Source organism: Lentzea sp. JNUCC 0626 (assembly GCF_043632865.1).
In the GTDB taxonomy this organism is placed as follows: Bacteria; Actinomycetota; Actinomycetes; order Mycobacteriales; family Pseudonocardiaceae; genus Lentzea.
Genome location: NZ_CP171635.1, coordinates 7,987,386 through 8,099,944 on the forward strand (window position 1 = coordinate 7,987,386; position 112,559 = coordinate 8,099,944).

Below are 112,559 nucleotides of genomic sequence, written 5' to 3' on the forward strand. Positions count from 1 at the left end.
ATGAGCCTGCACGTCGCGGTCGACTTCGGCACGTCGAGCACCTGCGTTGCGATCTCCGCGCACGGGCGGGAGCCGCAGGTCGTCGTGTTCGACGGCCAGCCGCTCGTGCCGTCCGCTGTCTTCGCGGCCGCCGACGGGACGTTGTTCGTCGGGCAGGAGGCCGAGCGGCAGGCCGCTGTGGACCCTGCTCGGTACGAGCCCCATCCGAAGCGCCGGGTTGATGAAGGGGAGTTGCTGCTCGGCAGCACCGTGTTGCCCGTTGTGGACGTTGTTCGCGCTGTGTTGGCGCGGGCCGTGGGGGAGGCTCGGCGGGTTGCCGGTGGTGCGCCGGTGGATTTGCTGGTGCTCACGCACCCCGCTGACTGGGGGACCGTGCGCACTCGGGTGCTGATGCAGGCTGCGCGCGGGCTCGGGCGCGAGTTGGTGTTGGTGCCCGAGCCGGTGGCGGCCGCTGTGTTTCATTCGGCGAGCCATTCGGTGCCGGACGGGGCCGCGCTCGCCGTGCTGGATCTGGGTGGCGGCACTGTCGACGCGTCTGTGGTGGCTCGGGCCGGGAAGAGCTTCCGGGTGTTGTCGGCCAAGGGTGATCCCAGTTTTGGTGGTGCCGACGTCGACCAGGCGTTGCTCGAGCACGTCGGTGGGCTGGTGTCGGCCAAGGATCCGGAGGCGTGGCGGCAGCTCGTCGAGGGGCGGGAGATGGCCGACCGGCGCAAGCGGCGAGTGCTGCGCCAGGACGTGCGCGGGGCCAAGGAGACGTTGTCCCGGCACGCCTACACCGACGTGCCGATGCCGCCGCCGTTTCCCGACGCGCACGTGACTCGGTCGGACCTCGAGCAGTTGATCGCCGCGCCGCTCGGCCGGGCCGCCTCGCTCGCCGCGGCCGCCGTTCGGGACGCCGGGGTCGCGCCACAGCAGCTCGCCGGGGTGTTCCTGGTGGGTGGGTCCAGCCGGATTCCGCTCGTCGCGCGTCTCGTGCACGACCAGTTGCGGGTGGTGCCGACGAGCATCGACCAGCCGGAGACCGTGGTGGCCCGCGGTGCGTTGCGGGCCGTGAGCCTCGATCCCGAACGGACCGGTGGCGTCGCCCAGCAGCCCGGGCCCTCGGGTGAGGTCACTCACAACATCCGGGTCGGCGAGGAGACCACCCGCAAGATCACCCGCCGGATCACGCCGCCGCCGGGGCAGTTCCAGACCGGCTTTCCGCCGCCGCCGGGGCACCCGGCGCCCGCGAAGAAGAGCCGGGCCGGGTTGTTCGTCGCGATCGGGGTCGTGGTGGTGCTCGTCGCGGCCGGGGTCGGCGGCTACTTCTGGTTCAAGCAGAAGGACGACCCCAAGACCCCGGCTCCGCCCAGTCAGTCCGGCAACGAGATAGCCGTCTACGACTACCGGTTCACCCTTCCGGACGGCTGGGAGCAGACCGGTGGCGCCGCCGTTGATCGGCAGGTGCTTTTGCAACCGATTGAGCGCGAGAATTCCAATAGCAAACAGCCCGATGCGCGTATTGCTGTGCAGGAGCAAACTCTCAACTACGACAGCAACCGGGATCGGGTTCGCGCGTTGACCGAGTTGAAGAACACCTATGAGCAACGCAAGGACAAAGGCGATGGCGTTGCCGACTTCGCCGACAACGCCACATTCGCGGGCAAGTCTGTTGTTCACTATCGCGAAGCAGTCGGGGAGACGGCCGTCGAGTGGTACATCCAGTTCTCCGGCGAGCACCAGGTGAGCGTGGGCTGTCAGGCGTCCCAGACTGCTCAGGGCCAGGTCCGCACCGCCTGCGAGCAGGTCGTCCGCTCACTCGTCATCAAGTGATCCACAGGGAGTCGCAGATGTCCGCCACCGAGGTCCTCGCCCGGTTCCGCGCCGAGGTCGGAACGGCCCTCACCCGCGCCCGCCGCGCGTCGGGAGAGATCGGTGAACGCAACGCCAAGCTGCGGGAACGCACGCGTGACCTCGCGGTGCGGGCGCGTGAACGCAGGGGCGAGCCCGGTGCCCAGGCCACTCCGGCGGACGTCCGGGAGGCCGCCACGGGGTTCCGCACCGACCGCGGTCTGGTCGTCGAACAGGTGCCGGAAGCGTCCGAAACGACCGCGCCGCGTCCAGTTGAGACGGAAACGGCGGCCACGCTGGGTTCCGCCGCCGTCGCCGGTCCGAGTGGTCAGCTTCCCCGTGTGAGTGACGATGACGAGGACTTTTCGCAGTCGCGAATCCTCTACTGAGACCTGGTTTCACCCGGAGCCGTTTACTAGCGCAACTACTTCCAAAGAAGTCGCGACACGACGGAACCGGCATGGCAGGGTCTTGCGTCGGAAGAGGCGTACGAACCAAGAAGTACGACCTGAAGTTCTCTGAAGGGGGCATCTCCCAATGGCATTGGAAGTTACCGCAGCCGAGCTCGACGCCCTGGCCAAGAAGATCATCGACGTCGATGGTCAGACGCAGGGCACGCTCCGCCAGGTCCAGAACGCCGTCGACACCGTCTCGGCCTCCTGGGAAGGCGAGGCCAAGCAGGCGTTCGTGAACCTCATGGGCCGCTTCCACGAGGACGCCCGGAAGCTCTCCGAGGCCCTCAACACCATCGCCGAGTCGATCGCGAGCTCCGCGGACGTCTACGCCCGTCAGGAAGAGGACAACCGCTCCTCCATCGGTGGCCTCGCCGGTCGCCTCAACGGCTGATCCTGGCCTCTCGGCTCCGCAGTACCGCTCGACTTCTTTGAACTACCAAGACTTCTAGGGGAGATGAAATGTCGCTGAAGGTCACCTTCGCCGAAATCGCACAGGCGTCCAGCACGATCAACAGCTCGGCCACGCAGATCGACGGTCAGCTGTCCGACCTCAAGGCCGACGTCACCAAGACCCTTTCCGGCTACCAGGGTCAGGCCCGTGAGCAGTACGAGGCCGCGCAGCGCAAGTGGGACGACGCCGCTGCCGACCTGCAGAAGGTGCTCGCCGCCATCGGTACCGCCGTCGGCCAGGCCGGCGAGGCCTACGAGATGGCTGAGAAGCAGAACGCCAGCCGCTGGTAAGCCTGCACTGACGCAAGCCCGCTAGACCCTTCGCGAGCCCCGGAACCACGTGGTCCGGGGCTCGCGTACGTCCGGAGTGAGGGGCTTTGGAGGACCCGTTTTGGTCCCCACACCACCCATCCGGTATCTTCTTACGTTGTTGTGCGGTAGCTGGCGCCCATGTGTGCCGCGCCTGTCTCGGAACCACCGCTTGGCCAGTCCAAGATCGGTCTGGGGCAACCGCCGAAGTGACCCCAGACGCAAGTGACGACGAGGTAGATCCGTGCGCACGTACAGCCCGAAGCCCGGTGAGGTGACCCGCACCTGGCACGTGATCGACGCCCAGGACGTGGTGCTCGGCCGGCTCGCCACCCAGGCCGCGACGCTGCTGCGCGGCAAGCACAAGCCGACTTATGCGCCTCACGTTGACACTGGTGACTTCGTTGTCATCATCAACGCTGACAAGGTCGCTCTGACCGGCGCGAAGCGCGACCAGGCGTTCCAGTACCGCCACTCCGGTTTCCCCGGTGGTCTGCGCAAGCAGTCGTTCGGCGAGGTCCTGGACACCCGTCCGGACCGCCTGGTGGAGAAGGCGATCAAGGGCATGCTGCCCAAGAACCGCCTTGGCCGCCAGATCGCGAACAAGCTCAAGGTCTACGCAGGCCCGAGCCACCCGCACGAGGCGCAGCAGCCCCAGGCCTTCGAAATCAAGAAGATCGCCCAGTGAGCGACGAGTACACCGAGGAAGTTCCTGTGACCACCCCTGAGAACGAGACCCCTGAGGTCGAGACCCCCGAGGTCGAGGCTGAGGTTGTCGAGGCCGAGGTCGTCGAGGCTCCTGAGGCCGAGGCCGCTGAGGCCGAGGTCGCAGAGGCTGACGCCGAGGTCGAGGAGACCTCCGCGCCGGTGGCTGTCGCTCCCGCGCTGAACGGCGCTGCGCACCTCGCGCAGACCGTCGGTCGCCGCAAGGAGGCCGTCGTCCGCGTCCGCCTCGTGCCCGGCACCGGCAAGTTCACCCTCAACGGCAAGACCCTTGAGGCGTACTTCCCGAACAAGGTGCACCAGCAGCTCATCCGTGAGCCGCTCGTCACCACGGAGAAGCCCGAGACGTTCGACGTCATCGCGAACCTGCGTGGCGGCGGCATCACCGGCCAGGCCGGTGCGCTGCGTCTCGCCATCGCGCGTGCGCTGATCGCCGTCGACTCCGAGGACCGCCCGGTCCTCAAGAAGGCCGGCTTCCTCACCCGTGACCCGCGGGTCAAGGAGCGCAAGAAGTACGGTCTGAAGAAGGCCCGCAAGGCGCCTCAGTACTCCAAGCGCTGATGCTCCATCGCGGGGCGAGCTGTGTCTGCGTTCGTCAGACCACGGCTCTTCCGCGGTGACTGCGGGGACACCCCGCACCCCGAGCTTCATCAGCTGTACCTGCGGGAGCAGCAGTTCACTCCGAACTGCTGCTCCCGCAGTGTTTTCCGGGTTTTCCGGGTGTGTCCCCGCCGCCTCGCAGTGTCCACATCGGAGGTTCCATGGCCCGCCTGTTCGGCACAGACGGAGTACGCGGTCTCGCCAACGCAGCTCTCACCCCCGAGCTCGCGATGTCTCTCGCCGCCGCCGCGGCACGGGTGCTCGCCGAGCACGACCGCTCCCACCGTCCCGTCGCCGTCGTCGGCCGCGACCCCAGGGCGAGCAGCGAGATGCTCGACGCCGCCGTCACCGCGGGCCTCACCTCGGCCGGTGCGGACGTGCTGCGCGTTGGCGCTCTGCCCACGCCGGCCGTCGCGTACCTGGTCGCCGCTCTCGGCGCCGACATCGGCGTGATGATCTCCGCCTCGCACAACGCGATGCCGGACAACGGGATCAAGCTCTTCGCCGCCGGCGGCCACAAGCTGCCCGACGAGGTCGAGGACGAGATCGAGCAGCACATGGGCCAGGGCTTCGACCGCCCCACCGGTGCCGCGATCGGCCGGGTGCGTGACGTTCCCGACGCCGAGACCCAGTACGTCGAGCACCTGCTCAAGGTCACGCCGCACCGCCTCGACGGCCTCAAGGTCGTGGTGGACTGCGCGAACGGTGCCGCGTCGGTGGCCGCACCGGACGCGTACCGCCGCGCCGGGGCCGAGGTGATCGCGATCAACGCGAACCCGGACGGCCTGAACATCAACGACGGCTGTGGTTCGACTCACATCGACGTGGTGGCCGCCGCCGTCCGCGAGCACGGTGCCGACCTCGGCATCGCGCACGACGGTGACGCCGACCGCTGCCTCGCCGTGGACGCCCAGGGCAACCCGGTCGACGGCGACCAGATCCTCGCCGTCCTGGCGATCGCCATGCGCGACGCCGGTGAGCTGTTCGAGGACACGCTCGTCGCCACGGTCATGAGCAACCTGGGCCTGCACATCGCGATGCGCGAGTCCAAGATCAACCTGCGCACCACCGCCGTCGGCGACCGCTACGTGCTGCAGGACCTCAAGGCCGGCGGCTACTCGCTCGGGGGCGAGCAGTCCGGCCACGTCGTGCTCCCGGCCCACGCCACCACCGGCGACGGACTGCTCACCGCGCTGCGCCTGATGGCCCGCATGGCCGAGACCGGCAAGTCGCTCGCCGACCTGGCCTCCGTGATGCGCCGCCTGCCGCAGGTCCTGATCAACGTGAAGGTCTCCGACAAGGCGGCCGTGGCGAAGGCCACGTCGGTCAGCGAGGCCGTGGCCGCCGTCGAGGCGGAGCTCGGCGACACCGGCCGCGTGCTGCTGCGCCCGTCCGGCACCGAACACCTCGTGCGGGTGATGGTCGAGGCCACCAGTCACGAACAGGCGGAGTCGGCCGCGCAACGCCTGGCGGGTGTGGTTTCCTCGGTGCACTGAGGACTGACGGGGGCTGGAGAATGACCGTGCTGATGTTGCTCGTACTCCTGGTTCTGCTGGGAGGTGCGGTAGCGGTCGTCATCGCTGTGGTGCTCGCGACGAAGCGCAAGGCTCAGCCCCCACATCCACCACCGGGTTTCCCGCCTCTAGGCCACGCTCCGCAGGGCCATCCGCAGCAGCAGCCGCATCCGCAGGGGTACGCGCAGCAGCCGTATCCGCAGCAGCCGCCGCCTTCTCCGCCCGGTCAGCCGTCCACCCGGAACGGCGGTGGACCGCGATGAGGATCGGGCCCGTGCAGTTGATGGTCTTCCTGTTCATGCTCGTCGTGGCGGCCATCGTGGTGGTGATCGTGGTTGTTGCGAAGAAGCAGAACCGGAAGCACCTGCCGCCGACCGGGTACGGGAAACCCGAGGCTCAGCACCCGTACCCGCCCCAGGTCCCGCCGGTCCAGGGTCACCCGGCTCCTGGCGGCCATCAGCAGTACTCGCCGCAGGGCCAGTACCCGCCGCAGGGTCAGTACCCGCAGCAGCCCGCCCCCGGTCAGCAGTGGCCTCCGCAGGCCCCTGGGCAGCAGCCTCCTCCCCGGTCGCAGTGGTGATCTCCGCACGGCGTTAGCAAGTGCAAGCGACGCGTCCGTTCACCCGCGAGGATGGCCGTGGCCTGCAAACATGGGAACCGGATGCAACGCTGTTACGTCGGACTGGGGTATGCCGGTTCACATCGGCGGACGTTCTACGGGGTGTGGCGACAGGCCACGGAGGGGAGTTCGGGTGGCCGGCTTCGGTACTAGCCCGGAGGAGATGGGCGCGGTCGCGGGGAAGGTCAAGGGTGCCGGTGAGGGCACCAAGGCCACCAGCGACAAGATCGCCCAGACCGACATGGGGGGCCTGGACTTCGGCAAGGTCCACGGCACGGCCCTGACCGGCTACCAGACCGGCATCCAGAAACTCGCCAAGTGCGCCCAGAGCTTCGTGACCGCGAGCGCGGATTTCGCTGCCCGTCTCGAAGCGAGCAAGGGCGGCTACGAATGGGTCGAGTCCGCCAACGCACAGAAGATGGCGAAGTAAATGGAGCAGCCCACCTGGCAGGAAGTCAAGGCACTCCTCGACAACCCGAACATCCCGTTCGAGGAGCGCAAGGAACTCGCGCTGCGGTACTTCGACCGCGCCGAGGACGAGGACATGCCCGGCCTCAGCGAGGACGAGGCGAACAAGGTCGTCGAGGAGTACGACAAGAAGTTCTCGCTCGGTGACTGGGACCGCACCTGGGCCGACGACGAGGACGACAACTTCCAGGACTCCCTCGACGCCGCGCGCGCGTCCGACAAGGCGGACAAGGAGAAGAACGGCGACACCGCGGCCGAGAAGGCCGCCGTCGACGCCGGCAAGCAGCAGCTGCGCGACCAGTCCCGGGGCGGTCAGTACAACGCCGGTGTGGCGAAGTCGGACGACATCATCGACAAGGGCAACGCCGCGTTGAAGATGTTCGACCGCTTCGTGCCGAAGTACCTGGAGGCCTGCGGTGTCGCGGGCAAGGGCAACGGCGACTTCACGCACCAGCGCCTCATCGACATGTGGAACGAGCAGCGCGGCATCCTGTTCTCCAAGCTCGAAGCCGAGATCCAGGAGTGGGCGACGGCCCGCAGCGCGATCAGCGACGGCCTGAGCAAGATGCAGACCGACCTCAACGGCCTCTACAGCCACTGGACCGGTCCGGCCTCGGAGAAGTCGAGCGACTTCTTCGGGAAGTTCCAGGCGCAGGCCCGGGTCGTGACGGAGTCGCTGACCGGGTCCGAGCAGGCCGTGGGCATGGCGTGCTCGAAGGTCGCCGAGGCGGTCCGGGTGAAGACCGGGTGGTTGCTGGACAACTACAAGGAACGCATCTGCGAGCGCACGCCCGCCGAGATCGACGTGATCATCCGCGTCGCCAAGCAGGGCAGGGGCGCGAGCGACGAGGACATCCAGACCATCGCGTCGTTCCTGCCGACCCAGCCGGGGCAGCAGTCCGTGGCGGACATGGTCGGCGACGACAACTGCGACCTGAACGACGAGACCAAGGACTACGCCGCCCGGCAGGCCGTCGAGTGGTGCAAGATCTTCTGCGACGCGTTCCGCGGCGGCATCCTCGACCCCTTCAAGACCACGTGTGAGAACACGAAGAAGGCCGTCGACGAGCACTGGGCCAACATGAACAAGTTCCTCGCCGAGCGCGACGAGGACCCGTTCAAGGTGCTCGGCCAGACCCAGGGCACCGACGGCAAGGGCGGCGGTGGCAAGGACGGCACCGGCGGTGGTGGCGGTGGCGGCACCGGTGGTGGCGGCAGCGGCAGCGGCGGTGGTGGAACGGGTTCCGGCGGTGGCGGTGGCGGCGGCATGCCGGAGATCCCCAAGCCGGAGAACCCGCTCGACAAGAACGGTGACGGCAAGCCCGACATCCCCGGCGACACCGACGGCGACGGCAAGATCGACGACCTCGACGGTGACGGCAAGCCCGACAACCCCGCCGACGAGGGCAAGGGCGGCGGTGGTGGCGGCAAGGGCGAGGAGAACCTCGACACCGTCACGGTTCAGGCCGGCGACAACACGATCAAGGTCACCGAGCCCGATTCCAACGGGCACGTGAAGATGACGATCGACACGCCGAAGGGCGAGCCGAAGACCTACGACCTCGACTTCAGCAAGAACCCCGAGGCTGCCAAGGCCCTCATGGGCCCGAACGGCGCGCAGGCCATCACCACGATGGCCGGGCAGCTCGCCGGGACCTCGCCCACCGGCGCGCAGGCGGTCGCGGGCGCGGCCGGTGTCGCTCCCGCGGGCGGTGCCGTCGCGGGAGGTGCTCTTGCCGGTGGCGCGCCGCTCACCGAGGGGCCGCTCGGGTCGGAGACGAACCCGATCCCGGTCGAGGTGGGTGCCGACGGCAAGATCCACATCGAGCAGGACGGCGTGAACTTCACCGCCGAGGTCGACGCCAAGACCGGCGAGATCAGCCTGACCGCGGACAACGGCGATGGCACCCCCGACCGCGTCGGCGTGGACTTCGGCGACGAGGACCAGGCGGGCGATCGCGGTGCCGGTGGCGGCGGAAGTGGTGGGGTGGCAGGGGATCTGCGTCTCGACGAGCCGCTGAACCTGCGCGACCAGGACTTCCCGCAGGCCGTCGAGGGCCAGTTCCAGACGATGCCGGCCCAGGGCGAGTTCCAGGGCGTGCCCGCGCAGACGTTGCCCGCAGAGGCCGGTTTCCAGACCATGCCCGCCCAGGGCGAGCAGGTCTGGAGCCCGCCGGGGCAGGAGGCCCCGAACATCGGCGAGCGGTTCCAGGACTCCATGGCCCGCAGCTACATCGCGGACAACGGCATCATGCCGAGCCTCGGCGAGAACCAGGGTTCCCAGTTCGCGCACGCCACGGCCGCGACGGACAGCACGACCACGTCCGGTGTCTCGTTCACCGGCGGTGGCGGTTCGTCCGGTGAGTCGGTGCTGGGTGGGTCGGCGCCGGACAACGCCTGGAGCACGCCGTCGCAGGGCGACAACGGCGGGGCGTTCAGCACGAACGCCTCCGAGGCCGGCCAGGCCGGTTCGGCGAACCTGCCGTCCATGCAGGACGCGCACGGCCAACCGACGTCCGGTGCCCAGTCCGGCGGCATGATGGGCGGCGGGATGATGGGCGGTGGCGGCATGATGGGTGGTGCCGGTGCCGGTGGTCAGCAGGGCGGTGACACCGAGCGGGGTGCGAGCCAGTGGCGCACCACCGGTTCCCTGTTCGACGAAGACAACAACAACCCGCTCAACCGCTCCGCGGCGGGTGTGTACGGGGAGGAATCTCGGCCGTGAGCGTCCAGGACGAGGTCAGGGCTTTGGAAGCGCGGTTCGAAGCGACGAACCGCGAACACGCCGAGCGCGCCGAGTTGGCAGGCCGCAAGGTCGACCAGGCCATGGCCGAGGCCAAGGAGAAGAACGAGAAGAACCTCGCCAACGCGGCCAAGGTCGGCGCGCGGCTGCACGAGATGGCCGGTCGCCAGAAGGCGGCCGGTGGCTGGGGCACCCAGGCGGCCACGGACAAGAAGACCGGCGAGTACGCGTTCGGCACCGAGGAGGACTCGGAGCAGGACGACATGCCGGGCTTCCGTCCGGGTGGCTGGGCGCCGCCGTCCTCGCCCGTGCCGACCCCGGAGCCCGTCGTTCCGGTAGCGCCCGTGCGCGCGGCACCGACGCTTCCGCCGCCGCCGCCTCCTCCGCCCCCGGCCCGTCCGGCGCGGCGCCCGCAGCGGCCCGTCGTGGACGATGACGACGACATGAGCAACCAGAGCTGGTTGTCCTGAAACGGTGAACGCCCCCAGGTCTCGATGACCTGGGGGCGTTCTCGTCGGATCACTGTGGCGGCGGTCCGTAACCGGGTTGTTGGCCCTGCGGCGGTCCGTAGCCAGGAGGCGGGGTCTGCGGCGGGCCTTGGGGCGGCCCAGGCGGGAAGCCCTGCGGCTGGCCCTGGGGAGGTCCCTGCGGCCAGCCTTGAGGCGCGCCCTGTGGCGGTCCCTGCGGGTAGCCCTGCGGCTGTCCTTGCGGGTGGCCCTGGGGCGGTCCGTAGCCCTGCTGGGGCGGTCCCTGCGGGAACTGTCCTGGAGGGAACTGGCCTTGGGGCCCAGGCCCGTACGGCGGCCGCTGCCCGTTCTTCTTCGCGGCGTAGGCGGCGTAGTGCGGGGCCATCGGCGGCAGCCACGGGATCGCGGCCGCGATCAGCACACCGACCAGCACGGCGAGCAGCTCGCCGTCGAAGGACCCGTCGAACGACCTCAGCAGGAACGCGATCAGGTACAGCGCTGCCGCGGCGCCGATCACGTACCGGCCGACCGCCATCCCGATCGCGACGATCAACGCGCCGATGACCAGCGTCAGCGCGCCCACGGCGAGCGTTCCGCCCGTCGCGATGCGCATGAAGTCGCCCTTGGAGAAGCCCGTCAGCATCCGGTCGACGGCCTTGATCACCACGCCGCCGCTGCACGCGAGCGCGAGGACGCCCACGGCCACGACCAGACCGATGCGCAGGCCCTTGTTGTCGGGTGCGGGTGCGGGTCCCTGGAACTGCTGCGATTGCTGCTGCTGCCAGCCCTGATTAGGCATCACGCACTGCAACCTAGCGCAGCGTGAGCCGGCCTTCACCGCGTGTTCGACGCTCAGCAGGTCACCTCGCGGCACCGGCCCCGCGCCCCGGTACAACCAGTACAGGGACGCGGGGCCGGCACCACGATGCGACCGTCTGAACGCCGAACACGGGGCAAAGGCCGGCTCACGCCGCGCTAGCGCGTACGCAGCGCCTCCCGCTGGAAGACCAGCTCGGCGTTCTTGACGTCACTGTCCAGCAGCTCGTCGTAAGTGCGTTCGCCGGTCAGCACCCGCAGCAGGAACGCCGTCACGTACGCCCGCCCGAGCTTCTGCGCGCCGCGTTCGCCACGTCCGTCGAGCATGAGCTCGCTCCAGTGCCGTCCCTCGGTGAACCCGAGGTGCGAGGCCTTGGGCAGCAGGCGGAGCTGCACCGGGCCGCCCCACGCGGACGCGATCGCCTCGGCATGGCCGACGGGCGGTGCGATGCGGTCCTCGCCCGCTGCGAGGTGCAGGCCGGGCGCGCGCACGGACCGGGCCGCGTCGAGGGCCGAGGGGTGCGTCTCCGTTGCGGCCAAAGTCACAACGGCCCGGACGCGCTCGGACTCGGAGGCCGCGAGCACCGCCGCGCCGCCGCCCATCGAGTGGCCCGCCAGGGCGAGCTTGGCCGGGTCGACGCTGATCTCCCCGGTGCCGAGGCGCACGCCGGTGCAGACGTCCAAAGTGGTCAGCAGGTTGGCCGCGAGGACCCTGGCGGACAGCAGCGGACCGCGTTCCACGGCGGGGGCCGCGGCGACGACGCCCCAGGACGCCAGGTGCCGCAAAAGGCCGTGGTAGCGGCGCACGGGCTGCATCCAGCCGTGTCCGAGCGCGACGGCGGGCAGGCCCAGGCCGGCGCTCGGGGTGAAGATCACGCCCGGCAGGCCCACCAGGGCGAGGTCGCCGCGCAGCACGGGGTGCGGGCCGGGCCTGCTGAGCTGCTCAAGTGCCTGTTTCGCGGTCAGCGTGATCACGCGGCGAGCCATGTGGTGAACCGTAGTCGATCCTGTCGCGCACACCACACCCGAGATTGGTCTACACCACATGTGGCGCTGACCAGGACAAACAGCAGCCGCTCACTCATTAGGGTTAGCGGCGTGGTCTAGCTAGTCTGTTTTCCGTGTGCGGAATCGTGGGATACGTGGGTCACCAGTCGGCGCTCGACGTCGTGCTGGACGGGCTGAGGCGCCTCGAGTACCGGGGTTACGACTCGGCGGGCGTCGCGGTCGTGACGGGCGACGACCTCGCCGTCGAACGCAAGGCCGGACGGTTGCAGAACCTGGAGACGCTGCTGGACGAGGTGGGCCGCGAGAACTTCGTGGGCACCGTCGGCATGGGTCACACCCGGTGGGCGACGCACGGCGCGCCGATCGACAGGAACTCGCACCCGCACCGCGACACGACGAACCGCGTCGCCGTGGTGCACAACGGCATCATCGAGAACTTCCTCGCGCTGCGCTCCGAACTCGAAGGGCTCGGCGTCGAGATGGCGTCCGACACCGACACCGAGACGGTCGCGCACCTCGTGTCGTTCGCCTACACCGAGGGCGACACGAAGGGCGACTTCATCGCCAGCGTGCGCAAGGTCGTGAACCGCCTCGAAGGCGCGTTCACGCTCGTCTTCACGCACGCCGACGAGCCGGACACGGTCGTCGCCGCGCGCCGCAACTCGCCGCTGGTCGTCGGTGTCGGCGACAACGAGTACTTCGTCGCGAGCGACGTGGCCGCGTTCATCGCGCACACCAAGGAAGCCGTCGAGCTGGGCCAGGACCAGATGGTCGTGCTCACCCGCTCCGGCTACGAGGTCACCGACTTCGCCGGCGAGCCCGCCGAGGCCAAGCCGTTCACGGTCAACTGGGACCTCAGCGCCGCCGAGAAGGGCGGCCACGAGTACTTCATGCTCAAGGAGATCGAGGAGCAGCCGGAGGCGCTGGCGAACACGCTGCGCGGCCACTTCGCGAACGGCCGGATCGTCCTCGACGAGCAGCGACTGTCCGATCAGGACCTGCGCGACGTCGACAAGGTCTTCGTCATCGCGTGTGGCTCTGCCTACCACTCGGGTCTCGTCGCGAAGTACGCGATCGAGCACTGGACGCGCCTGCCCGTCGAGGTCGAGCTCGCCTCCGAGTTCCGCTACCGCGACCCGGTGCTCGACCGCGACACGCTCGTCGTCGCCGTGTCGCAGTCCGGCGAGACCGCGGACACGCTGGAGGCCGTCCGCCACGCCCGTGCCCAGAAGGCGCGCGTCCTGGCGGTCTGCAACACCAACGGCGCGCAGATCCCGCGCGAGTCCGACGCCGTCCTCTACACGCACGCCGGCCCGGAGATCGGTGTCGCGTCGACGAAGGCGTTCCTCGCCCAGATCGCCGCGAACTACCTGGTGGGCCTGGCCCTGGCGCAGGCGCGCGGCACCAAGTACCCGGACGAGGTCGCCCGCGAGTTCCACGAGCTGGAGGCCATGCCCGAGGCGGTGCAGCGGGTGCTCGCCACCAGCGAGCAGGTCCGTGCGCTCGGCCGTGAACTCGCCGACTCGAAGGCGGTGCTGTTCCTCGGCCGCCACGTCGGCTACCCGGTGGCGCTGGAAGGCGCGCTGAAGCTCAAGGAACTCGCCTACATGCACGCCGAGGGCTTCGCGGCGGGCGAGCTCAAGCACGGTCCGATCGCGCTGATCGAGCAGGACCTGCCGGTCGTCGTGGTCATGCCGTCGCCGAAGGGCCGTGCCGTCCTGCACTCGAAGCTGGTGTCGAACATCAGCGAGATCCAGGCCCGCGGCGCCCGCACGATCGTGATCGCCGAGGAGGGCGACGAGACGGTCCGCCCGTTCGCCGACCACCTGATCGAGATCCCGGCCGTCCCGACGCTGCTGCAGCCGCTCATCTCCACGGTGCCGCTGCAGATCCTCGCGGCCGAGATCGCGTCGGCCCGCGGCTACGACGTCGACAAGCCTCGCAACCTGGCGAAGTCCGTTACCGTCGAGTGAGTGAGAGGCGTCTGGCACACCGAACGCGTCAAAGCCGCTGAAGAAGAGCTCATGGCGGTCGTCCCGCCAGGCTCGTTGATGCGCAAGGCCGCGTTCGGTGTGGCCACCCACGCCCTCAGGCTTTTGGGCGGACGGCGCCGCGTCACGTTGCTCGTCGGTGCGGGCAACAACGGCGGCGACGCGTTGTGGGCCGGTTACTTCCTGCGCCGGCGCGGGGTTTCCGTGTCCGCCGTGCTGTTGGCGCCGGAGAAGGCGCACGTCGAAGCCCTGGCGGCGTTCCGCCGGGTCGGCGGCCGGATCGTCACCGAGGTGGGCTCTCCCGACCTGGTGATCGACGGCATCGTCGGCCTCTCCGCGCGCGGCCCGTTGCGCCCGGCCGCCGCTGACCTGGTCGCTTCGGTGAGTGCCCCGATCCTGGCCGTCGATCTGCCGTCCGGCATCGACCCGGACACCGGTGAGATCTCCGGGCCGCACGTCCACGCGCACACCACCGTCACGTTCGGCTGCCTCAAGCCCGTGCACGCCCTGGCGGACTGCGGCGAGGTGCATCTGGTCGACATCGGCCTGCGACCGTCCGACCCGGACTTCGTGCTGCTGGACCGTTCTGATGTTCGCTGGCCGGTGCCAGGGCCTTCTGACGACAAGTACACCCAGGGCGTCACCGGGGTGGCGGCCGGAAGTTCCGCTTATCCAGGCGCCGCAGTGCTTTCCACCGGCGCGGCCGTGCTCGCGACCTCCGGCATGGTCCGCTACGCCGGACCCGCCGCCGACGCCATCCGCGCGCGGTGGCCGGAGGCGGTCTGCACCGGGTCGATCACCGACGCCGGGCGGGTCCAGGCCTGGGCGGTCGGGCCGGGAATGGGAACCGGGTCGTCGTCGGCCGAGGTGCTGCGGTTCGTGCTGGACGCCGGGGTCCCGGTGATCGCCGACGCGGACGCGATCACGTTGCTGGCCTCTCAGCCGTCGCTGTGGGACGCCCGAGATCCCGACGCTGCTTTGGTGCTCACCCCGCACGACCGCGAGTTCGAACGGCTGGCCGGGCCGGTGGGCTCGGATCGCGTTGCGGCGGCCCGGAAAGCGGCTCAGCGGTTCAACGCCGTGGTGCTGTTGAAGGGACACCGGACCGTGGTGGCGGCGCCGGACGGACGGGCGCTGGTGAACTCGGCGACCTCGTCCTGGCCTGCGACGGCCGGGTCGGGCGACGTGCTGTCGGGGATCATCGGCGCGCTGCTGGCGTCCGGCCTGGACCCGTTCCTGGCGGCGGGGTACGCCGCGTACACGCACGTGCTGGCCGCGGAACTCGGGGCGAACGGCGCGCCGTTGCCGGCGTCGGGGCTGATGGAGGCGATCCCGGACGCGATCCGGACGATCTTGTCGGTGCCGTCTGGGAGAATTGAATCAGGGGACCCCCTGGAGGGGACCCCTGCGTGAGCGCTCGCTCACACTCCTGAGCTGCGTCCTCATGGCACGATGAACAGGTTATGGCCCGTTCAGAAGTTGTCGTCGACCTAGGCGCGCTGCGGCACAACGTCGCCCTGCTCGCCGGTCTTGCGCCGTCCGCCGAGACGATGGCCGTGGTCAAGGCCGACGGCTACGGCCACGGCGCGGTCCAGGTCGCCCGCGCCGCCCTCGAAGCCGGGGCCACCTGGCTCGGTTCGTGCAGCACGCAGGAAGCCCTCGCGCTGAGGACCGCGGGCATCCAGGCCCCGATCCTCGCGTGGCTCGACGCCCCGGACGAGGACCTGGCCGCCGGTCTCGCCGCCGACGTCGACATGGCCGTGTCCTCGCTGACCGACCTGCGTCGCATCGAGCAGGCCGCCGAGGAGGCCGACGCCCGCCCCAGACTCCACCTGAAGATCGACACCGGCCTCAGTCGCAACGGCTGCCAGCCGCAGGACTGGCCCGAGTTGATCGAGCAGGCCAAGAAGCACGAGGTCGTGGCCATCTGGTCGCACCTCGCGAGCGCCGACGAGATCGGCGACCCGTCGATCGACCTGCAGGCCAAGCGGTTCGACGACGCGTACGAGGTCGCCAAGGCGCACGGGCTGGAACCGAAGCGGCACCTCGCCAACTCGGCGGCCCTGCTGACCAGGCCCGACCTGCACTTCGACATCGTCCGGCCCGGCATCGCGATGTACGGGCTGAACCCGGTGCCGACCGAGCACGACCTCAGGCCCGTCATGAGCTACCGGTCGCACGTGGCGCTCACGAAACGTATCCCCGCCGGCGAGTCGGTCTCCTACGGGATGACATGGACCGCGCAGAAGGACACGACGCTGGCGCTGGTGCCGGCCGGGTATGCGGACGGTGTCCCGCGAGCGCTCTCCGGACGGATGGAAGTGCTGCTCGAAGGGAAGCGCCGGCCGGTGGTCGGGCGTGTCTGCATGGACCAGATCGTCGTGAACTGCGAGGACGACGAGGTGCCGGAGGGTGCGGAGGTCGTCCTGTTCGGAGACGGGAGCCGGGGCGAACCGACGGCGACGGAGTGGGCCGAGCTGACCGGGACGATCGACTACGAGATCGTCTGCGGGATGTACCGGCCGCGGGTGCGGAGGATCTACACGTGAAGCCGGTGTGGAAGGTCGTCGGGTGGGTCGGTGGCGCCGTCGGTGCCGTCGTGGCGGGTGCTGCGGTGGCGCAGACCGCGAAGGTCTCGCACGAGCGCAAGACCGCGTCGGACAGCCTCGCGGACGAGCCGCTCGGTCAGCTCAGGCCCGATCGCGAGTCGACGGTGGCCGCCGAGGACGGCGTGCCGATCTCCGTCGAGGAGGTCGATCCCGCGGACGGTGGCGAGCCGGACATCACCGTCGTGCTGGTGCACGGGTTCGCGTTGGACCGGCGGTGCTGGCACTTCCAGCGGCGCGACCTCGCCGAGCTGATCGACCCGCGCGTGCACCAGGTCCTGTACGACCAGCGCAGTCACGGGCGGTCCGGGCGGTCGACGCCTGAGAACAGCACGATCGAGCAGTTGGCGCTGGACCTCGACTCGGTGATCCGCAGCGTGGTGCCGGAGGGGCCGCTGGTGCTCGTCGGGCACTCCATGGGCGGCATGACGATCATGGCGTTGGCCGAGAAGCACCCCGAGCTGTTCGAGGAACGGGTGCGCGGCGTCGCGTTGATCGGCACGGCCGCCGGGGCCGTGGGTGGTGCCGGGCTGCCGAAGTCCGTGCTGTCGCGGTACAACCCGGTGACGTTGGGCGTCGGGCGGCTCGCGGGCGTGCAACCCGGGCTGGTCGAGTGGGTGCGCAAGAGCGCCAAAAGCCTTACGTGGAGCGGTATCCGCATGGGGGCGTTCGGTGACCGCAAGGTGGCTCCGTCCCTTGTGGACCTGATGGAGCAGATGATCAACGGGACGACGGTGAAGGTGCTCACCGAGTTCCTGGAGACCCTCGGCACGCACGACCGCTACAAGGCCCTCGCGGGCCTGCGGCACTGCGAGGTGCTGATCCTGAGCGGCGACGCGGACAAGCTGACGCCGTTCTCGCACGCCGAGCGGATGGCCGAGGAGATGCCGCACGCCACCCTCGTCCGGGCCCCCGGTGCCGGGCACATGGTGATGATGGAGCAGGCTGATCTCGTCAACGACCACCTGGTCGCGCTGGTCGAACGGTGCGCGACCGATCGCGGAGAGAGTCGGAAGAAGTGGTGGCGCCGAGCGTGAAGACCGTCGAACTGCCGTTGGTGGAGGACACCGAGGAGTTCGGCCGCAAGCTGGGTGAACTCGTGCAGGCGGGCGACCTCCTGCTGCTCGCCGGGCCGTTGGGCGCCGGCAAGACGGCGTTCGTGCGCGGGCTCGCGCGCGGCATGGGAGTGCAGGGCAGGGTGTCGTCGCCGACGTTCGTCGTCGCGCGCGTGCACGAACCGGCCGAGGGACGCGCCGTGCGGCTCGTGCACGTCGACGCGTACCGGCTCGGGGGTCACCTGGACGAGCTCGACGACCTCGACCTGGACACCGATCTGGTCGACGCCGTGGTCGCCGTCGAGTGGGGCGAGGGCGTCGCCGAACGCCTGAACGATGATCATCTGCTGATCCGCCTCGAACGCGGAATCGACGACGTTCGCACAGCTCAGCTCATCCCGCACGGCGAGTGGGCCGGTCGTCCCCTGCCTGTGTGACGATCTCTGCCGCATGGGGTGAAGTCCATTAAGGACAGAGCGTGACGGGCCGATGAGAGTCGCATGATCAAGAAGACGCTCTTCGCAACCGCAGTCATCGGTGGCGCGCTGCTCGCGGCCGCTGCTCCCGCTTCCGCCGGCGAGCACGACCGCTCCGGCGGCATCAGCGTTGCCGACAACCTCTGCGCCGCGCCGTGGCAGTGGAACGGCCCGTTCTCGCTGCTGCACGAGGGTCACGCGCCCGGCTACGCCGCGTGCAACGACAACCACGCCGCCGGTGGTCACGGCATCAGCGTGCTGAACAACGCCTGCGTCGCGCCGTGGCAGTGGAACGGCCCGCTCGAGATCTTCACGGTCGACCACTCGCCGTCCTACGTCGCCTGCAACGGCAACTCGGCTGGCTGATCGACGGACGTCAGCGGATGGCCGTTCGAGCCCGTCGGCCATCCGCTGACAGTCCTCTTAGGACAACTCCTTCTTGAGGACCTTGCCCATCTCGTTGCGCGGCAAAGCCTTCAGGAATCGCACGACTCGCGGCCTCTTGTGCGGCGAGAGCAGTTTCGCGACGTGGTCGCTCAGTGCCGATGGTTCCGGCTCTTCGCCCGCCGGAACCACCCAGGCCACGATCCGCTCGCCCAGGTCGTCGTCCGGCTCGCCCGTCACCGCCACCTCGGCCACCGACGGATGCTCGAGCAGCACGTTCTCGATCTCGCCCGCGCCGATCTTGTAGCCACCGCTCTTGATCAGGTCCGTGGCCCGCCTCCCGACGATGCGGACGTACCCGTCGGGATCGCGCACCGCCATGTCGCCGGTCTTGAACCACCCGTCCCGGAACGCCGCCTCGGTCGCGTCAGGACGGTTGAGGTACTCCAGGAACAGGTTCGGCCCGCGCACTTCGATCTCACCGATGGCGCCCTGCTCGACCTCGTGGCCCTGCTCGTCGACGACTCGGACCTCGACGCCGTCCACCGGCAACCCGACCGCGCCGGGCCTGCGGTCGCCGTCGAACCGGACGCTGACGTTCATCAGCGTCTCGCTCATCCCGTACCGCTCGACGATGCCCTGCCCGGTGGCCTTCGCGATCCGCGCGTGGTCGCTCGCGGGGAGCGCCGCGCTGCCGGACACCAGCAGGCGGGCCCTCCCGAACTGCCCGGCGAGCGCCGCGTCGTTCTCCACGGCCTCGGCGATGCGGTGGTACATCGTCGGGACGCCGAACATCATCGTGGCGCCGGTCGCGAGTTCGTGGCCGATCGCCTCGGGCGAGAACTTCACGTGCCGGACCGAGCCGCCGAGTCGCAGCGGTCCGAGGACGCCGATGCCCAGGCCGTGCACGTGGAACAGCGGCAGGCCGTGCACCAGCACGTCGTCGGCGGTCCACTGCCACACCGTCGCGAGCGCGTCGATGTTGGACGTGAGCGCCCGTCGCGGCAGCACGACGCCCTTGGGCGGACCGGTCGTGCCCGAGGTGTAGATGACCAGCGCCGGCGTCTCGGGGCCTGGTTCGTCGAACGTCCCCGGCTCGCCGAAGACGATCTCTTCGTCGCGCAGGACCAGGTCGGGCTGACTGTCGCCGAGGATGTGCTCGAGTTCGCGTTCGCCGAGCTTGGGGTTGAGCGGCACGATCGCCACCCCGGCCAGCAACCCGGCCACGACGGAAACGCACGTCTCCAGCGTCGAGGTCGCCCAGACGGCTACTCGCGTGCGGCCCTTCAGGCGTTCCGCCAGGGTGCCCGCGGCCTGGTGGAGCTCGGCGTACGTCAGAGACCGGTCTCCGAAGCGCAACGCCTCGCGGTCACTCGGTTCAGCGAACATCCCCACAGCGTCGTACGGCCGGCTAGAGGACGCATCGGAAGTGTGGGTTCGACCACTGTGTCTGATTGCCCCTGCTCCGCAGATGGCGACGAGGTCGTCGGGAAGTCGGTCATCCGGCCGCCGCTTGCCGCCGAATCGCCTCCGGCGGTTGACAGCAAGAGGCGACCGGATGACCGACGCGACCTCGTACTACTCTGGACAATCGTGCTAGTGCTCGCCGTCGACACGGCCACCCCCGCAGTCACCGCCGGTGTGGTCGAACTCGCGCCAGACTCCCCGCCGCGCCTGCTCGCGAAGCGGGTGACGCTCAACGCCAAGGCGCACGGCGAGCTGCTCACCCCGCACATCAGCGACGCCCTGGCGGAAGCCGGCAAGACCTACGCCGACCTCGACGCGATCGTCGTCGGCGCGGGCCCCGGTCCGTTCACGGGCCTGCGGGTCGGCCTCGCCACGGCCGCCGCGCTCGGCCAGGCGCTCAACCGCCCGGTCTACCCGGTGGCGACCACCGACGCGATCGCCAAGGACGCCGCCAGCGGCCACCCGCTGCTGGTCGCGACCGACGCGCGGCGCAAGGAGGTCTACTGGGCCGCCTACGACGCCGCCGGGCGCCGCACGGACGGCCCGCACGTCGAACGGCCGCAGGACCTCGCCGAGAAGCTGCCCGCGCTGGGTGTGCACCAGGCGACCGGTGAGGGTGCGGAGATCTACGCCGAGGTCCTGGGCCTCGAGACGCTCGAAGCGAAGCACCCGAGTCCCGAGGGTCTGGTCGCCGCCGCGGCCGCCGAGGTGCTCGCGAAGGCCCGTCCCGCCGCGCTCACCCCGCTCTACCTGCGCCGACCTGACGCGGTCGAGCCGACCGGGCGCAAGCGGGTGACCAGGGGATGACTACCGGCACCGTCACGCTCGCGCCCCTGCGGCACGCCGACGTGCCCAGGTGCCACGAGATCGAGCTGGCGTTGTTCCCCGGTGACGACCCGTGGAGCGAGAACGCGTTCCACAGTGAGCTCGACAACGGCAACTACTACATGGGCGCGCACGCCGACGGCGAGCTGATCGGGTACGCCGGGCTCGCCGCGTCGCAGTACGAGGCCAGCGTGCACACCATCGCGGTCGTGTCGTACTGGCAGGGCAAGGGCGTCGGCAAGAGGCTCCTGCAGGACCTGCTCGCGCGGGTCGACGAGATCGGCGTGCCGGTGTTCCTCGAGGTGAGGACCGACAACGAGCCCGCGATCGCGATGTACCTGGCGCACGGCTTCGAGCACCTCGGCCTGCGCCGCCGCTACTACCAGCCGTCGGGTGCCGACGCGTACACGATGGGAAGGCCTGCCCACAATGTCTGATCGCCTGATCCTGGGCATCGAGAGCTCGTGCGACGAGACGGGCTTCGGCATCGTCCGCCTGGGCCCCGAAGGCTCGCTCGAACTGCTCGCCGACGAGGTCGCCTCCAGCGTCGAGGAGCACGCCCGCTTCGGCGGCGTCGTGCCCGAGGTCGCCTCGCGCGCCCACCTCGAAGCGCTGGTCCCGACCATGCGCCGCGCCCTCGACACCGCCGGGGTCGAGCTCTCGCAGATCCACTCGATCGCCGTCACCGCGGGCCCCGGCCTGGCCGGTGCGCTGCTGGTCGGCGTGTCCGCCGCGAAGGCGTACGCGGCCGCGCTCGGCAAGCCGCTCTACGGCGTGAACCACCTCGCGGGCCACGTCGCCGCGGACACGTTGCAGCACGGCGCGTTGCCGGACCGCTGCCTCGCGCTGCTGGTGTCCGGCGGCCACTCGCAACTGCTGCTGATCGAGGGCGGCCTCGCCAACTCGATCACCGAGATCGGCTCCACCGTGGACGACGCGGCGGGCGAGGCCTACGACAAGGTCGCACGGCTGCTCGACCTGCCGTACCCCGGCGGCCCGCCCATCGACAAGCTCGCCAAGCAGGGCAACGGCTGCGCGATCGCGTTCCCGCGTGGCCTCACCGGCCCGCGCGACGCGAAGTACGACTTCTCGTTCTCCGGCCTGAAGACCTCGGTGGCCCGCTGGGTCGAACGCGCCGAGCGGGCCGGCGAGGAGATCCCGCTGGCCGACGTCGCCGCGTCGTTCCAGGAGGCCGTCGCGGACGTGCTGACCGCCAAGGCGATCCGCGCCGCGAAGGACCTGAACGTCGGCACGCTGGTCATCTCCGGCGGCGTCGCGGCGAACTCGCGGCTGAGCGGACTCGCCGCCGAACGCTGTGCCGAGGCGGGCATCGAACTGCGTGTGCCACGCCCACGGCTGTGCACCGACAACGGCGCGATGATCGCGGCGCTCGGAGCCCACCTGGTGGCGGCGGGCGCCAAGCCGTCCTCGATGGACCTCTCGACCAACCCGGGCCTGCCGGTGAACACGGTCCAGATCTTCTAGACGCGGATCTTCTAGATGCGGTTGAGGCCTGGTTTTCCGTCCTCCACGACGAACGACGCCTTCGTGGAGATCGGGGAGCCGGGCCTCGTCACGTAGTCCAACCCCCGGAAGTCCGTGCGCAGCTCATCGGGCGTGAAGCGGGTCAGCGTGTAACCGCGCCGGTTGTTGAAGTACTTCACGTGCGGGTTCTCGCGCAGCCACAGCGGTGTCTCGGCGTACTCCTCCGACCCGTCCCCACCGGCCGTGATCGAGGTCGTCACCAACTCCGTCGCCAGGGTCTTCGAGGACGGGTCGTCCCAGCGCTCCTTCACGTCTGCGCCCCACGCCGCGTGCACGTCCCCGGTCAGCACGATCGGGTTCCGCACGTCCGCGAAACCCGCCACCACCCGGTCGCGGTCGGCGACGTAGCCGTCCCACGCGTCCAACAGGAACTTGTCGACCTCGCCCGGAATGTAGTCGTACTGCGAGAAGAACACCTGCTGGCCGAGCACGTCCCACCGCGCCTGCGACGAACGGAAGCCGGTGAACAGCCAGTCCTCCTGCGCCGCGCCCAGCATCGTGCGGGAGGGCTCGAGGCGTTCGGGGCAGAGCTGGAGGCCGTCGCCGCAGGCCTGGTCGGTCCGGTACTGGCGGGTGTCGAGCATGTGGAACGTCGCGAGCCCGCCCCAGCGGATCCGCCGGTACAGCCTTGATGACCTGCGCAAAGGCATGTTCTCGTAGTACGCCTGGATCGCGGCGGCGCGGCGGGCGAGGAAGTTCGGCTGCGGCTTGTCCGGCAGCAGGCCCGCCCAGTTGTTGTCGATCTCGTGGTCGTCCCAGACGACGCTCCACGGGGCCACGGCGTGCGCGGCCTGGAGGTCCGGGTCGGTCTTGTACTGGGCCTGGCGGCGGCGGTAGTCCGCGAGCGTCACGGTGGTCGGTCCGTCGACGCGCCGGACGTTGCCCTGCGGCGCGACGTGGATGCCGCTCTCGTACTCGTAGGTGTAGTCGCCGAGGTGCAGGATCAGGTCCGGTTCGTCCTCGGCCATGCGCTGGTAGGCCGTGAAGTAGCCATGCTCGTACTGCGCGCACGACGCGAAGGCCATCGTCAGCGGTACTTGCAGCACGTTCGGAGGGGGTGCTGTGCGCGTGCGGCCTGTACGAGAGAGGTGGTTGAGGGCCTTGAAGCGGTAGTAGTACTCGCGGCCGGCGTCGAGTCCGACCAGGTCCACGTGGACGCTGTGCGCCTCTTCCGGTCGAGCCGTGCTGGAGCCGCGTTGCACGATTCGGGTGAATCGTTCGTCGTCGGCGACCTCCCACTCGACCTCGATCGGACGTGGCGGCATGCCGCCCAGGCCGTCGTCGGCGAGGGGGTTCAGGGCCAGCCGGGTCCACAGGACCACCCCGTCGGGTGCCGGGTCTCCCGAGGCCACACCGAGGGTGAACGGGTCGCCCGGACGCGCCGAAGCCGTGACCGAGAACGCTGTGAGTCCGGCCACGCCTGCGAGCAGCAGCGTTCGGCGAGTCAACGGGGACATGCCCTGAATACGGCTCCCGGAGGGTGATCGGTTCGGGGGGCTCGTTGAAGGCTTGGCACTCTCGTGGGTAGAGTGCCAACTGCACGGCACCAGCACCGCCCCGACCCCCGCGACGGCGGGGTGGCAGGAGCCGTTGAACACGAACCTGCCAAAGACCCGTGGAGGTCATCCCGGTGAGCGTGAACATCAAGCCGCTTGAGGACAAGATCGTTGTCCAGGCCTCGGAGGCCGAGACGACCACTGCCTCCGGCCTCGTGATCCCGGACACCGCGAAGGAGAAGCCCCAGGAGGGCAAGGTCCTCGCGGTGGGTCCCGGCCGCATCGACGACAAGGGCAACCGCGTCCCGCTGGACGTGGCTGTCGGCGACGTCGTCATCTACTCGAAGTACGGCGGCACCGAGGTCAAGTACAACGGCGAGGAGTACCTCATCCTCTCCGCGCGCGACGTGCTGGCCGTCGTCAACTAGACGCAGCGGCTGTCATGCCTGACGCCCCGGCGCCCCATCCGGGGACTCCGGGGCGTTTCGCTTTCCCGCGGCTCACCCGCGGCTCAATTGAGGATTGGTAATGGCAAAGCAGATCAGCTTCGACGAGGACGCTCGTCGGGCGCTTGAGCGCGGCGTGAACAAGCTCGCCGACACGGTCAAGGTCACCCTTGGCCCGCGTGGGCGCCACGTCGTTCTCGACAAGAAGTTCGGTGGCCCGACGGTCACCAACGACGGTGTGACGATTGCGCGCGAGATCGAGCTGGACGACCCGTTCGAGAACCTGGGCGCGCAGCTCGCCAAGTCGGTCGCCACCAAGACCAACGACGTCGCGGGTGACGGCACCACCACCGCCACCGTGCTGGCGCAGGCCCTGGTCAAGGAAGGCCTGCGCAACATCGCCGCGGGCGCCAACCCGACCGCGCTCGGCCGTGGCATCCAGGCCGCCTCCGACGCCGTCGTGGACGCGCTCAAGGGCAAGGCCACCCCGGTCAAGGGCCGCGAGAACATCGCGCAGGTCGGCACCGTCTCGTCGCGTGACGAGTCCATCGGCGCCCTGCTCGGCGAGGCCATCGAGCGCGTCGGCGAAGACGGTGTCATCACCGTCGAGGAGTCGTCCACGCTCGCGACCGAGCTCGTGATCACCGAGGGCGTGCAGTTCGACAAGGGCTACGTGTCGACGCACTTCTCGACCGACCTCGAGGCGCAGGAGGCCGTCTACGAAGACGTCCGCATCCTGCTGCACCGCGAGAAGATCTCGGCCCTGGCCGACGTCCTCCCGATCCTCGAGAAGGTCGCGGAGTCCGGCAAGCCGCTGCTGATCCTCGCCGAGGACGTCGAGGGCGAGGCCCTGTCCACCCTGGTGGTCAACGCCGTCCGCAAGACCCTGAAGGTCGTCGCCGTGAAGGCGCCGTTCTTCGGTGACCGCCGCAAGGCGTTCCTGGACGACCTCGCGGTCGTCACCGGTGGCGAGGTGATCTCCACGGAGATCGGCCTCAAGCTGTCCGAGACCACGCTCGACCAGCTGGGCTCCGCCCGCCGCGTCGTCGTGACCAAGGACGACACCACGATCGTCGACGGTGGCGGCACCAAGGCCGACATCGCCGGCCGCGCGGAGCAGCTCCGTCGCGAGATCGAGGCCACGGACTCCGACTGGGACCGCGAGAAGCTCCAGGAGCGCCTCGCGAAGCTCTCCGGCGGCATCGCCGTGATCAAGGTCGGCGCCGCCACCGAGACCGAGCTCAAGGAGCGCAAGCACCGCATCGAGGACGCGGTCGCCGCTACGAAGGCCGCGGTCGAGGAGGGCATCGTCCCCGGCGGTGGCTCCGCTCTCGTGCACGGCTCCAAGGTGCTCGACGGCGGCCTCGGCCTGACCGGTGACGAGGCCACGGGTGTCGCGCTCGTCGCGAAGGCCCTGTCCGCGCCGCTGTTCTGGATCGCCGCCAACGCGGGCCTCGAAGGCGCCGTCGTGGTGAACAAGGTCCGCGAGGGCGAGTGGGGCTTCGGCATCAACGCCGCCAAGCTCGAGTTCGGTGACCTGCTCGAGCAGGGCATCATCGACCCGGTCAAGGTGACGCGTTCCGCCGTCGCCAACGCCGCCTCGATCGCGCGCATGGTCCTCACGACCGAGAGCGCCGTCGTGGAGAAGAAGGCCGAGGAGCCGCTGTCGTCCGCCGCCGCGGGCCACGGTCACGGGCACGGCCACTGAGTCATCGGCCGCTGCTCCGCAGACGGCGGCGAGTTCGCCGGGAAGCCGGCCGTCCGCCCGACTCGCCCGCGCCGAAATGGGCTTCGCCGATTTCGACGCGAGCGGGTGACCGGACGACCGGCGCGAACTCGCGGCCCTAGGTGGACCTCTGAGGTTCGAGCTCAAATAAAGCCGGGGTTGGCGCCATTCATTTGGTGCCAACCCCGGCTTCATTGTCTAGACTATTGCCAATTGCCGCTTTCGTGCCTTGATGATGTGGTCGCGCTCCGATTCCGAGAGCCCGCCCCAGATTCCGTACGGTTCCTGCACTGCCAACGCGTGTTTGCGGCACATCTCCAGCACCGGGCAGGCGAGACAGACAGCCTTGGCGCGAGCCTCCCGCCGGGCTCTCGCCGGACCCCGTTCGCCGTCGGGGTGGAAGAAGAACGCGCTGTCCATACCCCGGCACGAACCGCGCATCTGCCAGTCCCACAGATCTGCGTTGGGACCGGGGAGCCTTCGGGTGTCCGCCATCGAGACCGCCTCCGTGACGACTGCTCCATTCGGCTTAACGATGATCCACCGTAGAACCGCGTCAAAACTTGTTCAAGAGGCTGAAGACCCTTATCAACTGATGGGTGACGGCACGCGTGTTCGATCACTCACCGCCCGGAGTTGCCGCCCGGATGAGGTGAACGGAACATGGCTCTCGTGATGACACCGCCGGAGCACAGGTATGCCGGTAGTCACACGAGTGAGCCCCTTCTCTCAGTGGCCGCGGTGGCCAGGCGACTCGGCGTGGCTCCCGCCACCCTTCGCACCTGGGACCGCCGCTACGGACTCGGGCCGACGGGCCACACCGTTGGGCGGCACCGGAAATACGGCCCACCCGATGTGGCTCGCCTCGAATTGATGCAACGCGCTCTTCTTCGTGGCGCGTCCTCTGCCGAGGCGGCCCGTTTCGCTTTGGACTCGAAATCCTCGATGACCCACGGAGAGGTCCCTGTCGCCCCATCGGGTGGACGTGGCCTCAAAATGCCCGGAGCGTCTCGATTGGCACGCGGACTGGGCCGCGCCGCCGTGGCAATGGACTCGATCTCCGTCCAGCAGATGCTCGCCGACTCCCTCGCCGCCGAGGGGGTGATCGCCACCTGGAACGAGGTCGTCCGCCCCGTCCTGACGGCCGTCGCCGCGCGCTGGCAACTCTCCGGCGCGGGCGTGGAGGTCGAACACCTTCTCAACGAGTGCGTGCTCGCCGCGTTCGTGCGCGCCACCCCGCTCGTGACCGCCGGGCGCAACCATCGCCCCGTGCTGCTGGCGTGCATGCCGGAGGAGAGGCACAACCTTCCTCTCTATCCACTGGCCGCGGAGTTGGCCCTGCGCGGAGTGGTGGTCCGGCAGCTCGGGGCGGCGCTACCGATGGACGCCCTGGCCTCGGCAGTGCGTCGAACCGCTCCGGCGGCGGTGGTGCTGTGGGCGCAGCTGCCCCGGTACGCCGACGCGGGGGTGATCGCCGCGCTGCCCCGGACGCGCCAGCAGGTGCGGGTGTTCGTGGGCGGCCCCGGCTGGCGGCGCGGGGTGGTGACCTCGCCGGCCGAACGAGTGGAGGACCTCGCCGCCGCGGTGGACGCCATCGAGGCTGCCGTCACCTGACCTGACAGCTCCGACACCTCACCCTCGTGGTGCCGTCGTCGGCGGGCACACTCCTCGCGTGATGGAAGAGGAGCTGCGCCGAGCCGCGTTCGGCGATTCCCCCGGCCTCGACGTCTGGCGGGCCCTGAGCGCCACCAGCCCCCGCGCCCGCTGGCTCGCCGCAGTAGTACTGGGCGGCCAGGGCCACTACGCCGCGGCCGCCACCGCGTTGGACGCGCTCCGTCACGACCCCGACCCGGTGATCGCGTCCCTCTCCTTCTCGACTCGCGCGTCCCACCTCCGTCAGCTAGGGCTCCACCGGCTCGCCCGCCCCCTCGACGGCGCCGCCCTCGCCAGGGCCCCGCAAACCGGACCGGAAGACCCCGACGGCATCGACGCGGAAGGCGCCAGGACCGACGCGCTGCTCGGCCTCGCCGCCGATTCGCTTGGTGCCCAACGCCTGGGCGAGGCCCGCAGGTTGCTCGCACGAGTTGAGACGCGGTCGTGGCGCGGCGAGGTCCGCAAGGGCTGGGTGACCGCCGAGATCGAGCTCGCGTCCAACCAACCAGAGCGGGCTGTGGCCCCCGCCGAGCGCGCCCACGCGACGGCGACGAGCAGAAAGGCGCTGCGGCACGAGCTCAAGTCGGCACTCGTTCTGGGCACCTCGTTGGTCGTGTGGGGGACACCCGACGGCCTGAACCGCGGGGTTGAACTAGTCGAGTGTGAGCTAAATCACAGCGCCTCCGAACGTTTGAAACCGTTGATCTGGCCGAGCGCTCTTGTCCTGGCGGGCCATGCCCCCACGGTGGGCGCAGCCGCCATCGACCGGGCGACTGAGGCTCTGAGCTGCGTGTTACGGAGAGCTGATGCCGTCAGCCGACAGGTCGCCCTTGAGTCCCCGTGGGTGCCGAGTGGGCTGCTCCGTTCCGGGGAACCCCCGAACGCAGACCCTCAGACGAACTTCTTGACGGATTAAGCACCGGATCGTGTCAAGGTTGGGCCGCCAGCGTCCGATAGGGGAGATGGAACGTCACTCGGCTGCAGGAAAGGAGTCCCCGTGACCACGGTCCTTATTTGCGACGACCGGCGCAGTGTGCGTGAGGGTCTCACCCGCGTGATGTCGGCTGTCCCCGGGGTCAGCCGCATCGACTGCGTAGCGCACGGTGACGAGTTGTTGGCTCGCTTTTCAAGGCAGCCGGTCGACGTCGTGCTGGTGGGAACCCAGCGCGCTGTCCCGACCGGGGTGGAAGCAACCCGTCGGCTCGTCTCCGCGAACCCGCAGGCAAACGTCATCGTCTTCGGCGCACCCGACGACGCCGGGAGCATCGCCGCGGCGATCGCCGGCGGTGCCCGTGGCTACCTGAGGTGGGACGCGTCGCGTCCCGAGCTTGTGGCAGCCCTCGCGCACACGCTCGCCAGCACTTCGGTGCCGGCGCCGCGCCAGCCCTCCGACCCCGGCGTGCAGCTCACGGAGCGTGAGCTCCAGGTGCTGCGAGGCATGAGCCAGGGCAAGAGCAACGGCCAGATCGGCCGCGAGCTCTACCTGTCGGAGGACACGGTGAAGACGCACGCTCGTCGTCTCTTCCGCAAGCTCGGTGTTCGTGACCGCGCTCAGGCGGTCGCGCACGGCTTCCGGCGAGGCCTCGTCCAGTAGGTCGCTCTTGCCGCACCGGCCCCGCGTCTCCATATGCCGCATGTGGGGAAGCGGGGCCGGTGGCGTGAGACGGACCACTCGTTCAACTGGTGATCCTTCGGGTCGCGAAGTTAGCCCAGCCCGGTGACAATGTCGCCGGGCTGTCAGCCGTTCGGCGTGTCTGCTGGTCACTAGGGGTGTCCATAGCCCCCTGATGAACAGAGGGCCTGAAGACCGGTACGGTGAGCTTGCTGCAACGGGTCGCTGTGAGTGACTCGTGCTGTTCCATGTCGGTACGCCAACAAGTAACACCAGGGCTGTTGTCTGCGATGACCAACTTGGGGGACGGACTGGACGCCGAAGTGGGCGCGGCCGTCGACGGCGACCGTGCCGCGATCGAACGCCTCTTGGCATCCATTCGTCCTCTTGTGGTGCGGTACTGCCGCGCCAGAGTTGGCAGGCAGGAGCGGAGCTTCGCTTCGGCGGACGATGTGGCCCAGGAGGTGTGTCTCGCGGTGCTCACGGCATTGCCCAGCTACCGCGACCAGGGTCGGCCCTTCCTCGCGTTCGTCTACGGGATCGCGGCGCACAAGGTCGCCGATGCACATCGGTCTGCCGCCAGGAACCGCTCCGAGCCGGTTCCCGAAGTCCCCGACGCACCGGAAACCGAAGCTGGTCCGGAACAGCGGGCGATGCAGGGCGAACTCTCCGAGCGGATGGCTGTACTACTGCGCGTCCTGCCGGAGAAGCAGCGGGAGATCCTGCTGTTGAGGGTGGTGGTCGGGCTCTCCGCCGAGGAAACTGCCGAGGCGGTCGGTTCGACTCCGGGTGCGGTCCGGGTGGCGCAACACCGTGCGCTGGCTCGGCTGCGCAAGTCGCTGGCAGCGGAGGAGGTGGTCTGAGTGGCCGACGAACACGGGAAGGACGACGAGGAAGTGCGCGGACAGGACGATAGAGCCCCGCACGAACCCGTCGCCGACGATCTTTCGGCGGTACAGGCCGATGACAAGCTGCTGGACGCGCTGGGGTCCGCGACACCGGGCGCGACCGGCTCGCTCGTCGACGACGAGCTCAACGCGTTGCTGCTCGCATGGCGCAACGAGGTGGAGACCGAGCCCTTCGGCGAACTGGTCGACACCGACACCGCCATCGCGACGATCCAGGCTGCCCGTCCGCAGCCGGTCAGCAGGCACCGCTTCCTGATCCCGCTGGCGAGCGCCGCGGCGGTCCTGGCCATCGCCTTCACCGGCGTGAGCCTCGTGGCCCGCGACGCGCAACCCGGCGACACGCTCTGGGGCCTGACGCGAGTGCTCTACTCCGAGCACGCGAAGTCGATCGAAGCGGCGGCCATCATCAACGGCGAGCTCGACGCGGCCCGCCTCGCCCTGCGCGAAGGCAAGGTCAACGAGGCCCGCGAGAAGCTGGACAAGGTGCAGGCGAGCCTCGGCTCCGTCTCGACCGCCGACGGCAAGGCGCAGCTCGAGGAGAAGCACAAGGAGCTGGAGAAGCAGCTCGACACGAACACTTCGACGGCGCCGCCGACCTCGACGACGACCCCGGTGACGACGCCGAGCCAGTCCTCGCAGACGTCGACGTCCACGACCACGCCGTCGACGCAGCCTTCGACCACGACGCCGTCCACGCCGCCGTCGTCGGAGACGCCTCCGCCGCCCACCTCGGTCGGTGGCGAGGAGAACCCGCCGCCGCCTCCGCCGCCGGACCCCGGCGAGAACCCAGGGGGTTCGGGTTCGACCGGCACCGGTACGAACGGTGAGGCCACCGGTCAGTCGAGCACCGGCTCCAACTGAGACGCACTGTGAACGGCCCCTGACCTGTCCCAGGTCAGGGGCCGTTCACATGCTCGGGCGTTCACACGTCAGGTGGAATGTGACCGGAGGGGCTCGTGAGATGTCTCTCAGCGAGCCCCGGAGCTCAGCGGGCGGACTCCGTCGCCGTCACGCCGTCCGCGTAGCCGCGGCAGTACTCCCAGCTGACGTACGAGCCGGGGTCCGGATCGAACGCCGGTTCGTGCGGGCGCATCCGGCCGTCGGCGAGCAGCTGCTCCAGTGAGGCTCGTAACAACGCCCAGTCGTGGTAGTGCGGTTCCTGGCACTCGCCGCAGTCGACGACGATGCCTCTGACGCCGCGATGTTGGAGCAACGCCTGGTAGACGGCGAGGTCGCTCAGGTCGCTGACCAGCTCCGTCCGTTCGTCGTCGTCCATCGGGGGATGGTCGTGGTGGGGCTCGCCCAGGGAGAGTGCGGGGTCTTCCGGGTCGCCCTCGAAGGGGTCTGGTGGCAACGCGTCGTGCGGCACGACCCCGCACGGTACCCGCCGTACCCCCTCGGTCGTCCAGATACCATGGGTCGCACCGCCTCCGCCTGCGGAAACCACGCTCGCAGGAGGGGGAGCAGACCGCACGACGGAAGGCATGCCACCCGCTATGACCAGCGAGCTCAACGCTGACGGAGTCCCGGCCAAGTTCGCGATGCTGGGGCTGACCTTCGACGACGTGCTCCTGCTGCCGGCCGAGTCGGACGTCGTCCCCAGTGGCGTCGACACGAGCACCAGGATCTCGCGCAACATCACCCTCAAGATTCCGCTGGCCAGCGCCGCGATGGACACGGTGACCGAGGGCCGGATGGCGATCTCGATGGCTCGGCAGGGCGGCATCGGCGTGCTGCACCGCAACCTGAGCATCGAGGACCAGGCCCGCCAGGCGGAGACCGTGAAGCGGTCGGAGGCCGGCATGGTCACCGACCCGGTCACCTGCTCGCCCGACGCCACGCTGGCCGAGGTGGACGCCCTGTGCGCCCGCTACCGCATCTCCGGCGTCCCGGTCACGGACGAGAACAACAAGCTCGTCGGCATCATCACGAACCGCGACATGCGCTTCGAGCTCGACCACAGCAAGCGCGTCGTCGAGGTCATGACCAAGGGCCCGCTGATCACCGCGCAGGTCGGCGTCTCCGCGGAGGCCGCGCTCGGCCTGCTGCGCCGCCACAAGGTCGAGAAGCTGCCGATCGTCGACGGCGACGGCAAGCTCAAGGGCCTGATCACGGTCAAGGACTTCGTCAAGACCGAGCAGTACCCGATGGCCACCAAGGACCCGGACGGCCGCCTGCTGTGCGCCGCCGCCGTCGGTGTGGGCGAGGACTCGTTCGTCCGCGCGATGACGCTCGCCGAGGCCGGTGTCGACGTGCTGATGGTCGACACGGCGCACGGCCACTCGCGCGGCGTGCTGGAGATGGTCGCCCGCATCAAGAAGGAACTCGGTGACTCGGCGGACGTCGTCGGCGGCAACGTCGCGACGCGCGCGGGCGCCCAGGCGTTGATCGACGCGGGTGCGGACGGCGTGAAGGTCGGCGTCGGCCCCGGCTCGATCTGCACCACGCGCGTCGTCGCGGGTGTCGGCGTGCCGCAGATCTCCGCGATCTACGAGGCGTCGCTCGCCTGCCGCCCGGCCGGTGTGCCGGTGATCGGTGACGGCGGCATCCAGTACTCCGGCGACATCGCGAAGGCCATCGCTGCCGGCGCGTCCGCCGTGATGCTCGGATCGCTGCTCGCGGGCACCCAGGAGGCGCCCGGCGACCTGATCCTGGTCAACGGCAAGCAGTTCAAGACCTACCGCGGCATGGGGTCGCTCGCGGCCATGCAGTCGCGCGGCGAGAACAAGTCGTTCTCGAAGGACCGCTACTTCCAGGACGACGTGCTCAACGAGGACAAGCTCGTGCCGGAGGGCATCGAGGGGCGCACGCCGTTCCGCGGTCCGCTGTCGCAGGTCGTGCACCAGCTCAACGGTGGTCTGCGCGCGGCGATGGGCTACACGGGTTCCCGCACGATCACCGAGCTGCAGGACGCGCAGCTCGTGCGGATCACGGCGGCGGGCCTGAAGGAGTCGCACCCGCACGACATCACCATGACCGTCGAGGCTCCGAACTACACCACCCGTTAGAGTCACTCGGCTGTTTTGCACGCTTCGTTCTAAAGCTCTGGAGAGGAACCACAGGTGCGCGATCTGGTCGAGATCGGCATGGGCCGGACCGCGAGGCGGGCCTACGAGCTGGACGACATCGAGATCATCCCGTCGCGTCGGACGAGGTCGTCGAAGGACGTCTCCACGACGTGGCAGATCGATGCCTACCGCTTCGACATCCCGCTGATCACCCACCCGACCGACGCCATCGTGTCGCCGGGCACGGCGGTCGCGGTCGGCGAGCTCGGCGGCCTCGGCGTGCTGAACGCCGAGGGCCTCTGGGCGCGGCACGGCGACGTGGACGAGGCGTTGTTCCGCCTGGTCCAGGCGACCGAGGACAACGAGGACCCGGCCGCCGCGGTGAAGGTGCTGCAGGAGCTGCACGCCGCCCCGCTGCGGATGGACCTGATCGCCGAGGCGGTCAAGCAGATCCGCGAGTCGGGCGTCACCGTCGCGGTCCGCGTGAGCCCGCAGCGCGCTGCCGAGCTCACCCCGGACCTGCTGGCCGCGGGCGTCGAGATCCTGGTCGTGCAGGGCACGATCATCTCGGCCGAGCACGTCACGCGCGGTGGCGAGCCGCTGAACCTGAAGTCGTTCATCGCGGACCTCGACATCCCGGTGATCGCGGGCGGCGTCGGTGACTACCGCACCGCCATGCACCTCATGCGCACCGGCGCGGCGGGCGTGATCGTCGGCTACGGCTACGCGCCCGGCGTCACCACCACCGACTCGGTCCTCGGCATCGGCGTGCCGATGGCCACCGCGATCGCCGACGCCGCGGCAGCCCGCCGCGACTACCTCGACGAGACCGGCGGCCGCTACGTGCACGTCATCGCCGACGGCGGCGTCACCACCTCGGGCGACGTGGCCAAGTCGATCGCGTGCGGCGCCGACGCCGTGATGCTCGGCGAACCCCTCGCCGCCGCCACCGAGGCACCGGGCCAGGGCCTGTACTGGACCGCGGCCTCCGCGCACCCGTCCGTGCCGCGCAGCTTCGTCGCGGACGCGGTGGACCAGGAACTCGACCTGCGCCGCCTGTTGTTCGGCCCGTCGGCCGACCCGCGCGGCGTGACGAACCTGTTCGGCGCCCTCAAGCGCGCCATGGCCAAGACCGGCTACTCGGACCTCAAGGAGTTCCAGAAGGTCGGCCTGACCATCCGCGGCTGAGTCCGTTACTGCTTTAGGGCGCGTTCCTGCGGGAACGCGCCCTTCTGCTTTGCTGGCGTCCGTGCCGCTCGTCGAGATCAGCTACGCGCCCCACGTCCCCCACGCAGTGCTGAGGAACCTGGCGGCGATGCTCCCGCACGCGGTCTCCCTGGCCGTCGAGTGTCCGGAGGAGCCCTACGACGGCGACCTCCAGCCGGGCGACGTCGACCTGCGCTTCCGCCCGCGCGGCCCGTTCGACTCGACGGGCATGGACATCGTTGTCGAGATCCGCTCGAAGTACTTCGAGAGCCGCGCGAAGAACCGCCAGGACCGCGCCGACGACCTGTGCGCGGCCGTCGCCGAGGCCACGGGCCTCGCTGACGTGGGCGTTTACCTCAGCCTGCCGATTGCCGCATGGGCCCAAACCTGATCCTGCAACCGAACCGCCACCCCGCGCGTCCACATGAGCGTGGAATTGGATGCCTTGTTCGGCGACGGCAAGAACAGTGATGTGGACACGATCGACCCGGACGCCGAGGTCCAAGAGTTCGACGAGTTCGACGACGACTCGGTCGAGGAGACCGACGAGACCGACGAGACCGACGAGGGCGTCGGGGGGATCGGCTGGAAGCTGCTGACCCTGTTCGTCTGCGGCGGACTGGTGATCACCGGCCTGGCCGTGGCCTTCATGGTCTGGGTCATCGAGGGCCTGGTCCTCTGAACCGGCGGGGTGCGTCCACGGACGCACCCCTCGATTCTGCTGTGTAGTTTTCTGTATAGTCCGGTACATGACCGCTGTTCACGACGCTCGCGAGCTGACCGTGACCGAGGCGACCAAGCGAGGTGTCGCCGGGCTGGTTGCCGACGCCGAGAACGGCGATCCGGTGGTTGTCACGCGACACAGCCGTCCAGTCGCGGCAGTCGTGCCGGTGAGCCGACTGGCGGAGATCGACGAAGCGGCGGCGGATCTGCGGGATCTGGCGCTCGTGCTGGCGCGGTCGGCTGCCGACACCGGTAGGCGCACCTCTTTCGACGACGTGTTGACAGCGTTCGGTCACACCCGTGAGTCGCTGGCAGCGGTGGAGGACGACGACTGGCTCGATGGCTGAAGTTCTGTTCATCGACGCCGCCATTGATGACCTGCGTCGACTGGGGCCGGATGGTGTGCCCAAGGTTCTCAAGAAGATCCAGATGCTGTTCGACAGCCCGGAGGCCGGGCATCCGCTCGGCGGTGAACTGACCGGCTTCCGCAAGCTGGTGGTCGGGCGCAACCACTGGCGAATCGTCTATCGGATCACCGATGACGGCACGGTCGAGGTGTGCGAGATCTGGTGCGGGGGCGTGCGTTCGGATGCGGAGGTCTACGCCGAGGCCTCGGCCAGGATCGCTTCGATGGCGGCCGCAGACTCCACGCTGGCCAAGCTCGCTGACGTGATCGGGCGGTTGGGCCGCCTCGCCGGCGACGTGACCGTCGAGCAGGCCCCGCCACGCGAGCCGGTTCCGGACTGGCTGGCGGAGCGACTCGTGCACACCGCGGGTGTGCCGCGGGAGCAGGTGGCTGCGCTGAGCCTGGAGCAGGCGGTCGACCTCTGGACCGCGTTCATGACCGCCCCTCCCCGTTCTGAACCGATAGGGGACTAGGCGTTACCGCAAGTAACGCCTACTCTCCGGTTCATGGGTGAACTCGCCGGTAACTTCGATGTCGTCATCGTCGGCTCCGGGTTCGGTGGCAGCGTGGCCGCGCTCCGCCTGACCGAGAAGGGCTACCGCGTCGCCGTGCTGGAGGCGGGGCGCCGGTTCGCCGACGACGAGTTCGCCAAGACCAGCTGGAACCTCCGCAAGTACCTCTGGGCGCCGCAGCTCAAGTGCTTCGGCATCCAGCGCATCCACACCCTCCGCAACGTCATGGTGCTGGCCGGCGCGGGCGTCGGCGGGGGCTCGCTCGTCTACGCGAACACGCTGTACCGGCCGCTCAAGCCGTTCTACGAGGACCGGCAGTGGGCGCACATCACCGACTGGCAGGACGAGCTGGAGCCGTTCTACGACCAGGCGAGCCGCATGCTGGGGGTCGTCACGAACCCCACGACGACCCCGAGCGACGTCGTCATGCAGAAGGTCGCGAAGGACATGGGCGTCGAGGACAGCTACCACCCGACGCCCGTCGGCGTGTTCTTCGGCGAGCCCGGCCAGAAGGCGGCGGACCCGTACTTCGGGGGTGCCGGGCCCGAGCGGACCGGCTGCACCGAGTGCGGCAGCTGCATGTCGGGGTGCCGGGTCGGCGCCAAGAACACGCTGGTCAAGAACTACCTGTACCTGGCCGAGAAGCTCGGCGCGCAGGTCTTCCCGCTGACCACGGTCACGCAACTGCGGGAAGAAGACGGCACCTGGACCATCGACACGAAGATGACCGGTGGCAGGGCGACGAAGACCTTCACCGCGGACCAGGTCGTGATCGCCGCCGGCACGTGGGGCACGCAGCAGCTGTTGCACAAGGCCAAGGCCGGCACGCTGCCGAAGATCTCCGCCAAGCTCGGCGAGCTCACCCGCACCAACTCCGAGTCGATCATCGGGGCCGCGCGGTACACGGTCGACCCGAAGACCGACTACACGCAGGGCGTCGCGATCACGAGCTCCATCCACCCCGACGAGATCACGCACATCGAGCCCGTGCGGTACGGCAAGGGCAGCAACGCCATGGGCATGCTGCAAACCCTCGCCACGGACGGCGCGCTGAGCACGCCGCGGTGGTTGCAGTTCATCAAGCAGGCGGTCCGGCACCCGATGCGGCTGCTGCGGCTCCTCAGCGTGCACCGGTGGAGCGAGCGGACCGTGATCCTGCTGGTCATGCAGAGCCTCGACAACTCCATCACCACGTACCTCAAGCGCGGCAAGCTCACCAGCAAGCAGGGGCACGGCGAGCCGAACCCGGCGTTCATCCCGGCCGGGCACGAGGCGAACCTGCTGGCCGCCAAGCACATCGACGGCATGGCGGGCGGTACCTGGGGCGAGCTGTTCAACGTTCCGCTGACCGCGCACTTCATCGGCGGCTGCGCGATCGCGGCGGACGAGGGCCAGGGCGTCATCGACCCTTACCACCGGGTGTTCAACTACCCCGGACTGTCCGTTGTGGACGGTTCGGCGATCAGTGCCAACCTCGGCGTGAACCCGAGCCTCACCATCACCGCGCAGGCCGAGCGGGCGTTCTCGCTGTGGCCGAACAAGGGCGAGCAGGACCAGCGGCCGAGTCAGGGGCAGGCCTACCAGAGGATCAACCCGACGAAGCCGAAGAACCCGGCGGTTCCTGATCAAGCTCCAGCCGCATTGCGGTTGCCGATCGTGAAGGCGTCCTGACACGGTGGAGGCATGGCCAAAAAGCCTTTCGCCTCCAGCGCGGACCTCGCTCCCAAGGACGAGGTCTTCGTCGAACTCGCCGACGGCGTCTACACCCTGACCGCCGAAGGTGATCCCAACGTCGCGGCCATCGAGGCCGAGGACTTCCTGATCTGCTTCGAGGCGCGCGCGACCCCGGCGGCCGCGCGCCGCTGGCTCGCCCAGCTGCGCAAACACACCAAGAAGCCGGTCCGGTACCTCGTGCTGAGCCACTACCACGCCGTGCGCACGCTCGGGGCCAGCGCGTTCGAGGCGCAGGAGATCGTCGCGCACGAGATGACGCGCGTGCTGATCGCCGAACGCGGGCAGCAGGACTGGGAGAGCGAGTTCGGCCGGATGCCGCGGCTCTTCGAACGGCCGGAGGAGATCCCCGGCCTGACCTGGCCGACGCTGACGTTCTCCGACCGCATGACGATTCCGCTCGGCGACGAACGCGGCGACCTCGTGCTCCAGTTCCTCGGCCGCGGCCACACGGCGGGCGACATCGTGGCGTGGCTGCCGCAGCAACGCATCCTGTTCGCGGGCGACCTGGTCGAGTCGCAGGCCGCGCTGTACACCGGGGACGCGTTCCACGACGAGTGGGCGACGTCCACTTTGGACGAGATCGAGGACCTGGGCGCCGAGGTGCTGGTCGGCGGGCGCGGCAAGGTGGCGCGCGACCGGATGGAGGTCGAGGCCGCCATCGCGCAGAGCAGGCACTTCCTCAACGAGCTGCGCCGCACGGTCGGTGGTGTGCACGCCGAGGGCGGCACGCTCAAGGAAGCCTTCCGGCAGGCGCACGAGGCCCTCGTCGGCCGCTACGGGCGGTGGCCGATCTTCGAGCACTGCCTGCCGTTCGACGTGCAGCGCTACTGGGACGAGTGCGACGGCCGGGAGTGGCCGGAGATCTGGACCGCCGACCGCGACCGCGCCGTCTGGGACGCCCTGCAATGACCGTCCTGGTCGTCGGCGCCGGACCGGTCGGCCTCACCGCCGCGTTGTTCCTCGCCCGGGCCGGTGTGCCCAGTGTCGTGCTGGAGGCGGCGGAACGGCGGGACCGGGCCGGGAGCCGGTCGATCTGCGTGCAGCGCGACGTGCTGGAGATCCTCGAACGGATCGGCGTCGGCCAGGCCGTCGCCGACGCCGGGATCACCTGGTACACCGGCCGCACCTACCACCGCGACCGCGAGGTCGTGACCCTGACCTTTCCGGAGGTGCCGGGCTTCCCGCCGTTCGTGAACACCCCGCAGACCGTGGTGGAACGGCTGCTGGAGGAGCGGGTCCGCGCCGAGCCGTTGATCGAACTCCGCTACGGCCACCCGCTCGTCGATCTCTCTCAGGACGACGAGGTTGTGTCCACAAAGGACGGAATTCGGGCCACGCACTGCATCGCCGCCGACGGCGTGCACTCGAGGGTCAGGGAGGTCCTCGGCATCGGGTTCGAGGGCTTCTCGTTCGACGACCGGTTCATCATCGCCGACGTACGCGTCGAGCTGGACTTCGCTTCCCCGGAACGCCGCTTCTACTTCGACCCGCCGTGGAATCCGGGCCGCCAGGTGCTGCTGCACCCGCAACCCGGTGGCGTCTGGCGGATCGACTGGCAGGTGGCGGAGGACGTCCAGCTCACCGACGCCCACGTCCGCGCGATCGTCGGCGACCGGCCGTACGAGGTCGTCTGGCAGTCCACCTACCGCTTCCAGCAGCGCCGCGCGTCGAGGTTCCGCGACGGCAGGGTGGTGCTGGCCGGAGACGCCGCGCACGTGATGAGCCCGTTCGGTGCGCGCGGCCTGAACTCGGGCATCTGCGACGCCGACAACGCCGCCTGGAAGATCGCGGCCGACCGCCGGGGCGAGGCCGGTCCTGGCCTGCTGGCGTCCTACGACGCCGAACGCGGGGGCGCCGCCGACGAGAACCTCCGCATCACCGGCGACACCATGCGCTTCCTCGTCCCGGGCACGCCGGAAGAGCGTGCGCGCAGGGAAAAGGCGCTGAACTCCGGCGTGGGCATCGACTCCGGCAAGCTCTTCACGCCGTTCGCCTACGCCGACTCGCCGTTGACGACCGACGGCGGTGAACTGGTGGCCGGATCACGCGCCGCCGGACCGGGTTTCACGGTCGCGGACGGACGCCTGATCCGACCTGACGGTCACGTCGCCGGACCCGCCGGCGACGACCGCGTGCTGCGGAAAGCCCTGGGCTACAGCTGAATGCCCGTCAGGACCGTCACGCGTTCCTCGGTGAAGTCCTCCATCGCCGACCGCACGCCCTCGCGTCCGGTGCCCGACCCCTTCACGCCGCCGTACGGCATCTGGTCGGCCCGGTACGACGGCACGTCGCCGATGATCACGCCACCGACCTCGAGTTCGGCCGCGGCCTCGAACGCCACCTGCACGTCGCGCGTGAACACCCCGGCCTGCAGCCCGTACTTGGAGTCGTTGACCTGCGCGAACGCGTCCTCAACCCCGTCCGCGACGGACACCACGAGCACCGGCCCGAAGATCTCCTCGGTCCACACCTTCGCGGTCCTCGGCACGTCGGTGAGCACGGTCGGTTCGACGGTCGCGCCGGTCCGCTTGCCGCCGATCAGCACCTTCGCGCCGACGTCGGTGGCCATGTGCACCCACTCCTCGACGCGGCGCGCGTTGTCCTCGTCGATCAACGGCCCGACCTCGACCTCGGGGTCGTGCGGGTCGCCGGTCCTGAGCGCTGCCACCGCTTCCACGAGCTTCGGCACGAACTCGTCGACCTTCGACCGGTCGACGATCACCCGTTGCACGGCGATGCACGACTGCCCGGCCTGGTAGTTGCCGAACGTCGCGATGCGCTGCGCCGCGTGGTCCAGGTCCGTCCAATCAGGACAGATGACGGCCGCCGCGTTGGATCCCAGCTCCATCACGACGTGCTTGCGCGGTGCGGCTTCCATCAACGACCAGCCGACCTTCGTCGACCCGGTGAACGAGATGACCGGCAGTCGTTCGTCGGTGACGAGCGCCTCCATGTCCTTGCCGCGCACCGGAAGGATCGAGAACGCGCCCTCCGGCAGTGCGGTCTCGGCCAGGATCTCGCCCAGCAGCAACGCGCTGAGAGGCGTCGCCGACGCGGGCTTCACGATCACCGGCGCACCCACCGCGAGCGCCGGCGCGACCTTGTGCGCCACCAGGTTCAGCGGGAAGTTGAACGGCGCCACCGCCAGCACCGGCCCGCGCGGCACGTGCCGGACGACGGCCATCCGCCCCTCGCCACCGGCATCGGTGTCGAGCCGCTGCAAGCCGCCGCTGAACCGCCGGGCCTCCTCGGCGGCGAACCGGAACGTGTTGACCGCCCGCCGCACCTCGATCTCGGCCCACTTGAGCGGCTTGCCGTTCTCGGCGGTGATCGTCTCGGCGATCTCCTCCTCGCGTTCGGCCAGCGTCCGCGAGACCTGGAGCAACGCCTCGGCCCGCACGTGCGCGGGCGTGCGCCGGAACTCCTTCGCCACGGACGCCGCCGCGGCGATCGCACGTTCCACCTGATCTCTGCCCGGTACGGCGACCGAGGCGACCTCGGTGCCGTCGAACGGGTGGAGAACCTCTAACGCCTGCTCGCCCTGCTCGGGGCGGCCGGCGACCCAGCAGGGCCTGGGCTGCGGCGTGAACGCGTCCATGAGGCCCACGTTAAGCCCTGTTGGCCTGGGTGTACCGGTCACACTCCTAGAAGATCGGGTCGGTTTGGTGCCTGAAATGGGCTTCGCCGATTTCAGGCACCAAACCGACGAGTCCCAGGTAATAGTCATCGTGCTTTTCAGCGCGTTGAAGTGTGAACGCCGGGTGCTCGCGAATCGTTTGGATCATGTCGTCCAGGCGGATCAACACGTGCTCGGGGTCGTACTCGATGCCGTACGTCTCGCAGAACAGCCGAGTGCGCCGTGCGCGGTCGTCCGGCAGGGCCAGCACGAACTGGATCAGCGCCCAGCTCACGTCCCACCAGCGCGGCCCCGGATGAGCTGAGTCCCAGTCGAAGACGCCCACGGGCAGCCCTTGGTCGAACACGATGTTGTACGGCGCGAAATCGCCGTGCAGCAGTACCTCGACGGGTTCGCGGGCGGGGTGCTGCCAGCCGTCCGGCACCGAGACGAACTGTCTCGTTTCGTCGTGCAGGCGCCGCAGCAGCCGTGCCGAGGCGATCAACGCCCGGTCGTCGTCCGGCGGCACGTGGCCAACCTCACCCGGCAGATAGCTCACCCACTCGTGCTCGGCGTCCAGCCCGAGCGGAACCGGCGCGATCCCCAGTGGTGCCAAGTGCCGCAACAACTCGTGCACCCGCGGCGCCCACGGCCCGGCCGGCCTGCGCACCGCCTCACCCACCCTGAACACCTGGTTCAGCCCGCCACCGGTCAGCAGTTCCTCGTCCACGCATGAGATCCTTGGCGGCGTGTCCGACACCAGCAACCGCCCTGTTCTCGTCGTCGACTTCGGCGCCCAGTACGCGCAGCTGATCGCCCGCCGCGTCCGCGAGGCCCAGGTCTACTCCGAGGTCGTCCCGCACACGGCGACCGTGAGCGAGATGCTCGACAAGAACCCCCTGGCCATCGTTCTGTCCGGTGGCCCGTCGAGCGTGTACGCGGAGAACGCCCCGCAGGTCGACCCGAAGCTGTTCGAGGCCGGCGTCCCGGTCTTCGGCATCTGCTACGGCTTCCAGGCGATGGCGAGCGCACTCGGCGGCGCGGTGGAACAGACCGGCACCCGCGAGTACGGCCGCACGGACCTGAGCGTCCCGACCGAGGGCGGCGCGCTGCACCAGGAACTCCCGGCCAGCCACCCGGTGTGGATGAGCCACGGCGATGCCGTCACCAAGGCGCCCGAGGGCTTCACCGTCACCGCGACGAGCGAGGGCGCACCCGTCGCCGCGTTCGAGAACAAGGAACGCCGCTTCGCCGGCGTCCAGTACCACCCCGAGGTGCACCATTCGCCGCACGGCCAGGAGGTCCTGCGCCGGTTCCTGCACGAGATCGCGGGCATCCGTCCGCAGTGGACCACGTCGTCCATCGTGGACGAACAGGTCACCCGCATCCGCGAGCAGATCGGCGACGGCAAGGCGATCTGCGCCCTGTCCGGCGGCGTCGACTCGGCCGTCGCGGCCGCGCTCGTGCAGCGCGCCATCGGCGACCGCCTCACGTGCGTCTTCGTCGACCACGGCCTGCTGCGCGCCGGTGAGCGCACCCAGGTCGAGCGCGACTTCGTGGCCGCGACCGGCGTCAACCTGATCACGGTCGACGCCCGCGAGCGCTTCCTGAACGCCCTGGCCGGCGTGACGGACCCCGAGGAGAAGCGCAAGATCATCGGCCGCGAGTTCATCCGCGTCTTCGAACAGGCCGAGCGCGACCTGAAGGCCGAGGGCGACTACGGCTTCCTCGTGCAGGGCACGCTCTACCCGGACGTCGTCGAGTCCGGTGGCGGCGCGGGCACCGCGAACATCAAGTCGCACCACAACGTCGGCGGCCTGCCGGACGACCTGCAGTTCGCACTGGTCGAGCCGCTGCGCGCGCTGTTCAAGGACGAGGTCCGTCGCGTGGGCACCGAGCTGGGCCTGCCCGAGACCATCGTGCAGCGCCAGCCGTTCCCCGGCCCGGGCCTCGGCATCCGCATCATCGGCGAGGTCACCCAGGACCGCCTCGACACCCTCCGCCAGGCCGACGCCATCGCGCGCGAGGAACTGACGGCGGCCGGTCTCGACCGCACCATCTGGCAGTGCCCGGTCGTGCTGCTCGCGGACGTGCGCAGCGTGGGCGTGCAGGGCGACGGCCGCACCTACGGACACCCGATCGTGCTGCGGCCGGTGTCGTCGGAGGACGCGATGACCGCGGACTGGACGCGCCTGCCGTACGAGGTGCTGGAGCGGATCTCGACCCGGATCACCAACGAGGTGGCCGAGGTCAACCGCGTGGTGCTCGACGTGACGTCGAAGCCGCCGGGCACCATCGAGTGGGAGTAGAGCCATAAGGAGAAGGGCCCCGGGGATGTCCCCGGGGCCCTTTCTCATTCGTGGGTCTTGCGTCTGAGCGAGTTCGTCAGCAGCACCAGCCCGACCACGATGGCCGTCCCTCCCAGCGCCCACCGGAAGTCGAACCAGAAAGACCCGTTGGTCAGCACGTAGGCCGCCATCAGCCCGCCGCCGATCCCGAAGACCAGCGTCAGCGGGTCGATCCGCCGCCGCATTCCCTGCTCAGTCACGGAGCACCCGCACCTCTCCGACGCTCGACCGCACGTCGAGATCGATCTTCAGTCCACCCTCGCCGTTGGCGCCGAGGTCGCGGCCGTCGACGGCCACACTGCTGCCTTCCGCCCGCTTGCCGAGGCAGTCGAGCTCCCCGATGGACGACGCCTCGCAGCGGAACGTCACGTCGGCGTCGCGCGGCACGTGCACCACGGCCTCGCCGAGCTCGACGTTGATCGCCGTCTTCACCTCGCCGGAGTCAGGCAGGTCGCGCAGGTCGAGCATCACGCTGCCCACGCTCGTCTCGTACCGGTCCTTCACGTCGGTGACGGAGCGGGGGGTCTCGTCGAAGCTGCTGATGCGGGTGGGGCCGTCGAAGTCGACGGCGGTCATGCCGAAGCCGACGACGGACAGCGGGATCATCAGCCAGATCAGGCTGCGGCCGCCGCCGGTGAACGAACCGATCAGCAGGCCCGCCGCGAGCACGGCCAGCACGAGGCCGATCGTGTGCGCCACGGTGAACCACGGCACCCACGCGCCCAGGATCGCGGACGCGGCCACGGTCAGGACGGCCACGCCCAGGGTCGTGGCGCCGATGCGCGACTTGCGCGGGCGGGGGGCCGGCGGTTGCGGCTTGGGGGCCGGCTCGGGCAGGTCCCAGGCGAACGGGGCGGCGCCCAGCGGGTCCCAGGCCGGCGCGCCGGGCACCGGGGGTGTCGGCGCGGTCGCCGGGTCGGGCAGGGTCGCGGCCGGCTGCAGGTGCCCTCGGTTCTTCTGCAGCAGGTAGATGCACGCGACCGCCGCGGCCAGCGTCACGAAGACCTGGAACCCGCCGTTCCCCCCGAACATGTACGCGAGCGCCGGGAACATCAGGATGCCCACGAACACCGTCGTCGACGACGGGGCCGAGCTGTGTCCCTTGTGCAGCAACGATTCCAGCGGCGACACCTGGTCGCCCTCCTCCGGCAGCAGCAGCCAGCCCGCGAGGTACAGCGGCAGGCCGACGCCACCCGACAGAGCGAGCGCGACGAACGCGATCCGGACGATCACCGGGTCGATCTGGAAGCGCAGGGCGATCCCGGTGGCGACGCCTCCGAGCTTGCGCCCTGCACGGGGCCGCACCGGACGGTGGGCCCAGAACTCTCTGAGCGTGTCCGCCACGCCCTGCATTGCCTTCTCAGTCCCGCTCACGACGACAACATTGCGCTGCCGAGCCGAAAACCACATCAGGGACCAGCCCTGATTCAGGGAACCGGGGTCATCCCTGATGAACAACTCGCCGGGACGTGTGACGATCGGATGGTGAGTGCACGGATTGAGCCGATGCGCCGCCGACGCACCGGCCGGGTGGTCGCGGGCGTGGCGAGCGGACTGGCGGACCACCTGGGCGCACCCGTCTTCTGGGTGCGCGCGGTGTTCGCCGTGTTCGCGGCGTTCAGCGGGGTCGGGATCATCGCCTACGCGTTGCTGTGGATGTTCGTCCCGCAGTCGGCGGTGGCGGAACCGGAGACCGACAAGGACCGCAAGGAGTGGCAGCAGGCCGTCGGTCTGGCCGCTCTCGGCGTCGGCGTCGCGGTGTTCACCGGCCTGCTCGGGGGAGCGTGGAGCGGGTGGATCACCGGGCCGATCGCCGTCGCGCTCATCGGCGCCGCGGTCGTGTGGCGCGAGGCCGACGAGGCGCAGCGCCGCCGTTGGAAGGACGGGGCGTTCGCGCAGGGCAAGGCGGGGATCGTGCGGACGGTGGCGGGCGGTGCGTTGGTCGTGGCGGGGGTCGCCGCGTTCCTCGTGGTGAACGACACGATCGCGAACCTCTCCACGGTCATCCTCTCCGTCGTCGCGACGCTGGTGGGCGTGGCCGTGCTGACCGTGCCGCTGTGGATGCGGCTGGTGCGGGACCTGGATTCGGAACGCCGTGCGCGCATTCGCACCGAGGAACGCGCCGAGATCGCCGCCCACCTGCACGACTCGGTGTTGCAGACGCTCGCCCTGATCCAGAAGCAGTCCGAGTCGCCGCGCGAGGTGAAGCGCCTGGCCCGCAGCCAGGAACGCGAACTGCGCAGCTGGCTCTACGGCCGTGAGGTGGGCGAGCAGCCGCACTCCATGAGCGTCGCGATCGCCCAGGTGTGCGCGGAGGTGGAGGACGACTTCGCCATCGCCGTCTCGCAGGTCGTGGTCGGGGACTGCGAGCTGGAGGACGGGATGTTCGCACTGGTCCAGGCGTCGAAGGAGGCGATGGTCAACGCTGCCAAGCACGCGGGGGTGGGTGAGGTCAGCGTCTACGCCGAGGTCGAGCCGGACAAGGTGACGGTCTTCGTGCGCGACCGGGGCAAGGGCTTCGACCCCGACGCCGTGCCGGAGGACCGGCATGGCCTCGCGGGCAGCATCCGGGGGAGAATGACGAGGCACGGCGGGGAGGTGCGACTGCGCACGGCTCCGGGAGAGGGGACCGAGGTGCAGCTCGAGATGCCGAGGAAGCAGGAGGCCAGGACGTGAGTGTGAGGGTGTTCCTGGTGGACGACCACGCCCTGTTCCGAGCGGGGGTGCGGGCGGAGCTCGACAGCATCACCGAGGAGGTCGAGGTCGTCGGCGAGGCCGGCAGCGTCGGCGAGGCGGTGGCGGGCATCGCGCACCACAAGCCGGACGTCGTGCTGCTCGACGTGCACATGCCCGACGGCGGCGGTGCCGAGGTGCTGCGGCAGATCCGCACCAAGATCCCCGAGGTCACGTTCCTCGCGCTGTCGGTCTCCGACGCCGCCGAGGATGTCATCAACGTCATCCGCGCCGGTGCGCGCGGCTACGTGACCAAGACGATCTCCAGCCAGGAGCTGGTCAAGGCGGTCGTGCGGGTCTCGGAGGGCGACGCGGTGTTCTCGCCGCGCCTCGCCGGATTCGTGCTGGACGCGTTCGCCGACCGGCCGGGTGCCGCGCCGATCAGCGACCCCGAGCTCGACCTGCTGACGCCGCGCGAACGTGACGTCCTGCGGCTGTTGGCCCGTGGCTACGCTTACAAGGAAATCGCGTCCGAGCTGTTCATCAGCGTGAAGACGGTGGAGACGCACGTGTCGAGCGTCCTGCGGAAGACCCAGCTCTCCAACCGGTACGAGCTCTCCCGCTGGGCCACGGATCGCAGACTGGTCTGAGGGGTTTTGATCAACAAGGTCGCCCGCGGTGCCACCGAGGTGCTGGCGCCGTGGGTCTGGGTGATTCTGCTGCCGTTCGCGGTGGCGGCTGCTACCGAGAACCTGTGGATGACGCTGCTGTGGGGGTTCGTCGTCGCTTTGACGGCGTCGGTCATCCCGATGGCCGTCATCGTGCGTGGCGCTCGCAGGGGCAAGTGGGACGGCCACCACGTGACGAATCGCGAGGGCCGGCTGGTTCCGCTGGTCACGGCCGGTGCGTCGCTCGCGGCGGGCACGGTGATCATGGTCCTGGGCGACGCCCCGAGGAGCATGCTCGCGCTCGCGGGCAGCATGTTCGCGTCGTTGATCGTCAGCATGGCGATCACGTTCGGGCTGAAGTGGAAGATCTCGCTGCACGCCGCCGTGGCCTGGGCCGCCGTCGTGACGCTGACGATCGTCTTCGGCCCGTGGTGGCTGCTCCTGGCGTTGCCCGCTGCCCTGGTCTCGTGGTCGCGCGTCGAACTCGGCGACCACACCGCCGGTCAGGTGCTGGCCGGGTCCGTGATGGGCGTGGTCGTCGGCGGCGGGGTCTTCTGGCTGCTCACCTGATCTGGGTGATGCTGGTGATCTTCATCTGGTTGTCGACGGCGGCGACCTCGGCCTCGTAGACGCCGTTCTTCTGCTCGCCCAGGTCCGTCTGGAGCGCCAGGTCGAACGTCACCACCCACTTCGGCCCGTGCGACCGGACGGGGATCGACGACAGGGTGCACTTGACCGAGGAGTAGCCCTTCCACCGCGCCACGTACTTCTCGATCGGCTCGGTGGCCCGCTCGTAGAGGTTCTGCCACGCCACCTCGGCGTTGCCGGGGAGCTGGCCGTAGTGCTCGACCACGAACCCGGCCGCCTCACCGGCGGTGAAGTAGCGGGGCTGTTCCGGCTGGTCGAACTGGCCCTGGTTGACCGGGGTCTCGTCGCCGCCGGTGCCGCCCCAGTACGCGGCCGCCGCGCCACCACCGATCCCGAGCAGCGCGATGACCGCCAGGATGATCAGGATCCGGCGGTTCGGGGGCTTGAGCCTGCGTTGCGGCGGCGGGATCAGCAACGGCTGAGAGGGCTGCGGCTCGGCGGTCAGCAGGTCGGCCGCCTCCTGTGCGGTCGGCCGGTCCTTCGAGTCCTGCGAGAGCAGCCGCATCAGCAACGGCGTGAGCTCGCCCGCGTTCTTCGGGTCCCGCAACTGCCCGCTGGCCGCCCGGTAGATGAGGCCGAAGCTGTTGTCGCTCGGCCCGAACACCGACTCGCCCTCGATGGCCGTGTAGATGGTGGCGCCGAGCGAGAACACGTCGGACGCCTCGTCCGGCTGCTCACCGCGCGCCACCTCGGGCGCCAGGTAGGCGGGAGTGCCGGAGATCATGCCGGTGTCGGTCATCGTGCCGTCGCCGGTGGCCTTGGAAATGCCGAAGTCGGTGATCTTGACCGTGCCGTCGTGGCCGATCAGGACGTTGCCGGGCTTGATGTCGCGGTGGACGAGCCCCGCCGAGTGCGCCGCCGCGAGAGCAGAGGCGATCTTGGCCCCGATGCTCGCCGCCTGCGCCGGCTTGAGCGGCCCGCGTTCGGCGATCAGCGCCGACAGACTGTGCGAGGCCAGGTACTCCATGACGATGAACGGCTCTTCGTCGTCGCTGCCCACGACGTCGAACACCGCGATCGCGTGCTGGTGGTGCAGCCGGGCGGCGTTGCGCGCCTCCCGCATCGCCCGCTGGTGGTCACCCGTCACGAGCTGCTTGACGGCGACCTCGCGGGCCAGGACCTCGTCCCGTGCACGCCACACGACGCCCATCGCTCCGCTGCCGATGCGCTCGATCAGCGTGTAGCGGCCCCCGATGGTTGTCACACCCTGAGACTAATCAATCGCGGAGACGAGCATCGGAGGTTCCCCACTGCCGCGATCAGGTGACCCGGATTGCGCCCGCCCAGTTTTAAACTACCTTGCAACTGTGTCCGCTGCAGGCGAGATCAACTTCAGTGAGCTCTCCAACAAACCGGCCGAGTCGGTGCGCAAGCTCCAGGCGTCGCCGGACCAGACGCTGCTGGTGCGTCGCCGCGGTGATGAGGAGGACCTGGTGCTGACCACGGCCACGAAGGCGGCTGAGGTGCGCGAGGTCGTCTCGTTCACCACGTCGCTGTTCGTCGCGCTGTTGCAGCACAGCAAGGGGGCGAGTGGCCTGATCGCCGACGTCATGCCGAAGGTGTTCCCGTGGATGCGCTTCCTGCCGGACGACGACCGGCGGCTGTTCGCCGTCGAGATCGTGGAGGTGCTGGAGGCCTCGAACTCCCTGGGCACTCCGGCTCCGGTCCTGCAGCTGATCACCGAGTGGCGGCACACCGCCGAGGTGTGCGCCGACCCTCGTCTGGTCGAGATCTTCACCAAGGGTCGCGCCGCCGACGATCGGTGACGAACGGCATGTGTGCTTCGACAGCACCGACGTCGTGTACGGCTGGAAAGAGCTGGAGAACCGCGCGGCGTACCTGATCGACGTCGAGAAGCACGCGGTCTGGATCGACTACGCCGGTGCGCACCCCAAGGCGACCGAGTAGCGATCTGAGCTCCGAGCCGAGTTCACCGGTGGGGACTCGCTGCGTTGACTCGCCCGGACCTGTTGAGACGTGCCTCCGCCGCTGCCCACAGCGTCCGGCACCGCACCGCGGTGGTCTGAAGGTGACGAGCTGATTCGGCCACGCTGCCCCGCGTGCCGGCACCTCGTCCCGCGCCCTCCCGAACCACCTGAACCATCAGGACCCACTAGTCGATCGTCGACACCAGCTTCTGCAGCTCGCGGTCGAAGTCGATCCACAGGTCCTCCTCGCCCGGCTGGACGACGTCGTACGAGTTGTCCAGGAACTCCGCCACGTCCTCGGCGACGGCGCTGAGGATCGCGAACCCGGTGGGCGCGTTCAGCTCGACCAGGACGCGCTCGGGGTCGTCGGACGCCGGGCGGACCAGGATGTCGCCCTCACCGGACGGCGTCAGCAGGCCGTCGGCGAGCAGGTCGCGGGCGAACATCCACTCGACGCGGCCGGAGCCGGTGAAGAAGATGACGGCGACCGCGTAGGGGTCTTCCGGGTCGTAGACGAGTTCGGCCTCGACGGGAGCCGGGGCGACTCCGGGGGCGAGGAGGTGAAAAGTCGTCCGGGTGGTGACCTTCAGGTTTTCGTTGTTCATGTCGATGTCCTTCCCAGGCTGGTCTCCATGTCCGCTCACAAAGAGGAGACGGCTAACCAGCTCGATAAGGACGCGATTCGTCTCGGAACCATCCTATTGGGGGAGACGTGCGTCTCACCCTTCAGCGTTTGACCAGGTCGCGCGTCTCGTTTGGTGAGACGGTCTGACCAGCCGAGACGGGCTTGCGACGGGTCAGTGCGACGCCCAGCAGGACCACCAGCATGCCGACGACGACCCTTGCGTTGAGTTGCTCCCCGAGGAAGATCGCTCCAAGGAGTACCGAAACAACGGGCAGAAGGTAACCGACGGTAGTTGCCGTGGTGGCTCCCTCGTCGGCGATGACGCGGTAGTTGAGGATGAACGCGACGCCGGTGCCGAAGACGCCGAGGATCGTCACGGCGACCACGCCGATCCAGTGCAGGTGCAGCGGCTGCAAGCCCCCGAACGGCAGCGCGAGGATCAGCATCCCCATCGCGGTGGTCAGCTGCATCGCGGCCAGCTGCGTCGAGGTCGCACCCGTGTTGACCAGGTACTTCCCGGCGTAGGAGTAACCGATCGCGTAGCTCGCGGCGCCGATGAGGCACAGCACGGCGCCCCAGCTCGCGATGCTGTTGCCCGACTGCCACGGCGCGAAGATCAGCAGGACGCCCGCGAAGCCGAGGCCGAGGCCGAGCATGCGGACCACGTTGCTGATCTTCTCCGACCCCAGCACGAGGCCGATGGCCAGCGCGAACAGCGGGGTCGTGGAGTTCAGCACGCCGGAGACGCCCGAGTCGACGGTCTGACCACCGAACGCGAACAGCGTGAACGGGATGGCGCTGCCGAAGAGCGCCACGAAGACCATGTGACCCCAGATCTTGCGGTCGCGCGGCAGCGTCATCTTCGCGAGCGCCAGCACGACGAACAGCACGAGCGCCCCGAAGAACGTCCGCACGAGCGAGATCTGCATCGGCGCGAGCGAGCCGAGCGCGAGCTTCATCCACAGGAAGCTGGATCCCCACAGCAGGGCGAGCACGCCCATCCTGATCAACGTTCCGCGTTGGTTCACACGTCAACCATGCGCCTCGCGACACCTGAAAACAATTTAATAGTTGTGGGAAACCTTTAAGCATCGCTGTAAGGTCGGGCCATGCTGGACGTGCGACGAATGCAGGTGCTCAGGGCCGTCGTGAGCTCGGGTTCCATCACCGCGGCTGCGACGAACCTCGGCTACACCCCGTCGGCGGTGTCGCAGCAGGTGGCGGGCCTGGAGAAGCAGGCAGGGCTGCCGTTGCTGGAACGCGTCGGCAGGGGCATCAGGCCCACCGCCGCGGGCCGCCTGCTCACCGAGCACGCCGCCCGCCTCGCCGAGCAGCTGGCCGAGGCCGAGAGCGCCCTCACGGCGTTGCGCAACGGCTGCGCGGGCACCCTGCGCGTCCGCTACTTCGCCACGGCCGGAGCGGCCCTCGTACCGCCCGCGGTGGCCACCTTCCGCGCCGAACGCGCGGGCGTCGAGCTCGACCTCAAGCTCACCGAGCCGACCGACCCGTTCGTCGAACTGGCGGCGGGCCGCGCGGACGTGGCCATCACGGTCCTCGAACCCGACGCTCCGGCGCCGGAGGGCATGGTCGCGCGGCATCTGCTCGCCGACCCGTTCTACGCCGTCCTGCCGCGCGGTCACGCCCTCGCCCGCAAGCGCGTGCTGGACCTGGCCGAACTGGCCGACGAACCGTGGATCGACGCGGACTGCGGCACTCCGGGCCCGTGCGCGAGCCTCGTCCGCAACGCGTGCGCGGGCGCCGGGTTCGCGCCGCAGGTGGCGGTGGAGAGCGACGACTACGCGACCGCGCAGGGGTTCGTGGCGGCCGGACTGGGCGTCACGATCATCCCCAGGCTCGGGCTGGGTTACGCGCACCCCGGCGTCATCCTGCGGAAGGTGCGCAACCCCGAGCCCGTCCGGCACATCCACGTGGTCTACCGCGAGGACGCCGCCTGGAACCCGGCCGTCCTCACCCTGGCCGAAGCCCTGGAGAAGGCGGCGCGGGCCTCCTGAAAGCGCGTCAGGCGTTGCCGAACGGCTTGTCGTAGCTCAGCAGGAAGTTCGGCGAACGCCACTCCAGCGAGCACTGCCGCTGCATCGACGACTTCGACCCGTCCTTCTTCTCGACCTCGAGGGTCACCACGAAGTAGTACGGCTGCCGTTCCTCGACGTTCGTGACCTTGGCCGACTTGTAGGTGGCCCAGAACGACTTGAAGCCGTCGTAGCCGCCCGGGAACTGGCCCTGGAAGTTGCCGTTGCCCATTTCCCAGGCCTGGTCGGGCTTGGTGGCCGCGAGCTTGAAGTAGTCCGTCAGCAGGTCTTTCTTGTTCCCGTCCGTCGGCGTTTCCGTCCACTGACCGGCCTTCGGAGACGACTTGTCCTCCGTCGACGGGCTGGTCGGGTTGCCGCCGTTGGTCTGCTGCGTCGACGTGTTCGCGCCCGCGTTGTTGTCCGAACCGCCCCCGGTCTTGTCGGAGATCATGCTCGCGAACATGATCCCGATGACCGCGGCCGCCACGATGGCGAGCGCGGTGATGACCGTCGACTTCTTGTTCTTCGAGACCGACGACAACGCCGACGGCCGCGGGGACTTCGGGCGCTGCGAGTACTGCGGAGCGGCGGCCGGGCGGTGGTTCGACGGCCCCTGCTGCGTCGGCATGGCGCGCGGCGGCGTGCCCAGGTCCACCCTCGTCGCGTTGGGCGGCGGGGACTGCTGGACGTGCTGCTGCTGCGGCGGCGTGAGGGCGCGTGTGGCGGCCTGCTGCTGCGGTTGCTGCACGGGCGCACCACGCCACGACGGCGGGTGCGTCGGGGCGACCACGGCCGGCGTGAAGGCAGGCGCGGCCTGACCGTTCGCGACGGCCGCGAGCGCGTCCCGAGCCTCGGCCATCGTCGGCCGGTCCTCGGGCTCCGCCCGCAGCAGGCGCATCAGCAGCGCGGTCAGCGGACCCGCGTTGCGCGGCGGGTTCACCTTGCCGGACGCGACCTTGTGCAGCAGCGCGATCGTGTTCTCGCTCAGCCCGAACGGCGGTTCGCCCTCGATCGCCGCGTACAGCGTCGACCCCAGCGAGAAGACGTCCGACGGCGAGCCCGGGTCGTAGCCCTTCGCCACCTCGGGTGCGAGGTACGCGGGGGTGCCCGCGAGCATGCCCGTCGCGGTGACGGTGACGTCACCGGTCGCGCGCGAGATGCCGAAGTCGGTGATCTTGACGGTGCCATCGTCGCCGAGCAGCACGTTGCCCGGCTTGATGTCGCGGTGCACGATGCCGGCGTTGTGCGCGGCGGCCAGCGCGGAGGCGACCTGCATGCCGATCGACGCCACATCGCGCGGCGGGAGCGTGCCGCGCTCCGAAAGCACCGCGGAGAGGCTCTTCGAGGGCAGGTACTCCATGATCAGCCACGGCTGGCTGTCGTCCTCGGCCACGTCGTAGACGGCGACCGCGTGCGGGTGCTGCAGGCGTGCCGCGATGCGGCCCTCGCGCATGGCCCGTCTCTTCGCCTCGTCCGTGTCGGATTCGGCGAGCCCGGGCTGCAGGAGGAGCTGCTTGACCGCGACAGTGCGGTGCAGACGTTCGTCGTGTGCCGTCCAGACGACGCCCATGGCGCCACTGCCGATCCGCTGGCTCAATCGGTAGCGACCAGCGACCAATCGGCCATCATCGGTCACAGTTGCTCCCCGCTGTGCGGTCACTTGCTCTCTGTTCAACGGATGATCACACCTTCGGGTTCAGCTCACCCCAATAGGTGCGGGTACCCACCTTACGAGATTTCCACGACGGTTTGATGCTTAGCCCAGTTAGCTGGTTGTCGTCACCGGAGTGCTCGGCGTCCCCGAGTTGTTCGAGGACGGAGGCGGTGATGACGGCACCGAAGGCGGTGTAGTCGTCGTGGTTGGTGGGGGTGGTGTGGTTGTCGTCGTCTTTGGTGCAGACGTCGGTTGTTGCGTCGTGGTTGCCTCTTCCGTGGTGGTGGTCACCACGGAACTCGGCGTCTCACTCGTGGGCGGTGCGGTCGAGCTGTTGCTCGCGGGCGGTGCCGACGGCGTGTTCGGTTCCTTGTTGAACACCCCGAGCGCGACCATCAGACCGCCGATGACCAGCAACAACGCCAAAACAACCGCTGCGATGACCAGCGGCCGGTTGTTCTCCTGAGGCCTCGGCGGCGCCATCGGCGGAGCGGTCCGCGGCGGCGACGTGCGCGGCGCCGGACGAACCACGCGGGTCCGCTCGGGCTCCACGATCGTCGTCGGATCGGGCCCGGCCACCACCGACAGGCCGGTGAACGACGGCGAACGGCCGTGTCCCACGGCGTTCAGCACGTCGCGCGCCTGTGCCATGGTCGGCCGGTCAGCCGGTTCGAAGTTGAGCAGGTACAGCAGCGTGTCGGCGAGCGGGTGGTCGACGGTGGGCGGGTTGATCCGCCCGGCCGCGACGGCGTGCAGAACACCGAGAGTGTTCTCGCTCACTCCATAGGGCGGTTCGCCCTCCATCGCGGCGAACAGCGTCGAACCGAGCGAGTAGACGTCCGAGGCGGGCGTCGGGTCCTGGCCGCGGGCGATCTCCGGCGCGAGGTACGCGGGCGTGCCGGCGATCAGGCCGGTCTTGGTGACCGTGATGTCGTCGGACGCGCGCGAGATGCCGAAGTCGGTGATCTTGACGACGCCGTTCTCGGCGATCAGCACGTTGCCGGGCTTCACGTCGCGGTGCACGATCCCCGCCGCGTGCGCCGCCGCCAGGGCCGCCGCGCACTGGGTGCCGATGCTCGCGACCTCGACCGGGTCCATAGGCCCGCCCTCGGCCAGCGCGTCGGCGAGGCTGTAGGACGGCAGGTACTCCATGACCAGGCACGGGACGCCGTCTTCCTCGACGACGTCGTACACGGCGATGGCGTTCGGGTGGTGCAGCTTGGCGGCGATGCGACCCTCGCGCATGGCGCGCTGGATCGCCTCGTCCTGTTCCTTCTCGTCCAGGCCGGGCGCCAGCAGCAACTGCTTGATGGCGACCTCGCGGCCGAGGCGTTCGTCGTGGGCTCGCCAGACGATGCCCATCGCGCCGGAGCCGATGCGGTCGAGGAAGCGGTAGCGGTCGGCGATCAGACGGCCGTCCGATGTTCCGGACGTCGTCACAAGCTCACCTCGCGGGTGCTCGAAGGCGTGACTGCGGCTGCGGCAGCAGATCCCACGCTCGTGCTCCTCGTGCGGTAGTCAGCGGGTCGTCCGGAATGCCCGCACAGGGTACCTGCCGGGGACCGCCGCTGAGCTACCCGTCGTGCGTCAGTTCGCCGGGGCGAAGAAGTCGAATCCGCCGACGGTGTCGCCCACGGTGTTGAGCACCGGGTCGAGGAGGCCGAGGTCCACGCTCACGTCGACCGGGTTGGACGGCGGGGGCAGCGCGCTGTCCGAGTTGGACGGCGGCGTCGTGCTGTTGCTCGGCGGCGGGGTGGTGGACGAGCTCGGCGGCGCGGGCGTCTCGCTGGACGGCGGCGTGCTCGGGGTGCTCGTCTCGGTGGACGTCGACGGCGTGGTGGAGGTCGAGGTCTCCGTGGACGGCGTCTGCGTCTGCTGGGTCTGCTGCGTCGGACGCTTCTGCTCGGTCTGCACGTACGGCGCGACGCGCGTCGTCGGGTCCGAGGTCGTCGTCTCTGCCTGCTGCGTCTCGGTGGCTTCGGACTGCTGCGTCTTGTTCGACGGCAGCTTCACGACGCCCTCGGTGCCGGCGCTCGCGCCACGGGCCTGGGCGCGCTCGTCGAACCGCACCTCGGCGAGCGGGCGCTCGTCCGGCGAGGACAGCCACGAGGAGGCGGCGAACGCCACGGAACCGCAGATGATGACGCCACCGCTGGCCGCGGCGGCCAGCTTGCCGACGGTGAACCCGCCGCGCTGAGTGTCGTCGGCACGGCCTTCACGGCGCAGCAGCTCGGTGATGTGCAGCTCCTTCATGGGCTGCTTCTTGAGCTTGCCGGGCACCTTGACCGGCTTGAACTTGACCGTCGGCTCGAACGCCTCCGGGGTGATGTCGTCGGTGATCACCGGGATCTCCGCGGTCTCTGCCTCGCGGCGGGCGATCAGCTCGGCGACCGACAGCTGTCCGGTCGACTCAGCGGATCCGGTCAACCGCCGACGATGGTCCTCAATCGACACCGCTCGTTCACCCTTCCAAGTTCGCGTTCGCGCACTGGCGGGAACATGGATACCGAATCGTGACCCGAGATGTAACCCCTTCGGGGGAATTTTCACGATCGAAACAGGCATTCAGAGACGAACGGTCACCGTTCGACTGCGAACGGCGAACTCACTTGGGTGCGACCTAACTCCGCTGCGCCGAAAGGACCTCGGTGCCGACGATCCGCGGCTGAGTCGTTGACGTGAGCCAGAAGAGCTGCTCGATGCGCAGCCAGCTGCCGTCCGCCTCCTGCATGGAGACGACCGCGAGCACCGATCCGTCCGGCCGCACCGACGTCTGGTCGACGTTGACCGTCTTGATCTTGCCCCAGGAGTTCACGAACTCGGCGGGGCTCGCGCCGACCAGCTCGGGCGAGAGCAGCTTGGCCGCGGCGCCGGGCTTGGTCGTGAGCAGCTCGTAGAACTTCTTCACCACGTCGACCTGCGGCAACGGGCCGACCGAGACCTCGGGCGTGGCCAGTTCGGAGGCCTCCGGCGCGGGCTCTTGAGCGGTGTTCTCCAGCAGCAACGCGGACGGCTGCGGCATGGGCACGGCGCCGTCGGTGGTCTGCAGCGGCGGGCGCTCGTTCGGCAGCTGGGCCGAGAGGACGTCGGGACGCAGGGCGCTCGATCCGGACAGCGCGACGGGGCGTTCGCTGACGGGCACGCCGGCGTTCTCCGGCCGCTTGCCCGCGAGGATCGCCGCGCCCGCGATGGAGGAGACGAGCAGGACCGCGCCCGCCACCAGTCCGGCGACCCGGCCGACTCTGCTCGGCTTCACCGTGCGCCTGCGGCGACCGGGGACGACGGGGATCACGGCGGTCGTCGCCGTCATGGTCTCGGTGGGGCCCAGCAGGGACGTGACCAGCGCGTCTGTGGCGGCGTCCTCGTTGGACAGGATGCGGATGGAGGTCGGCTGCTGCTTGATCAGCTCGGCCACGCTGATCGCGCCGGCGCGGGCGTGCCGCCGTCCGGTCGTCGCCGCGGGACGCTGCACTGCTCTGGTCCTCCGTACTGTCCGTGTCCGCCTGAATGCGTACCGTGGCTCCCCGTGCAGACGCCAGTGTCTGGATGAACTTCATCCGATCGTGGCGGCCGACGGTGCTCGGGAATCGCTCGGCGGTGCTACTTACTACGTTCGGTAGCTCCGGCCGTGACCTTTAGCCACTTCAGCCTCCGAGCTTCAACCGTTCACCGTTGATGAGCGGGAGGTCCCCGAGCGTGAAGGTGAGCTCGCGCTTCTCGGTGCTGACCGAGCCGTCCTTCTTCGTCACCTGGAGCAGGCTCACGGTGAGGCCCTTGCCGGGGTCGACGGCGATCTCCTTCACCTCGATCAGCGAGATGTCAGCGAGCCTGCCCTCGAGCAGCGCGTCGGCGTTCGAGCGCACGTTGTCCGTGGTCATGGCCAGCGCCGTGTCGGCGTTCGTCGCCATCTCGCGGTAGAAGTGCTCGGTCTGCGCGGCGATCTTGCCGCCGTCAACCACGGGGGCCTGCGTGACCGGCACGGTCGTGATGACCGGCGGCGCCGACCCGGTGGGCTGGGGGACGGTCGCCGAACCAGTGCCCGTGCCGGTCCCGTTCGCGGCGGACGTGCGGGTGCCCGTGCCCGGCACCGGGGCGCCCCGGCCGGTGTTCGCGGCGGACGGCTTCGTGCCCGTGGCCGACGGACTGGTGCCGCCGGTGGGCAGCGCGGAGATGATCGGCACGTCCGACGGGTAGCCGGGCAGCCCGACCGTCTCGACCGCGCCGCCCCCGCCGACCAGCTTGGCCGCGGCGACGCTCAGGCCGACCAGCACGAGCACGGACGACACGACGGCGAACCAGGCGGCGCGCTTCCAGGTGCGCGGCGGCGTGACCGACGCGGGCACCAGGCCGATGTTGAACTTGCGCAGGCCGTCGGTGTCCTGCAGCGGGTCGATCTGGCGGCGGCGGGGCAGCGGGATGCGATCGCCCCCGACGACGGGCCGCTGCGGCGGCGCGATCCCGTCGTCGAGTCGATGTTTGCCCGGCAGTTCGTCCATCCCGACACCCCTCTGCGACGCAATCAGAGTAGGGCCGTCTGGAGGTACCCAACCAACCAAAAGGGGGTGTTCAGGACGAGTGACACTCTTTTGTGTGAAGTTCCTACCTGGGCGGGAGTTGTGCTTGACCGCTGTTCAGCTGCTTGCGGGTGCTCTGCACGCCGTTGAGCGCGGCCAGACCGCTGCTGCCGGCGATCAGGGCGCCCACGACGTCGGCGCCGAGCGAGTCGCCACCGGTGATCAGCAGACCGATCACCGCACCTGCGGTCGTGATGATCGCGGTCTTCCAGCGGCTGCGGACGAATTGGGAGACAGGTGCTCCGGAGAGGCCCTTCTTGTTCGCGGCCGATCCGAGCAAGCCCAGGTAAGCGTCGTGCGCCAAGGCGGCGAGCAGGCCGGCGATGGCGATCAGTGCAGCGATGAGGCCCATGCCTCCAGTGTGCCTCCAGATTTTTTCGATGGACCATCCGTGATCGCCCTGATATCCGATTCGGGTGGACATGTTCTGGCACGACGACTGCCTCGAGCACGACGCCGGTGAGGGTCTGTGGGAGCTGCCGGGCTCCTGGCCGTGGCTCGACGTGGCCGAGCCGCACCCGGAGAACGCCGCGCGGTTGCGCACGTTCCGGCACGCGCTGACGCACGGCCCGGTGGCGCCGCACCTGACGTGGCACGAGGGCAGGCATGCGTCCGTTGACGAGCTTCTGCGCGTGCACACGGCCGGGTACTTGGACTCGTTGCGCGTGTCCGAGCGTGTGGCGCTGGAAGTGAACACGGTCGTGGGACCGGAAACGTGGCGTGCGGCCTCTGCGGCGGCGGGAACGGCGTTGGCGGCGTTGGAGTCCGGCGCCCGCATCGCGTACGCGCTCGTGCGTCCTCCAGGGCACCACGCGCAGCCGGACATGGCGGACGGCTACTGCTTCGTGAACAACGCGGCACTGGTGGCGGAAACCGCGCGGCGCCAAGGGTTGCGGGTCGCCGTCCTGGACTGGGACGTGCACCACGGCAACGGCACGCAGCAGACGTTCTACGACCGTCCGGACGTGCTGACCATCTCGGTGCACATGCGGCACGGCGCGTGGGGCACGAACCACCCGCAGACGGGCGCACCATCAGAAGTGGGCGCTCAGGGCAAGAACGTGAACATCGAACTGTCTCTCGGTGCGGGCGACACGGCGTACATGCGCGCGCTCGACGAGATCGCTTTCCCGCTGCTGCGCGACTTCGCACCGGACCTGCTCGTGTGCGCGTCCGGGTTCGACGGGTCGGCGTTCGACCCCAACGGCCGTCACAACCTCACGGCGAACGGCTACCGCGAGATCGGCCGGAGGGTGGCGTCGTTCGGGACGCGGGTCGTGCTCACCCAGGAGGGCGGCTACCTGCGCGGCTACTCGGCGTTGTGCCTGCACGCGCTGGTCGAGGGCTTGCTGGGGCTGCCGGAGCCGTTGCTCGAGGACCCGCTGGCCTACGTGCCGGACGACACCCAGCTGATCGACGCGGACTTCGAGCGCGTGCGGGCGGCCCTGAAGCCTTTTTGGCCCGGCGTGCTGTGACGCCGGGCCACCCGCTGGTGGAACTACTACCTGCCGAGCGGGCCGCGGCCCATCTTGAGCAGGATCATCGCGAGGTCCTTGCCCTCGGGGCCGAGCGGCTTGTAGCGGTTGAGGACGTCGATCTCGCGGTTGTGCACGATCTTCGTGCCGCCGGCGGCCATGCGGGCCGCGCCGATGATCTTCGATACCTCGACGCGCCGTTGCACGAGGCGAAGGATTTCCGCGTCGAGGTGGTCGATCTCCTCGCGCAGCTCGTTGATGTCGGGTTCGGTGGTGGTGTCCATCATTGGTGACCTTTCGGGGAACTTCGAGTCCTTGGCCCAGAAGCAGCGAAGCCCCGGGGTCCGATGGACTCCGGGGCTTCGTGGTGGCTTTGTCAGCGCTGGACGACCACGGGAGCCGGAGTCCGGTTCCCGTAGAAAAACTCGAAGTACGTCGCGCGCATGGACCTAGTCTGCCACAGAACCGCACTCCTAGGCTCGTGTCGTCTCACATAGCGACCACTGGGGGTCCTGTTGAAGTACGCACTGGGGATGGCGGCTGCCCTGGCGCTGTCCGCCGCGATCGCTCCGCCTGCCTCGGCGGAGCCGGATTTCGCCTCGATCGACCTCACCGCGCGGGCCGGCTGGTAAGGCCCGGTCACCTGGACCACCCGTCCGGGTGCCACGCAGGAGTTCGACGTCGACATCACCAACGTGGTGGGCCACGACGAACAGGGGCTCGACGTCTTCGTCTCGTTCCCGACCGACCGGCTCGAGGTCACCTCGTACGAGGGCTGGGACGTGAACGAGGGCATCGGCGCCGAAGGGATTCGCTGCACGCAGAACCACCTGATCGTGCACGAGGAGGCGTGGCCCACCTCGAAGATCCACACCAGGGTGATCAAGTCGGAGTACCACTCGGACGGCCTCGACGTGTACGCCGAGGCAGGAGGCCACGCCGAGGTGCACGCGGGACAGCCGTTCCTGATCGACACCAGCACCTGATCGAACCGGTTTCTCGAACACATGGTCGGGCGGTACCGGATTTGTCGGTGCCGCCCGGTACCGTGGATGGACGATGAGCGCCTTGTTCGACTTGCCCTCAAGTCCCCCCGTTTCCCGCGCGGGCCACCTGCTCGACGACCTGAACCCCGCGCAGCGCCGTGCCGTCGAGCACGCCGGTTCGCCCCTGCTCGTGGTGGCGGGCGCCGGCTCCGGCAAGACGCGTGTCCTCACCCGGCGGATCGCGTACCTGCTCGCGGCTCGTGACGTGCATCCCGGCGAGATCATGGCCATCACGTTCACGAACAAGGCCGCCGCCGAGATGAAGGAGCGCGTCGCCGACATGGTGGGCGCGCGCGCCCGTTCGATGTGGGTGTCGACGTTCCACTCGATGTGCGTCCGCGTGATGCGCCGCGACGCCAAGACGCTGGGCATGTCGTCGAACTTCTCGATCTACGACAGCGACGACACCCGCCGCCTCATCACGCTCGTGGCGCGCGACCTCGATCTCGACCCGAAGAAGTACGCGGCCCGCACCCTCGCCGTGCACATCTCGAACCTCAAGAACGAGCTCATCGACGCGGAGACCGCCACCGCCCAGGCCACGAACGACCTGGAACGCCGCGTGGCCGAGGTCTACACGGTCTACCAACGCCGCCTGAGCGAGTCGAACTCCCTCGACTTCGACGACCTGATCATGAGGACCGTCGAACTCCTCCAGACCTTCCCGGACGTGGCCGAGCACTACCGCCGCCGCTTCCGCCACGTCCTGGTCGACGAGTACCAGGACACCAACCACGCGCAGTACACCTTGGTGCGCGAACTGGTCGGCAAGGCAGGCGGCGAGATCCCGCCCGCCGAGCTCTGCGTGGTGGGCGACGCCGACCAGTCGATCTACGCCTTCCGCGGCGCGACGATCCGCAACATCGTGGAGTTCGAGCGCGACTACCCGGACGCCACCACGATCCTGCTGGAGCAGAACTACCGCTCCACCCAGAACATCCTGACGGCGGCGAACGCCGTCATCTCCCGCAACCCCAACCGCCGCGACAAATCGCTGTGGTCGGACCTCGGCGAGGGCGAGAAGATCGTCGGCTACGTCGCCGACAACGAACACGACGAAGCGGCGTTCGTGGCCAACGAAATCGACCACCTGGTGGACAGCGGCGAAGTCAACAACTCCGAAATCGCCGTCTTCTACCGCACCAACAACCAGTCGCGGGTCTTCGAGGAAATCTTCATCCGCCTGGGCCTCCCGTACCGAGTGGTCGGCGGCGTCCGCTTCTACGAGCGCCGCGAGGTCCGCGACGCCCTCGCCTACCTGCGCACTCTGGCCAACCCGGAAGACACGGTCTCCCTCCGCAGAATCCTCAACGTCCCCAAACGAGGAATCGGCGACCGAGCAGAAGCCTGCGTCGCCACCTACGCAGAACGCGAACGAATCAGCTTCGCCGCAGCCCTCCGCGAAGCCGTAGAAGACCGCGTCCCCCTCCTGAACCCGCGCTCCCGCAACGCAATCGCGGGCTTCGTGGAAATGATGGACCAGCTGGGCGAAATGGTCGCACGCGAAGACGACGTGGCCGACATCCTGGAAGCCGTGCTGGAAAAGTCCGGCTACCGCACCGAACTCGAAGCCAGCGAGGACCCGCAGGACCACACGAGGATCGAGAACCTCAACGAACTGGTCACCGTCGCCCGAGAGTTCACCGAACTAGAGCTCCCCGAAGGCGCAGACCCGGTCCCGTCCCTCCCGGCGTTCCTGGAACGCGTCTCCCTGGTAGCAGACGCGGACTCCATCCCGGACGCGGACTCCGACGGCGTGGTCACCCTGATGACCATCCACACGGCCAAGGGCCTCGAATACCCGGTCGTCTTCAGCACGGGCTGGGAAGACGGCGTCTTCCCGCACATGCGAGCCCTGGGCGACCCAGCAGAACTGGCAGAAGAACGCCGCCTCGCCTACGTGGGCATCACCAGAGCCCAACGCCGCCTCTACCTCTCGAGGGCCTTGGTCCGCTCAGCCTGGGGCCAACCGTCAGCCAACCCGGCCTCCCGCTTCCTGGGCGAAATCCCCCAGGACCTACTCGACTGGCGCCGAGTAGAACCTTCCCGCTCGGGCCCCGCAGCAGCCACCACCTGGGGCCGCTCAGCCTCAGGCGGCATAGCCTCCCGAGGCCTGAGCCGCCCAGCCCCGGGCAAAGCGGGCTGGAAGGACGCCCCGGCAATGAAGCTGGACGTGGGCGACCGAGTAACCCACGACAAGTACGGCCTGGGCCGAGTAGTAGCGGTGGACGGCGCGGGCCTACGAGCCACAGCCACCATCGACTTCGGAGGCTCGGGCACAGTCCGCCTGATGCTCATAGGCAGCGTCCCGATGACCAAGCTCTAGCCAGCCCAAGAGCACACCCAAGGCCCGCGCCCAGCCCCAACCGGGGCAGGGTCGCGGGCCTTAACTGCTCCAAGGCAAAGCACGGCAAGCTGACGCAGGGGTCCCCTCGCGTTTGGAGTCCCCGCGACCCAACTTACGGGCTGGGGCTGACAGTTCTGGGACCAGCGAGGACTGGGCAGACCAGACCTGGGCGAGAAGCGATGGCTGGCGGCCCAAAGCACACGCGAAGCCGAAGGCGAGCCCGACAGAGCGCAAGCATCGAGCACGCCGAACCGCAGCGCGATGCCGAAGGCGAGCCGTCTTTCCTCGAACGGATCGGGTGGGGTGGCTTCGTCACGAGTCGTGCCACAGCTCTTGCTGCATCAGAGGAGGGGTGTCAAACCGCCACGCTTTTCGGCGGTTTGACACCCCTCCTCTGATGTGGCCCGCTCTTGGCTCGACTCGTGACGAAGCCACCCCACCAACGCAACCAAACCAAGCAACAGCAAGCCGCCCAACGCAACAGGCGTGCCATCAGCCTGCGAACGGCGCTGGCCCCGGCTTTTGATCAGATTGGCGGGGTCCGGGGCGGAGCCCCGCGCACGAAAACAGGAACAGAACGCCCCCACCCCAACCACCTACGAACACCCAACAGGCAGCCGCCAACGCACCAGGGGGACGACCCACCCACCCCGCGCGCCCCCAACGAAGGCCCCCTGACCAGCAACTTCACCCAGAACCAAGAAAATCCGCAGAAATCCGGAAAATCCGCGCAACGACAGCCCACTGAGTGCGTCTATGTGGGTGTCGCAAGCAGCACAGCCAGGGAACGTTCGGGGCGGTCCAAGGCACAACGAGCAGCCTGCAGACGAAGGGGAGCGAAGGGACGGCGGGGGCCTAACTTCGCGGCGAAGTGCGGCCGGACCGAACGGGAGAGCGGTCCGGCCGCATTGTCTTCGCAGTCTTCGCACCAACGCAACGGACACGACTCAACGCCCGCCCAGCCCAAGCACCCACGCCCGCAACCCTGCCGGGCTCGCCACCAGCCTCCGAACGACACTGTCGCCTGTAGACGGCCACAGACGAGCGTTCTCCCGGCACAGAGCCAAAATCGCCGAGGCCCGCAGCCCTGCCGACCGAGCCCGCAGCGCACCCCGGCCGCGGCAGACGGCCCGACCCCGACGGCTCCAGCCAACGGCACAGAGCCCGCCCACACCAGCCGTCCACGAAGATCACCGCAGGTCACCAGGCCTGCGTTCAAAAATTGTCAGACCCCCGGAGCAGAATCGTCCGCATGAGGCAGAACCCCCAGCGGAAGAGCTCAAGATGGATCACGTACTCGCCGGCGCCCTGCACGAACGTGTGTTCGCAATCCTCAACCAGCTGGAATCCCCGGACACCTTCAAGCTGGTCGAAGCCTGGCGCACCCTCCTGCGCCACCACGAACCAACGGAGAGCGGGGCCTGCAAAGCCTGCGGCCCACGCTGGCGCAGACACATGTGCTCAGTCTGGCGGGTAGCAGCGACCTACTTCGTCCGTGAAGCGTTGGAGTCTCACAACGCCCCCGAGGCCCGCAACGCTCCTGAAGCCCGAAACGCCCCAGGGCCGTAACGCTTCCGGAGCCTCGGAACGACTGAAGCCTGCGACGGCCCCTACGGCCAACCGGCCTCCGACAACCACCGTGAACCAAGCCCGGCAACGCCCCCAAGCCCGCCCGATGCCCAAAAGACCCAAAGATCCGTGACCGCGAGACCCAGGCCCGGACTAGGGCGGGAATAGAGCGACGCTGGAGCGTGCTGACCCACAAGAGGCCCCTGAGTCGACCAGAACCACCCAACCCACCCCAGGAGGTGGACGAGGCCGGAACGGCCGTCAGAAAGCTACTGAGCCGTAGTTCAGGAACAACCGAACAGCGAAACGCAGGCCGGAACTCAAGATCCGAAGGCCCTCGGACAGCAAATCCCACAGGCCTAGAGGGACGAAGTCCTCAGACCGTCACGCCGCGAGCGTTCAGCCAGGTCAGCGGGTTGATCTTCTGGCCGCCCGGGTTCCACACCTCGAAGTGCAGGTGGGGGCCGGTCGAGAAGCCGCGGTTGCCCATGCGGGCGATCTGCTGGCCCGCCTTGACCTGCTGGCCTTCCTTGACGCTGTAGGTGTCGACGTGGCCGTAGACGGTGATGGTGCCGTCCTCGTGCTGCACGCGCACCCAGAGGCCGAAGCCGGAGGCCGGGCCCGCCTCGATCACGGTGCCGTCGGCGGCGGAGAGGATCGGGGTGCCGATGGGGCCCGCGATGTCGATGCCGAGGTGCATGGTGCCCCAGCGGCCGCCGTAGCCCGAGGTGAAGTCACCGGCTGCGGGGCGGACGAACTTCGGGCGCTTCTTCTCGGCCTCGACGGCCTCGCGCTCGGTGGAGAGCTGCTGGCTGCGCAGGAGTTTGGCGGCTTCGGCGGAGCCCTCGGCCGTGGTCTTGGAGACCGCGAGGATCTGGGGGGCGGAGGCGGTGTCGCCACCGACGCCGTCGAAGGTCGCGGCGCCACCGGAGTGGTTCGCGAGCTGGACGTCGGTGCCTTCGTCGGCGGCTGCCTGGCCGAGTTGGCCGGCGCCTGCCGCGGCGAACGCGCCTACTGCGACGGCTGCGACGACGATGCGTCCACGCAGCGCCGACGGCGGCGGGGGGAGCCTGTGCGAGCTGACCGGACGCACGGATGCGCGGTCGACTGCCTCTTCAAGCGCAGCACTGCGTTCATGGCCGCCGGGGGAGCGGTGGTGACTCAAAGCTTGCCCTTCCGCCTTCGGGGAGCCTGATCGGGCGGACAACCGGGCGGGGGATTCCCGGCGAGTCAGGATTCGGGGTTCTGACTCGGTGTCCTTCTGTGATCAGACCGTGACAACGGACCCGGGGACAGTAACGGCGGGCAGCCTCGGAGGGCAAACCCCAGTTCGTTATGTCCTACGAACGGGCGGCAACCAGCGAGTTTCAACTGTCAACTGTGACTGTCGGTCAAACCGGGGGGTCGACACGCCTCGCCGCCAGCGGCGATGGGGTGAGTTGACAAGTCATCCGATCGGGTGATGGCCGTCACAACTACGTGAAGGGTCCTCGTGTCAACCGGCAAAGAAAGGTGACCTGAATCACGTATCTGGTGCTCTTCGACGAGTAATGACGAGTGCTCCAGCCGGGCGTTGCGCTGAGGCACGATGATCTGATCCATCTCGGACCAGACCACGACGAACTTCGTGCGGCACGGTCGGCACGGTTCGGCCAACTCGGACAACAGCTCCGAACCCGGACGCAGCTGCCGAGTAAGAGGTGTCGGCATCAGATAGGCGGCGAGCGTGCCGCTGTGGGGCGTCCCCAAGGTCACGAGTGTGCGAACGCGTGAGTCGCCGTGCAGCCGTTGTACGTAGTACCTGGCAATGAGCCCGCCGAGCGAATGGCCGACCACGTGCACCTGATCGGATCCGGTCTGCTCGCAGATCCGCTCGATGTGCGCGCCCAGCAGCGCGGCGGAACGGCGGACGTCACCGGTCAACGCCGTCAGCACGCTGTAGTTGATGGCGTGCACCACCCCGAAGCCCCGCCTTCGCAGAGCCCCCGACAGCACCGCGAAGGCGGAACGGTTGTCCCCGATGCCGTGTACCAGCACGATCGGGGTGCCCGCCGCGTCCATCGCCGAAACCATCAGCCCGCGCTGGCGGGGCGGGAGGCCGTCGGTGCGGTAGTGCCGGTACTGCCCTTCCGGACGGAGCTGCTCGGTGATCGCACCCCACGGGTAGAGCACCGCGTGGGCCGTCAACCAGGCCGCTTCCATCGCGACGCCGCGCACACCGCCGGGCGTGGCCATCGCCCGCAGCGCCACCTTCACCTCTTCCGCGACGTCACGGGCCGTGTGCACGCCCCAGCCGGCACGGTCCAGGGCCGCGTCAGTCAGACGCGTGAGCCAAGACCGGCCGTTGTCGCTCATATGAGCGACGGTAAGTGATGAAGTCACGACCTAGGAGTACCCAGCGCAGGTTTTCCACACGCGAACGAATTTCGTCTTAATACGTCAGCAGAGGTCACACGCAGTGCTACTCAGGTCTTGCTAGGTTCGCCCGCGATGACTCGCACCGAGCTCGACAACCAGACCCCGGCGGCCGCCAGGCTGCGCACGTCCTGGGCCCTCGCCGCGGCAGGCGCTCTCCTGCTCGCCCTCGGCCCGCTGCTCGGCGTGGTCGACGGCGCCGAACCGGCCTTCGCGTCGTGGCCGTTGCTGGCCCTGCTCGCGCTCGCACCGCCCGCAGCAGCGGGCGTGCTGCTGATGCGCGGCCGTCCGTTCGTGGCCGCCGGACTGATCGCCGCCACCGGCGTCTTCGCGGTCGGCAGGCTGCTGAGCGACGCGCAGGTCTTCCTCGACGCCATGGAAGTCGCGCGTCCCGAACTCTTCCGCCCGGCCACGCTCGTCGCCGTCACCCCGGCACTGGGCGTGTGGCTGCTGATCGCCGGGCACGTCTTCACCATCGCGGCGGGCGCGCTCTCGGCCGGTCGCGCCGGCATGCCCGCCGACGAGTCGGAACGTCCGGCCCCGGTCACCATCCCGGTGCTCGTCGCGCTCGTCGCGGCGGTCGGCCTGCTGGGCAAGCCGTTCGCCTCGAACGATCCGTTCCAGCTCGATCGCAGCCCCTGGGACCTGCCTGCCGTCGGACTGATCGGCGGCCTGCTGATCGCCGTGGCCGTCCCCCTCGCCACCGCGTTCGCCGCCAGTTCCCCCGACCCCGACACCCGCGAGGGCGGCACGCTCGGCGTCTTCCTCTCCCTGCTCGCCGTCGTCGTTCCACCGCTGGCCGCCGGCATCTTCGCGACGGGCCTCGGCATCACCGCCGGTCCGGTGTTCGCCTTCGTCGCCGCGCTTCTGCTGCTCGCCGTTCCTCTCCTCGGCCGCGCGGCACGGCTCCTGCGCGGCACCCAGGACCCCGAACTCCCCACTCCCGGGCGCATGCACGTCACCGCCGGCGTCTTCGCCGTGCTCGCTGCAACCGCGATGCTCGCCGGTGCATTCCTGCCTCAGCTCACCCTGTCCACCGGTGGCCCCGCGCCCGACCTCGCGTCGGTGAGCCTCTTGTGGGCCGCCGGGCTCGCGTTCGGCGTGCTCGGTGTGCTGCTGCTCGTGCCGGGAACGGCCGCGACCGTCCGTCCGGCGCTGGTCGGAGCGTTCTTCGCGATGCAACTGGCCGCGGCGGGCATCGCCGAGGTCGTGACGGCGGCGAGTCAGGTGGGCGTCGCCCAGCCCGGCGCCGGCTTCTGGCTGATGGTGATGGAACTCCCACTCGGCCTGCTGGCGCTCGCCTGCGCGGGCCTCGCCGCGGCGATGGAACGGGAGAACGCCGGCGAGGTGCGCAAGGAGCAGCTGCCGGTGGCCGAGCTCGGCGCGATCCTGCTCGCGGGCCTCTTCGCGGTCGGCGCGTTCGCCCTGCCGACGATGCGCGGCGACAAGTACACGTCGCCCACGCTGATCCCGGACAACGACCCCACCGTGTCCTGGACCCTGTTGATCTCGCTCACGGTGCTGATCATCACGCTCGTGGCCGTGTTCCGGTCGAGGCCCGCTCGCGGCGCCGCGTCACTCGTGGGCCTCGCGCTGCTGATGGGCGTCCGCGCACTCGAACTGCCGCTCACCGGCGACCGCGTCGAGGGCGCCACCGCAGGCCCGGGCACGTGGCTCGCACTGGCCTCGGTCGCGGCTCTGGTGGTCGCGGCCGGCTTGATGGGCAGTCGCGCGAGCCGCTGAAACGTGTCCCGCAAATCACTTTTCCTTATATCGCGCGCGTGCGCGTGATCGACCTCACCGCCGTTGAGACCGACCTCACCGGTGGTGACGTGCGAGCGGTACCCGCAGGTCGATAGTGTCTGGGCCCAGCCGCGTCAAGTGGGTTCGCTTGGCCCCTTGAGGACCACCCAGGCGCGGTGTTGTGTTCCGACACCGACGTCGCAGGAGACCCGAGTGGACCTGTACGAATACCAGGCGAAGGACCTCTTCGCCGCCCACGGCGTCCCGGTACTGCCGGGCGATGTGGCTACCAACCCCGCCGACGCCAAGGCCATCGCCGCCAAGTTCGGCCAGGCTGTCGTCGTCAAGGCCCAGGTGAAGACCGGCGGCCGCGGCAAGGCCGGTGGTGTGAAGCTCGCTTCCACCCCCGAGGAGACCGAGGAGAAGGCGACCGCCATCCTCGGCCTCGACATCAAGGGGCACATCGTTCACCGCGTGCTGGTGACGCCCGCCTCCGACATCGCGGAGGAGTACTACTTCTCGTTCCTCCTCGACCGCGCCAACCGCACCTTCCTCGCCATGGCGAGCGTCGAGGGCGGCATGGACATCGAGGAGGTCGCGGCCACCAAGCCCGAGGCCCTCGCGAAGATCGCCATCGACGCCATCAAGGGCGTCGACGTCGCCAAGGCCACGGAGATCGCCGACGCGGCGAACTTCCCGGCCGAGGTCAAGGACCAGGTCGTCGACACCATCGTGAAGCTCTGGGAGACCTTCGTCTCCGAGGACGCCACGCTGGTCGAGGTCAACCCGCTGGTCCGCGACCCGCAGGGCAAGATCGTCGCCCTCGACGGCAAGGTCACGCTGGACGAGAACGCCGACTTCCGCCACCCGGCCCACGCCGAGCTGGTCGACAAGGCCGCGGAGAACCCCCTCGAGGCGAAGGCCAAGGAGAAGGGCCTCAACTACGTCAAGCTCGACGGCGAGGTGGGCATCATCGGCAACGGTGCCGGCCTGGTCATGTCGACGCTGGACGTCGTCGCGTACGCCGGTGAGCAGTACGGCGTGAAGCCCGCGAACTTCCTCGACATCGGTGGCGGCGCGTCCGCCGAGGTCATGGCCAACGGCCTGGACGTCATCCTCGGCGACGAGGCCGTCCGCTCCGTGTTCGTCAACGTCTTCGGTGGCATCACCGCGTGCGACGCCGTGGCCAACGGCATCGTGAAGGCGCTGGAGATCCTCGGCGACGCGGCCACCAAGCCGCTCGTCGTCCGCCTGGACGGCAACAACGTGGAGGAGGGCCGCGCGATCCTCGCCGAGGCCAACCACCCGCTGGTGACCGTTGTCGACACGATGGACAACGCGGCCGCCAAGGCCGCCGAGCTCGCGGCTGCGGGGGTCTGAGTCAGATGGCTATCTTCCTCAACGAGAACAGCAAGGTCATCGTTCAGGGCATGACCGGTGCCGAAGGCACCAAGCACACCAAGCGCATGCTCGCGTCCGGCACGAACATCGTCGGTGGCGTGAACCCGCGCAAGGCGGGCGAGAAGGTCGACTTCGACGGCACCGTGCTCCCGGTCTTCGGCACCGTCAAGGAGGCCATGGAGGCCACCGGCGCGAACGTGACCGTGATCTTCGTCCCGCCGGCCTTCTCCAAGGCCGCCGTGGTCGAGGCCATCGACGCCGAGATCGAGCTCGCGGTCGTCATCACCGAGGGCATCCCGGTGCACGACACCGCGTACTTCTGGGCGCACGCCGTCGCGACGGGCAACAAGACCCGCATCATCGGCCCGAACTGCCCCGGCATCATCAGCCCTGGGAAGTCCAACGCCGGCATCATCCCCGCGAACATCGCGGGCAGCGGCAAGATCGGTCTGGTGTCGAAGTCCGGCACCCTGACCTACCAGATGATGCACGAGCTCAAGGACTTCGGTTTCTCCACCGCGATCGGCATCGGTGGCGACCCGATCATCGGCACCACGCACATCGACGCCCTCGAGGCCTTCCAGGCCGACGACGAGACCGTCGCGATCGTGATGATCGGTGAGATCGGTGGCGACGCCGAGGAGCGCGCGGCCGTGTACATCAAGGACAACGTGACCAAGCCGGTCGTCGGCTACGTCGCGGGCTTCACCGCTCCCGAGGGCAAGACCATGGGCCACGCCGGCGCCATCGTCTCCGGCTCGGCGGGCACCGCGCAGGCGAAGAAGGAGGCCCTCGAGGCCGCCGGCGTCAAGGTCGGCAAGACGCCGTCCGAGACCGCCTCGCTGATGCGGGAGATCATGCAGTCGCTCTGAGGCCAAACGAACTCGGCTTCTAGGAGTGTCACAGGTTGCTGAGTTCCTGATCTCAGACACGTACGGCTACGCGAAGGCCGGATTCCGAGTAACTTCGGAATCCGGCCTTCGCTCGTATGGCGGAACCGACATGATCGGTCCATCGTCTTAGTAGCGGGTCGCACTGCTAGCGTCACTCGACGCACCCTGGTTTGAGGAGGAGACCTCGACATGTCCGTGCCTTACGGCGCACCCCAACAGCAGCCGCCGGGTCCGGCACAGCACCAGGCACCGCCGGCGGGCCACGGGGCTCCAGGCGCCAACAACATCAACCTGGCCCAGATCCTCCCGCTGGTAGCGGCGGGTCTCGGTCTGGTCGCGTACCTCGTCGCGTTCGCCGACGACGTCAGCAGCGGCAACGTGGTCTACCTGCTCGCGGCGGGCGCGCTCGCCGGGTTGTCCGTGCTGCCGAGCACCCCGAAGGGCTTCGTGCCGGTCGCGGCGGTCCTCGCGGCGGTGCAGACGCTCCTGCAGTTGCAGCTCATCATCAAGTCGCCGTCGATCCAGGGCCTCGACATCGTGCTGCTCATCGTGGCGCTGGTGGAGACGGCCGCGATCGTGCTCGCGTTCCTGATGGCCGAGGGCATCGTGAAGCTCGAGCCGAAGCCCGCGAACCCGTACGCGGGTCAGCAGCAGGGGCAGCCGGGCGGCTGGAACCCGCAGTCCGGCGCGTTCCCGCAGCAGAGCCAGCAGCAGTTCGGTCAGCAGCAGGCCGCCCCGCAGCAGCAGGCGCCCCAGCAGCAGGCCCAGCAGCCGTCGTTCGGTCAGCAGCAGTTCGGTCAGCAGCCGCAGCAGCCCGCGCAGCCGGGTCAGCCGCCGCAGCAGACGAGCTTCATGCCGCAGCCGGGCCAGTTCGGCTCACCGGGCACGCCGCCCGGTGGCTTCGGCGGACCGCAGCAGTAAGGTCCGCACACCGTTCGACCTTTCAGGGGTGGTGCCGGTTCTCCGGCGCCACCCCTGTTCGCATGACGCGGCGTGCCTGACCCGAATGGCTCAGGCGGCCTGACACAGTGGAGAAGTGCCCGTGCTGCAACGCGAGGTGACCCGCGAGGTCAACACCGTGCGCCCACCGGAGTTCTCTCGATCCGAACGCATGCGCGTCCTCGTCGCCGCCGCGGTCGGATCGGTGGTGGTCGGGTACGCCGCGGTCGCCGCCGTGCTCGCGCTGATCTCCGCGACGGCCACCTACGCCGACTTCTCCACGTCCGGGGTGCTCAGCGCCGCCGCGCCCGCCTGGCTCGCCGCGCACCACGTGCCGTTGCGCTTCGAGTCGGGCCAACTCGGCGTGCTGCCGCTGCTCGCGACCGCGTTGCTGATGTTGCTGGTCGGCCGCACCGCCGCGGGCACCGCCGACCGCCTCGGTCTCTACGAACCGCTGCAGGCGCGCGGGGTCGTGCTCAGCATCGCCGGAGCGCACGCCGTCACCGGTGGCGCGATCGCGTTGATCATGGGCGACGGGGTCGTGCGCGCGACGCCGGCCGTCGCGTTCTTCGGGTGTGCGGCGGTGTCCGGGATCGCGGCCACGATCGGTGTCGCCCGGCGCTGCGGCCTGTACGAGGTGGTATTCGACAAGCTCGACCCCGTTGCGCTGCACGGGCTGCGGGCGGGTTTCATGGCGTTGTTCGCGCTGGTCAGCGTGGGTGCGCTCGCGGTGGCCGCCGGGCTCGCGGTGTCGTGGCCGACGACCAGCGGGCTGTTCGCGGGCGCCGGGCCGTCGTTCGGTGTCGGGCTCGGCGTGTTCCTGCTGTGCCTGGCCTACCTGCCAAACGCGATCATCGCGGGCTTCTCCTACGTCGTGGGCGCGGGCTTCTCGATGGGCGCTGTCGAGGTGTCGCCGCTGAAGTTCGTCGGCGGCGACGTGCCGCCGGTGCCGTTGCTCGCGGCCATGCCGGAGACCGAGGTCGTGTGGAGCCCCGGCGTGCTCGTCGGCGGCCTGCTGATCGGCCTGGTCGTGGGCTGGACCTGCCGCAAGGTGTCGGACCGGTCGAGTTCGCGGGTGCGCGCGGTGCTGGTGGCCGCGATCACGGCGGCCGTCGGCAGCCTGGTGCTCGCCGCGACGGCCGGCGGCAAGCTGGCCGGGGGCGCGTTCGACCCCGTGACGGTGCCCGCGGGCCTGCTCGCGATGGCCGTGCTGGTGTGGGTGCTGGTGCCGGGTGCGCTGGTGGCATGGCTCGGTGGCAACCGCACGAAGGTGGCGGCCGCCGCTGGTGCCACTGAGTTCGTGGACCCGGACTTCGACGAGGACGCCGAGGCCGTCGACCCGGACGTCGTGTTCGAGGACGACGAGCTCACCGACCAGTTCGAACAGCTCGAGGTCGTGGACGAGGACGAGTTCGAGGTCGAAGAGGACCTTGAAGACGACGACTACTACGACGAAGACGAGTACGAGGAAGAGCTCGACGAAGAGGACGAACCCGAGGACGAACTCGCGGACGAACTCGCAGACGACGAAGAGTTCGAGGACGACGAAGAACCGCTCGACGAGGACGAGGAACCCGCTGCGGCGGACGAGGAAGACCTCGATGCGGAGTTCGACGAAATGCTGGGCATGGAGCCCGAGGAGGACCTGGACGCCAAGCCGGAACGGTGACGGCCTAAACTGCCCCTGAGCTGCTGCAACACCACGCCACGCCCAGGAGTAGACGCTGAGCACCGAACTTCGGCTTCCGACACCGGCGCGCGTCGTCGTACTCGTCTCCGGTTCCGGAACCCTCATGCAGGCGTTGCTGGACGCCGATCTGCCCATCGAGGTGGTCGCCGTCGGCGCCGACCGCGAGAACATCGAGGGCCTCAAGCGCGCCGAACGCGCCGGAGTGCCCCACTTCGCCGTGAAGCTGCGCGACCACGCCGACCGCGACGCGTGGGACGCCGCGCTCACCGAGGCCGTCGCGTCCCACGAGCCTGACCTCGTCGTGTCCGCCGGGTTCATGAAGATCATCGGCGAGCGCTTCCTCGCCCGCTTCGGCGGCCGGATGATCAACACCCACCCCGCGCTGCTGCCGGCGTTCCCCGGTGCGCACCCCGTCCGTGACGCGCTGGCCTACGGCGTGCACGTCACCGGATCGACGGTGCACCTGGTCGACGCGGGCGTCGACACGGGCCCGATCCTCGCGCAGGAGGCCGTGGCCGTCGAACCCGGCGACACCGAGGAAACCCTGCACGAACGCATCAAGGTCGTCGAACGCCGGCTGCTCGTCGAGACGGTCGGCCGGCTGGCCCGTGAGGGCTGCACCGTGAACGGACGAAAGGTGAGCATTCCGTGAGCACTCCTGCCGAGAGGCGACCGGTCCGCCGGGCCCTGATCGGGGTCTCCGACAAGGCCGGCCTGCTGGAACTGGCCACCGGCCTGCACGCGGCCGGAGTCGAGATCGTGTCCACCGGCGGCACCGCCAAGGTGCTGGCCGACGCGGGCGTCCCGGTGACGCCGGTCGAGCAGGTCACCGGGTTCCCCGAGTGCCTCGACGGCCGGGTGAAGACGCTGCACCCGCGCGTGCACGCCGGTCTGCTGGCCGACCTGCGCAAGGACTCGCACGTCGAGCAGCTGCGCGAGATGGACATCGCGCCGTTCGACCTGCTGGTCGTGAACCTGTACCCGTTCACGCAGACCGTCGCGTCGGGCGCGTCCCCGGACGACTGCGTCGAGCAGATCGACATCGGCGGCCCCGCGATGGTCCGCGCGTCGGCGAAGAACCACGCGAACGTCGCCGTGGTCGTCGACCCGGCCCGCTACGACTGGGTGCTGGAGAACGTCCGCGAGGGCGGCTTCACGATGGCCGCCCGGCAGCACCTGGCCGCCGATGCCTTCCGCCACACCGCTTCCTACGACGTGGCCGTCGCCTCCTGGATGGGCAACGTGCTCGCGCCGGACGACGAGGGCAGCGGCTTCCCGGGCTGGGTCGGCGCGACCTGGAACCGCTCCAACGTGCTGCGCTACGGCGAGAACCCGCACCAGAACGCCGCTCTGTACGTCCAGGGTGACGGCCGGGTGGGCCTGGCGTCGGCGCAGCAGTTGCACGGCAAGGAGATGTCGTACAACAACTTCCTCGACGGCGACGCCGCGTGGCGGGCCGCCTGGGACCACGAACTGCCGTGCGTCGCGATCATCAAGCACGCCAACCCGTGCGGCATCGCGGTGTCCGAGCTGAGCATCGCGGACGCGCACCGCAAGGCGCACGAGTGCGACCCGGTCAGCGCGTTCGGCGGCATCATCGCCTCGAACCGCGAGGTCACCGTGGAGATGGCCGAGTTCGTCTCGGAGATCTTCACCGAGGTCGTCATCGCTCCGTCCTATGAGGACGGTGCGGTCGAGGTGTTGCAGCGCAAGAAGAACGTGCGCATCCTCGTGGCCGAGCCGCCCGCGCGTGGTGGCGCCGAGATGCGCCCGGTGTCCGGCGGCCTGCTCTTGCAGCAGCGCGACGCCATCGACGCGTCCGGCGACTCGCCCGCTTCCTGGACCCTCGCCTGCGGCAAGCCCGCGGACGAGCAGACCCTGGCGGACCTGGAGTTCGCGTGGCGCGCCATCCGCGCCGTGAAGTCGAACGCGATCCTGCTGGCCAACAACGGCGCGACCGTCGGCGTCGGCATGGGCCAGGTCAACCGGGTCGACTCGTCGCACCTCGCGGTGAAGCGCGCCGGTGAGCGGGCCCAGGGCGCGGTCGGCGCGTCCGACGCGTTCTTCCCGTTCCCGGACGGCCTCGAGGTGCTGCTGGAGGCCGGTGTGCGCGCGGTCGTGCAGCCCGGCGGTTCGGTGCGCGACCCCGAGGTCATCGCCGCCGCCGAGAAGGCAGGCGTCACGCTGTACCTGACGGGCACGCGTCACTTCGCCCACTGAGCCTCGTTGCTCGGAGAAGGGGCCGCTTCCGTCGGGGGAGCGGCCCCTTTTTCACAGCTTCTGAACCATCTCCCTGGCGATCTGCGTCGCGGCTGCCTCGAACTCCGCCGGGTCCGGCTTCGTGTTGGCGAACAGCCCCGCGTCCCAGCCCGAGTGCTCGACCCTGACGATCAGCTCACCCTTGCGCACCAGGACCGTCATCTCGGTGAAGGCCGACTTCGTCTCCACCAGGACCACCACGGCCTCGTCGCCGAGGTCTTTCAGCGGCTTCTGCAAGGGCCTGCCCTGGGTGGTGCCCATGTACATCGAGATGGCGCGGCTGAAGGCGGACTCGGCCTCTTCCCGCTCGTTGGTGACGGAGACGTCGGTGGTGCGGTGGCCGCTGCCGTCGGTGCCGCGGGTCTGGTTCCACGAGCAGGTCGTGCGGATGCCCTTGGACAGCTTGGTCTCGCGGGACATCAGGCCGTTCGGATTCGTGGTGCGCGCCTTGGCCAGTGCCTGCTCGGAGACGTTGCCGCACAACGCGGGCAGTTTGTCCGCGCGCCTCTCGTCGCCGCCGTCCTTGTTGACGTTGAGGTAGACCACGAGCCCGGTGCCGGCGACGGCGAGCACCAGCAGACCGACGATGATGGCGATGACCAGCGGGGCCTTGCTCTTCCGGGGCGGTGGACCCCAGTTCGGTGGTGGGTAGCCCTGCTGCTGGTGCCAGCCGTGCGGAGGCGGTTGGTTCACAGCTTGCCCAGCACGTCGTTCATGACGGACTTCGCGACGTCCCCGAGTTGGGCCGTGTCGGGCTTGGTCAGGCTGAACAGCCCGGGATCCGAGCCGCTGTACTCGATCAGGACGCAGTGGTCGCCCTTGCGCGCCGCGAGCGCGTACTCGACGACGGACTCGCCGGGGCGTTCGGTCACGAAGCCCTTGGCCTCGTCGCCGAAACCGTTGATCCCGCTGACTTCCTTGGCCGGACCGGTGGAGGTGACCATGCGGACCATGTCCTCGAACTTGCCCGCGCCGTCCCAGATCTGGACCCGCAGCATCCGGTAGCCGGGGCTGTCCTTGCCCTCGGTCTGGTCCCAGTGGCAGTTCGTGGTGTTGGCCTGCGGCTGGCTGGAGCGCTGGCCGTCCGGGTTGGTGGTGCGGGCCTTCGCCAGGGTCTCCGGGGAGACGCTGGCGCACTTCTCCGGGATGGCGTCGCTGCGCTGCGGGAGGCCCTGATCCTTGCGGGCGTTGAAGAAGAAGAAACCGCCGGTGCCGATTCCGCCGAGGAGCAGGACCGCTGCCACGATCGCGATGGCGATGAGCGGACCCTTGCCCTTCTTGGGCGGCTGCGGTGGGTAGCCCTGGTGGCCCTGCGGATAGCCCTGCTGCGGGTGACCTTGGGGTGGGTGGCCCTGGTTCGGGTGGGGCTGCCCCTGCTGCGGGTGGCCCGGTCCTGGCTGCGGTTGTTGCTGCCAGCCCTGCTGCTGCCAGCCCTGCGGTGCGTTCACGGTGGTCCTCATCGGTTTTGCGACATCCGCGCCACCGTAGTTGACCTTCCGGCCCCGTGTGGCCCAGTCCGACCAGATGCGTGCTCGCAGCGTGGTCGCACGGGTGCGGTGAGTGATCCATTTGATTCACCCATGTGGGTGGCGTTCGGCATTGCACCCCGACGGAAACTCGCGCTACGATCATCCCGTTCGTTCGAACAACAGTTCGAATAAGCAAGTCGCCGAACTTCCCGCGGCGGCCGTGCACAGGGGTGCGCACGGTCCGAGACGGGAGGTGGGTGGAGTGTCCAGGTCGGCAACGGCGTCGTTGGCCGCGCTCGGGGTGAACCCGGCCAGCGAGCTGACCAGCACCACCACCGACCACGCCACGGGGCGGGTCCTGCCGGTTCGCGGGGAACTGGCGGGCCTGCTCCCGTGGGGCGGCTTGCGGCGTGGCAGCACGGTGTCGGTGGGCGGATCGACATCGTTGCTGCTCGCCCTGCTGGCGGGCGCGACCGCGGACGGCTGCTGGGCCGCCGTGGTCGGTCTGCCGCAGGTGGGCGTCCTGGCCGCGGCCGAACTGGGCGTGGCGGTGCAACGCCTGGCCCTGATTCCCAGCCCTGGCACGGATCCGGGCCCGGTCATCGCGGCCCTCCTCGACGGCATGGACGTGGTGGCCGTCGCCTGCCCGCTCCCTCCTTCCCTGGCCCGCCGCCTGACGGCACGAGCCCGCCAACGCAGAGCCGTGCTCATCGCCTGGGGCACCTGGCCCGCGGCGGACGTGGAGCTGACGGCGGAGTCCGTCACCTGGAACCCCCTCGACGACGGCGCCGAAACCCTGCGCCACCAACAGATCAGCGTGCGCAGCGCCGGCCGGGGAGCAGCGGGCCGGGGCAAGCACGTGCTGCTGACGTTCGGCGAAGAAGAAATCGAACTCCCGCTGGCGGCCGGTGGACCGACCCGCTCCGACGAGCCGGCTGATGCCGGTCCGGAGCGGGCCGACGAACCGGCCGCCAGGCGGGCTGATACCGCCGGGAACCACGGCGTGGCAAGGAACCGAGGCATGGCCGGGCCCGTGAGCGACGAGCTCACCGCACGCCGGGCCGCCGCCATCGAGCGACTGGTCAAACTCGCCCAGCAGCCCCCAGCCGAGAGTCCGTCCGCGTGAAGGACTTCCGCCTGCTCACCGTCTGGTGCCCCGACTGGCCCGTCATCGCCGCCTGCACCGCCACGGCCACCGCCCTCGACGTCCCGGTGGCCGTGCTCGACGGCAACGAGATCGTCTCCACCTCGGCCGTCGCGCGCAAAGAGGGCATCCGCAGAACGATGCGCAAGCGGGCGGCCGAGGCGATGTGTCCTGAGCTGGTGACGTTCGAGCACGACCCGCAGCGCGACGCCCGGTTCTTCGAGCCGGTGGCCGAAGCGGTGGAGGAGCTCGCGCCCGGCATCGAGGTCGTGCATCCGGGGCTGGTGGCGGTGCCGGCGCAGGGGCCGGTCGGGTACTTCAAGACGGCCGAGCTGGCGGCCGAACGCATCGTCGACCACATCGCCACCAGGACCGGCACCGAGGCGCAGATCGGGGTGGCGGACAGCCTGTTCGCGGCCACGAAAGCCGCCCACCGCAACGTGATCGTGCCGCCGGAGCGCACCGCCGAGTTCCTGAAACCGTTGGGGGTGCACGAACTCGACGCGCCCGAGTTGGTCGATCTGCTCAGAAGGCTCGGGCTGAAGACGCTCGGCGCGTTCGCCGAGGTGCCGGAGAGCGCGGTGGCGTCGCGGTTCGGCGGGCCGGCGGTCCGGCAGCACCGGCTGGCGCGCGGGTTGCCGGAGCGGCCGCTCGACAAGCGCAGGCCCGCGCCGGAACTCGCCGCGCAGGAGACCTTCGACGAGCCGATCGCGCGGATCGACGCGGCGGCGTTCGCGGCACGGCACCTGGCCGAGCGGTTGCACGAGAACCTCGCCGCCCGCAGTCTCGCGTGCACCAAGCTCGGCATCCTGGCGCGCACCGAGAACGACGAGGAGCTGCACCGGGTGTGGCGGGCCGCGGAACCGTTGACGCCCAGGGGAATCGCCGATCGGGTGCGGTGGCAGCTCGACGGCTGGCTCACCCGCGAACGCCTCACGTCCGGCATCCGCACGCTCACCCTCGAACCGGTCGAGGTCGTCGACGGCACGGCGTTGCAGCTCGGGTTGTGGGGCCACGACGACGAACGGGCCGTGCGCGCGCTCCTGCACGTCCAGGGGCTGCTCGGTCCCGACGCCGTGCTGACCCCGGTGATCGACGGCGGCAGGGGACCGAAGGAGCAGGTCAGGCTGGTGCCGTGGGGCGACGAGAAAACGCCCGCGCACAACCCCGATCACCCGTGGCCCGGCCGGCTCGCCAGGGCACCGGCGACGCTCGCGGACGACCCCGCGCAGCTGAAGGACGACACCGGCCAGGAGGTGGGCGTCACCGGACGGCTCGAACTCACCGCGAGACCGAGAACGCTGACGGTCAGAGGAAGAACCGAAGAGATCACCGCGTGGGCCGGGCCGTGGCCGGTCGACGAACGGTGGTGGGCGCCGGACCCGCATCGGGCCGCGCGCGTGCAGGTGCAGACGAACGACCAGGCGTTCCTGCTGATCCGCAGGGACCAGAGGTGGTTTCTGGAAGGGGTGTACGACTGATGAAGGACGAGTACTGGGATCTGCTGGAGGCCCTGATCCCGTTGCCGCGCAAGGAGAAAGATGGGCTGGAATAACCCTCCGGTCCGCTGGCGGGAACTGGAGCGCGCGCTCTCGGGCAAGCCCTACGAGCAGAAACCCGACGGTGGTGACGGTCCGGGGTGGGGAAGACACCGCGACCGCTACACCGCCCCGCAGGGGTTCGCGCTGCACGCCGACGAGATGGCGGCCTCCCGCAAGCGCGTGCCGTACGCGGAGTTGCACTGCCACAGCAACTTCAGCTGGCTCGACGGCGCGAGCCACCCGGAGGAGCTGGTCGAGGAGGCGCAACGGCTCAAGCTCGACGCCATCGCGATCACGGACCACGACGGCATGTACGGCGTGGTCCGCTTCGCCGAGGCCGCCAAGGAACTCGGCATGCACACGGTGTTCGGCGCCGAGCTGAGCATCGGCCTGTCCAGGCCCGCCAACGGCGAACCGGACCCCGAGGGCGACCACCTGCTCCTGTTGGCGCGCAAGCAGGAGGGCTATCACGCGCTGTGCCGCACGCTCACCACCGGCCACCTCGACGACAACGCCGAGAAGGGCAAACCCGTCTACGACATCGACCAGATCCTCGCCGACACCAAGGGCGACGTCGTGGTGCTCACGGGCTGCCGCAAGGGAACCGTCCGAAGAGCGCTCGCGAGAGAGGGGCCGGAGGCGGCGTTCGAGGAGATCGTGCGGCTCACCGACATGTTCGGCCGGGGCCGCGTCCACGTCGAGCTGACCGATCACGGCCTGCCGGAGGACAGCAGGCGCAACGACCTCCTCAACGCCATGGCGCAGCACCTGCAGCTCCCGGTCGTGGCCACGAACGCGGTCCACTACGCCACCCCGAGCCGGGGCAGGCTCGCCGCCGCGATGGCCGCCGTGCGCGCGCGAAGCAGCCTCGACGACATGGCGGGCTGGCTGCCGCCGTCCCCCGCCGCGTTCCTGCGCAGCGGCGAGGAGATGTTCCACCGGTTCCGGCGTTTCCCGGGCGCCGTGCACAACGCCGCTTTGCTCGGCATGCAACTGGCGTTCGACCTGCGGCTGGTCGCGCCGAAGCTGCCGCCGTTCGACGTGCCCCAGGGCCACACCGAGATCAGCTGGCTGCGCGAACTCACCTACGAAGGCGCGCACCGCAGGTACCCCGACCGCAACGAGAAGGCGTTCCGGCAGATCGAGCACGAGCTGAGGATCATCGAGCAGCTCGGCTTCCCCGGCTACTTCCTGGTCGTGCACGACATCGTGAACTTCTGCCGGGAGAACGACATCCTCTGCCAGGGCAGGGGCAGCGCGGCGAACTCGGCGGTGTGCTTCGCGCTCGGCATCACCAACGTCGACGCCGTCCGGTTCGACCTGCTCTTCGAACGGTTCCTCGCGCCCGCCCGCGACGGCCCGCCCGACATCGACGTCGACATCGAGTCGGACCGGCGCGAGGAGGTCATCCAGCACGTCTACGAGAAGTACGGCCGCAGGCACGCGGCGCAGGTCGCGAACGTCATCACGTACCGCGCGCGGTCAGCGGTGCGCGACATGGCCCGCGCGCTCGGCCACTCGCCGGGTCAGCAGGACGCGTGGAGCAAGCAGATAGACAGGTGGGGACCGCTCGGCACCACCACCGACGACTGCGACATCCCGCGGGACGTGCTGGAACTCTCCGCGCAGCTGGAGAACTTCCCGCGCCACCTCGGCATCCACTCCGGCGGCATGGTGATCTGCGACCGCGCCGTCAGCGAGGTGTGCCCGGTCGAGAAGGCGCGCATGGCCAAGCGCACGGTTCTCCAGTGGGACAAGGACGACTGCGCGTCCATCGGCCTGGTGAAGTTCGACCTGCTCGGCCTCGGCATGCTCTCGGCGCTGCACTACGCCATCGACCTCGTCCGCGACCACGAGGGCGTCGACGTCGACATGGGCGAGATCGACCTCGCCGACTCCGCTGTCTACGACATGTTGCAGAAAGCCGACTCCGTGGGCGTCTTCCAGGTGGAGAGCCGCGCGCAGATGGCGACGCTGCCGCGCCTCAAGCCGCGCGAGTTCTACGACCTGGTCGTCGAGGTCGCGCTGATCAGACCCGGCCCGATCCAGGGCGGCTCGGTGCATCCGTACATCAGGCGCCGCAACGAGGTCGAGAAGTGGGACTACGACCACCCGTTGCTGGAGAACGCCCTCAAGAAGACCTACGGCGTGCCGTTGTTCCAGGAACAGCTCATGCAGATCGCGGTCGACGTGGGCGGCTTCACCGCCGCCGAGGCCGACGAACTGCGCCGCGCGATGGGCGCGAAGCGGTCGACCGCCCGGATGGAACGCCTGCGCGAGCGCTTCTACGAGGGCTGCGCGGCCAACGACATCGGCGAGGAACTGGCCGGACGGATCTACGCGAAGTTGTTGGCGTTCGCCAACTTCGGCTTCCCGGAAAGCCATGCGCTGTCGTTCGCGCACCTGGTGTTCGTGAGCGCGTGGTTCAAGCTCTACTACCCGGCGGCGTTCTGCGCGGCCCTGCTGCGGGCGCAGCCGATGGGCTTCTACTCACCGCAGTCGCTGGTGATCGACGCCCGCCGCCACGGCGTGACGGTGCACGGCCCGTGTGTGAACCGCTCGCTGCCGTGGGCGGGCCTGGAACCGTTCGAGGGCCGCAACGCCGTGCGCATCGGCTTGGCCGTCGTGCGCGGTGTCGGCGATGCTGACGCCGAGCGAATCGTTGCGGCACAACCATTCCGCGACATGGAGGACTTCGGCACGCACGTGCAGCTCACCGCGGCCCAGGTCGAGGCGCTGGCCACCGCCGGCGCGTTCGCCTGCTTCGGTCTCGAACGCCGCGAGGCACTCTGGGCGGCCGGTGCCGTGGCCGCGATCAGGCCGGACCGCCTGCCCGGCACCGTGGTCGGCGTCGACGCGCCCGCGTTGCCCGGCATGGACGACGTCGAACTGGCCGTGGCGGACGTCTGGGCCACCGGCCTGTCCCCGGACAGCTTCCCGACCCAGTTCGTGCGGTCCACATTGGACGGAATGGGCGCGCTGCCGGTGAACGCGCTGGCCGACATCGAACCCGGCACGCGGGTGCTGATCGGCGGCGCCGTGACGCACCGCCAACGCCCGGCGACGGCGGGCGGCGTCACGTTCCTCAACATCGAGGACGAGACCGGGATGGTGAACGTCGTGTGCTCGCCGGGGTTGTGGGCGCGGTACCGGAGGGTGGCGCGGGGCAGCGGCGCGATGCTGGTGCGGGGAGTGGTGGAGTCGGCGGAGGGCGTGGTCAGCCTGCTGGCGGACCGGTTGCAGCACCTCGACCTGCGCATCCCGTCGAAGTCGCGCGACTTCCGCTGACCGGTCCCGGTCCGCCGGAAAACCAGGTCGGGCAGACCCGGTGTCGTGCAATCATTCGGCGACACCTGATCTGATCTGGGGGATTTCATGACCTGGTGGCGAAGAACGCTGCTGTCCCTGACCGCTGCCACGCTGGCAGCCGGAGTCGTGACGACGCCCGCGCTGGCCGCCGCACCGGCGTTGCCGACCGACCTGAAGATCGAACGGCAGGGCAAGTCCGCCCTTCCCTGCGATCCCGTTTCTCCCGGCACCTACCTGAACCCGGACGGGCTGAACGACGCCCGCGCGGTCGTGTTCAGCGCGAAGGTGGCCGGCGCCGGCGAGGGGGCCGAGGTCGAGTACTCGACGTGGCCGGTGGACGACCCGGCCGCCCGTCAGTCCGTGCGCTGGCCGGTGTGGCCGGACGGCACCACGCACGCGCAGGTGCCGGACTGGTACAAGACCGAGGGCACGTACGCGTGGACGTTGAAGGCGCACGACGGCACCTCGTCCTCCGACGAGACGGCCCCCTGCTACCTGACCGTCGACCGCACGCGTCCGGTCGTCGCGACCGTGACGTCCGCCGTCTATCCGAAGGGCTGGACCGCTGGTGGCGGTGTCGGCGTGCCCGGTGACTTCACGATCGCGTCGCCGTCGCCGGACGTCGCGCAGTACCGCTACCGCTTCAGCGGCACGTCCGACTACACGTACGTCAGCCCCGCCGAGCTGGGCGGCCCGGTGACGATCAGCTTCACGCCGCAGAACAACGGCTACCACTACCTCCAGGTCGACACGATCGACCGGGCCGGGAACTACGCCCAGTACCCGCCCTCGTACGACTTCAACGTCCTCGAGAACAGGCCTGTGGTCTTCTCCGCCCGCTACCCCGCGGACGGCACGAGCTGGGACGGCGGCATCGGCGTCGCCGGCGACTTCGACCTCACCTCGTACCTGCCGGACGTCGCGAGCTTCGTCTACCGCTTCAACGACGGTCCCGAGCAGACCGTCGCCGCGAACGCCGAACGCAAGGCGCGCATCAGCTTCACCCCCGCCAAGGGTGACTTCAACGTCCTCAAGGTGCAGAGCGTCAGCTCCACGGGCGAGAGGTCGGTGCTCCGCGAGCACAGGTTCAAGGTCGACAGCGCGCCGCGGGTGACCTTCGACCGCTTCCGGATCGGCTCGGTCACGACGCTGACGTTCAAGCCGCGACTGCCCGGCGCCGTCGAGCACCGCTACTGGTTGACCCGCTGGGACGACACGAAGACCGAGCCGGTGGTGGTGCGGGCGGGTGCCGACGGCACCGCGACCGCCACCCTGACCACGACCGAGTACCAGCTCAAGTCGTTGCACGCGGTCAGCTTGGACGCCGCGGGGACCACGTCGACGGAGTCCTACACGTCGATGTCGGTCGACGGAGCGGCGCCGAACATGACCGTGACGGGCGGCGCGCACCCGGAGGAGCTGGGCACCGTCACGTTCAGCACGTCCATGGAGAACCCGGTCGAGTACGAGTACTGGCTGAGCTACGACCGCGCCACCAGGTACCAGGTCGCGGCAGGCCCGGACGGCAGGGCGACCGCGACGTTCACCGCCGCGGACGCGCTCGGTGGCCAGTGGGTGATCGGCCGCGTGCGCAACGCGGCGGGCATCTGGTCCATCGAGGGCAGTGCGATGTTCGGCATCACGAACCACCCGGACGTCAGCTCGGCGGACTTCCCGACGTGGCCTGCCGTCCCGTGGCGCAGTGGCACGTTCAAGCTGAAGGCGAACCAGCCGCGCGCCACCGAGTTCGTGTACACGCTCGACGGACGTGAGCACGTGACGCCGGTCGGGGCCGACGGCACCGCGACGATCGAGTGGACGCCGACCAAGGCGGGGCAGATCTACCTGATCGCCGTCACCCGCACCGCGGCCGGGGTGAGGTCGGGCAACAACACGTACTCGTTCACGATCAGCGACGCGCCGGTGGTCAGTTCGGCCGAGTACAAGTCGGGCGAGTCCAACACCGGCCCGCTGAACAGGCCCGGCACGTTCACCTTCACCTCGGCGGTGCCCGGAGTCACGGAGTACGTGTACTCGGTGAGTCGTTGGGGGACCGTGGTGGTGGGGGACACGACCGTTGCGGCGACCGGAGGCGTCGGGACCACGACGTACGCGCCGGCCTCCTACGGGACGCACCAGGTCAAGGTGGCCGCGCGCAAGGCTGACGGCTCGCTGTCCGCCTACACCTACTACTCGTTCGACTACTACTCCAGCTAGGGAACGGTGAAGGGGCGTGTTCCGCGGCCAGATCCGCGGGACACGCCCCCTTCGTCGTTCCCCTGCCAGGATTCGAACCTGGTCCTCCCGCGTAACAGTCGGGCGTGCTGCCACCAGCACTTCAGAGGACACCGGGTCTAACGGTGAAACCAGTCGGATGCCCGCGAGTCGAACGCGGTGTTTCCTCATCCCAAATGAGGCGGGTTGCCGTCTCCCTCGCATCCGCGAGTACCCCTGCCAGGAGTCGAACCTGAATCTCGGCGTTCGTAGCGCCGCACTCTCTCCATTGAGCTACAAGGGCAAGAATTAGAAATGCACAACAAAAGAGCCGCCTGTCGGTTTCCCGACGGGCGGCTCCTGGTGGTGGCCGAACAGCACGCCACTACAAGGAGCTCACCTGCGCAAACAGCCGCACGAACGGTCGCACGGGGCAGTCGCCCGAGAGGCGTCGGTGCTGCAAGCCCATCATGGCGATTCCCCTTCCCGTTCGGTGCGTGGCACAAGTATTGCGGGCGCACGAGGCGCCCGTCAATCATTTTCTCAAACGCGGTCGTAAGTCATGAACGAAACTCCGCTCTCGAACAGCGTCGCATCGGTGCGCGCGAACTTGCGGATGTCGGCCTTTCCGTCGAACAACGGGATGCCACGCCCGAACACCACCGGGTGGATCTTGAGCAGCAGCCTGTCGATCTCCGGCAGCAGGGTGGCGGCCAGCTTGCCGCCGCCGCACAGCCAGATGTCGAGGCCGTCCTCGGCCTTCAGGGCCTGGACGCGGCCGACGACGTCCTCGCGCACGACCTCGACGTCGGCAGGGGTGTCGAGGTCCGCGGACGTCACGACGAACTGGCGCAGGTGCGCGTACGGCGAGGCCAGGCCGCCGGGGACCTGGTAGGTGTGGCGGCCCATCAGCACCGTGTCGAAGTGCTGGTTGGGCGCGTCCGCGAGTTCGACCGCCGCGCGGAACTGCGTCGGCACCGTGTCCGGGTAGTGCGCGTTGATGCCGGCCATGTGGTCGCCTTCGAAGATGAAGCCGTCGAAGGTGCCGTCCTCGGCCGCGATGAAACCGTCGAGCGTGACGGCGACGTAGTACACGAGCTTTCGCATAACGAGGTCCCCCTTGGACTCGGAACAACCACGACAACTGTAGTACTATGTCTGTAGTGGTTGTCAAGGAGGAGACGTGGTCAGGAACGAGGCAAGGCGCACCGCGTTGCTCGACGCGGCGATCGACGTGCTGGCGGAGGAGGGCGCGCGGGGGCTGACCTACCGCGCGATCGACGCGAAGGCCGCGACCCCGCCGGGCACCGCGTCGAACTACTTCGCGAACCGCGACGACCTGATGTCCGAGGTGATGACGCGGGTGCACGCGAGGCTCATGCCGTCCGACGAGTCAGTGGCCGAATCGCTCAGCGCACCGCGCGACAGGTCGCTCACGGTCAAGTTCATGCACGACATCATCAAGCGGGCGGACGCCGACAAGGCCTGCTACCTCGCGATGATGGAGCTGCGGCTGGAGGCCACGAGGAGGCCGGAGATCCGGCACGCGCTCACGAAGACGATCGCCGACAACATCGAGGCCAACGTCGCGTTCAACGAGGAGGCGAAGCTGCCGGGCGACCGCATGACCGTCGTCTCGCTCTACTTCGCGATGACGGGGTTGATCTACGAACGGCTGACGCTGCCGGACGTGGTGGCCACCATGGACCTCGACGACCTGGTCGAGGTCATGGTGGACCGCGCTATCGGCTGAGCGGCCCGCCGGTGATCGTCAGCGCGACGGCGATCACCACGATGCCCAGCGTCGAGTACAGGAACGCGTCCATGCCGCGCCCGCGGATCTTGATCAGACCGGCCTGCTCGTCGGTCACGAGGATCCGCAGCACGGCCGCGACCAGCAACGACACGCCGAGCAGCACGGCGCCCTGCCGCCAGTGGTACTGGAAGATCCGCACCAGTCCGAGCGCGCCGATCCCGAGCACCAGCGCGAACGGCAGGTGCTTGCCAGGACCGGAACGCCAGCTGGTCTCACCCATGAGCGCCTGCGCGTCAGACCGCTGCATGAGCGCGCTCGGCGGCTTCGACGGTGTTGGTGAGCAGCATCGCGACGGTCATCGGGCCGGCGCCGCCGGGGATCGGGGCGAGCCAGCCGGCCACCTCGCGCACCTCGGGGGCCACGTCGCCGACGAGACCGGCCTCGGTGCGGGTGATGCCGACGTCGACCACGGCCGCGCCGGGCTTGACCATGTCCGCGGTGATCAGGCCGGGGCTGCCGGCGCCCGCGATGACGATGTCCGCGCGGCGCACCTCCGCCGCCAGGTCCTTGGTGCCGGTGTGGCACAACGTCACGGTGGCGTTCTCGGAGCGGCGGGTCAGCAGCAGGCCGATCGGGCGGCCCACGGTGACGCCGCGGCCGACGACCGTGACGTTCGCGCCCGAGATCGGCACGTCGTAGCGGCGCAGCAGCTCCACGATGCCGCGCGGGGTCGCGGGCAGCGCCGCGTCCTCGCCGAGCACGAGCTTGCCGAGGTTGACCGGGTGCAGGCCGTCGCCGTCCTTCGCGGGGTCGATCCGCTCCAGGATCGCGTTCGCGTTGAGGTGCTTGGGCAGCGGCAGCTGGACGATGTACGCGGTGACCTCGGGGTTCGCGTTCAGCTCGTCGATGACGGCCTCGAGCTCCTCCTGCGTGGTCTCCTCGGGCAGGTCGCGCCGGATCGACTTGATGCCGACCTTCTCGCACGCGCGGTGCTTGCCCTTGACGTAGGAGTGCGAACCGGGGTCGTCGCCGACCAGCACGGTGGCGAGACCGACGGAGCCGGGCAGCGCGGCGACCCGCGCCTTCAGGTCCTCGAACAGCGCGTTCCGGGTTTCGTTGCCGTTGAGCAGCGTCGCAGTCACGTCCTCATCCTCCCACTGGGCAGCGCGGCCACGCCCACCGACACCAGCGTCAGCACCACGCCGATCGCCGTCGGCAACGCCAGGTGCCCGCTCACCGCGTCGAGCAGCACGGCCCCGACGAGCTGCCCGCACACGCCGCACAACCCGACCATCAGCACGCCGATGAACCGCACCGACACGATCGCGCCGCCCACGCCGACGATGCCGAGCAGTCCGCCGAGGTAGAGCCACCAGCCGTCCGGGAACGCTCCGGGCACGCCGCTCCACGTCACGGCGTTGACCAGCAGCAACGCCGCCGTGCCCACGCTGAAGTTGATCAGGATCGTCGCCGTCGAGTGATCTGCGGCCTCGCGCACCAGCCCGTTCACCGCCTGCTGCCAGCCCATCAGCAGACCGGCGGCGAGCGGCAGCACCGCGAGCCACAACCCGCCCGGTGCCGCGAACCGGTCGGACACCGCGATCATGACGGCGATAACACCGACGGCCGCTCCGACGACACGGGTCTTAGTAATCGCCTTCGGCTCGCCGGGGCCGACCCCGAGGTTGTCGATGACCATGCTGCTCACGACCTGCCCGATCACCACCGCGACCGTGAACACCGCCACACCGATGGTCGCGACGGCGAGCCCCTGCGACCCCACGAGCACGGCGCCGCTGATGCCACCGATGCACTCCCACCACCGGATGCGCCGGTGCCGCAGCGCGTCGCGCAGTCGCAAGAGGCCGTTCCGCCCGGACTGTCGCGACAGGACCACCGCGAGCAGCACGAACCACCCGCCACCGAAGGAGATCAACGCCGCCAGCAGCCCGTTGCCGAGTTCGGTGGCGAGCGTTCCGTTGACGCGAGCCTGGACCGCGATGGCCACTCCACCGGCCGCGGCCAGCAGACCACCGGTCACCTGCGCGGACCGCGTCACTAGCCCTCCAGACCGGACGAACGTGTCCTTGATCGGCTTTAAGCATGCACGTCCGCCGCGTTATGGTCGGGTCTCCACCGTTCGGCGCAGTGGCGGGGGACGTGTGCGATCCGGCGAGTTGCGGGGGAAGATGTTGGCGTGTCCGAGCCGAAGCCGTTGAACCCTACCGAGCAGGACGCTCTGGTTAAGCAGATCGGCCTGACTCTGATGCGGGCCGCACCAGAGGACTGGCGAAGCGTCATCGCGCAGTACCGAGCCACCGGCCGGTACTTCGAACTGGAGGCCGAGCTCAAGCTGCAGGACGGCTCGAAGCGCTCGTGGCAGGCGCCCCAGGAGGCCGCCTCGCTGTTCGCGCGCCTTCGTGCCGGCATGCACCGCGAGGGTCGCGGCAGCTGGACCAACGCCAGGTACCAGCTCGACCACCCGTCGAGCTACAACCTCGACTTCGACCGCGCGGAGCCGAGCTGGCAGACGCCACCTCCGCAGCAGGCCTACGTCGACGAGATGCGGTTCTTCCCGCGTGCCGAGGAGAACATCCCGGACTGGTTGCGCCGCCGGCTGAACCCGCCGACGCCGGTGTTCCGGACCGTCCGCGTGTTCGACGGTGCCGGACCGAACGGTCGTCCGTCGGTCAACCGCCCGCCGGTGCCCGAGCCCGAGGTCGCGCCGCTGCTCACGTACCTGTCGAACGCGCCGGTCGCCGTGGCCGGTCGCGGCTTCGACAACGACGTGCTGCACCCGGACGCGCCGCCGGTCGTGCCGTCCGGGTTCCAGACGGACGGTGCGTGGATCTGGCCCGCCGGAGTCTCGTACTACCTGCGCAAGTACGGCGTGCCGCCCGAGCCCGAGCTGGTCGAACGCGCGCGGGCCGCGGGCTTCACGCTGCCCGAGGTGAGCGAGGAGTCGAGGCTCGCCGCCGCGGCGAACCTGGGTGCTCCCGCCGCGCCTCCGGGCACCGTCGTGCCGGTGCCCGCCGAGCCGGAACCGAAGCCCCAGGCGAAGGCCCAGCCGGAGCCCGAGGCCGCTGCGGACGCGACGCAGTTCGTCGTCGCCCCGAAGTTCGAGGCCCAGCAGCCCCCGAAGGCCCCACAGCCTCCGAAGGCGCAGCAGGAGGAGCCGGAGGAGGAGTACGACTTCGAGCCCCTCTACCCGGAGCCGCCGATCTCCGAGGAACCGGTCAAGCCGGTCGTGCCGCCCGCGCCGGTCGTCCCGCCGATGGCCGGCGACGGTCCGCCGTACCGGGTGGTCTTCGACTCCGACGGCGTTCCGGACACGGTCGACGAACGGACGTTGCGCGACACCTACGGCGCCGGCATGGACCTCTTCGCGCCGCACGCGGACGAGCCGGAACCGGTCGTCGCGGTCGCCGAGCCCGTGCAGGAGAAGGCGCCCGAGCCGGAGGCCCGGAAGTTCGAGGACCGCGAACTCGAGGACCGGACGTTCGAGGTCAAGCAGGCCGCGGCCCCGAAGTTCGAGGAGCGCAGGCCCGAGGACCGGAAGTTCGAAGACCGGAAGTTCGAGGCGCCGCAGTTCGAGGCGCAGCAGGCCGAGGCCCCGGCGTTCGACGAGCGGAAGTTCGACGAGCGCAAGCCCGAGCCCTCGAAGTTCGCGGACCGCACCTTCGAGCCGCCGAAGTTCGAGACCGAGCCGGAGCCCGAGGAAACCGAACCGGCCCCCGCCGACGAACTTCCCCACGTGGACCCCGAACCCGAGATCCCCACAGCAGGCCCGGACGAACCCGAGCTCCTCACGCACCACCGCGAGCCCGAACTCCTCACGCACCACCGCGAGGCCGAGCTCACCGACCACCTGGACGCGGAGACCGAGGAACGCCCGCGTGACGCCATGCAGGACACGATGGCGTGGAGCCCGGTCATCGAGGAGCCGGCCGAGAGCCAGGCCGAGGTCACCGAGGAGCACCCGGTCGTGCCCGCCGTCGAGGTGACGGCGGACGAGCCGGACCTCGCGGAGGAGGAGATCGAGTCCACGACCTCCTTCGAGGCGACCAAGTTCGAGCAGGAACCCGAGCTGTTCGAGCAGCGCATCGACGCGCAGCTCGACGATCACTTCGAGCCGGAACCCGAGCCCGAACCGCTGCCGCCCGCCCCGGTCCCGGCACCGACCCGGTCCGAGGAGACCGCGGTCTTCGACTCGGCCCTGGTCGCCGCGCACAAGCCCGAACCGGAGCAGGAACCCGAGCCCGAACCGGAACCCGAGCCCGAACCCGAGCCGGAACCGGTCAGGCCGCCGCGGCAGATCACGCCGGAGGAGGACCGCGAACTCGCGGGCACCCGCCGTGCGCTCGACGACCTGAACGTGCCGCACGGCGTGTTCCGCATCGGCGAGCCCGCCGACCGCACCTGGACGCTGCGCCTCGACGGCGACAGCTGGGAGGTGTGCTGGTTCGACCACGGCCCGAAGAGCCCGGTGAGGTTCGAGAAGGTCGAGGACGCGTCGGCGTACCTGGTCGGCAAGCTGGTCCTGGGCAACTTCCGCACCATCCCGCGGGCACCCCAGCCGCAGCGGCCGATGGCCAACGGCTTCCGCGAGGAGCCGCGCCGCCCGGTCCCGCCCCAGCGCCCGCCGATGCCGCAGGCCCAGGCACCGACACAGGTCCAGCAGGCCCCGCCGAAGCCGCCGCAGGCAGCACCGACGCAGGTGCAGCCGATGGCTCCGCAGGCAGCGCCTACCCAGGTGCAACCGGTGCCGCCCGCACCGCAGCAGGCCCCGTCGCCCGTTGCCGCCGCGGTGGCGCAGGAGGAACCGTCGAAGCGGAAGTTCCCGATCTCGCCGCTCGCCGGCGAGCCGCCGCTGACGCTGTTCCGCCACAAGCAGATGTTCGAACTGCCGGCGGGCACCGAGATCGACCGCTACGGCGACCAGTCCGGCAACCTCGTCTACGTGGCGGGCACGCCGTTCCCGGAACGCAGCCTCGTGCCGTCGTGGATCAACCGGCCGTACCGCGTGTACCGGTTGCGACGGCCGCTCGAGGTGCTGACGGGCGTGGCCGTGCCGTGGTTCGAGCAGCCCGGTGGCGGCACGGCCTACCTGCTGCCGAAGGCGATCGAGGAGATGGTCGCCGACGGCGTGCTGGTGGAGATCTCAGCCGACAACAACTGATCAGAGCGTGAGGTGTGGCCGGGATCCGCGGGGTCCCGGCCACACCTCACGCTCTGAGCCCGGCTGCGAGCCGTGGATCAAGGCCGTCCGGATCGAGGACGTGCTGCTCTCGTTCGACGAGCACTCCGCCTCCGTGCGGGTGCGGTGGTTCCGCTGTGATGACGTCCTGGTCGACCTCTACGACGAGGGCGCGACGCGGATGCCGGTGAGGTCCGGCGCCGGCGAGTCCCATGTCGTCGTGGAGTACGCGGACGGGGAGATGGCCGTGCGCATCCACCCGTCCGTGCGCATCAAGTCACGACACCACTAGTCCATAAGCCGCCGCAAATGCGATGGCGGTGTCGATGTCGATCAGGGCTCCGGCGAGCTTGGCCTGCCGGAGCCCGTTCGCGTCGATCTTCGCCCCGCGCAGGTCCGCGCCGTCCAGCTTGGCGTCCAGCAACCGCGCGCCCATCAGGTCCGCGCCGCTCAGGTCGGTGTTGCGCAGGTCGGCCTCGCTGAGGTTCGTCTCCCGGAACCGCTGCCCGCCCAGCTTCAGGTCGTGCAGCGGCGCCTTCACGAACGACGCGAGCGTGAAGTCCACCTCCACGAACGTGACGGGCCGCAGCACGCAGTCCACGAAGTTCGATCCCATGAGGCTGCACGAGTTGAACGTCGACCGCGTCAGCACGGTGCGGTCGAAAGTGCACTGCCGGAACGCCGTCGCGTGGTGCTTCGACTCGCCGAGGTCCGTCCGGGTGAAGTCGCAGCGGGTGAACGTGCACCCGCTCGTGACCAGTGAGCGGAGGTCGGCTTCGGTGAAGTCGCAGTCGGTGAAGGACCGCTTGTCCCACTGCTGATCGGGCAGGTTGGCGTCGGAGTAGTCCTCGCCGATCTCGGGCGCGAACTCTTCGTCGGGGTTGTCCACTCTCACACTCTGCCACCGGCCACGTGTTGGTAACGTGCGGGTCGCCGGGCGACCTGCCCGACGTCAACGAGGACGATCGTCATTCGGGAAGGCTCATGACCCGCACGCCCGTGAACGTCACTGTCACCGGTGCCGCCGGCCAGATCGGCTACGCACTGCTGTTCCGCATCGCTTCCGGCCACCTGCTCGGCCCGGACACCCCGGTCAACCTGCGGCTGCTGGAGATCACGCCGGCGCTGAAGGCCGCCGAGGGCACCGCGATGGAGCTCGACGACTGCGCCTTCCCGCTGCTCAAGGGAATCACGATCACCGACGACGCGAAGACCGCGTTCGACGGCGTGAACGTGGCCCTGCTCGTCGGCGCCCGCCCCCGCACCAAGGGCATGGAGCGCGGCGACCTGCTCGAGGCCAACGGTGGCATCTTCAAGCCGCAGGGCGAGGCGATCAACGCCGGCGCCGCTGACGACGTGAAGGTCCTCGTGGTCGGCAACCCGGCCAACACCAACGCCCTCATCGCCCAGCAGCACGCGCCGGACGTTCCGCGCGAGCGCTTCACCGCGATGACGCGTCTGGACCACAACCGCGCTCTCTCGCAGCTCGCGAAGAAGCTCGGCGTCGCGGTCACCGACATCGAGAACATGACGATCTGGGGCAACCACTCGGCCACCCAGTACCCGGACCTGTTCCACGCCAAGGTCGGTGGCAAGACCGCCGCCGAGGCCGTGAACGACCAGGCGTGGCTCGAGAACGACTTCATCCCGACCGTCGCCAAGCGCGGCGCGGCGATCATCGAGGCCCGTGGCGCTTCGTCGGCTGCTTCGGCCGCCAACGCCGCCATCGACCACATCTACGACTGGGTCAACGGCACCGAGTGGACCTCGATGGCCATCCCGTCGGACGGCTCGTACGGCGTGCCCGAGGGCATCATCTCGTCGTTCCCGGTCAAGTGCGCGGACGGCAAGTACGAGATCATCCAGGGCCTGGAGATCGACGAGTTCTCCCGCGGCCGCATCGACGCCTCGGTCGCCGAGCTCGTCGAGGAGCGCGACGCGGTCAAGGGTCTCGGCCTGATCTAAATCGTGGCAGTGTGGGGCACGTGCGCATTCCATGGGACGTGCCCCAGCCACAGCTTTCCGATGACGTGCATCCTGCGCTCGCTGACGCCGCCCGTGCGGCGTCGGCGGCGTACGGACGCGCCCGATCTCTGCACACGCGTCTGGAACTCCGCGAGGAAGTCGCGGACGGCGCCGACGGAACACCGACGATGCGCGTCGACCGCATCGTCGAGGACGCGATCCTGGAGTCCATCCACCGCAATCGCGTGAACCTGCTCTCCGAAGAGGCGGGATTCGTCGACAACGGCTCGTCCATCACCCTGGTCATCGACCCGGTCGACGGGTCCGCGAACGCCGCGTTCGGCGTTCCTCTCTCTTGCTTCGCCGGTGCGCTCGTGGAAGACGGCACCGCGAAGGAAGCCCTCACGACGTGGTTCGACACGGGCCGTGCGTGGCACGCGCGCGCAGGAGTGCCGACGTCGTTCCGCACCACCGGACGCACCACTTTGGACGGCGCGTCGGTGTGCTTGATGCGCCCCAAGACAGGCACTCAGGACGCGTGGCTGCGCGTCGCGAACCGGGCCGACCGGATCCGCGTGCTGTGCACGACCTGCCTGGAGACCATGCTCGTCGCGGAGGGCACGGTCGACGCGTTCATCGACCCCGGCAGTGACACGCACCGGATCATGGACCTCGCGACGGCGCTGGTCACCGTCCCCGCGGCGGGCGGGGTGCTGGTCGACCTGCACGGGCGGCCGTTCACGTTCGAACCCGACCTGACCCACCGGTGGTCGGGGGTGGCGGCCGCGACTCCTCAGCTGGCCGAGGAGCTCATCGCGACCGTCCTCGGTTAGACCGTCCCCCTGGACTCGACGACGCAGTCGGGCCCGGGGAACACCAGCCCTTCGTGCCCGTCGTTGAACCTGACGAGGTAGGGCGGGTGTCCGTCGCTCCCGCGGACTTCGAGGATCTCGCCGAGGCGCTCCTCGAGTCCGATGGAACGGCTGTGGACGTGGAGCCTGTCACCCACTGTGGCTTGCATGGGCTGCGACACCTCCGGTGTGCGGCTTGAGGTAGGCCTAAAGCCTAGGCCGCCGCCGGAGGTGCGCAACAGGGCTCAAGTGCTCATCCGCCGCAAGCCGAGGAGACCTTCGCGACGAGGTCCGCCTTCTGCTGCACCCAGTCCGCCGCCGAGCTGACGTTCTGCATGCCGTTCGCGGCCTCTTCGAGCGCCTTCTTCACCTGCTCGTCCGGCGCGGAGCCCGCGAGGGTCTCCAACTCCTTCGCCTTGGCCTGAGTCTCCTCCAGAGCCTTCTGGGGGTCGCTCATGTCCGGCGAGAAGCCCACGAGCTGGATCGCGTCGGCGCACAGCTTCACCTTGTCCGCGGTGTCGCTGACGCCCTGGATCGTGTCGCAGGCCGTGAGGCTGCCCAGCGCGAGGGCAACCGCTGCCAGCGTTCCAACAAGGCGCATTCGCTCTCCTATGCCCGATGTGTCCGGTTTCGTTGTATACAACTCTACCGAGTAACTGGTTGATCGAGTTGGCGTTGGTAGAGCTTGCGGATGACGTCGTCGATTTCCGGCTCCACGACGGCGAGGTCGTGGACCTCCACCTGCCGCACCACCTGGGTGATCAACTGGGCCGCCGTCGTCTCCGCTCTCCTGAACGTGAGGTGGTGGCGCAATCCGTTCGCCTCGCTGCGCACCGCCGTTACTCCAGGGACGTCCGGCGCCGGTCCGGGTTCACTCAGGTCGATGACCAGCACTCTCTCCGGGGTGACCTCGGCCCGCAGGTCGTCGAGCGGACCGTCGGCGAGCACCCGGCCGTGGTCGATCACCATCAGCCGCGGGCAGAGGCGTTCGATATCGTCCAGGTCGTGCGTGGTGAGCAGCAACGTCGTGCCGCGGCGGGTGTTGAGGTCCGCGAGGAACTCCCGCAGGCGTTCCTTCGACTCGAGGTCCAGGCCGATCGTCGGCTCGTCCAGCACCAGGAGTTCCGGGGCGTGCAGCAACGCGGCGGTGATCTCGCCGCGCATCCGTTGCCCCAGCGAGAGCTGCCGCACCGGGGTGATCAGAAGCTCTTGCAGGCCAAGGAGTTCGACGCACTCGTCGAGCCTCTTGCGGTAGTCCTCCGCGGACACCCGGTAGATGGACCTGAGCAGGTCGAAGCTGTCCTTCAACGGCAGGTCCCACCAGAGCTGGCTGCGCTGGCCGAACACGACGCCGATGCGTTTGGCGAGATCACGCCGTTGCCGCGACGGGTCGACGCCGTGCACCTTGATGTGGCCGCTCGACGGCACCAGGATCCCGGTCAGCATCTTGATCGTCGTGGACTTGCCGGCGCCGTTCGGCCCGACGTACCCGACGGCCTCGCCCGCCTGCACGTCGAACGTGACGCCGTCGACCGCGGTGACCGTCTTGTAGTTGCGCCGCAGGCCTTTCGACGTGGCGACCTTGAACTCCCTGCGGAGCTCCCTGACCTCGATCATGATCCCGTCCCCCGGTAGTGCCTGACCGCGAACCGCCACACCAGCGCGGCGACCCCCGCCGCCAGCGCCGCGACGAGCGGTGATGTCCAGCCGACCCAGCCCGGCAGGCCGATCGGATCTTGCTTCTCGAGCAGCGCGAGGCTCGGGTAGTACGCGACGAACGCCCCCGGCACGATGAACGCCATCACCCAGCGCAGCGGCCGGGAGTAGACGTTGATCGGATACGACGTGAAGGCGTTGCTGCCGTAGGTGACCGCGTTCGCGAACTCGCGGCCCTCGACGATCCAGAAGCAGATCGAGCAGGCCACCACCCACACCGCGCTGTAGATGACCGCGCCCGCGATCGGCGTGAGCACGGTGAGCAGCACCTTGGCCGGCGACCACGCGACGTCGACGTGCGCGAGCGCGTAGAACAGCACCGCGAGCGCGCCGCTGATGCGCCCGATCCTGCGCAGTCGGATGTCGGAGCACATGATCTGCGGCAACAGCCGGAGCGGCCGCATCAGCAGCACGTCGAAGCTGCCGGTGCGGATGTAGGTCGGCAGGTTGTCGAGCTGCCCCGCGAACAGGTCGGCGACGCCGAACGCCGCCCCCGCGAACGCGTACATCAGCAGCACCTCGTTCTTCGAGAAGCCGCCGAGCGCGTCGATCTGGGTGAACAAAATCAGGATGACGATCAGCTCGTAGCCCTGGGCCAGCACCTGCGTCACGAAGTCCATCGCGAACGACGCCCGGTACGACATCTGGCTCTTCAGGCGCGCGCCGATCAGCCTGGGGTAGATGGTCTCAGCCACCCTGCAGCACCACCTTCCGCACGGCGCGGCTCAGCGCGAACTGGCCGATCGCGATGATCGCCACGGCCCAGAACGCCTGCAGCGCAAGGATCCTGGCCGGGTTGCCGTGCCCGAGGAACACGTCGATCGGTGCCTGCAGGATCGCCGGGAACGGCGTCAGCCAGAGCACCTCGCGCGCCCACTCCGGGAAGAACGAGATGGGCACCGTCAGGCCGCACAGCAGGCCCGACGAGACGTTCCAGAACCCGTACAGCCCCCGGTTGTCGAGCAACCAGAACGAGCTGATGTCGATGAGGAACCGGAAGCCGAAGCTGATCACCAGTGCGATGAGCGCGCTGAGGGCGAACAACGGCCACTGGACCGCGTTCTGCGGGAACTGGAACGGGAAAAGCACCATGCCGAACACCATCGGCGGCACGAGACGCGTCATCAGCGCGTACCCGCTCCGCCCGACGTCCTCCGCGAGGAGGGCGCCTTGCAGGTTCCACGGCCTGTACAGATCTACTACTACGTCACCGGATCGCACTCGCTCGGCGAGCTCGTTGGTTCCCCACAACAGGACGAACCCGAGCAGCCCCTGCCCGATCCAGACGTACGTGTTGGCGGCAGCGACGTCGTAGTCGGCGATCTCGCCGTTCGCCGCTTTGAGAGCGGCGACGAGAACGGCGACCCGCAGCAGGCCGAAGACCACGTTCGTGGTCATTCCGGCCAGCATCGCTTGTCGGTAGGTCGAATACCTTCGGAAGCCGGCAATGATCAAATCGGCGTGAACACGCACGTCGGTCTACGTTAGTGACCGTCGCAAGTGGATTTTCTCAGCTCCCGAACGCGCTGGTGACGACCTCGCCCGCCTCCGGCTGCGACGCGAGGCAGAGGAAGTAGTTGCGGCTGCCGTCCTTGAACCCGACGGCGCTCATCTCCCAGCCGGTCGTGTCCACGGTCGGCCGCGAGTTGGCCTTCATCACCGCGGCCGTGCAGACGTCCTTCAGCTCGGGTGACGCCATCAGCTCGTCCGAGTCGACCGCCGGGATCTCGCCGGAGAGCCAGCCGCCGGCGAACGCCTCCCAGTAGTGCAGGTCGGAGCAGCTGCTGACCTTGCGCGCGACCGCAGGCATGCCGCCGATGTTCGTGATCCCGCGGAAGCAGGTCGACGTCTCGATGCAGAACCCGGAGTCGCACTTCTTGAGGTACGGCGGGAGGTCCTCGGCACCGCCCTGCTGCGTGGTCGACGGCCCGGCACCCTGCGCGTTCGTCTTCTGGTCTCCGCCGAAGGGGTTCCAGATGAGCACGCCCGCCACGATCACGGCGGTGAGCCCGGCGGCGGCCGCTACCAGTGGCCACGTCTTCCGCTTGGGCGGCGGCGGAACCGGCACCGTCGGCATCCGCATCGGGTCCACCAGCTCGTCCCGCAGCTGCGCGGCACTGGGCGTGCGCAGGTTGGCGTCCGGGTGCAGCGCCCGCGCCAAAGCCTCGTGCAACGCGGCGGGCACCCCCGGCACCGCGGGCACGGGCCGGCGCAGGATCTCGCCGAGCTGGTCGAACGACGTGATCGGCCACGGCACCGGCCGCGGCGGCTTGCCCGCGAGCAACGTGTAGAGCGTGGCGGCGAGGCTGTAGACGTCCGCCTGCGGCGTCGGGTCGGCCATCGCGAACGCCTCGGGCGGCGCGTAACTCGGGCTCAGGGCGTCCCGCGTGACCGTGCTGCCGCCCTGCGCGTCGAGCAACGCCGCGAGCCCGAAGTCCGCGAGCTTCGGCGTCCCGTACCGGTCGACGAGGATGTTGCCGGGCTTGATGTCCCGGTGCAGCACCCCGGCCTGATGCGCGGCCGCCAGCGCGTCCGCCAGCTTGATGCCGAGATCCCGCACCTGATCGGGGTGCAACGGCCCGTTGTTGTCGAGCTGGTCGGCGAGCGACCCGCCCGTGCACAGCTCCATGACGATGTACGGCGTGCCCTGCGCGGTGATGTTCGCGTCGTGCACCCCGACGACGTGCGGATGCCCCGACAACTTGGCCGCGGCCTGCGCCTCTCGCAGGAACCGCCGCCGGTCCCGTTCGTCGACGAGAACCCGGTTGTCGATCTTCACGGCCACGTCGCGCCCGAGTTGTGCCTGGTGAGCGGTGTACACCGTGGCGAACCCGCCCGCTCCCAGCGGTCTCAGAGCGGTCAGGCCGGGAATGTGGGGTGCGGTCACGCGGCGCAGCTTAGTTCCGCACCCCGACACTTTTCCGCTAGGCCGTGCAGTTCAACGAGCCCGTGTGCAGGGCGTGACTCTTGGTGTTGTCGTCGTCCGTCCACAACACCGTCTTCTTGCCGTTGACGCACGTCGGCGCGATGGCAAAGCCTTCGAGGTTCACGTTCGGCAACTTGGACGGCCGGTCGTAAGTCGCCTTGACCTGGAACTTGCCGTTCGTGATGGCGAGGGTCGTGGCCCGCCCGCTGCAGTTGTCGTCGCAGCCGGCCCAGAGCCTGTCGTTCTCCCACTCCAGGTCCATGACCTGCTTCTGCCCACTGGCGAACTTGGCGACCAGCTTCGCCCCGGTGTCCTGCAAGGCGTAGAGGAAGATCCCACCCGTCGCCTCCAGCCCGACCGCGAAGAGCCCGGTCCCGTGGCTCGGGTAGTCAGCAGGGTTGTAGACCTTGCCGGCGTCGTCCTTGAACCCCTGCGCCGTCAGGAACGAGTCGGGAATCCAGGAGATCCCCTCGGGCCCTTCGTTGGGCTCCACCGAAGGCATCCCCGGCAACTTCCACTCGGTGGTGGTGGAGTTGCTCCCGATCTTGAGCACCATCGGCGAACTGACGTCCCCGTTGTCGTTGTCCCGCTCGCTGACGACGAACAACCCGTCCGGCGTGCTCACGACGCCTTCGGCGTCCGGGTCACCCTTGCCGTTGCGGAACTTCAGCGACCGCTTGGACTCGACCTTCCACGCACTCCCGTTCGGCACCAGCCGGTACAGCGTCGAGGGCCCGTTCTTCACGGCCCACACCACGCCCTGGCTCTCGAACGACACCCCGCTGAGGTTCTTGCCGAACACGTTCGACCCGTCAGCCGTCTGCGTGGCCGCAGCACCAGGCCACGCCGTAGCGGCGTCGGCGGTGTTGACGGTCAGTCCCAGCGTGAGGACCGTGAGGACACCAATCGTCTTGATGCGCAACGGAAACGCCCCTTCTCTCCCGAAGCGCTCAAGATCGCACTCCGGTCTGGCAGGCGGCGTTCGACCAGTGGACCAGACGATGAACTTCCTGGCTACTTCTTGGCGGCGGCCTTCGCGGCCTTCTTGAAGTCGCGCACCTCGAGCAACGACTTCGAATCGCGCACGTCAGCCACGCTACGTCGACTTCCTTCGTCCCCGTAGCTCCCCGCAGCCGCCCGCCACCCCTCCGGCGTGACCTCGAACTGCTTGCCCAAAAGGGCGAGGAAGATCTTGGCCTTCTGCTCCCCGAACCCGGGCAACGCCTTGAGCCGCTTGAACACCGCGGCGCCGTCCCCGTCGGCCCAGATCTTCGTGACGTCCCCGTCGTACGTCTCGACCACGAACTGCGCCATCGCCTGCACCCGCTTGGCCATGCTGCCGGGGAACCGGTGCACGGCGGGCGGCGTGGCCATGATCGAGGCGAACGCTTCGGGGTCGGCCTCGGCGATGCGGTGGACGTCCAGCCCGCCCATGCGGTCGGCGAGGACCTTGGGACCGGAGAAGGCCTTCTCCATCGGGATCTGCTGGTCCAGTAGCATCCCGGTCAACAGGGCGAACATGTCCGACGCGAGGAGTGCGTCCGCGTCGGGGTTCTGCGCGAGGCACACCGTGCGGGTCATGCGGGAATGGTGTCACGCGGAGCCGACCGGCACGAATTCTGGTGCGAGGAGCGCTCAGGCCCCGGCCACCCGCACCTCGGACACCACCTGCCGCACCAGCACCCGCAACGCCTCCCGGTCCACCGTCGCCGGATCATCGGCCAGCCAGTCGCCCATCTCGTCGACGAACTGCTCCGGCGTCATCGGCGGCACCTCGTAGTCGAGGTCGTCGTCGCACGTGACCTCGCCGGCCCGGCTCGGGTAGACGATCACGGCGCCGCGGATCTCCAGCCACGGCAGCAACTCGGCGAACCGCTCCACGCTGTCGAGCAGCGACGAGGAGCCGCCGCGGAACGGGTGGCCGTTGCGCCACAGTTCGCCGTCCTCGTCGCAGTAGTAGTGGCCGGGGAGCCACGACTTCGACTCGATGAGGACCAGGCGGCGGCCGCACAGCAGGGCGTGGTCGACGTCGGTGAAGACGGAGCCTGGCCAGGCGAGGCCGTGGAAGATGCGCACGCCCGGTAGTTGGGTCATGTACTCCGTGAGCAATCCGGCGGTCAGCCGTTCGCGTCTGTTTTCACCCGGACGGCCGAAGATGGTGTTCCCGTCGTACTCGCCCGCGAACGCCCGTTCGGCTCGGAAGACGGCCAGGTAGCGGCGCACCAGTCGGAACGCCCCGTAACCGGCGCCCGCGACGAGCGGTAGCCAGACGGCCAGCAGGAGGGGGGAGAGGGGGAGCGTCAACGGGATGAGCAGGACGAACCACCCACCGATCGCGGCCGCCGCGGGGGCGTGGCCGAGGCCGGTGGCGGGGACGTAGCGGACGCGCGCGCCCAGGTCGATGCGGTTCCACCACTCCATCGAGCCCAGGTCGACTCGCGGGCGCGGCGCCATGTAGTTCGGGTCGTCGCCGAAGTCGCGCAGCCTGCCCGGGTGGCCTGTTCGGCGAGGTCGGGGGCGTGCGGCGGGGCGGACGATCGTGGGCCCCGAGGGCGCGGGGCGGTCGTAGTCGGCGCGGCGGACCGGGTCCTTCAGCGTCTCGTAGGCCTCCTGGAGCAAGCGGAAGCTGCCAGACGTCCCACCCGCGTCGGGGTGCATGACCTTGGCGAGAGAGCGGTAGGCCGACTTGATCTCCGAGGCACTGGCGCCCCGGTTGACACCGAGCAACTCGTAGTAGTCGATCCCTGGCACGACACCGTCCAGTTCGAGGTTGGTCCGTGAACCTTATTGGGTCCAACACTTTCGCAGGGCATACGGCCCGGACTTCCCCGACTAGTGTGAAGGGGCGGTGGCAAAGGGGCCTGTAGCGCAGTGGTCGACGCGCCCTCCGGGACGGAGGGAGAACGCCGGTTCGAATCCGGCCGGTCCCGCTCAGAAAAGGGGCTACCGCATTCCCTCGCAACGTCCTTTGTAGACGGTTTACGGGCGGTGCCAAAGCGCGTGAAGTGGCGCAGGATGGCGGAGTGGACGCACTCGAGCACCTGCGACGTCTCTGCCTCGCCCTCCCCGAGGTGACCGAACGCCTGAGCCACGGCGAGCCCACGTGGTTCGTCCGAGGCAAGAAGACCTTCGTGACGCTGGCCGACCACCACCACGACGACCGCAGCGCGTTCTGGTGCGCGGCGGGCGAGGGCGTCCAGGAAACCCTGATCGCCCAGGCCCCGCAGAACTACTTCCGCCCGCCCTACGTCGGCCACCGCGGCTGGCTCGGCGTGTACCTCGACGTGCCGACGAACTGGGACGTCGTCGCGGACCTCGTCGAGGACGCCTATCGGGTGATCGCCCCGAAGACGCTGGTCGCGCGGCTCGACGTTCGAGTTGCCGACCCGCCTGACCTGCCGCAGTCTTCCGCGCATGGCGACCTGTGACGTCTGTGGCAACGAGTACTGGATGGCCTTCGAGGTGCGCACCGTCGGCGGCGGCGTGCACACGTTCGACAGCTTCGAGTGCGCGATCCAACGGCTTGCGCCGCGCTGCGAGCACTGCGACTGCCGCGTGATCGGGCACGGCGTGGAGGTGGAGGGCAAGTTCTTCTGCTGCGCCCACTGCGCGCGCATGGGCTCGGCGGACCTCGGCGCGATGATCCGCGACACCGTCGGCGCGCATCCCGGCTAGGAGAGCACCAAGTCCAAACTCAGTGGCACGGGCGGCGGCAGAACGTCCGTGCCACTCCGGAACGACTCCAGCAGGTACGCGACCAGTCGGCGCGACGCGGCCATCGCGGCCTCCACCGGCACGCCGGACAACCCGGCGTTGGCCAGCAGCACCAGCGTCAGGTCGTGCGGCGAGAAGTCCGCGCGCAGCTGCCCGCTGTCCTTCGCACGTTGCACCAACGCGCCGAAGTCCTCCCACGTGCGGTCACGCACCTCGGAGTGCAGTTCGGGGAACGACGCTGTGAACGCCGCGGTGAACCCACGGTCAGACGCCTGCAACAAACACACCTTCTCGATCACGGTGGAAAAGCCGCGCCACGGGTCGGGGTCGCGCAACGCGTCGTCGATGACGGCCTGGCACACCGCGAACTGCTCCGCGAAGGCCTCCATGACCAGCGATTCCTTGGTGGGGAAGCGCCGGTACAGGGTGGCGACGCCGACCTGGGCGCGCCGGGCGATCGCGGCCATCGGCACCTCCAGGCCGCGTTCGGCGAACAGGTCGCGGGCGACGGCCAGCACGCGCGCCCGGTTCTCCCGGGCGTCGGCCCGCATCTGAGACGGTTCGGCGGTCACTTCTTCTCACTTCGGCTCAAGTGGAGGGGGTTCTCCACTTACGAGGCTACGGTCGGAACCATGAACTTCAAGAGCCCGATCGTGAACCGCGTCAACAAGCTGATCGTCGGGCTGCGCGACGCGCCGCTGGTCGGGAAGCTGGTGCGCAAGGGGATCACCGTCGTGTCGTACACGGGCCGCAAGTCGGGGCGCACGTTCACCACACCCGTTGGCTACCAACGCAAAGGTGACACCGTGAACATCCAGGTGATGATGCCGGACGCGAAGTCGTGGTGGCGCAACTTCAACGGCGAGGGTGGTCCGCTCACGCTCGAACTCGATGGTGCGCAACGGACCGGACACGCGACATCGCACCGTGACGACAAGGGCCGCGTCACGGTGCGAGTGCAGCTGTAGAAGCTTTACGCGGCAAGGCGTCGGCGCTCCAGGAACGCCGCCACGAGGTACGCGCCGCCGCCGAGCACGGCCAGCACCCCGAAGAACCCGGCGCCGGGGACGAACAGCGTCGCGGCGGCGACCAGCATCAGCCACGTGCCCAGGTTGTAGTGCAGGGCGTTGCCGCGGATCGCGCCCTCGGCGATGTAGATCAGGCCCACGACGATGGTCGAGCCGGCGGGCCACAGCACGGTCTGGAGCTCGGGCTGGTCGAACACCGTGCTCAGGCCCGTCACCGCTAACGCCAGCGCGGTGAAGCCGCTGATCCAGGCCGTGCCCACGAGCTTCTCGGCTCGTCGGCGTGCTTCGGAGGCGACTTTCTGGGCCCGCAGCGACGCGGTCATGGCGAAGGCGGTGCCGACGACGAGACCGAACGCCAGCAACGCGATCGGCAGCCACGACGGCATCACCACGGCGCCGGACTTCGACAGCAGCGCGGCGCCGTGGCCGAAGACGTAGGCGAACGCGAACCCCAGGTAGGCGGCGCGGTTGTCGACCTCGGCGGAAGCCGAAGCGGAAGCGGCGGTGGCGGGCAGGGCGGTGGCGTTCATGACGACTCCTGGCAGACGAGTGAGTGGATCAGGCGTGGTGCGATGACCGTGAACTGCGGTGAGCGGCGGATCGAGGCGCGCTGGTCGGCGAGGCCGTGCAGGCCGAGCCAGAACGTCAAAGCGCGGTCCGGGTCGGAAAGGACCCTGGTGAACAGCCGCAACGCCGAGGCGGAAAGATCGGCCGCCCCGAACATCACGCGGTAGCGGCGGGGGTGCAGGACGGCGAAGTCGAGATAGGCGAGGCCTGCGGCGTAGGCGTCGGATGCGCCGAGAACGGCGGCTTCGAGATCGCGGAAGGCCTCGTGGCACACGGCGAGCAAGATCGCCGGAACATCGGGGAACTGCTGGTAGATCGCGGAGGTCGGCACTCGGGCCGCCCGGGACACGGCCCGCAGCGTCACGGCGTGCTCCGCGTCGATCAGGGCGGTCGCCGCCGCCACGATCTCCTGGCGGCAGCCAGGCCCGGTCACGGCTCCGGGACGATGACGACCTTGCCCAGCACCGTGCGCGACTCGGCCAGCGCGAGCGCCGAACCCGCCTCGGACAACGGGATGCGCGCGGCGATCTGCGCGGTCAGCACACCGGCCTTGACCAGCTGCAACACCTGCGTGAGGTCCTCGGCGAGGCGGGCGCGGAACGCGGCGGGGCGGAAGCGCTTGCCCGCCCAGAAGTTGTAGAAGCCCGCGCGCTTGCCGTTGGGCAGGAAGTTCCACAGCGCGAGCTGACCGAACAGCTTGAGCACCGGCAGCATCGCGTTGCCCGGCTCGTCCTTGGTGGCCGCCGAACCGTAGTTGACCAGCGCACCACCGCGGCGCAGCAGTCGCCACGAGTCGTGCAGCGCGGGCCCACCGACGTGGTCGAACACGGCGTCGACACCCTCGGGCGCCAACTCGCGGATCTTGGCGTACAGGTTCGGGTCGCGGTAGTCGACGGGGATCGCGCCGAGTTCGCGCACCGCGTCGTGGTGGCGGGCGGAGGCCGTGCCGATGACCCTGATCCCGGCGTGGCGGGCGAGCTGCACCAACGTCGACCCGACGCCGCCGTTCGCACCGAGCACGACGATCGTGTCGCCGCGCTTGACCTTCGCGGTCCGGTACATCATCTGCCAGGCCGTGACGCCGTTGACGACGACGGTCTCGGCGGCGGCCGCGTCCACCCCGTCCGGCACCGGCACCAGGTCGGCGGCCTCGACGATCAGGTGGCTCGCCCACCCGCCGACCTTGGTGACCACGGCGAACCGGTGGCCGCGCAGGTCCCGGTCGACGCCCGCGCCGGTCCCGACGACCGTGCCGACCACGTCGTAACCGGGCACGAACGGGAACGCGGGCTGGTCGAAGTACTTGCCGAGGCGCATCTGCTGCTCCGCGAACGAGACGCCCGTGGCGTCCATCCGCAGGACGACCTGACCGGCGCCCGGCGCGGGCAGGTCCCTGACCTGCACCTGCAGGCCGGCGGGCTCGACGACGCCCGGCAGGACGATCTCGGTGGCGCGGGTGACAGCGGTCGTGGCGTTCATGTCCAGCTCCTTGGTTCCGGTTGTGCTTACGGACATAAGCTAACGCCCGTAAGTCTAAGAGCGCAAGGCCTAACACCCATAAACTTTCAGGTGTATGGTTACGGCCGTGACGAACACGGAACCGCGCAGGCGCAACCGCCGGGGTGAGGGTGGGAAACTGCGGGACGAGATCATCGCGGCGGCCGTCGCGCTGCTGGACGAGGGCGGCGACGAACGCGCGGTCACCCTCCGCTCGGTCGCGCGCAAGGCGGGCATCGCGGCCCCGTCGATCTACCCGCACTTCGCCGACCAGCCGTCGATCATGCTGGCCGTCGTTCAGCAGGAGATGGACACGCTCACCGCGGCTCTAAAGGAAGCAGGCGACAACGCACCGCCTGGCGCGCGCGCCCGGCTGTTCGCGGTCTGCAACGCCTATCTGGACTTCGCGCGCGTGCACCCGCAGCGCTACCGGATCATGTTCGGCGGCCTGTGGACGCCGTCGACCGAGGACACCTCGATCACCGACGCCGACCTCGACGCGTTGGGCGTGGAGGCGTTCACGCTGCTGGTGGAGGTGCTGGGCGCGTGCGTAGAAGAAGGCATCGCGCACGGCAGCGATGACCTCTACGGCGACTCCGTGGCGTTGTGGCTGGGCCTGCACGGCCTCGCGCACCAACGGGCCGTGGTGCGCAAGATGCCCGGACCGGCCGACGTCGGTGACCGGCTGATCAGGGCACTCGCGCACCTCAAGTGAGCAGGCCCTGTCCTGCAAGTCCGTCGGGCGACAGTGGCAGCCGAGGGACCCGGAGACGGCACCGCCGCAATGCCCGGATACGCCCGGTATGAGGGCATCGCGGCGGCACCGTCTCCGGGTCGCTCGCCCGCGCCTGTCACCTGACGAACTTGCAGGACAGGGCCTACGGAGCCTCGAACAGGGTCGACACCGACTCGCCGACGTTGATCCGCCGCATCGCCTCGGCCATCGCCGGCGCGATCGACAGCACCTTCAACTTGGGCACCGCCTTCTCGGCCGGGATCGGCACGGTGTTGGTCGCGACGATCTCCAGCACGTCGTCGAACGCCTGCAACCGGTCCAGCGCCCCGGACGAGAACAGCCCGTGCGTGCACGCGACCCGGATCGACCCGGCGCCGCGCTCGCGCAGCTTGTCCAGCAGTTCGATCACCGTCGAGCCCTTGGCGATCTCGTCGTCCAGCACGATCACGTCCCGCCCGGCCACGTCACCGATGACCGTCGAGATCTGCACCTTGTCGTCCGCGAACCGCTGCTTGGCCCCGGCCGCGACCGGCAGCCCGAGGATCCGCGCGAAGTGCGCGGCCTCCTTGGCGTTGCCGAGGTCCGGCGACACCACGACGGTGTTCGTCAGGTCGTACTGCGAGAAGTGCTCGGCCAGTTCGCGCAACGCGTGCAGGTGGTCGACGGGCACCGAGAAGAACCCGTGCACCTGCGGCGAGTGCAACGTCATCGCGAGCACTCTCGACGCGCCCGCGGCCACCATCAGGTCGGCGACCAGGCGGCCGCCGATCGAGATCCGGGGCGCGTCCTTCTTGTCCGAACGCGCGTACGCGTAGTGCGGCAGAACGACGGTCGTGCGCGCGGCGGAGGCACCACGCGCGGCATCGAGCATCAGCAGGAGCTCGACCAGGTGTTCCTGCACCGGCGGCACGAGCGGCTGGATCAGGAACACGTCCCGCTCACGGCAGTTCGCCTGCAACTGCACCTCGAGGCAGTCGTTGGCGAACCGCGTCAGCCGGCTGGGGGAGAGTTCGACACCGAGATGACCACAGATCTCGGCGGCGAGTGAGGGATGGGCAGAACCACTGAAGACAGCGATGTCACGCACACCCGCGAACCTAGTCGATGACCAGCACCAACTTGCCGTCGCGGAAGAACGGCGTGAGGTTCCCGCGCGTGTCGACGGTGTGGGTTCCGCGCGGCAGAACGGCCTCTATGGCCGTGAACGCGAGGATGTCCGACACGCCGTGACGGCCGCGCAACGACCGTTGGCCTTGATAGCGAAGAGCACGCCCCTCGCGGCGGTACTGGTGTGCCTCAGCAGCAGTGGAGGCGCCTACTCGAAGCGCCTCCGGACCTACCTGACGTGCTGAAGACGCACCGCGTACGGCAACGCCGAATCCCTGTGCGACCAGTGAGTTCACCACTGCGTCGGACGGGGGAACTGGCAGGAGGAAGGACATCGCGTAGTGGTCCTCGACCTCGTGCACGACGACCGTTCGGGCCGTCGTCAGCACGGTGTCGTGCAACTCGATCGCGATCTTCTCCGCTTCCCAGCGGTTCTCGTAGCCGGCGTCGATGCCGACGAAGGTGCTGGTCACCTGACCTCCACGAAGATCGGGTTGGTGTAGCACCACAGGTCCTCCCACGGGTTCGCGGCTCCGGGTGTGTCCGCCTGCGGGTCGAACGCGCCGCGGTTGCCGTCGGTTCCGCGCAACCGGAGGAAAAAGGGCTCCCGGACGTTGCGGAACGTGTGCGTGAAGACCGCATAGTGCCAGCGCGGCTCGTAGGATCGCTCGACCTTCACATGTGGCGTGGCCAACGTTTCAGATGATGATCGTCCGGTTACCGCGCCCTTGATGAGGTCCAAACGGCGCAACCTGGGGATGAATCCGGCGCTGTTGGGGCGAGTCGCGAGACGTGCCTTGACCAGCACGGTCACGTCCGAACCGCGACGCACGCGCAGACGGCCGCCCATCGTCTCGGTTCCGCCGGATGCGTAAACGTTGAACTGAAGATCATCGACGAGTCCGCCGTGCGAAACCCACGCCCGTCCGGCTCGCAGACCCTCCATCACGGCACCGCGCGTGCGCCGCGTCGCGCCGACGACGGTCCGCGAGAACTCGCACGGGAAGAAGTCGACGTACGGCGGCAACACCTGAGGCACGGCGCCCTGGACCGCGTCGAGGTGCTTGCCGGTCAGGTCGAACTGGTCGCCGGGCTCCGGCACGCGGACGATCGTGTCGCGCGAGTTGAAGTGCGAGTCCGAGTTCGACGTGATCCACCAGCCGAGCCCCTCGGCCAGCAGTGAGTCCCACACACCGCCGACCTTCGCGGTCATCCAGTCGAAGCCGCCGTAGGTCTTGTAGGCCTCGGGCGGGTAGGGCGCGTAGGAGTTCGAACCGGGGCTGTTCGCGTAGCCGCCGCGATGGCCGCCAGGACCGCGCAACGGGTCGCCGTCGCCCTGCGCGCCGGGCGCACCTTCCATGCCGACAACGATGTCGGGTGCCAGGTCGCGCATGTTCCGCAGCTCGTACGGCGCCACCCGGCCGTTGCGCATCGGGTGGTTCACGACCACCAGCGCGGACTTCATCGTGCCGTTGCGGATCTTGGTCTGGAGGAACCGGATCGCGTCCAGCGCCTTGCGCTCGTTGGCGGGGCTCGACGCCTCCTGCCCGTTGAGCCGCCAGTCGAACTGCCGCTCGAAGTCGCGCAGCACCCCGGCCTCGTCCCGGCAGTCCTCGAAGAACACCGTGGCGTGCTCGGCACCGGGAACGTTCCACTCCATGCCGTGCCACAGCAGCAGCTGCGGGAACTTCTTCCGTGCGCGCTGGAGGTCGGCGGCGGTCGCCTCGACGGAGTGCGCCTCGTGCGACGCGTGGCCGTGGTCGGTCACCACGAGCCAGTCCGTGCCGTGCCGCAACGCACCGCGGATCTGCTGCTCGACGGTGTACATGCCGTCGTACGAGTACTGCGTGTGCGTGTGGTGGTCGCCGGAAAGCCACTGGTACCGGCGATTCGAAGCCGACGCCGTCCCGGTGCCCAGTGCACCGGCCACACCGAGCACGCCGGCTCCCTGCAGGAACCGTCTGCGGGCTACTTCGGACACGGCTGACCTCCACGCACCGGATTGGGGTTCGTGGAGGTTAGAGCGATCGGATGAGCCCCAGGTGGACTGCGAATGAACTAGATCGGAAGGAGGTCGACCCAGCTCAGGAACGGCAGCGCGCCCGTCGCCTGCAACGCCGCGAGTCCCAGCCAGATCGAGAGGACCGTCACGATCGGACCGACGACCGCCATCTCGACGACACCGCCGGTCTTCATCCGCATGATCTTCGGCGGCGCGACCGGGAACCAGGTCTTGCCCATGATCGGGATCGGCCACAGGATCGGGCAGCCCTGCTCGGTGATCGCGTCCCCGATGTAGTGTGCGAAGCACCCGATGCCGACCGCGATCCCGCACGCCGCAGCGGATGCGTCCGTCTGCGAGGTCCACGCGATCATCGCCCAGGTGATCCCCGCCGACACCACGGTGATCCACAGCGCGTCCTGCTTGGGGCACCAGTCGTTCATGATGCCGCGCACGGCGAGACCGGCGAACACGAACATGAGCACCGGCAGCGCCCACTTCTGGCTGTTCTGCACGACCGCGGCGGTGAAGACGGCGGCGAACAACGCGAAGACGAGCGTGTGTGTGAGACCGCGATGTCCGCCGTCTCGCTTGGAATCTCGTTTCAGCCGTGTCGTCCGATAAACGAAGCTGCTCAACGCGTTGATGCCCGCGGACAGCCCGCCGCTCAGTGCTCCGAACGTGCGCGAGATGGTCGAACCGGGATGGTCGAGGTCGGGCAGAAGTGCCGCTCCAGTAGCAAGAACTGCCCCAACGGCCCAGCTCTGCGGCGAGAGCTGGCCGATCGGGTGACTCGACGCGAGTGCGGTGACGGCGCTCCAGGCGAGCAGTCCACTCATCGCATGTGTTGGCCCAGTTGACACTTACGCCCCTTCTAGTGATCACCCGTCGGTGAAAACAGTAGTCGCCGATATCAGGTGCCCGTGCCAGAACTCCATATGTCCGGACAACCATCTCCATCCGAAGGAGCACGGACATGGCACAGGTTTGGCTCATCACCGGCAGTTCGCGTGGCGTCGGCCGCAAGACCGCGGAGGCCGTTCTCGCCGCCGGGCACCAGGTCGTCGCCACCGCCAGGAATCCGCGCGATCTCGACGACCTCGTCTCTCAACACGGCGATCGGGTCAGATCTGTTGCACTCGACGTGAGAAACGCGGACCAGGCGCGCGAGGCCGTGGCGACCGCGGTGCGCGAGTTCGGCCGGCTCGACGTGGTGTTCAACAACGCGGGCGCCGGCCGCGTGACGTCGATCGAGGAGTGCTCCGAGGAGGACTTCCGCGACCAGGTCGAGGTCAACCTGTGGGGCGCGGTCAACGTCACCCGTGCCGCGTTGCCGGTGCTCCGCGCGCAACGCTCCGGGCACTTCCTGCACGCCGGTTCGACCGCGGGCCACACCGCGCTCGGTGGCGGGCTCGGGCCGTACGTGATGTCGAAGTTCGCGCTGCGCGGGTTCAACGAGTCGCTGGCCGCCGAGTGCGCGCCGTTCGGGGTCCGGTCG

113 protein-coding genes and 3 tRNA genes (1 of these 116 only partly in view) are annotated in these 112,559 nt (G+C 69.3%); 68 read left to right on the forward strand and 48 right to left on the reverse strand.

Translation table 11 applies throughout. The features are described from left to right. The 11 genes from JNUCC0626_RS37150 (at position 1) to JNUCC0626_RS37200 (ending at position 10,181) form a co-directional block, all read left to right on the forward strand. Complete coding sequence (locus JNUCC0626_RS37150; protein WP_394615356.1) at positions 1–1,812, forward strand: type VII secretion-associated protein; 1,812 nt, start codon at positions 1–3, stop codon at positions 1,810–1,812. 17 nt (positions 1,813–1,829) lie between these two features. Next, complete coding sequence (locus JNUCC0626_RS37155; RefSeq protein WP_394615357.1) at positions 1,830–2,219, forward strand: hypothetical protein; 390 nt, start codon at positions 1,830–1,832, stop codon at positions 2,217–2,219. 148 nt (positions 2,220–2,367) lie between these two features. Continuing rightward, positions 2,368–2,676: a WXG100 family type VII secretion target gene (locus JNUCC0626_RS37160; protein ID WP_394615358.1), complete on the forward strand. Its 309-nt coding sequence runs from the start codon at positions 2,368–2,370 to the stop codon at positions 2,674–2,676. A gap of 68 nt (positions 2,677–2,744) precedes the next feature. After that, positions 2,745–3,026 (forward strand): WXG100 family type VII secretion target, encoded by a 282-nt coding sequence (locus tag JNUCC0626_RS37165; protein ID WP_394615359.1) that lies wholly within the window; start codon positions 2,745–2,747, stop codon positions 3,024–3,026. A gap of 262 nt (positions 3,027–3,288) precedes the next feature. Continuing rightward, positions 3,289–3,732: a 50S ribosomal protein L13 gene (gene rplM / locus JNUCC0626_RS37170; RefSeq protein ID WP_189160352.1), complete on the forward strand. Its 444-nt coding sequence runs from the start codon at positions 3,289–3,291 to the stop codon at positions 3,730–3,732. 26 nt (positions 3,733–3,758) lie between these two features. After that, positions 3,759–4,328: a 30S ribosomal protein S9 gene (gene rpsI / locus JNUCC0626_RS37175; RefSeq protein WP_394615360.1), complete on the forward strand. Its 570-nt coding sequence runs from the start codon at positions 3,759–3,761 to the stop codon at positions 4,326–4,328. Positions 4,329–4,528: 200 nt separating this feature from the next. Beyond that, a complete protein-coding gene (gene glmM / locus JNUCC0626_RS37180) occupies positions 4,529–5,863 on the forward strand; it encodes a phosphoglucosamine mutase (RefSeq protein ID WP_394615361.1) in 1,335 nt (444 codons plus the stop codon). A gap of 277 nt (positions 5,864–6,140) precedes the next feature. Next, positions 6,141–6,461 (forward strand): hypothetical protein, encoded by a 321-nt coding sequence (locus tag JNUCC0626_RS37185; RefSeq protein WP_394615362.1) that lies wholly within the window; start codon positions 6,141–6,143, stop codon positions 6,459–6,461. 172 nt (positions 6,462–6,633) lie between these two features. Further along, entirely contained in the window at positions 6,634–6,930 is a 297-nt protein-coding gene (locus tag JNUCC0626_RS37190; protein WP_394615363.1) for a hypothetical protein, read from the forward strand. Continuing rightward, a complete protein-coding gene (locus JNUCC0626_RS37195) occupies positions 6,931–9,693 on the forward strand; it encodes a WXG100 family type VII secretion target (protein ID WP_394615364.1) in 2,763 nt (920 codons plus the stop codon). Further along, positions 9,690–10,181, forward strand: a complete 492-nt coding sequence (locus JNUCC0626_RS37200) for a hypothetical protein (RefSeq protein ID WP_394615365.1) — start codon at positions 9,690–9,692, stop codon at positions 10,179–10,181. Before JNUCC0626_RS37195 ends, JNUCC0626_RS37200 begins: the two co-directional genes overlap by 4 nt. Positions 10,182–10,230: 49 nt before the next feature. Here the strand turns inward: JNUCC0626_RS37200 and JNUCC0626_RS37205 are convergent, their stop codons facing one another. Continuing rightward, the gene (locus JNUCC0626_RS37205; protein ID WP_394615366.1) at positions 10,231–10,980 is read right to left on the reverse strand and encodes a hypothetical protein; all 750 of its coding nucleotides are present in this window, start codon (positions 10,978–10,980) and stop codon (positions 10,231–10,233) included. Between the two features lie 173 nt (positions 10,981–11,153). Beyond that, a complete protein-coding gene (locus JNUCC0626_RS37210) occupies positions 11,154–11,981 on the reverse strand; it encodes a dienelactone hydrolase family protein (protein ID WP_394615367.1) in 828 nt (275 codons plus the stop codon). A 134-nt stretch (positions 11,982–12,115) separates the two neighbouring features. On the opposite strand from JNUCC0626_RS37210, the gene glmS reads away from it, so the two are divergent. The 6 genes from glmS (at position 12,116) to JNUCC0626_RS37240 (ending at position 18,496) form a co-directional block, all read left to right on the forward strand. After that, positions 12,116–13,975 (forward strand): glutamine--fructose-6-phosphate transaminase (isomerizing), encoded by a 1,860-nt coding sequence (gene glmS, locus JNUCC0626_RS37215; protein WP_394615368.1) that lies wholly within the window; start codon positions 12,116–12,118, stop codon positions 13,973–13,975. Next, entirely contained in the window at positions 13,976–15,406 is a 1,431-nt protein-coding gene (locus JNUCC0626_RS37220) for an NAD(P)H-hydrate dehydratase (RefSeq protein WP_394615369.1), read from the forward strand. 50 nt (positions 15,407–15,456) lie between these two features. Continuing rightward, a complete protein-coding gene (alr, locus tag JNUCC0626_RS37225) occupies positions 15,457–16,542 on the forward strand; it encodes an alanine racemase (protein ID WP_394615370.1) in 1,086 nt (361 codons plus the stop codon). Further along, positions 16,539–17,636: an alpha/beta fold hydrolase gene (locus tag JNUCC0626_RS37230; RefSeq protein ID WP_394615371.1), complete on the forward strand. Its 1,098-nt coding sequence runs from the start codon at positions 16,539–16,541 to the stop codon at positions 17,634–17,636. Before alr ends, JNUCC0626_RS37230 begins: the two co-directional genes overlap by 4 nt. After that, positions 17,633–18,091, forward strand: coding sequence for a tRNA (adenosine(37)-N6)-threonylcarbamoyltransferase complex ATPase subunit type 1 TsaE (gene tsaE / locus JNUCC0626_RS37235; protein ID WP_394615372.1), 459 nt, complete (start codon positions 17,633–17,635; stop codon positions 18,089–18,091). The genes JNUCC0626_RS37230 and tsaE overlap by 4 nt, the downstream gene beginning before the upstream one ends. A 63-nt stretch (positions 18,092–18,154) precedes the next feature. Continuing rightward, positions 18,155–18,496 carry a hypothetical protein gene (locus tag JNUCC0626_RS37240; protein ID WP_394615373.1) on the forward strand — a complete coding sequence of 114 codons (342 nt, stop codon included), beginning with the start codon at positions 18,155–18,157 and terminating at the stop codon, positions 18,494–18,496. Between the two features lie 57 nt (positions 18,497–18,553). Here JNUCC0626_RS37240 and JNUCC0626_RS37245 read toward each other — a convergent pair whose 3' ends face one another. After that, positions 18,554–19,903 (reverse strand): acyl-CoA synthetase, encoded by a 1,350-nt coding sequence (locus JNUCC0626_RS37245; RefSeq protein ID WP_394615374.1) that lies wholly within the window; start codon positions 19,901–19,903, stop codon positions 18,554–18,556. 204 nt (positions 19,904–20,107) lie between these two features. Between JNUCC0626_RS37245 and tsaB the strand changes: the two genes are divergently transcribed. From tsaB to tsaD, 3 genes are read left to right on the forward strand one after another with little or no spacing between them, the layout of a single operon-like run. Further along, a complete protein-coding gene (tsaB, locus tag JNUCC0626_RS37250) occupies positions 20,108–20,788 on the forward strand; it encodes a tRNA (adenosine(37)-N6)-threonylcarbamoyltransferase complex dimerization subunit type 1 TsaB (protein WP_394615375.1) in 681 nt (226 codons plus the stop codon). Further along, positions 20,785–21,243 carry a ribosomal protein S18-alanine N-acetyltransferase gene (gene rimI / locus JNUCC0626_RS37255; protein WP_394615376.1) on the forward strand — a complete coding sequence of 153 codons (459 nt, stop codon included), beginning with the start codon at positions 20,785–20,787 and terminating at the stop codon, positions 21,241–21,243. The genes tsaB and rimI overlap by 4 nt, the downstream gene beginning before the upstream one ends. Continuing rightward, positions 21,236–22,291 (forward strand): tRNA (adenosine(37)-N6)-threonylcarbamoyltransferase complex transferase subunit TsaD, encoded by a 1,056-nt coding sequence (gene tsaD / locus JNUCC0626_RS37260; protein ID WP_394615377.1) that lies wholly within the window; start codon positions 21,236–21,238, stop codon positions 22,289–22,291. The genes rimI and tsaD overlap by 8 nt, the downstream gene beginning before the upstream one ends. Before the next feature lie 11 nt (positions 22,292–22,302). On the opposite strand, the gene JNUCC0626_RS37265 is transcribed toward tsaD, so the two are convergent. Continuing rightward, positions 22,303–23,808, reverse strand: a complete 1,506-nt coding sequence (locus JNUCC0626_RS37265) for an alkaline phosphatase D family protein (protein ID WP_394615378.1) — start codon at positions 23,806–23,808, stop codon at positions 22,303–22,305. A 173-nt stretch (positions 23,809–23,981) separates the two neighbouring features. Between JNUCC0626_RS37265 and groES the strand changes: the two genes are divergently transcribed. After that, positions 23,982–24,275: a co-chaperone GroES gene (groES, locus tag JNUCC0626_RS37270; protein WP_030478362.1), complete on the forward strand. Its 294-nt coding sequence runs from the start codon at positions 23,982–23,984 to the stop codon at positions 24,273–24,275. 100 nt (positions 24,276–24,375) lie between these two features. Further along, a complete protein-coding gene (gene groL, locus JNUCC0626_RS37275) occupies positions 24,376–26,001 on the forward strand; it encodes a chaperonin GroEL (protein WP_394615379.1) in 1,626 nt (541 codons plus the stop codon). Between the two features lie 216 nt (positions 26,002–26,217). Here the strand turns inward: groL and JNUCC0626_RS37280 are convergent, their stop codons facing one another. Next, positions 26,218–26,514, reverse strand: a complete 297-nt coding sequence (locus JNUCC0626_RS37280) for a WhiB family transcriptional regulator (protein ID WP_089915132.1) — start codon at positions 26,512–26,514, stop codon at positions 26,218–26,220. A gap of 180 nt (positions 26,515–26,694) precedes the next feature. Here JNUCC0626_RS37280 and JNUCC0626_RS37285 point away from each other — a divergent pair, with 180 nt between their 5' ends. The 5 genes from JNUCC0626_RS37285 to JNUCC0626_RS37305 all read left to right on the forward strand — a co-directional run bounded on the left by JNUCC0626_RS37285 (position 26,695) and on the right by JNUCC0626_RS37305 (position 31,053). Continuing rightward, positions 26,695–27,633, forward strand: a complete 939-nt coding sequence (locus tag JNUCC0626_RS37285; protein WP_394622185.1) for a MerR family transcriptional regulator — start codon at positions 26,695–26,697, stop codon at positions 27,631–27,633. A 61-nt stretch (positions 27,634–27,694) separates the two neighbouring features. Continuing rightward, positions 27,695–28,588 (forward strand): hypothetical protein, encoded by an 894-nt coding sequence (locus tag JNUCC0626_RS37290; RefSeq protein ID WP_394622186.1) that lies wholly within the window; start codon positions 27,695–27,697, stop codon positions 28,586–28,588. A gap of 81 nt (positions 28,589–28,669) precedes the next feature. After that, complete coding sequence (locus tag JNUCC0626_RS37295) at positions 28,670–29,266, forward strand: response regulator transcription factor (RefSeq protein WP_030471988.1); 597 nt, start codon at positions 28,670–28,672, stop codon at positions 29,264–29,266. 308 nt (positions 29,267–29,574) lie between these two features. Further along, positions 29,575–30,147 (forward strand): sigma-70 family RNA polymerase sigma factor, encoded by a 573-nt coding sequence (locus JNUCC0626_RS37300; RefSeq protein ID WP_285643354.1) that lies wholly within the window; start codon positions 29,575–29,577, stop codon positions 30,145–30,147. Continuing rightward, positions 30,148–31,053 carry an anti-sigma-D factor RsdA gene (locus JNUCC0626_RS37305; RefSeq protein ID WP_394615380.1) on the forward strand — a complete coding sequence of 302 codons (906 nt, stop codon included), beginning with the start codon at positions 30,148–30,150 and terminating at the stop codon, positions 31,051–31,053. A gap of 124 nt (positions 31,054–31,177) precedes the next feature. On the opposite strand, the gene JNUCC0626_RS37310 is transcribed toward JNUCC0626_RS37305, so the two are convergent. Beyond that, entirely contained in the window at positions 31,178–31,561 is a 384-nt protein-coding gene (locus JNUCC0626_RS37310; protein ID WP_394615381.1) for a DUF5319 domain-containing protein, read from the reverse strand. Between the two features lie 127 nt (positions 31,562–31,688). On the opposite strand from JNUCC0626_RS37310, the gene guaB reads away from it, so the two are divergent. The 9 genes from guaB to JNUCC0626_RS37355 all read left to right on the forward strand — a co-directional run bounded on the left by guaB (position 31,689) and on the right by JNUCC0626_RS37355 (position 39,943). Next, positions 31,689–33,200 (forward strand): IMP dehydrogenase, encoded by a 1,512-nt coding sequence (guaB, locus tag JNUCC0626_RS37315; protein ID WP_394615382.1) that lies wholly within the window; start codon positions 31,689–31,691, stop codon positions 33,198–33,200. Positions 33,201–33,254: 54 nt separating this feature from the next. Continuing rightward, entirely contained in the window at positions 33,255–34,388 is a 1,134-nt protein-coding gene (locus JNUCC0626_RS37320) for a GuaB3 family IMP dehydrogenase-related protein (protein ID WP_394615383.1), read from the forward strand. Positions 34,389–34,437: 49 nt separating this feature from the next. Next, positions 34,438–34,797, forward strand: coding sequence for a hypothetical protein (locus JNUCC0626_RS37325; RefSeq protein ID WP_394615384.1), 360 nt, complete (start codon positions 34,438–34,440; stop codon positions 34,795–34,797). A 33-nt stretch (positions 34,798–34,830) separates the two neighbouring features. Further along, positions 34,831–35,088, forward strand: a complete 258-nt coding sequence (locus JNUCC0626_RS37330) for a hypothetical protein (protein ID WP_394615385.1) — start codon at positions 34,831–34,833, stop codon at positions 35,086–35,088. 67 nt (positions 35,089–35,155) lie between these two features. After that, positions 35,156–35,476, forward strand: a complete 321-nt coding sequence (locus JNUCC0626_RS37335) for a type II toxin-antitoxin system Phd/YefM family antitoxin (protein WP_394615386.1) — start codon at positions 35,156–35,158, stop codon at positions 35,474–35,476. Continuing rightward, positions 35,469–36,008, forward strand: a complete 540-nt coding sequence (locus tag JNUCC0626_RS37340; RefSeq protein WP_394615387.1) for a type II toxin-antitoxin system RelE family toxin — start codon at positions 35,469–35,471, stop codon at positions 36,006–36,008. The genes JNUCC0626_RS37335 and JNUCC0626_RS37340 overlap by 8 nt, the downstream gene beginning before the upstream one ends. A gap of 33 nt (positions 36,009–36,041) precedes the next feature. Continuing rightward, the gene (locus tag JNUCC0626_RS37345) at positions 36,042–37,718 is read left to right on the forward strand and encodes an FAD-dependent oxidoreductase (protein ID WP_394615388.1); all 1,677 of its coding nucleotides are present in this window, start codon (positions 36,042–36,044) and stop codon (positions 37,716–37,718) included. A 12-nt stretch (positions 37,719–37,730) separates the two neighbouring features. After that, positions 37,731–38,690, forward strand: a complete 960-nt coding sequence (locus JNUCC0626_RS37350) for an MBL fold metallo-hydrolase (protein WP_394615389.1) — start codon at positions 37,731–37,733, stop codon at positions 38,688–38,690. Continuing rightward, positions 38,687–39,943, forward strand: a complete 1,257-nt coding sequence (locus JNUCC0626_RS37355) for an FAD-dependent monooxygenase (RefSeq protein ID WP_394615390.1) — start codon at positions 38,687–38,689, stop codon at positions 39,941–39,943. Before JNUCC0626_RS37350 ends, JNUCC0626_RS37355 begins: the two co-directional genes overlap by 4 nt. Here JNUCC0626_RS37355 and JNUCC0626_RS37360 read toward each other — a convergent pair. Both JNUCC0626_RS37360 and JNUCC0626_RS37365 read right to left on the reverse strand, forming a co-directional pair. Further along, positions 39,934–41,379, reverse strand: a complete 1,446-nt coding sequence (locus tag JNUCC0626_RS37360) for an aldehyde dehydrogenase family protein (protein ID WP_394615391.1) — start codon at positions 41,377–41,379, stop codon at positions 39,934–39,936. The genes JNUCC0626_RS37355 and JNUCC0626_RS37360 overlap by 10 nt on opposite strands. Before the next feature lie 46 nt (positions 41,380–41,425). Next, entirely contained in the window at positions 41,426–42,127 is a 702-nt protein-coding gene (locus JNUCC0626_RS37365) for an aminoglycoside phosphotransferase family protein (protein WP_394615392.1), read from the reverse strand. 19 nt (positions 42,128–42,146) lie between these two features. On the opposite strand from JNUCC0626_RS37365, the gene guaA reads away from it, so the two are divergent. Further along, positions 42,147–43,706: a glutamine-hydrolyzing GMP synthase gene (gene guaA, locus JNUCC0626_RS37370; RefSeq protein WP_394615393.1), complete on the forward strand. Its 1,560-nt coding sequence runs from the start codon at positions 42,147–42,149 to the stop codon at positions 43,704–43,706. Between the two features lie 44 nt (positions 43,707–43,750). Here the strand turns inward: guaA and JNUCC0626_RS37375 are convergent, their stop codons facing one another. Together JNUCC0626_RS37375 and JNUCC0626_RS37380 are read right to left on the reverse strand one after the other, a co-directional pair. Beyond that, positions 43,751–43,945: a hypothetical protein gene (locus JNUCC0626_RS37375; protein WP_394615394.1), complete on the reverse strand. Its 195-nt coding sequence runs from the start codon at positions 43,943–43,945 to the stop codon at positions 43,751–43,753. Beyond that, entirely contained in the window at positions 43,938–45,119 is a 1,182-nt protein-coding gene (locus JNUCC0626_RS37380) for a PspC domain-containing protein (protein WP_394615395.1), read from the reverse strand. The genes JNUCC0626_RS37375 and JNUCC0626_RS37380 overlap by 8 nt, the downstream gene beginning before the upstream one ends. Before the next feature lie 132 nt (positions 45,120–45,251). On the opposite strand from JNUCC0626_RS37380, the gene JNUCC0626_RS37385 reads away from it, so the two are divergent. From JNUCC0626_RS37385 to JNUCC0626_RS37395, 3 genes are read left to right on the forward strand one after another with little or no spacing between them, the layout of a single operon-like run. Continuing rightward, complete coding sequence (locus JNUCC0626_RS37385) at positions 45,252–46,421, forward strand: PspC domain-containing protein (RefSeq protein WP_382445555.1); 1,170 nt, start codon at positions 45,252–45,254, stop codon at positions 46,419–46,421. Further along, a complete protein-coding gene (locus tag JNUCC0626_RS37390) occupies positions 46,418–47,068 on the forward strand; it encodes a response regulator (protein WP_191298251.1) in 651 nt (216 codons plus the stop codon). The genes JNUCC0626_RS37385 and JNUCC0626_RS37390 overlap by 4 nt, the downstream gene beginning before the upstream one ends. A 6-nt stretch (positions 47,069–47,074) precedes the next feature. After that, positions 47,075–47,656, forward strand: a complete 582-nt coding sequence (locus JNUCC0626_RS37395; protein ID WP_394615396.1) for a phosphatase PAP2 family protein — start codon at positions 47,075–47,077, stop codon at positions 47,654–47,656. Here JNUCC0626_RS37395 and JNUCC0626_RS37400 read toward each other — a convergent pair. Next, positions 47,649–48,938 (reverse strand): serine/threonine-protein kinase, encoded by a 1,290-nt coding sequence (locus JNUCC0626_RS37400; protein WP_394615397.1) that lies wholly within the window; start codon positions 48,936–48,938, stop codon positions 47,649–47,651. The genes JNUCC0626_RS37395 and JNUCC0626_RS37400 overlap by 8 nt on opposite strands. Positions 48,939–49,041: 103 nt before the next feature. On the opposite strand from JNUCC0626_RS37400, the gene JNUCC0626_RS37405 reads away from it, so the two are divergent. Together JNUCC0626_RS37405 and JNUCC0626_RS37410 are read left to right on the forward strand one after the other, a co-directional pair. Continuing rightward, positions 49,042–49,500 carry a hypothetical protein gene (locus JNUCC0626_RS37405; RefSeq protein WP_394615398.1) on the forward strand — a complete coding sequence of 153 codons (459 nt, stop codon included), beginning with the start codon at positions 49,042–49,044 and terminating at the stop codon, positions 49,498–49,500. A gap of 10 nt (positions 49,501–49,510) precedes the next feature. Then, positions 49,511–49,642 (forward strand): hypothetical protein, encoded by a 132-nt coding sequence (locus JNUCC0626_RS37410; protein WP_394615399.1) that lies wholly within the window; start codon positions 49,511–49,513, stop codon positions 49,640–49,642. Positions 49,643–49,847: 205 nt separating this feature from the next. Here JNUCC0626_RS37410 and JNUCC0626_RS37415 read toward each other — a convergent pair whose 3' ends face one another. Together JNUCC0626_RS37415 and JNUCC0626_RS37420 are read right to left on the reverse strand one after the other, a co-directional pair. Beyond that, the gene (locus JNUCC0626_RS37415) at positions 49,848–50,267 is read right to left on the reverse strand and encodes an SsgA family sporulation/cell division regulator (RefSeq protein ID WP_394615400.1); all 420 of its coding nucleotides are present in this window, start codon (positions 50,265–50,267) and stop codon (positions 49,848–49,850) included. Between the two features lie 121 nt (positions 50,268–50,388). Next, positions 50,389–51,315, reverse strand: coding sequence for a DMT family transporter (locus JNUCC0626_RS37420; protein WP_394615401.1), 927 nt, complete (start codon positions 51,313–51,315; stop codon positions 50,389–50,391). Between the two features lie 81 nt (positions 51,316–51,396). Here JNUCC0626_RS37420 and JNUCC0626_RS37425 point away from each other — a divergent pair, with 81 nt between their 5' ends. Further along, on the forward strand, positions 51,397–52,299 hold the full coding sequence (locus JNUCC0626_RS37425) for a LysR family transcriptional regulator (protein ID WP_394615402.1): 903 nt from the start codon (positions 51,397–51,399) through the stop codon (positions 52,297–52,299). Between the two features lie 7 nt (positions 52,300–52,306). On the opposite strand, the gene JNUCC0626_RS37430 is transcribed toward JNUCC0626_RS37425, so the two are convergent. The 6 genes from JNUCC0626_RS37430 to JNUCC0626_RS37455 form a co-directional block, all read right to left on the reverse strand. After that, positions 52,307–53,953 (reverse strand): serine/threonine-protein kinase, encoded by a 1,647-nt coding sequence (locus JNUCC0626_RS37430; RefSeq protein ID WP_394615403.1) that lies wholly within the window; start codon positions 53,951–53,953, stop codon positions 52,307–52,309. A gap of 129 nt (positions 53,954–54,082) precedes the next feature. After that, positions 54,083–55,411, reverse strand: coding sequence for a serine/threonine-protein kinase (locus JNUCC0626_RS37435; RefSeq protein WP_394615404.1), 1,329 nt, complete (start codon positions 55,409–55,411; stop codon positions 54,083–54,085). A gap of 147 nt (positions 55,412–55,558) precedes the next feature. Further along, on the reverse strand, positions 55,559–56,398 hold the full coding sequence (locus JNUCC0626_RS37440; RefSeq protein WP_394615405.1) for a hypothetical protein: 840 nt from the start codon (positions 56,396–56,398) through the stop codon (positions 55,559–55,561). 193 nt (positions 56,399–56,591) lie between these two features. Further along, entirely contained in the window at positions 56,592–57,443 is an 852-nt protein-coding gene (locus JNUCC0626_RS37445) for a hypothetical protein (RefSeq protein WP_394615406.1), read from the reverse strand. A gap of 172 nt (positions 57,444–57,615) precedes the next feature. Continuing rightward, a complete protein-coding gene (locus tag JNUCC0626_RS37450; RefSeq protein WP_394615407.1) occupies positions 57,616–58,467 on the reverse strand; it encodes a hypothetical protein in 852 nt (283 codons plus the stop codon). A gap of 103 nt (positions 58,468–58,570) precedes the next feature. After that, positions 58,571–58,897, reverse strand: a complete 327-nt coding sequence (locus tag JNUCC0626_RS37455) for a hypothetical protein (RefSeq protein WP_394615408.1) — start codon at positions 58,895–58,897, stop codon at positions 58,571–58,573. Between the two features lie 70 nt (positions 58,898–58,967). On the opposite strand from JNUCC0626_RS37455, the gene JNUCC0626_RS37460 reads away from it, so the two are divergent. Next, positions 58,968–60,020, forward strand: coding sequence for a histone deacetylase (locus JNUCC0626_RS37460; RefSeq protein WP_394622187.1), 1,053 nt, complete (start codon positions 58,968–58,970; stop codon positions 60,018–60,020). Between the two features lie 26 nt (positions 60,021–60,046). Here JNUCC0626_RS37460 and JNUCC0626_RS37465 read toward each other — a convergent pair whose 3' ends face one another. Next, a complete protein-coding gene (locus JNUCC0626_RS37465) occupies positions 60,047–60,307 on the reverse strand; it encodes a chorismate mutase (protein WP_382445568.1) in 261 nt (86 codons plus the stop codon). Positions 60,308–60,718: 411 nt separating this feature from the next. Here JNUCC0626_RS37465 and JNUCC0626_RS37470 point away from each other — a divergent pair, with 411 nt between their 5' ends. Beyond that, a complete protein-coding gene (locus tag JNUCC0626_RS37470; protein ID WP_394615409.1) occupies positions 60,719–61,006 on the forward strand; it encodes a hypothetical protein in 288 nt (95 codons plus the stop codon). A 73-nt stretch (positions 61,007–61,079) separates the two neighbouring features. After that, positions 61,080–63,392 carry a DNA helicase PcrA gene (gene pcrA / locus JNUCC0626_RS37475; protein WP_394615410.1) on the forward strand — a complete coding sequence of 771 codons (2,313 nt, stop codon included), beginning with the start codon at positions 61,080–61,082 and terminating at the stop codon, positions 63,390–63,392. 1,966 nt (positions 63,393–65,358) lie between these two features. On the opposite strand, the gene JNUCC0626_RS37480 is transcribed toward pcrA, so the two are convergent. Together JNUCC0626_RS37480 and JNUCC0626_RS37485 are read right to left on the reverse strand one after the other, a co-directional pair. Further along, positions 65,359–66,075, reverse strand: coding sequence for a M23 family metallopeptidase (locus tag JNUCC0626_RS37480; protein WP_394615411.1), 717 nt, complete (start codon positions 66,073–66,075; stop codon positions 65,359–65,361). A 281-nt stretch (positions 66,076–66,356) separates the two neighbouring features. Continuing rightward, positions 66,357–67,337 (reverse strand): esterase/lipase family protein, encoded by a 981-nt coding sequence (locus JNUCC0626_RS37485; RefSeq protein ID WP_394615412.1) that lies wholly within the window; start codon positions 67,335–67,337, stop codon positions 66,357–66,359. Positions 67,338–67,472: 135 nt separating this feature from the next. Between JNUCC0626_RS37485 and JNUCC0626_RS37490 the strand changes: the two genes are divergently transcribed. The 7 genes from JNUCC0626_RS37490 to purH all read left to right on the forward strand — a co-directional run bounded on the left by JNUCC0626_RS37490 (position 67,473) and on the right by purH (position 76,283). Then, the gene (locus tag JNUCC0626_RS37490) at positions 67,473–69,140 is read left to right on the forward strand and encodes a hypothetical protein (RefSeq protein WP_394615413.1); all 1,668 of its coding nucleotides are present in this window, start codon (positions 67,473–67,475) and stop codon (positions 69,138–69,140) included. A 213-nt stretch (positions 69,141–69,353) separates the two neighbouring features. Next, entirely contained in the window at positions 69,354–70,520 is a 1,167-nt protein-coding gene (gene sucC / locus JNUCC0626_RS37495) for an ADP-forming succinate--CoA ligase subunit beta (protein ID WP_394615414.1), read from the forward strand. Positions 70,521–70,525: 5 nt separating this feature from the next. Further along, positions 70,526–71,413: a succinate--CoA ligase subunit alpha gene (gene sucD, locus JNUCC0626_RS37500; protein ID WP_394615415.1), complete on the forward strand. Its 888-nt coding sequence runs from the start codon at positions 70,526–70,528 to the stop codon at positions 71,411–71,413. A 210-nt stretch (positions 71,414–71,623) separates the two neighbouring features. After that, positions 71,624–72,355, forward strand: a complete 732-nt coding sequence (locus JNUCC0626_RS37505) for a DUF5336 domain-containing protein (protein ID WP_394615416.1) — start codon at positions 71,624–71,626, stop codon at positions 72,353–72,355. Positions 72,356–72,470: 115 nt separating this feature from the next. Then, the gene (locus JNUCC0626_RS37510) at positions 72,471–74,042 is read left to right on the forward strand and encodes a cell division protein PerM (RefSeq protein ID WP_394615417.1); all 1,572 of its coding nucleotides are present in this window, start codon (positions 72,471–72,473) and stop codon (positions 74,040–74,042) included. Positions 74,043–74,097: 55 nt separating this feature from the next. After that, positions 74,098–74,715, forward strand: coding sequence for a phosphoribosylglycinamide formyltransferase (gene purN, locus JNUCC0626_RS37515; RefSeq protein ID WP_394622188.1), 618 nt, complete (start codon positions 74,098–74,100; stop codon positions 74,713–74,715). Next, positions 74,712–76,283, forward strand: coding sequence for a bifunctional phosphoribosylaminoimidazolecarboxamide formyltransferase/IMP cyclohydrolase (gene purH / locus JNUCC0626_RS37520; RefSeq protein ID WP_394615418.1), 1,572 nt, complete (start codon positions 74,712–74,714; stop codon positions 76,281–76,283). Before purN ends, purH begins: the two co-directional genes overlap by 4 nt. Before the next feature lie 51 nt (positions 76,284–76,334). Here purH and JNUCC0626_RS37525 read toward each other — a convergent pair whose 3' ends face one another. Then, positions 76,335–77,015, reverse strand: a complete 681-nt coding sequence (locus JNUCC0626_RS37525; protein ID WP_394615419.1) for a hypothetical protein — start codon at positions 77,013–77,015, stop codon at positions 76,335–76,337. Next, a complete protein-coding gene (locus tag JNUCC0626_RS37530) occupies positions 77,012–77,782 on the reverse strand; it encodes a hypothetical protein (RefSeq protein ID WP_394615420.1) in 771 nt (256 codons plus the stop codon). The genes JNUCC0626_RS37525 and JNUCC0626_RS37530 overlap by 4 nt, the downstream gene beginning before the upstream one ends. Before the next feature lie 271 nt (positions 77,783–78,053). On the opposite strand from JNUCC0626_RS37530, the gene JNUCC0626_RS37535 reads away from it, so the two are divergent. The 4 genes from JNUCC0626_RS37535 (at position 78,054) to JNUCC0626_RS37550 (ending at position 86,002) form a co-directional block, all read left to right on the forward strand. After that, positions 78,054–78,917 (forward strand): hypothetical protein, encoded by an 864-nt coding sequence (locus JNUCC0626_RS37535; protein WP_394615421.1) that lies wholly within the window; start codon positions 78,054–78,056, stop codon positions 78,915–78,917. Then, entirely contained in the window at positions 78,914–80,416 is a 1,503-nt protein-coding gene (locus tag JNUCC0626_RS37540) for a DNA polymerase Y family protein (RefSeq protein WP_394615422.1), read from the forward strand. Before JNUCC0626_RS37535 ends, JNUCC0626_RS37540 begins: the two co-directional genes overlap by 4 nt. Before the next feature lie 60 nt (positions 80,417–80,476). Continuing rightward, positions 80,477–83,764, forward strand: a complete 3,288-nt coding sequence (locus JNUCC0626_RS37545; protein ID WP_394615423.1) for an error-prone DNA polymerase — start codon at positions 80,477–80,479, stop codon at positions 83,762–83,764. An 87-nt stretch (positions 83,765–83,851) separates the two neighbouring features. Further along, positions 83,852–86,002 (forward strand): hypothetical protein, encoded by a 2,151-nt coding sequence (locus JNUCC0626_RS37550; RefSeq protein WP_394615424.1) that lies wholly within the window; start codon positions 83,852–83,854, stop codon positions 86,000–86,002. 57 nt (positions 86,003–86,059) lie between these two features. Here JNUCC0626_RS37550 and JNUCC0626_RS37555 read toward each other — a convergent pair. From JNUCC0626_RS37555 to JNUCC0626_RS37565, 3 genes are all read right to left on the reverse strand, one after another. After that, positions 86,060–86,131 (reverse strand) — tRNA-Asn (locus JNUCC0626_RS37555). Positions 86,132–86,231: 100 nt separating this feature from the next. Next, positions 86,232–86,303: transfer RNA gene (locus tag JNUCC0626_RS37560), tRNA-Arg, on the reverse strand. Between the two features lie 239 nt (positions 86,304–86,542). Continuing rightward, entirely contained in the window at positions 86,543–87,106 is a 564-nt protein-coding gene (locus JNUCC0626_RS37565) for a dihydrofolate reductase family protein (protein ID WP_394615425.1), read from the reverse strand. 76 nt (positions 87,107–87,182) lie between these two features. Between JNUCC0626_RS37565 and JNUCC0626_RS37570 the strand changes: the two genes are divergently transcribed. Next, positions 87,183–87,752: a TetR/AcrR family transcriptional regulator gene (locus JNUCC0626_RS37570; RefSeq protein WP_394615426.1), complete on the forward strand. Its 570-nt coding sequence runs from the start codon at positions 87,183–87,185 to the stop codon at positions 87,750–87,752. On the opposite strand, the gene JNUCC0626_RS37575 is transcribed toward JNUCC0626_RS37570, so the two are convergent. The 3 genes from JNUCC0626_RS37575 to JNUCC0626_RS37585 are packed head-to-tail and all read right to left on the reverse strand — an operon-like array spanning position 87,742 to position 89,814. Beyond that, positions 87,742–88,062: a DUF3017 domain-containing protein gene (locus JNUCC0626_RS37575; protein ID WP_394615427.1), complete on the reverse strand. Its 321-nt coding sequence runs from the start codon at positions 88,060–88,062 to the stop codon at positions 87,742–87,744. The genes JNUCC0626_RS37570 and JNUCC0626_RS37575 overlap by 11 nt on opposite strands. Beyond that, entirely contained in the window at positions 88,049–88,897 is an 849-nt protein-coding gene (locus JNUCC0626_RS37580) for a bifunctional methylenetetrahydrofolate dehydrogenase/methenyltetrahydrofolate cyclohydrolase (RefSeq protein WP_394615428.1), read from the reverse strand. Before JNUCC0626_RS37580 ends, JNUCC0626_RS37575 begins: the two co-directional genes overlap by 14 nt. After that, complete coding sequence (locus JNUCC0626_RS37585; protein ID WP_394615429.1) at positions 88,894–89,814, reverse strand: DMT family transporter; 921 nt, start codon at positions 89,812–89,814, stop codon at positions 88,894–88,896. The genes JNUCC0626_RS37580 and JNUCC0626_RS37585 overlap by 4 nt, the downstream gene beginning before the upstream one ends. 138 nt (positions 89,815–89,952) lie before the next feature. On the opposite strand from JNUCC0626_RS37585, the gene JNUCC0626_RS37590 reads away from it, so the two are divergent. Together JNUCC0626_RS37590 and JNUCC0626_RS37595 are read left to right on the forward strand one after the other, a co-directional pair. Next, on the forward strand, positions 89,953–92,934 hold the full coding sequence (locus JNUCC0626_RS37590; RefSeq protein WP_394615430.1) for a TNT domain-containing protein: 2,982 nt from the start codon (positions 89,953–89,955) through the stop codon (positions 92,932–92,934). Positions 92,935–92,941: 7 nt separating this feature from the next. After that, a complete protein-coding gene (locus tag JNUCC0626_RS37595) occupies positions 92,942–93,244 on the forward strand; it encodes a hypothetical protein (RefSeq protein WP_394615431.1) in 303 nt (100 codons plus the stop codon). Here the strand turns inward: JNUCC0626_RS37595 and JNUCC0626_RS37600 are convergent. Further along, positions 93,230–93,841, reverse strand: coding sequence for a pentapeptide repeat-containing protein (locus JNUCC0626_RS37600; RefSeq protein ID WP_394615432.1), 612 nt, complete (start codon positions 93,839–93,841; stop codon positions 93,230–93,232). The two genes, JNUCC0626_RS37595 and JNUCC0626_RS37600, sit on opposite strands and share 15 nt — an antisense overlap. A 95-nt stretch (positions 93,842–93,936) precedes the next feature. Between JNUCC0626_RS37600 and JNUCC0626_RS37605 the strand changes: the two genes are divergently transcribed. Continuing rightward, positions 93,937–94,917, forward strand: a complete 981-nt coding sequence (locus JNUCC0626_RS37605) for a malate dehydrogenase (RefSeq protein WP_394615433.1) — start codon at positions 93,937–93,939, stop codon at positions 94,915–94,917. 20 nt (positions 94,918–94,937) lie between these two features. Then, positions 94,938–95,750 carry an inositol monophosphatase family protein gene (locus JNUCC0626_RS37610; RefSeq protein WP_394615434.1) on the forward strand — a complete coding sequence of 271 codons (813 nt, stop codon included), beginning with the start codon at positions 94,938–94,940 and terminating at the stop codon, positions 95,748–95,750. On the opposite strand, the gene JNUCC0626_RS37615 is transcribed toward JNUCC0626_RS37610, so the two are convergent. The 9 genes from JNUCC0626_RS37615 to JNUCC0626_RS37655 form a co-directional block, all read right to left on the reverse strand. Continuing rightward, the gene (locus tag JNUCC0626_RS37615) at positions 95,747–95,938 is read right to left on the reverse strand and encodes a DUF1918 domain-containing protein (protein WP_330853138.1); all 192 of its coding nucleotides are present in this window, start codon (positions 95,936–95,938) and stop codon (positions 95,747–95,749) included. The two genes, JNUCC0626_RS37610 and JNUCC0626_RS37615, sit on opposite strands and share 4 nt — an antisense overlap. Before the next feature lie 83 nt (positions 95,939–96,021). Further along, entirely contained in the window at positions 96,022–96,369 is a 348-nt protein-coding gene (locus JNUCC0626_RS37620) for a hypothetical protein (protein WP_285643238.1), read from the reverse strand. 44 nt (positions 96,370–96,413) lie between these two features. Continuing rightward, positions 96,414–97,385 (reverse strand): ABC transporter ATP-binding protein, encoded by a 972-nt coding sequence (locus tag JNUCC0626_RS37625; protein ID WP_394615435.1) that lies wholly within the window; start codon positions 97,383–97,385, stop codon positions 96,414–96,416. Continuing rightward, positions 97,382–98,179 carry an ABC transporter permease gene (locus JNUCC0626_RS37630; RefSeq protein WP_394615436.1) on the reverse strand — a complete coding sequence of 266 codons (798 nt, stop codon included), beginning with the start codon at positions 98,177–98,179 and terminating at the stop codon, positions 97,382–97,384. Before JNUCC0626_RS37630 ends, JNUCC0626_RS37625 begins: the two co-directional genes overlap by 4 nt. Continuing rightward, positions 98,172–98,882, reverse strand: a complete 711-nt coding sequence (locus JNUCC0626_RS37635; RefSeq protein ID WP_394615437.1) for an ABC transporter permease — start codon at positions 98,880–98,882, stop codon at positions 98,172–98,174. The genes JNUCC0626_RS37630 and JNUCC0626_RS37635 overlap by 8 nt, the downstream gene beginning before the upstream one ends. A gap of 112 nt (positions 98,883–98,994) precedes the next feature. Continuing rightward, positions 98,995–100,371: a serine/threonine-protein kinase gene (locus JNUCC0626_RS37640; RefSeq protein ID WP_394615438.1), complete on the reverse strand. Its 1,377-nt coding sequence runs from the start codon at positions 100,369–100,371 to the stop codon at positions 98,995–98,997. Between the two features lie 37 nt (positions 100,372–100,408). Further along, a complete protein-coding gene (locus tag JNUCC0626_RS37645; RefSeq protein WP_394615439.1) occupies positions 100,409–101,332 on the reverse strand; it encodes a hypothetical protein in 924 nt (307 codons plus the stop codon). Between the two features lie 92 nt (positions 101,333–101,424). After that, positions 101,425–101,991, reverse strand: coding sequence for an HhH-GPD-type base excision DNA repair protein (locus tag JNUCC0626_RS37650; protein WP_394615440.1), 567 nt, complete (start codon positions 101,989–101,991; stop codon positions 101,425–101,427). Positions 101,992–102,045: 54 nt separating this feature from the next. Further along, positions 102,046–103,161, reverse strand: coding sequence for a J domain-containing protein (locus tag JNUCC0626_RS37655; protein ID WP_394615441.1), 1,116 nt, complete (start codon positions 103,159–103,161; stop codon positions 102,046–102,048). A gap of 105 nt (positions 103,162–103,266) precedes the next feature. Between JNUCC0626_RS37655 and JNUCC0626_RS37660 the strand changes: the two genes are divergently transcribed. From JNUCC0626_RS37660 to JNUCC0626_RS37670, 3 genes are all read left to right on the forward strand, one after another. Then, positions 103,267–103,340, forward strand: a tRNA-Pro gene (locus JNUCC0626_RS37660). A 93-nt stretch (positions 103,341–103,433) separates the two neighbouring features. Next, positions 103,434–103,838 (forward strand): MmcQ/YjbR family DNA-binding protein, encoded by a 405-nt coding sequence (locus JNUCC0626_RS37665; protein ID WP_394615442.1) that lies wholly within the window; start codon positions 103,434–103,436, stop codon positions 103,836–103,838. Further along, positions 103,825–104,085 carry a hypothetical protein gene (locus JNUCC0626_RS37670; protein WP_030478439.1) on the forward strand — a complete coding sequence of 87 codons (261 nt, stop codon included), beginning with the start codon at positions 103,825–103,827 and terminating at the stop codon, positions 104,083–104,085. Before JNUCC0626_RS37665 ends, JNUCC0626_RS37670 begins: the two co-directional genes overlap by 14 nt. On the opposite strand, the gene JNUCC0626_RS37675 is transcribed toward JNUCC0626_RS37670, so the two are convergent. Beyond that, positions 104,082–104,696, reverse strand: coding sequence for a TetR/AcrR family transcriptional regulator (locus JNUCC0626_RS37675; RefSeq protein WP_394615443.1), 615 nt, complete (start codon positions 104,694–104,696; stop codon positions 104,082–104,084). The two genes, JNUCC0626_RS37670 and JNUCC0626_RS37675, sit on opposite strands and share 4 nt — an antisense overlap. Positions 104,697–104,756: 60 nt before the next feature. On the opposite strand from JNUCC0626_RS37675, the gene JNUCC0626_RS37680 reads away from it, so the two are divergent. Continuing rightward, complete coding sequence (locus JNUCC0626_RS37680; protein ID WP_394615444.1) at positions 104,757–105,092, forward strand: nitroreductase/quinone reductase family protein; 336 nt, start codon at positions 104,757–104,759, stop codon at positions 105,090–105,092. Between the two features lie 5 nt (positions 105,093–105,097). Here the strand turns inward: JNUCC0626_RS37680 and JNUCC0626_RS37685 are convergent, their stop codons facing one another. Genes JNUCC0626_RS37685 through JNUCC0626_RS37695 form a run of 3 tightly spaced genes read right to left on the reverse strand, consistent with a single transcriptional unit; the run spans position 105,098 to position 107,198 of the window. Next, on the reverse strand, positions 105,098–105,682 hold the full coding sequence (locus tag JNUCC0626_RS37685; RefSeq protein ID WP_394615445.1) for an ABC transporter permease: 585 nt from the start codon (positions 105,680–105,682) through the stop codon (positions 105,098–105,100). Further along, entirely contained in the window at positions 105,679–106,152 is a 474-nt protein-coding gene (locus JNUCC0626_RS37690) for a TetR/AcrR family transcriptional regulator (protein ID WP_394615446.1), read from the reverse strand. Before JNUCC0626_RS37690 ends, JNUCC0626_RS37685 begins: the two co-directional genes overlap by 4 nt. Next, the gene (locus tag JNUCC0626_RS37695; protein ID WP_394615447.1) at positions 106,149–107,198 is read right to left on the reverse strand and encodes a medium chain dehydrogenase/reductase family protein; all 1,050 of its coding nucleotides are present in this window, start codon (positions 107,196–107,198) and stop codon (positions 106,149–106,151) included. The genes JNUCC0626_RS37690 and JNUCC0626_RS37695 overlap by 4 nt, the downstream gene beginning before the upstream one ends. 106 nt (positions 107,199–107,304) lie before the next feature. On the opposite strand from JNUCC0626_RS37695, the gene JNUCC0626_RS37700 reads away from it, so the two are divergent. Beyond that, complete coding sequence (locus tag JNUCC0626_RS37700; RefSeq protein ID WP_394615448.1) at positions 107,305–107,931, forward strand: TetR/AcrR family transcriptional regulator; 627 nt, start codon at positions 107,305–107,307, stop codon at positions 107,929–107,931. 163 nt (positions 107,932–108,094) lie between these two features. On the opposite strand, the gene JNUCC0626_RS37705 is transcribed toward JNUCC0626_RS37700, so the two are convergent. The 4 genes from JNUCC0626_RS37705 to JNUCC0626_RS37720 all read right to left on the reverse strand — a co-directional run bounded on the left by JNUCC0626_RS37705 (position 108,095) and on the right by JNUCC0626_RS37720 (position 111,924). After that, positions 108,095–109,039 (reverse strand): ribose-phosphate diphosphokinase, encoded by a 945-nt coding sequence (locus tag JNUCC0626_RS37705; RefSeq protein ID WP_382438807.1) that lies wholly within the window; start codon positions 109,037–109,039, stop codon positions 108,095–108,097. Positions 109,040–109,049: 10 nt separating this feature from the next. Next, a complete protein-coding gene (locus JNUCC0626_RS37710; RefSeq protein ID WP_394615449.1) occupies positions 109,050–109,532 on the reverse strand; it encodes a hypothetical protein in 483 nt (160 codons plus the stop codon). Then, on the reverse strand, positions 109,529–111,040 hold the full coding sequence (locus JNUCC0626_RS37715) for a PHP domain-containing protein (protein ID WP_394615450.1): 1,512 nt from the start codon (positions 111,038–111,040) through the stop codon (positions 109,529–109,531). The genes JNUCC0626_RS37710 and JNUCC0626_RS37715 overlap by 4 nt, the downstream gene beginning before the upstream one ends. Before the next feature lie 77 nt (positions 111,041–111,117). After that, complete coding sequence (locus tag JNUCC0626_RS37720; RefSeq protein ID WP_394615451.1) at positions 111,118–111,924, reverse strand: metal-dependent hydrolase; 807 nt, start codon at positions 111,922–111,924, stop codon at positions 111,118–111,120. Between the two features lie 113 nt (positions 111,925–112,037). Here JNUCC0626_RS37720 and JNUCC0626_RS37725 point away from each other — a divergent pair, with 113 nt between their 5' ends. Continuing rightward, positions 112,038–112,559, forward strand: partial view of an SDR family NAD(P)-dependent oxidoreductase gene (locus JNUCC0626_RS37725; RefSeq protein ID WP_394615452.1) — the 5' portion only. 321 nt of this gene lie beyond the right edge of the window; only the first 522 of its 843 coding nucleotides appear in the window; its start codon is at positions 112,038–112,040; the stop codon falls past the right edge of the window.

Bases quoted from the DNA above. Each gene is read 5' to 3' on its own strand.
- JNUCC0626_RS37545 (WP_394615423.1), top strand. From the start codon at position 80,477: ATGGGCTGGAATAACCCTCCGGTCCGCTGGCGGGAACTGGAGCGCGCG.
- JNUCC0626_RS37195 (WP_394615364.1), top strand. From the start codon at position 6,931: ATGGAGCAGCCCACCTGGCAGGAAGTCAAGGCACTCCTCGACAACCCG.
- JNUCC0626_RS37565 (WP_394615425.1), bottom strand. From the start codon at position 87,106: ATGCGAAAGCTCGTGTACTACGTCGCCGTCACGCTCGACGGTTTCATC.
- JNUCC0626_RS37285 (WP_394622185.1), top strand. From the start codon at position 26,695: ATGACACCGCCGGAGCACAGGTATGCCGGTAGTCACACGAGTGAGCCC.
- rimI (WP_394615376.1), top strand. From the start codon at position 20,785: ATGACTACCGGCACCGTCACGCTCGCGCCCCTGCGGCACGCCGACGTG.
- JNUCC0626_RS37350 (WP_394615389.1), top strand. From the start codon at position 37,731: ATGGCCAAAAAGCCTTTCGCCTCCAGCGCGGACCTCGCTCCCAAGGAC.
- JNUCC0626_RS37695 (WP_394615447.1), bottom strand. From the start codon at position 107,198: ATGAACGCCACGACCGCTGTCACCCGCGCCACCGAGATCGTCCTGCCG.
- JNUCC0626_RS37385 (WP_382445555.1), top strand. From the start codon at position 45,252: ATGCGCCGCCGACGCACCGGCCGGGTGGTCGCGGGCGTGGCGAGCGGA.
- pcrA (WP_394615410.1), top strand. From the start codon at position 61,080: ATGAGCGCCTTGTTCGACTTGCCCTCAAGTCCCCCCGTTTCCCGCGCG.
- JNUCC0626_RS37670 (WP_030478439.1), top strand. From the start codon at position 103,825: ATGGCGACCTGTGACGTCTGTGGCAACGAGTACTGGATGGCCTTCGAG.
- guaB (WP_394615382.1), top strand. From the start codon at position 31,689: ATGACCAGCGAGCTCAACGCTGACGGAGTCCCGGCCAAGTTCGCGATG.
- JNUCC0626_RS37620 (WP_285643238.1), bottom strand. From the start codon at position 96,369: ATGCGCCTTGTTGGAACGCTGGCAGCGGTTGCCCTCGCGCTGGGCAGC.
- JNUCC0626_RS37505 (WP_394615416.1), top strand. From the start codon at position 71,624: ATGTCCGTGCCTTACGGCGCACCCCAACAGCAGCCGCCGGGTCCGGCA.
- JNUCC0626_RS37290 (WP_394622186.1), top strand. From the start codon at position 27,695: ATGGAAGAGGAGCTGCGCCGAGCCGCGTTCGGCGATTCCCCCGGCCTC.
- JNUCC0626_RS37355 (WP_394615390.1), top strand. From the start codon at position 38,687: ATGACCGTCCTGGTCGTCGGCGCCGGACCGGTCGGCCTCACCGCCGCG.
- JNUCC0626_RS37625 (WP_394615435.1), bottom strand. From the start codon at position 97,385: ATGATCGAGGTCAGGGAGCTCCGCAGGGAGTTCAAGGTCGCCACGTCG.
- JNUCC0626_RS37165 (WP_394615359.1), top strand. From the start codon at position 2,745: ATGTCGCTGAAGGTCACCTTCGCCGAAATCGCACAGGCGTCCAGCACG.
- JNUCC0626_RS37530 (WP_394615420.1), bottom strand. From the start codon at position 77,782: ATGAGGACCACCGTGAACGCACCGCAGGGCTGGCAGCAGCAGGGCTGG.
- JNUCC0626_RS37605 (WP_394615433.1), top strand. From the start codon at position 93,937: ATGACCCGCACGCCCGTGAACGTCACTGTCACCGGTGCCGCCGGCCAG.
- JNUCC0626_RS37415 (WP_394615400.1), bottom strand. From the start codon at position 50,267: ATGAACAACGAAAACCTGAAGGTCACCACCCGGACGACTTTTCACCTC.
- alr (WP_394615370.1), top strand. From the start codon at position 15,457: ATGGCCCGTTCAGAAGTTGTCGTCGACCTAGGCGCGCTGCGGCACAAC.
- JNUCC0626_RS37460 (WP_394622187.1), top strand. From the start codon at position 58,968: ATGTTCTGGCACGACGACTGCCTCGAGCACGACGCCGGTGAGGGTCTG.
- JNUCC0626_RS37345 (WP_394615388.1), top strand. From the start codon at position 36,042: ATGGGTGAACTCGCCGGTAACTTCGATGTCGTCATCGTCGGCTCCGGG.
- JNUCC0626_RS37300 (WP_285643354.1), top strand. From the start codon at position 29,575: ATGACCAACTTGGGGGACGGACTGGACGCCGAAGTGGGCGCGGCCGTC.
- JNUCC0626_RS37450 (WP_394615407.1), bottom strand. From the start codon at position 58,467: ATGGACGAACTGCCGGGCAAACATCGACTCGACGACGGGATCGCGCCG.
- JNUCC0626_RS37340 (WP_394615387.1), top strand. From the start codon at position 35,469: ATGGCTGAAGTTCTGTTCATCGACGCCGCCATTGATGACCTGCGTCGA.
- groL (WP_394615379.1), top strand. From the start codon at position 24,376: ATGGCAAAGCAGATCAGCTTCGACGAGGACGCTCGTCGGGCGCTTGAG.
- JNUCC0626_RS37150 (WP_394615356.1), top strand. From the start codon at position 1: ATGAGCCTGCACGTCGCGGTCGACTTCGGCACGTCGAGCACCTGCGTT.
- JNUCC0626_RS37160 (WP_394615358.1), top strand. From the start codon at position 2,368: ATGGCATTGGAAGTTACCGCAGCCGAGCTCGACGCCCTGGCCAAGAAG.
- JNUCC0626_RS37490 (WP_394615413.1), top strand. From the start codon at position 67,473: ATGACTCGCACCGAGCTCGACAACCAGACCCCGGCGGCCGCCAGGCTG.
- JNUCC0626_RS37280 (WP_089915132.1), bottom strand. From the start codon at position 26,514: ATGGCGGACACCCGAAGGCTCCCCGGTCCCAACGCAGATCTGTGGGAC.
- JNUCC0626_RS37455 (WP_394615408.1), bottom strand. From the start codon at position 58,897: ATGGGCCTCATCGCTGCACTGATCGCCATCGCCGGCCTGCTCGCCGCC.
- JNUCC0626_RS37155 (WP_394615357.1), top strand. From the start codon at position 1,830: ATGTCCGCCACCGAGGTCCTCGCCCGGTTCCGCGCCGAGGTCGGAACG.
- JNUCC0626_RS37685 (WP_394615445.1), bottom strand. From the start codon at position 105,682: ATGAACGCCACCGCCCTGCCCGCCACCGCCGCTTCCGCTTCGGCTTCC.
- tsaD (WP_394615377.1), top strand. From the start codon at position 21,236: ATGTCTGATCGCCTGATCCTGGGCATCGAGAGCTCGTGCGACGAGACG.
- JNUCC0626_RS37245 (WP_394615374.1), bottom strand. From the start codon at position 19,903: ATGTTCGCTGAACCGAGTGACCGCGAGGCGTTGCGCTTCGGAGACCGG.
- JNUCC0626_RS37635 (WP_394615437.1), bottom strand. From the start codon at position 98,882: ATGACCACGAACGTGGTCTTCGGCCTGCTGCGGGTCGCCGTTCTCGTC.
- JNUCC0626_RS37360 (WP_394615391.1), bottom strand. From the start codon at position 41,379: ATGGACGCGTTCACGCCGCAGCCCAGGCCCTGCTGGGTCGCCGGCCGC.
- JNUCC0626_RS37240 (WP_394615373.1), top strand. From the start codon at position 18,155: ATGATCAAGAAGACGCTCTTCGCAACCGCAGTCATCGGTGGCGCGCTG.
- JNUCC0626_RS37185 (WP_394615362.1), top strand. From the start codon at position 6,141: ATGAGGATCGGGCCCGTGCAGTTGATGGTCTTCCTGTTCATGCTCGTC.
- JNUCC0626_RS37650 (WP_394615440.1), bottom strand. From the start codon at position 101,991: ATGACCCGCACGGTGTGCCTCGCGCAGAACCCCGACGCGGACGCACTC.
- sucD (WP_394615415.1), top strand. From the start codon at position 70,526: ATGGCTATCTTCCTCAACGAGAACAGCAAGGTCATCGTTCAGGGCATG.
- JNUCC0626_RS37335 (WP_394615386.1), top strand. From the start codon at position 35,156: ATGACCGCTGTTCACGACGCTCGCGAGCTGACCGTGACCGAGGCGACC.
- JNUCC0626_RS37485 (WP_394615412.1), bottom strand. From the start codon at position 67,337: ATGAGCGACAACGGCCGGTCTTGGCTCACGCGTCTGACTGACGCGGCC.
- JNUCC0626_RS37210 (WP_394615367.1), bottom strand. From the start codon at position 11,981: ATGGCTCGCCGCGTGATCACGCTGACCGCGAAACAGGCACTTGAGCAG.
- JNUCC0626_RS37330 (WP_394615385.1), top strand. From the start codon at position 34,831: ATGAGCGTGGAATTGGATGCCTTGTTCGGCGACGGCAAGAACAGTGAT.
- JNUCC0626_RS37465 (WP_382445568.1), bottom strand. From the start codon at position 60,307: ATGATGGACACCACCACCGAACCCGACATCAACGAGCTGCGCGAGGAG.
- JNUCC0626_RS37615 (WP_330853138.1), bottom strand. From the start codon at position 95,938: ATGCAAGCCACAGTGGGTGACAGGCTCCACGTCCACAGCCGTTCCATC.
- JNUCC0626_RS37575 (WP_394615427.1), bottom strand. From the start codon at position 88,062: ATGCAGCGGTCTGACGCGCAGGCGCTCATGGGTGAGACCAGCTGGCGT.
- JNUCC0626_RS37265 (WP_394615378.1), bottom strand. From the start codon at position 23,808: ATGTCCCCGTTGACTCGCCGAACGCTGCTGCTCGCAGGCGTGGCCGGA.
- JNUCC0626_RS37425 (WP_394615402.1), top strand. From the start codon at position 51,397: ATGCTGGACGTGCGACGAATGCAGGTGCTCAGGGCCGTCGTGAGCTCG.
- glmM (WP_394615361.1), top strand. From the start codon at position 4,529: ATGGCCCGCCTGTTCGGCACAGACGGAGTACGCGGTCTCGCCAACGCA.
- JNUCC0626_RS37680 (WP_394615444.1), top strand. From the start codon at position 104,757: ATGAACTTCAAGAGCCCGATCGTGAACCGCGTCAACAAGCTGATCGTC.
- JNUCC0626_RS37550 (WP_394615424.1), top strand. From the start codon at position 83,852: ATGACCTGGTGGCGAAGAACGCTGCTGTCCCTGACCGCTGCCACGCTG.